Origin of the sequence: Fuerstiella sp. (assembly GCA_022447225.1) — a bacterium.
Classification (GTDB): Bacteria; Planctomycetota; Planctomycetia; order Planctomycetales; family Planctomycetaceae; genus S139-18.
The window spans coordinates 1-115,343 of sequence record JAKVAZ010000002.1 but is presented as its reverse complement, the minus strand read 5'-3'; the positions used below and the strand labels follow the sequence as shown (position 1 = coordinate 115,343).

Sequence of the window (115,343 nt, the reverse complement as noted above, 5' to 3'; positions counted from 1 at the left end):
AAAGATGCGTTCCTGTAATACACGACCGTTACGACGATCGATCCACGAAATCTGCGCCCCCAGAGTCAGCTGCAACTCACGCGCATCATCAAACCGAGTTTCACTCAGCAGGTCCTTACGGTAATCAACAATTTTTAAGTTGAGAATCGTGTCCGCGACATGTTCTTCTTCGAGGCGGTACACTGTACGGGTACGAATTTCAGCCTGCACAGCTTCCGTCAGCAGATAGTCAAGATTACGACGAAAGGAATCCGTCTGAACAACGGGAACATGTACGGTCCGTACGCCTCGGACCGGCTGCGGCCCGAATGTATAACCACAGCCACTGACCGCAACCATCAGCAGCAGTACCGTACCGGTCTGTCTTCGGTGCGTCATTTTCTGCACCTGTCGGAGTTCCATCAGAGTTGGCCGCTTCCGGCAGTCTCGTCCGCAGTTGCTCCCACAGACTTCACCTGACCATTGAGACGTTCGGCAGGTAACGGTGCCGGTGAGAGGGACTCCAGAATTCTGTCGAATCCCGGCAGAACCTGGAGTTCATTCCGATCCAGAGTAGCCAATTTGTCCCGTGCCATATCGGCGAACTGTGTATTGGGAAACTCATTCATCAATTGCACACATGTCAGTCCCACAGCTCGGTCACTGTTATTTTTCTTTTCATAGTACTGAATACGGTCCCAGATGCGCTGAGCCTTCAGCAAATGTATCTTTTGCAGATCCTTGCGCAGTTGAGCACGCTCGGAAGAACCTGGAAACATTTTCAGGGACTGTGCAGTCAGCCGACCGGCACCTTCCAGCGACGTTCCGTCATAGGAAGGACCCTGGTACGACATCAGCCTCACATGCGACCCAAGCAGAAATGCATCCTTAATATGCGGACTGTCCGGATATTCGTCACGCAGAATGTTGAAATAACGATCTGCCTCAACATAGTCCTCCCGGCGAAGATAATACGAGGCTGTCGCGAACAGGGCATCGTCGGCCAGTGGGCCGGTCGGATCATTCAGCCAGATACCCTTCAGTGCTTTGAGTGCACGGCCCTGTGTGTCAAAGACCGGTCGACTCCTGTCTGCAAAATTGGGCAGAATTCGATATTTGAGGGATGGCGCGGTCGGAACAGGCGGTGCATCGTTTGGATGTTCGTATTCAACTTCGACGGCACTGACAGTTCGAATCCTGCTTCGATTTAAAGGATCTGCCAGATCGAGCCAAACCTGAGCAATCCGATACATCCGTTTCGTTGCCGTCTGAACAAATCGCGTGGACGGATAGTCAACAAACAACTGGTCATAGCCGTCCTGTGCCACCGGATACCGCTCCAGTGCATACCATGACTCGGCCATCCGAAACTGAGCTTCTTCACCGGCAGATGTTCCCTTGTATTTCTCTGCAAGCTTCCCGTACTGCTTTGCGGCGCCCTCATAGTCTCCACTGTCGAACAGTTGCTTTGTTTGCTGAACACTTTGGCGACCTTCTTCACTGAACCTGCTTCCCCGGGCCAGTGCGCTGTTATCCCGATCGTCGCCACTACCGTTCCAAAGATTCCTGACAGCTTTCACCACCGGTGCGGTCGCCGATGCAAAGACCCCGCCTTCTTTCTGACCGGCCATCGTCTGACAACCGACAACCGTCAGGCTCCAGAAACCGACGGCAGCCACCCAAACGAATGACAAAAAACGGCGCTGCCATATACCTCGAGCTCGGAGGATTCGTTTCGCAGCCGATTCCATTCGGCAAACAGGCTTCATGCTCTGGACCGTTCTTCTTTGTGCGTCTGCACATCGTTCAACAGGTCAGACACCATCCAGATAACGCAGCGTCGACGGACGACGTCCCAGGATGCTTGTAATTGTTGACACCGCAAAATGATGACACTCAATAATCTGCTGTTTTGTGAGGCGTAGACGTCCGGACAATTGCGAGTCACCGGAACTCAACTGGCGAAGTGCAGCAACGGACCCGGCTGAAATCGAACGCCCCGAAAACTCCGGTCGTCGACAATCGGCACACAACAGTCCTCCCTGGCTGATCCAGTGAGCGAAATTTTTGGATGACAGCTGACCGGACTGCATGACGGATGACCCACAGACGATGCATTCCGTCAAACTGCCAAGTAGCCCGGAAATTCGCAGTATTCCCAGTTCAAATTCGACAACCGATGTCAGTGAGTGATGTTCGGTCGCCATGAGTTTCGTGAGCGTGTCCGTTGCCAGGTTGTAGATCTCAGGCTCAGGATCATATTCTTCGGTGAGCCCTTCAAGCAGATCAGCCACGTAATAGCCACCGTAAAGGGAGTCGATGTTCGACCCCGGAGGCACAAAACGAGAAACCAATCGGGCCTCGGTGAGGAGGTCCAGGCTGCCGGAGGACTTGCGGATGAAGACTACGCGAGACCTGGAAAGCAGGTCAATACCAGCATCAAAAGGCCCTTTGAGTCTTTTGACACCTTTCGCAAGCACTGAGAATTTTCCGAATTCTTTGCTGAACAGCGTGATAACTCGGCTGGTTTCGCTGAAGTCCGCCTGCCGGATAACCAGAGCCTCTGCTTTTTCCAGTGACACGCAGTTTTCCCCGGCTGGACATCGTCTGACAGTCTGACAAACAGTTCCAAAACCTATTTTGACGTATTTTGAGGTGTTTCTGTCTGATCGGGTGATTCCCGCAATTGTAATCCACCGTGAAAATCAGGAGAACACCGTCCTGGACTCTAGGTGCCTGCCAGGCAGAAGGTCCTGAAGGCTCCAAATGCCTTGCCTGTACAATCTTTACCGCGTTTTGGAACAAACTGCCACATTCTTCTGACCAAAATTCAGACACCGGGCCGGCCTGTTCCGGTAAATCTCGTGGTTGTCATCAATCCCGGTTTCGTTCTCATTACTCTCAAACTGATCAATCGATGATCGTGGACCCTGATCATGCCGGCACGAATTATTGATGGAAAACAAATCTCGTCAGTCGAAAGATCCGCGATTGCCGCTGATGCTGCTGAGTTCTCCGGACAGACCGGAATCATCCCACAACTCGCAGCAGTCCTCGTGGGAGATGATCCTGCGAGTCAGGTTTATGTACGCAATAAAGAACGGGCCTGCCGGAAATGCGGACTGAAAAGCACACTCCACCGGTTGCCGCAGGAAACGACGCAGTCGCAGTTACAGCAGCTTATAGAGCAACTGAATGAGCATGCCGATGTCCACGGAATTCTGGTTCAGCTGCCATTACCCGACCACCTGGATGCTGTCCCCGTATTGGATGCCATACTACCTGCTAAAGATGTAGACGGATTCCATCCGGAGAATGTGGGACTGATGCTGCAGGGCCGGCCGAGATTCCTGCCCTGCACACCTCACGGAATTATAAGAATGCTTGAATATGAACGTGTCGAGACCGCGGGGGCACATGCCGTGATCATCGGGCGGAGCGATATTGTCGGGAAACCGATGGGAGCACTGCTGATTCAGCGCGGTGCTGACGCAACTGTCACGACCTGTCACAGCCGTACGAAAGACATTGCCGCAGTCACCAGTCAGGCAGATATTCTGATTGCTGCAGTGGGCATTCCCGAATTCGTCACGAGCGACATGATCAGGCCGGGGGCGGTGGTAATCGATGTGGGTATTAACCGCGTGAATGATCTTCTGGTCGGCGACGTCCAGTTTGAATCGGCCTCAAAAACGGCATCAGCGATTACTCCGGTTCCTGGTGGAGTTGGGCCAATGACCATCGCCATGCTGCTGCGAAATACGCTGACGGCAGCCCGCCAGCAGACCCGCTGACACCATACGGCAGCAGTTGAATCTGTCACCAGTTTCATTGATTTACCACCAAGATAAGTGAACCGGAACACCGGTCAGGCTGAACAGCACAGCCACCGGGCTGAGTATGGGCGGTCTTTTGGATGTAAAATCACTAATTCGGATGACGCATCGGCACGGATTCCTGCAAACAAACTGTGCCGAATCTACTGCTGAAAAGAAGTCCGGTCGGAGCGTCAACAGTTCCGCTTTAACGAATATTGTCGGTCGGAGCGTCCAATTTCTCCGCAGCACAGGTTCGGTCCCATCGGGACAGCGAACACCTTCACCGACAAGGATCAAAGCGTGAAGCTGGATTTGGTACAGTCGGCGGACCTGTTTTTTCCCAATTCGTCCGAATCAACTGACACATCCGCGATCAGCATCAGATCGGACTGACACTAAACAGTTCCTGCCTGTCAGCACGCCCGTTTGCTGCCGTTTCGCCTGCCGGGAATCCTGTGATTTGAATTTGCGTCACAAATCCACCCCCCGGAGACTCGAATCCGCTTCCCTGGCGCGATGCCGGCTGTGCTGGCTGGAAAATTGATTCGACAATTCTAGTATGTCAGAGTGGCTGTGAAATCTACAGCAGTCGTTGTCGTGCGACAGCTGCACCTCATGCAGGAGGTGCTGATCGCACGATACAGAGTTACTCAGAATCGATCTGAGTATTTTAAACACACTCCATTGATCATCAGAAAGAGCCACCGTGGACCTGAGTACTGTGGCAGCCAGTCACCGTGAAGCACTTGACCAGCACACAAGAGAAACCGTTCAATGGCATTTCGGTGAAGATACCGGCAGCGAGTTCTGGCTGAAAAAGAAGCAAGAATTCGATTTTGACCCGCTCACAGATGTGAACAGTTTCCAGGATCTCAGGAAATTTCCGCTGTTCGAGGATGACTGGCTGCGCGGCGGACCAATGCGTCGCTGGTTACCTCAGCCGCTTCAGGACAAACCTATCTATGTGTTTGAGACCGGCGGAACAACCGGCATACCCAAATCCCGAGTGGTCGTGGAAGATCACTGGACGGACTACGAAATTTTTAGCGATACCATTCCCGACGAATCCTTTCCACGCGGAGCCAACTGGCTCATGCTTGGTCCGTCCGGCCCTCGGCGTTTGAGACTCTCCGTTGAACATCTTGCTCAGCATCGCGGCGGCATTTGCTTTTGTGTGGACCTGGATCCGCGATGGGTCGTCAAGCTGCTGAAGAAGGGAAAGGTTGCGGAAGCTCAGGAATACAGCAGCCACGTAATTGATCAGGCAATGGCTGTCCTGGGAGCAGACAATGACATCCAGTGTATGTTCACCACACCGAAGCTTCTGGAAGCTTTGGCAATGAGATTACTGGATGAAGGCAGCAGTATTGAAGAAGCGGGCATCACAGGCATCTTCTGCGGCGGAACAGAATTTACTCCGCAGTGGTATCGCTTTGCCTGCGAAGAGCTGCTTGGCCCCAATGTGTACATCACTCCGACATACGGAAACACATTGATGGGACTCGCCTGCGGAAAACCGTTTGACCCGGCTGACAACTATAAGATCACGTATTACGCTCCACAGCCCCGGGCAGTTGTGGAGGTGGTTGATTTTGACGACCACACCAAAGTGGTCGACTATGGTCAGACAGGCCGTGTGAAGCTGTATACCATGACCAAAGAGCTGTTTGTTCCAGGTTTTCTGGAGCGAGATGAAGGTGAACGTGAAGAACCGCACGAAAAATACCCGTGGGATGGAGTCAGCGGAGTACGGCCGTACCACATATTTGCCAAAACAACGACTGTCGGCGTGTACTGAGCCGACAGTCCGGAAGAAACGTCTGTCTTCGCCGGCCTCCCAGATCGCCACAAACAGGGTCACCTGACAATCGGTCACTGAAACACGCCGTCGCACAATCCACATACCAGAGAAAACTGAACATGATCGAAATTCCCGTCATCCGCTGGGGTAAGCCGTATGAAAGCATGCAGCAAATGGACGTCGTCCATTTTGAAACCGGTGAGACCCTCGCCAAAGTGCATGAAGCCAACGGCGGCATCATCAAAATGGATATGCGGAAGTCACGTCAGGCGCGTGAAATACTGCGTTCGTTTTCGGTGAATGATTTGGTCCGAATGTGCGAAGCGGCTGCAGAATTCTATGTTGAAGCAGACCTCCCGCTGGGAAACGGAACTCAGTCGCCGGACGAGTTCTGCACTATGCAGTCGGCAACTACCGGACTGCCGGAGCACATGTGTCGATTCAATATGACGAAAAACGCATTTGTCCTTAAAAACATGGGACAAATCCTCGATGCCCTGACTCGAGGTCTGCCGTTAGACATTCTGACGCAGGGATACGGTGTAGAAGATCGCGGCGTCATGGTCAGCTACCAGGCAAACTGCAACGCCTCGGGCTGGGTACTGCCGTCCAACAGTCCCGGTGTACACACACTTTGGTTACCAGTGATTCCACTGCAGATCGGACTCGTAATGAAACCCGGACCGGCGGAACCATGGACACCCTATCGAATGTATGAAGCGTTCGCACAAGCCGGCGTTCCTCGAGAGGCCTTTTGCCTTTATCCGGGTGGTCAGGACAAAGGGGCAGAGCTTGGTGGTGCGGTTCTTGAATCCTGCGAACGATCGGTCATTTTTGGCGGTACTGCGACTATCGAACAGTATCACGGAAACCCCCGGGTTCAGGCTCACGGCCCTGGCTTCTCCAAAATCGTACTGGGTGATGACAAAGTAGACGAATGGGAAAAATATCTCGATTTAATGTTCGACAGCATTTATGTGAACAGCGGTCGCAGCTGTATCAGCTGCTCCGGCATCTGGGTGTCGCGGCATGCGGACAAAATTGCTGAGGCACTCGCACAGCGACTCGGCCCTATCGCCCCCAGACCAATGAATGATCCCGAATCCGGGCTTGCAGCGTTCACACTGCCGGGTGCAGCTGCAGCCATGAACAGCCAGATTGATGAGGGCTGTGAGTCCCCGTCCGTTACGGAAGTCACTTCTCAGTACCGTGATGGTGATCGACTGGTGTGCAGTGAACGCTGCGATTTTCTTCGACCAACCCTGCTGCATGTAAGTGATCCGGATGATCCAATGGCGAACACGGAATATATGTTTCCGTTCGCATCCGTGGTCGAATGTCCTCAGGAGCAGTTTTTGAAAAAGTGCGGTTACACTCTCGTCTGTTCCGCGATTACAGAAGATGAATCGTTCATGGACGAACTGCTCGATGCCAGAAATGTGGATCGGTTAAATATCGGGGAAGTAAAAACACTCCAGCTCAACTGGCTCCAGCCGCACGAAGGTAACATCATTGACTTCCTCTATCGAAGTCGCGCATTTCAGAACAGCCCGCCCCCTGCACACTGAGACAACCGCCGCGCGACTCTCTGGTCAGCGAACGGCCCCTGCTGATTGTTCTGTCTGACAGCAGGACATTCGCGGTGCCCGCTCGTTTTGTGTTGATTCTCACCGGGAGTAGTGATGTTTGTACCTCAGGAACTGATCGGAAACCCTCAGAACCTGTATTCCGGACTTAGTCAGAACCTCCGCTGCAGAAGGCCGCTTCATCGTGAACCGGATCATCCCGTCAAGTCTGCTGTTTGATTATCGAATGAAAGTGCCGGCATGTCCGACACCCTCACGGAAAAAAACAGGGCGGCTGCTGAAACTGACCGATTCGGCACAGCTCCCGAATGTGTCGATGATGGACGGCAGCCCGTCTTTTTCAACAGTTCATATTGGCTGGAATTCAAAGGGACTGGGCATTCGTGTGATTGTCTGTGGACGCACCCGACCGCTCGCAGGGGAACCAAATCATCCGACAGACTCGGACTGTGTGGAACTGTGGATCGACACGCGACCAACCGGTAACGTACACCGGGCAACCGGCTACTGTCATCGACTGGCCTGTTTTCCCTGCAACCTCTCAGCCGACGGAGAACCGACGGTGGTCCCCATGTCAATTCCGCAACAGCGGGAAGTCAAATCTGACATACAGATCCGCCATATTCAGCTTCGAGTGCATGCCCGTAAAGACGGTTATGAAATGGAAGTCTGGATTCCGGAAAGCCAGCTCTACGGTTATCGTGAGATTGATGAACTACGACAATTAGGATTCTATTGTCTCGTCCACGACACCGAACTGGGTGAACAGCCACTCACGGTAACAGAAGAATTCCCCGTCGCCTGGGACCCGTCATTGTGGGTTCAGTTGGAGTTAGCCGACAAATGAACAGGGTTAACCTGCTGGTCTCTGTATATCTGATTATTCTGAATTCTGCTTACGGACAGTCAACAAAGGCCGTATCGACTGAGTCTGCCGGCTCCTGGCCGGTTGTGATTGCTCGTGGAGGTGCTTCAGGATACTTGCCGGAACACACCACGGAAGCCGCTGCATATGCTCATGCCCTGAAAGCAGACTACATCGAACTGAAGTGCGTGCTGTCGAAGGATAACGTGCCGGTTGTCCTCCGTGATATCGCTCTTGATCCGGTGACTGATGTAGCTGACGTGTTTCCTGACAGGCTGCGGGATGACCGTCGATGGTACGTGTTTGACTTCACGCTTGAGGAACTTCGCCGGCTGAATGTGCGGAAGCAGTCTCATCACGCAGGTTCTTCAGGATTCCCTGCAGGACAGGGCCGTTTTCAGATTGCCACCCTGCGGGAACACGTGGAACTCATTCGTGGTCTGGACCATTCCCGACGAACTGCCACCGGCCTCTGCATCGAACTCAGAGAACCTGCTCGCCATCGAGCTGAACAGTTTGACGTTGCCGGCTCCGTACTCAAAGTTCTGAATGCAGCGGATTCGGCCGGTGAGGATCATCTGATTTATCTGCAGTGTTTTGACGAAAAAGAATTGCGTCGACTGCGAATTGACCTCAAATGCCGCCTGCCGCTGATTCAGCTTTGCAGGACCCCTCCAACCGAACAAAAGATTCGAGAGTATGCTCGAGTCGCAGACGGACTGGGGATCTCTGTCGATGGTGTGATCTCCGGAATGACCAAGGGAAAAAACACGGAGCCGGTCTTCACAGACGTGATTCGTCTCTCTCATGCGCATGCAATGCAGGTACATGTCCGGACCGCACCTACAGACCAGCTGAAAAAATCTGCGAAATCAGTCGATCAGCTGCTGGACTGGCTTGTTCAGGACGCCGGGGCCGACGGGATTTACAGTGATCGCCCGGACAAAGTTCTTAGCTGGCGCGCATCCAGGTCACCGAAGATCAGGACCGGACCATTTCAGTTGATTCGCAAAAGCAGGGAGTGACATCTGAACTCCGTTCCGCGGAGTGACAGGACCCATCAACTGCCCCTCACAACATCAACGGTGCGTGTGCTCAGGTCCGGGAAACGTCCCCTGTTCAACTTCACTGACGTAGTTCCGAACAGCGTCTAGAGCAACGTCTCTGAGTTCGGCAAATTTTTTCAGAAATCGGGGATTAAAACCCGGTGTCAGACCCAGCATATCCGGCCCAACCAATACCTGCCCGCTGCAGTTTGGACCGGCACCAATTCCGATCGTCGGAATAGAAATGGCATCAGTAATTTTCCGTGCAATGTCACCAGGTACGAGTTCCAGTACAAGTCCAAAAGCTCCGGCGTCCTCAGCAGCCCGGGCATCGTCCAGCAGTGCCTGTTCATCACGCTGGATGCGTCCCATGGCTCCCAGACGACGGATGGCCTGCGGCCTCATACCGACATGGGCCATTACGGGAATTTCCGCTCGACAAATCGCTTCGATCGTCGACTGCTGAATGTGACCTCCTTCCAGTTTGACAGCATCTGCGCCGGTTTCCTTGATAATACGCCCTGCACTCCGGACAGCCTGCAAAGGTGATTCCTGATAGGACATAAAGGGCATATCGACAATGACCAATGCTCGCCGAACGGCCCGACACACAAGTTTCCCATGGTAAATGATTTCATCCAGAGTCACTGGCAGCGTGGTAGAGTGTCCCTGAACAACCATACCAAGGGTATCGCCTACCAGAATGCTGTCGACTCCGGCTTCATCCATGATACCAGCCCACAAATAGTCATAAGCAGTCACCATGGAAATACGGTGGTCCGTTTCGACTGCGGCAAGAAAATCGGGAACTGTGACATGTTGTTTTTTGGTGAAAGGCACGCTGGCGGTGTCCCGGACAGAAGCAGAAACGTTCAGTTACCAAAATCACCTCAGTGGTGATCAGCTTTACAGCGATTATGTGGAGTCTACAGTGCAAACACCGTATTGCACGGCTGTGTCAGTTGAGAATTGGTAACACGCGAAGTCTGTGGATTACACCGTTTCCGCCGGAAAGAAAGGTTTCGGTCGGCAGAGGAACCTGTTGATGTGCCGGACAGAAGTTGACCGTGCGTGGAATGAGCCGTAAAGTTGGAGGATTCGTCAAATCACCGGCACCGGGTGAACTGTCATCAATGGACTGTGGTTAACGACTCCACTCTGCGTACCAGGCAACAAGAATGTCCGACAGCTCCAAACAACCCGATCAGATGCCCAAAAAGGGACCTCAAAAGGATCGTGGTTCTCAGACCAATTTCCTGTGGTATGCCCTCGTCTTCACCCTTGTCGGAATGGTTGTGTTCTCCACGATGCACACCCCGGCCGGGGAACTGATCGAGTACAGTGAATTCGTCAGGAAGATTGAGGACGGTGTCCTGACACCGGAAGAAGTCCACGAACTGAAGATTGGCCCGACGGAACTGACCTGGCAGTCGAAGTCGATTGATTACCTGAAGAACAATCGAAAAGCCGACGTAAAATATTATCGAGTCGGCCTGTGGGGACAGGGTGACGATGCCGGCACAAAGCTGGAAGAACTTCTGCAGGAAAACGGGATCAAGGCCTCTTACAAAACGGCTCCGTCGCCGTGGAATGACATCCTGCCGACATTGCTGCTGATTGGACTGTTCGTAGGGTTGATGATCTTTATGGTTCGGCGTCTGGGCGGTGCCGGTTCAGCAATGTCCTTTGGCCGCAGTCGAGGCAAGCTTTACGCTCAGGAAGACATCAGCATTACATTCCAGGACGTTGCCGGTATCAATGAACCACTCGAAGAGCTCAAGGAGATTGTTGAGTTCCTGAAAACACCTCAGAAATATCAGTCACTCGGTGGACGAATTCCACGCGGAGTTCTGCTGGTGGGACCTCCGGGGACTGGTAAGACTCTGCTCGCCAAAGCGGTTGCAGGAGAAGCAGGTGTTCCCTTCTTCAGCCTTTCCGGTTCGGACTTTGTGGAAATGTATGTCGGCGTAGGTGCAGCCCGGGTGCGTGACATGTTTCAGCAGGCACTCCAGCGTTCACCTTCAATTATTTTTATCGACGAGCTGGATGCACTGGGAAAAGTTCGCGGCAGTGGAGCACCCGGCGGCCATGACGAACGCGAACAAACGCTCAATGCGCTTTTGGTGGAGATGGACGGTTTCGGTACCGACCACAGTGTGATTGTGATGGGTGCAACCAACCGACCTGAAACACTGGATCCGGCTCTGCGTCGCCCTGGTCGTTTCGACCGCCACGTCGTTGTGGATCGACCCGACATTAAGGGACGTGCAGACATTCTGGATGTGCACGCCAAAAAAGTAAAACTTTCTGACGACGTGAACCTGCAGAAAATTGCCAGACTAACACCCGGTTTTGTCGGAGCAGATCTGGCTAACCTTGTGAATGAGGCTGCTTTGTTATCTGCCCGCCGCAGTGAAACCCGCGTGACCATGCAGTCGTTTGAAGACGGTGTGGAACGTGTCATGGCGGGTCTGGAAAAGACGTCACGCATCGTGCTGGAAGAAGTGAAACGACGTGTTGCCGGTCACGAGTCCGGACATGCGCTGGTGGCCGCCAGCCTGCCCAACACGGATCCGGTTCATAAGATTTCAATCATTCCGCGTGGCATGGGTGCTCTGGGCTATATGCTGCAGGTTCCGGAGGACGAACGGGAGCTGCTGACTCAGTCGGAACTTGACGGTCGCATCGCAGTATTACTGGGAGGAATTGCTGCTGAGCAGATCATCTACGATGAAACGTCGACCGGAGCTCAGAACGATCTTCAGCGGGCAACAGATATGTCTCGCCGGATGGTGACCGAGTTTGGCATGAGTCCTCGACTTGGACGTATGTTCTACAGTGAGTCTCAAAGATCGCCATTCATCGGAGCCGTTGGTCCCTCAATCATGCAGGAGAATATTCACAGCGAAGAAACGCTGCGAGAGATTGATCTGGAAGTAAAACGGATCGTCGACGAATCCTATCGACGAGCGTATGAGATTCTTAAATCCCAGGAAAAAATCCTCCGGCGTCTCAGTCTGGAACTGTTTGAGAAAGAAACGATCACTGCAGACGAGATGCACGAAATCATCGACGAATATAAGGATGGTCCTAAAATTGCGCCAGGCACGACTCCACCAGCTGCTCACACTGATGAAGACCTTCCGATCGACGTGGTTGAGCCGGATGTGTCTCGCGAGGCGGCTGAGTGAATAAGATGCAGATGATCCCGGTCCTGGACCTGCTGAATGGTATTACGGTGCAGGCGGTCGCAGGTCGCAGGAAAGAGTATCGTCCGATCCGCAGCTGTCTGACAAATTCAACAGATCCATGTGTTGTCCTCCGGCAACTCGATCAAGTGTGCAAGTCAGAAAACGCCTATATCGCAGACCTGGACGCAATTCTGAACAAACAACCGAATCGCTGTACACTGGCTGAGCTGTCCCGACTAAACCTGAACCTGATGGTGGATGCAGGTATTCAGTCCTGTGAAGAGGCAGAAGACCTGCTGGATCTGGGAATCCGAAATGTAATCGTCGGGCTGGAATCGCTGCCGGACTTGGATACAGCCTGCAAACTGATACGTCACTTTGGACCTGAACCGTTGATTCTCAGCCTTGATCTGAAGGCAGGTGTTCCACTGACCCGAGACGAATCGTGGGTTCAAATGGAACCGCTGAAAGTTCTGGAGAACCTGGCCGAAGCAGGATTCCGCCGATGGATCGTGCTTGACTTGGCGGGCGTGGGTAAGTCACAGGGGGTTCCAACCGCAGAACTGTGCCGTCAGGTACGCGGTCTGCGTCCTAACGATGAAATTATCACCGGGGGCGGAGTCCGCAGTATCAACGATTTAGTTCAGCTCCACACAATCGGAATCGACGGCGTTCTTGTCGCCTCCGCCCTGCATACCGGAGCACTCACGGAGCAGAATCTGGACGAGTGGCGTCGAGCGTCAGCTGTCCAGACACAGCCTGGTTCCTGAAATCTCACAGATCTCGCTGCTGAAACGTAAAATTGACCGGCGCGTTCCTGAAAACTGTTACAGTTGCCGGTTAATTCGCGTTCACCGTGTCACAATTTCTGTTGCATTCTGTCGATGTCGCCGTGCGTCACTTATTGATTCGATTCATGAAATATGCGAACCGGTGGGCCTGGCCGGTATCGCTGACAGCTGCGATTACAGTGTGTGTGTTGGCACACAGTGTATGGTTCCCTTCAACTCGCAGCGGAGTCCGCAGAATCATCACGAAATTCAGGGCAGTCCCTGCCAATGCTGCATCTGATAGCCACGTCAAACCCACAGTTACGGATTCCGGTGGACATGATCATGAAACACATGCCGGCCACACTGAATCGACGTCCGCAAAGCTGTCTGCGGAATCTCTCAAAAACATGGGACTGACAAAAGACACAGTTCTCCCCGTCCGTCTGCAGTCGTTTCGCACATCCATCACCGTTCCCGCCGTTGTCGTGGAACAGCCAGGCCGAACACGAGTGCAGGTGGCAACACCGATGACCGGAGCGATTACTCACATCCATGCCGTCGAAGGTGAAGCTGTGCAGCCCGGAACGCTGCTCTTCAGGATCCAGCTTACCCACGAAGATCTTGTGAAAGCTCAGACAAATTTCGTAAAGACAGTGGGTGACCTGCAAATCGAAGAAAACGAAATTGCTCGTTTACAGAAGATCCCGAACAGCGGAGCTGTGGCGGGTCGACTGCTGCTCGAACGCAAATACGCCAAAGAAAAACTGACAGCCCTGCTGACGGCTCAGCGCGAGTCATTGCGGCTGCATGGACTTTCTGATTCACAGGTTTCACAGATATCAAAAACACGTCGTCTGCTGGGTGACCTGCACATGTTCGCACCGTCATCAGACGACCATTCGGATGACGAAATTCGACTGACCGAACAACCTCTGAGGCCGGTAGCATTCGAAGTCGATCACGCACAACATCACAAGTCAGCGACCGGTGAACAGAACACCGGTGAACAGAACACTGTGCCCGCCCCGCTGATACTGCAGAAGCTCAACGTTCAAAAAGGACAGTCGGTTGGTGCGGGGGAAACACTTTGTGTCCTGACAGATCTCCGCCATCTGTATATCGAAGGCGTTGCATTCGAATCCGACGTCCATGTATTACGACAGGCGTTGCAGCGCGGGTGGAAGGTTTCCGCGGTATTTAATCGACAGGACGAGTCCTCCGGTCGAATTGATGAGCTTCAAATTGCATGGCTGGCAAACGAAATCTCCTCTGCACGGCGCACTTTGCATTTTTACATTGTGCTGCCGAATAATATTCTTCACCAAAGACAACAAGGCGGAAGACGTTATGTGGACTGGATGTATTTTGCCGGCCAGCGTCTGCAGATACACGTTCCGGTGGAAGAATGGCCGGATCGAATTGTGTTACCTGTAGATGCGGTCGCACAGGAGGGGGCGGAATACTTCGTCTTTCAGAAAAAAGGAAACGATTTCCACCGCGTCTCTGTTCACGTGGAGTACCACGACCAGCACTCATTTGTCATCGCCGGTGACGCAACGCTTCGTCCCGGTGATTTGGTCGCAATGAAAGGCGCACATCAGATGCAAATGGCACTGAAGAACAAGGCACCTGGTAATCCTGATCCTCATGCCGGACACAGCCATTAGGACAATTCCACCAGTGCGTCATCTACATGGAACAAACCCGGGAAACGGTGGCGGTACCATCTCAAACCCTGTTCGGTGACGGAGCCGCTTACTGAAATTCGTGCCAGGAGAGCCATTTCATGTTGAATGCCGTTATTCGGTTTGCGCTTCGTCAAAGGCTGCTGATCATGGCCCTGGCACTGATGATCAGCGGTTACGGAGCGTGGCAGGGCATACACGCACAGGTCGATGTGTTTCCTGATTTGAACCGGCCCCGTGTCGTGATTATGACAGAAGCACACGGATTGGCTCCGGAAGAGATTGAAACGCTTGTCACGTTCCCGATCGAAGCATCGATGAACGGAGCCAGCGGTGTTCAGGTCGTTCGCAGTTCATCCGCTGTCGGAATCTCTGTCGTCTATGTCGAATTCGACTGGGGAACTGATATTTACGACGACCGCCAGATTGTCAATGAGCGACTCCAGCTGATCCAGGACCGGATGCCCGAGGGAGTGATACCAACGCTGGCACCGGTCTCATCGATCATGGGGCAGATCCTGATGCTGGGTATATGGAGTGAAAATACAAAAACAGACGCAATGGAACTGCGAACGCTTGCCGACTGGGTCATCCGGCAGCGGTTGCTCACTATTCAGGGAGTTTCCCAGGTCTTTGCGATGGGTGGGGAGCGGAAGCAATTTCAGGTTCTTGTCGATCCGGACGCGATGCTGCAATTTGGGGTGACACTGAATCAGGTTAGACACGCCGTCCAGGAAAGCAGCCGGAACGCAACCGGCGGGTACCTCGACCAGCAGGGACCGAACGAACTGCTGGTTCGGGCACTTGGTCGTGTGCAGTCGGTGGAAGATATTCAAAAGGTCGCGGTCACCATTCGTGATGGTCGACCGGTTGCGTTGGGACAGATTGCTCAGGTTGTTGAAGGGGCTCAGGTAAAACGTGGTGACAGCGCGGCGTACCAGCGTGACGACAGCGAAAAATTTCTGGGTGGCCCTGCTGTGGTTTTGACAGTCAACAAACAACCGGGTTCGGATACACGAACCGTTACAGACGAATGTCTTGCTGCCGTGAGAGACCTCCAGCCGTCTCTTCCCAAAGGAATGCATATTGAGCCGATGTACATGCAGAAATCTTTCATTGATCGTGCGATTGACAACGTAAAACAGGCCCTGCGAGACGGTGGAATTCTGGTTGTCGTGATCCTGTTCCTGTTTCTAATGAATTTTCGCACTACGTTCATCACCCTGACCGCCATTCCGCTGTCCATACTCATGACGGCCATCGTCTTCGCGTTTTTCGATCTGTCGATCAATACCATGACCCTGGGAGGTCTGGCTGTCGCCATCGGTGAACTGGTGGACGATGCGATTGTTGACGTCGAGAACATCTTCCGCAGGCTCAAAACAAACCGCCGGCGTGCCAGCCCTGAACACCCGCTGCTGGTTGTGTTTCGGGCCAGTGTGGAAGTCCGTAATTCGATCGTGTTCGGCACGATGATTGTAATCCTTGTGTTTGTTCCGCTGTTCGCACTCACCGGTATGGTTGGACGACTTTTTGCACCGCTTGGAATCGCATACATCGTTTCGATTTTGTCATCGCTGGTGGTATCGCTGACTGTGACCCCGGTCCTGTGCTACTGGCTGCTGGGCAACTCGAAGCTGACAGAGCACCAGAAAGACGGCGTTGTCCTGCGCGGCCTCAAATGGGTCGGCGACAGAGTCATCCGATTTAGCCTGCGTTTTCCGCAACTGAACCTCCTGATGACCGCAGCAGCCGCCGGACTTGCTGCACTCTTTGTCGTGAATCTGGAACGTGATCCCCTGCCACCGTTCAACGAAGGTTCGATGCAGCTGAATGTCGTTTTGCCACCTGGTACATCACTTGTCCAGTCGGATGCAATCAATCGACGGGTTGAAAACCGGATCAAGAAGGTCCAGGACGTGATCAGGTTCGTTCGCCGTACCGGCCGCGCGGAGCTGGACGAGCATGCGGAAGGTGTTCACATGAGTGAATATATCCTGGAGCTGGATCCCCGATCCCCACGGACACGAGAGCAACAACTGGCGGAAATCCGGGAAACGGTGGCAGAGATTCCCGGAATTGTAACGGCCGTGGAGCAGCCAATCGCTCATTTGATTTCGCACATGATTTCCGGAGTCAAAGCGCAAATCGGGATCAAGTTGTACGGAGACGATCTGGACGAACTGCGTCGCAGAGCTCAGCAAATCCATACTGTGATGCAGAGCATCAACGGCGTCACGGATCCGCTGGTGGAACCGCAGGTAATCATTCCTCAACTTCAAATCCGCCTCGATCGCGACAAACTTCTGCTTTACGGACTCACACCAGCAGACGTCAATGAATTTATTGAGACATCGATGAACGGACAGGTCGTCTCGGACGTGCTGGTTGGTCAGCGTTCATTCGACCTGCTGATCCGTTTGAAAGAAGATTATCGGGAAGACCTCCTCGCCCTCCGCCGCTTATCGATTGATACACCGGATGGTGCACGGATTCCACTGGAGGCAGTGGCTGAAATCTATGAATCCGGAGGACCGAATACCGTCAACCGTGAGAATGTCCGGCGACGAATCATTCTACAGGCAAATGTGTCGGGGCGAGGTGTGGTGGATGTCGTTGAAGAAATTCAGGAGCGGATGAAGCCTGTCATTGCCTCATTGCCTGCTGGTTACTTTGTTGAATACAGCGGGCAGTTCGAAACTCAGCAGCAGGCCAACCGAATCATTGGTGGTTTATTCGCGGTGTCGATGCTCGGTGTGTTTCTGGTCCTGTTCAGCATGTTCCGATCGATCAACCTCTCTCTACAGGTCATGGCCGCACTTCCCATGGCGTTTATCGGATCCGTTGCGGCGCTGGTGATCACCGGTCAAACACTGACGATCGCCGCAACCGTTGGATTCATTTCGCTGGCAGGAATCGCTTCACGCAACGGCATTCTGCTGCTCAACCATTATCTGCATCTGGTGAAATACGAAGGAGAGAGCTGGACAAAAGACATGATCGTGCGTGCCGGCCTGGAACGGCTCTCTCCTGTTCTGATGACAGCACTCACCTCCGGAATCGGACTTGTACCGCTGGTTCTGGCAGCCGGCGAGCCAGGAAAAGAAATCCTGTATCCGGTCGCGACAGTGATCCTCGGCGGACTCATCAGTTCGACTCTGCTGGATTTCTTTGTACACCCTGCCCTGTTCTGGCTGTTCGGTATTCGAGCTGCCGAACGAGTGGTCCGTGATTCTCACGTCGAAGTGGTGTTGACTGAATCAGACAGGAAACCGGCCTGACTCCGAAACTGATGCGATTGACAAGCCGATCATCACCTTCGGAGTGTGTTCACGATCCCGTAACATGCGTACCCTTTCGATACGGAAAGAAAACCGATCCCGACCACAAATATTGATCAGCGGACAAACGTATAACACGGACATTTCCAGATCCCGATTCAGGGCCGTTGCGTCAACCGTGATACCGACCTTTCCACTTCGATGATCATTCTCTCACGCCCGGTCCGTGAAGGACGGACTGATACAGTGAAGTATAACTCGCACCGCCGGAACTCAGCTCCGACTGATACAGTACGATCCGGTCAAGGTGAACCGTTCCAAAGTCAGTGGTGGTGTGTCGGTCAAGCAGTTCGAACAGCAAATCGGGTGTGCGCCGGCGACGTAAGTTGCCCCGGGCAACTGTAATGTGTGGACGGTAAACACGTTTGTCCGGACTCCAGCCGGCCATGATCAGCCGTGATTCAAGATCTGTCTGCAGAGTGACCAGTGTTCGGAGTTCCTTCACACCCACCCACACCACCGACGGTTTTTTCATGTCGGGAAATACACCAAGCCCTGACATTGCTGCATCAACAGCAGTGAATTCCGCAGCAACTTCATTGAGGATCCGGATCAGTTCTGAAACTGACTCTTCCGCGGTCTCTCCCAGAAACCTCAGTGTCAGATGCAGTGTGGATGAACCGGAAATTCGGACCGATGGTCCGATCTGGCTCAGCTCATCGATCACTCGCCGCAGCTGCAGATCTGGATCGACACTGAATGCAATGAAGGTGCGAATACCCACAAAACCCGACCTCAGCGTGATCAGCAGCCGATCCCTGTCAGACGACAGGTAACAGACTTCAGTGACCAGCGGGCTTCAGAAAAAATGCGTGTGGCAGCAGATCTTTCAGTACCATGTACTCCGGAGGACAGTCGGTAGTACTGTCATCCAGCAATATACACAAATCCGGATTGAACTCATTCAGAAACTGCCGGCAGCTGCCGCACAGAGCCGGCGGACCGGTAACGGTAACGCAGATGACAAGTGGCTGCGATGCGCCGGCGGCCACCGCGCTGCACATCGCAACACGCTCAGCGCAAATCGTCAGGCCATATGATGCGTTCTCTACGTTACATCCAGTAAATACCCGACCATCCGCTGTTCGCAGAGCTGCTCCAACAGTATATGAAGAGTAAGGAGCATACGCACGACAGCGAACCTCACGTGCCGCTTTGACAAGTCGTTTCCAGTCGTCCGGCAACGGTAGATTTTTATTCATGTTGCGTCTCCCGTAATCCGATCGGCAATCAGTTCCAGCGGACCGGCGCAATCTGAGAGGGTAATGCTTCGACGCAGATCAGCTCGAAACCGGTCCGGATTTCGTGTGAACATCCGTATCAGTGGCTGCCCCGAAGTGACGGTATCGCCGACTCTTACCAGCATTTCGATCCCGACTGAGTGATCGATCTGATCGGACAGTTGTTGTCTTCCGCCACCCATCGCAATGATGGACCAGCCGAGAGACTGCCCGTTAATCGCAGACACCGTTCCGGACTGTTCAGAAGTAACTTCCGCAGCAGGTGCGGTCGGCCGCCTGATTCCCAGATCTCCACCCTGTGCTGACACCAGCATCTCAAATCGTTCCATCGCCGATCCGTCGTCGAGTTTCCGCATTGTCAGCTGTTTGGCATCCCGGTTACATCCGCAAACGCCGGCCGTGACCAGTAATTCCGCAGCCAGTTCCAGAGTAAGTTCGCGAACATCCTTCGGGCCACGACCCTGAAGAACATCCAGCGATTCTTCAACTTCGACCGAGTTGCCACACAAACGGCCCAGAGGTTGATTCATATCAGTGAGCAGCGCCGTGGTCTCAACATTCATGCGCTGACCGGTTTGCACGAGTGATCTCGCCAGACTCAGCGCCTGGTCGTATTGTTTCATGAACGCACCGGAACCAAACTTGACATCCATGACAAGTGCATCCGGAGATTCGGCCAGTTTCTTACTCATGATACTGGCCGTAATCAGCGGAATTGACGGCACGGTCGCAGTCACATCCCGAAGTGCATACAGCCGACGATCGACGGGAGCCAGTTCAGCAGAGGCTCCTGTAATCACGCATCCGGTCTGCTTCACAATTGTCCGGATTTCATCCGACGAAAGATCCGTTCGAAACCCGGGAATCGACTCAAGTTTATCCAGAGTTCCTCCTGTTGGTCCCAGTCCACGTCCCGACACCATTGGAACTTCGACGCCGCAGGCCGCGAGCAGAGGCACCAGCGGCAGTGACACCTTATCTCCGATTCCTCCTGTGGAATGCTTGTCAACACGCGGGATCCCGTCATTAGCCCACTGCAGGCGTTGTCCGGACGCCAGCATGGCCTCGGTTAACGCAGCCGTCTCTGACGACGTCATCCCTTTATGAAACACGGCCATGGAAAATGCGGCCATCTGATAGTCAGGAATCTGACCCTCTGAATACCCGCGAACAAAAGCAGCAATCACATCATCGCTGAGTTCACAACCGTCTCGTTTCTCAGCGATAATTTGAACAGGCAGCACAGTTACATCCGAAAACCCGGCCGGTAAATCTTACTTCTACTATAGCAGATTGCGATACCGACCGGTGTTTGCTGCCGTTTCGATCGACCATATGTCTGCGGAGGCACAGGCTCATGAAGGAAACACGTACTAGCGAAAAGCCGGGTTCGCTGACATGACAATCAGCAATACACGTGAAAAACCTGGTTTGATTTTACACCGAATTTTTGCAGTTTACAAAAACATCCGCTGATCGGTTCCCGTGATTGACCTCAGCAGGCGTGTCGTCGTCAAATTCGGGCTACACTCAGACACACTCCCGATCGTCGCTCCAAATGTCCTCGCAGAATGGTGAAACTCCACAGCCACGGCCTCTATGGGATTCACCAACAAGATTCCGACTGCTATGAACCGACCCGAAACCTTTGAACATCTGTTTATTGTTCCGGCGCCGGTATCTGAGGTCGCTGCATTTCACTACCACCATGATGCTTTTCTGCGTCTGGTTCCACCAGGCCCACGGGTCCGGATTCATCTGCAGCAGCCTCTCGCGAACGCTTCCATCGTTGAGTTTACGATGTGGTTAGGCCCGTTTCCGATCTATTGGAAGGCAGTTCACAGTGAGATCCGCGATACAGGTTTCGTAGATACTCAGGTGGCCGGACCGATGAAATCATGGATACATCGTCACAGTTTTGAACGTGTCTCCGATTCTGAAACAGCTGTGGTGGACCGAATCGACTACGAACATTTTCCCGGCTGGCGCGGCGTTCGATCGCATTGTTTGTTTGCGCGCGCCAGTTTGAAAACGCTGTTTATGTGGAGAACATATGCAACCCGGACCGGTGTTCGGATGATGCATCAACAACGGTAAGATGGCTCAGTCGTCGCACGCGGGCCGACGACGATTTTTCTTGCGGTCTGAATTTGCTTTCTTGTTCTGCAGTCGTCGTTCTGTTGATCCTCGAGAACGACGCGTCGGCCGCCGCTGAACAGGTGCTGACGCGACTTCAAGTATCAGTGTCTTAAGTCGTTCGAGGCAGTCTTCCATGTTGCGCTGCTGATCTCTGTACTTCTGACTCTGAAGTATGAGATGACCTTCTTTAGTCAGACGTGCGGCATAGCGGTCGACAAATCGTTCCCGCACAGCTGTCGGCAGCGACGGACTTTGACGAACATTCCATCGCAGCACCGCTTTTGTACTGACCTTGTTCACATTCTGTCCCCCCGGACCGCTACTGCGTGTGTAGGAGAAGTGCAGTTCAGTACGAGGTATCTGAATGGACTGGTTTACATAAAGCATAGTCTCTGTACAGAATCAAAACTGGCTGGCGTGTACGGCGTGCTGTCAACGAGTTGAATTCCCGGGGCAGGTAGGTGGGTCTAATGTCGACAGTAAAACTATCATCACAATCGGTTCGACGACATGTAAATCGAAAAGTACAGCCGGAACCGTCAGATTTGCTGCTTGCCGGCCGCAGAACAGTCTGCGTCCGGCAAAGATCTCGACTGATCTACAGAAATGAGCCGAATCTCGTTCGCTGCTGACAAGATCTCGCAGCAATTCAGAATTCCGCATGTCCCGGTGTTCTTGGCAGTGGAATGACATCACGAATGTTGGTCATCCCGGTCACCAGTTGTACGGCGCGTTCCAGCCCAAGACCGAAACCACTGTGCGGCACAGTGCCGTAACGACGCAGATCGGTGTACCACCAGTAATCATCGGGATTCATTCCGCATTCTTCAATGCGACCAACCAGGATGTCCAAACGTTCTTCCCGCTGACTGCCACCGATGATTTCTCCGACGCGCGGCACCAGTACGTCCATTGCACGGACAGTCGTACCATCGTCATTACATCGCATATAGAATGGTTTAATTTTCCGCGGATAATCATAAAGGATCACGGGCTGCCTGAAGTGATCCTCCGCCAGGAACCGCTCGTGTTCACTTTGCAGGTCGCTTCCCCATTTCACCGGATAATCAAATGATTTTTTGGCTGACAACAAAAGATCCACAGCTTCCGTATACGACAGGCGAATGAACGCACTGCTCCGAATATTTTCGAGTGTCTCAAGGACAGTTTTGTCGATTCGCCGGTTAAAAAATTCCATATCTTCGGGGCATTGTTCCAGTACATCACCGATAATCGTCCTGATGAAGGTTTCCGCCAGGTCCATGTTATCGCTGAGATCATAAAACGGCATTTCCGGTTCGACCATCCAGAACTCTGCGAGGTGCCGTGTGGTGTTACTGTTTTCTGCACGGAATGTCGGGCCGAACGTGTAACATTCCCCAACGGAAGTAGCAAAAATCTCGGCTTCCAGCTGGCCGCTCACCGTCAGAGCCGCCGACTTGCCAAAGAAGTCCTGATTCCAGTCAATGCTGGTTTGCAGTTGCGCAAGTCGAGGCAGATCCAGAGTGGTAACCTGAAACATCTCTCCCGCACCTTCGCAGTCACTGGTCGTGATAATCGGAGTATTGATATACAGGAAGTCTCGTGACTGGAAAAAATTGTGAATGGATGCACTCAGGCAGTTGCGAACACGACTAACCGCACCGATCGCATTTGTGCGAGGGCGCAGGTGAGCAATTTCCCGGAGGAATTCGAAGCTGTGTCCTTTCTTTTGCAGCGGATATGACGCAGGGTCGGCGTCTCCAATGATCTTCAGGGTTGTTGCGTGAACTTCAATGCGCTGACCTTTTCCAGGAGATTCGTGAACCACACCCTCAATTGCCACACTCGCACCCGTGGTGACCCTCCGAATAGATTCATCATAGTCTGGAATTGTAGCATCAACGATAATCTGCAGATTCGCCAGTGAGCTGCCGTCGTTGAGTTCGATGAATGAGAACCCTTTCTTTGAGTCGCGCCGAGTACGAACCCATCCCCTGACCGTAATGGCGGCATCCGGCAAAATATGTTTGAGGATGTTAGCAATTCGCGTGTTGACCATTTTTCCTTCCATCTGGACAATATTCCGCAACACTTCGAACAGAAGCAGGTTTTCACTGTTCGCGGCGGGGTTATACCTGAGATTCACCAAAGGTTTAAAGCGTGATAAGTCTGTTGCGTGAATGCCGGCGCCGTCCTGCCCGATATCAAATTCCACTCAGGCAATACCATGGCAAAGGGCAAAACCGGTTACCGGCCATCGTTAAGCTCCAGGCAGCGGTCCCCCCATTACCACGCCCCCCCCATGAAAGGCCGGATCGTTGCAAGTTCCGTATTCCTGGAGAACGGGTGGTCAGAAGAAGAGCTGAACTTGAATCGACAGGGCGGTTGCCGCAAAATGTCTGCTCGCTTGTAAATTAGTGTATTCTACCTTTCTCAATTCTGACCATATTCCAATGTCCATTGAACGTGCAGAGCAGCTCAAGAAACAGCTGACCGACAAATGGGTCGTTGTCAATCCTGGAATTTCCGAACTCCGTCGATTTGAAGAACTCACAGGACGCGTCAAAACGGTCAATATGAATTGTCGTGCTCTGGTGGAATTCAACGGGGTAGAAGACATCAGCTGGTATGACATTGATCCCGGCGCACTAACGGTTGTGGATCCACCAAAACCCAAAGAGAAGCCGGAAACAAAACCCAAAGAAAAAACTACAGCTGCCAGCTCGGTATCGAAATCCGCTGCTGAAGGTTCCCCACTGGATAAAATCAGAACTCAGGCAGGCGGCGAACAATCGGCAACAGCCAAACCGGCAGGAGGATCCCCGCTGGATGCTATTCGGGCGCAGGCCACCGGCGCAGCAAAACCGTCCGGCGGCGATTCACCTCTGGATAAAATTAGAGCCCAGGCAGGCGGCGAACAACCGGCAACAGCCAAACCGGCAGGAGGATCTCCGCTGGATGCTATTCGGGCGCAGGCCACCGGCGCAGCAAAGCCGTCCGGCGGCGATTCACCTCTGGATAAAATTAGAGCTCAGGCGACCGCCGCACCGGAAGTATCCGCTCCTGACGCAGACACAAAGCCAGAACCCGATGTTTCTGAGTCGGCTGAAGAGACTCCACCGCCGACACCCCCGGCCACTCCCTCTGTCGATACGACCGGAATGTCTCCTCTGGATGTCATACGCGCTCAGGGCGCATTCAAGGGTGACAAATAGAACTGACCTGATTGCTGACCTCAGCCTGGAAAATGTTAGCCGTGCCGTTTTCAGCGATGTCTCATGGATTGAGTACCAACCGGCAGACGATGAAGATCGATGACATCCTGCGGCAGACGGCAAAGGTCAACTGGGTGATTCCAACAGCCTCAATTGAATCTCTGGCAGGAATCTGTCGTTCCGGATCCTTGTGAAAATTCGTTGATATTCCCGCAGACCACAGCGACGATCATGGGAATGATTCTGCTGTTAAACTTTGCAGATGGCCTGAATCCGACGGAAATCGCCGGGTGTCCTGGAGTTCCAGTCGAAACCGTCAAGTTCCGCAGGCAATGTGTGGCCCATACCATACGGGAATCACCTGCTGCAAAAACAACATTGACCGGAAAATGCCCGACTTCCGGTACAGATTCTGTCCCGCCGTGAACGATTGCTCTTGCTTCGGAATTCCATCGTCTGGCACACTGTGTGTCGAGTGTCAATGCACCCTTTATTCAACGCATCTCAGGCTTCCGCCATGAATTGCCGAATTGGTTCCTTTGTTTTCACCATCATTACATTCTGTATCACGGGACTGCCGCACTGCTGTGGACAGGGACTGATATTCAGCCTGCCCGAGGATGGTAGCGGAGTCGAATACGAAGGCACGGTCATTCAGGAAACGGTGCGTCCTGATCTGCAGGATGGCAGGGAAATACTCACGTGGAGCCGTGAGTTGTCCATCAAGTCCGTTGGACGCGAACACACTGAATATAACGGAGAGCTCCAGCCATGCCGCTGGATCGAGATTAAAGTTGTGACGGGAACATCAGGAGCCACCGGAATCGATGCCGGCCCCGTTGGAGCACGAATTTACAAGGTTCTGGTACCTGAAAACAAAGTCATGAGCCTCGCCGTGGACGGAGAATCAATTCCGAACGCCGTATTGCCGATCGTAAAAGGCTTTCGTCGACTTGGCGAAGAACAAGTCGAACAAATCAACAGTCACGGGCTGGTTGTCTACCCGACGTTGTGTCTGCTGGCAAACTATGAATCACCGACAGAAATTTCAGAATCGGAAACTGTTGACAGTGTTAGCGGTCAGGAAAACTTCGATAGTCGCCATATGAAGGGCGAAACGATACGAGAACGTCCGGATTCCCGTTCAACAAACACAGGCGAGTTCTGGGTGAGTCAGGACGTCCCGTTTGGCCTCGCAGGATGGTCTGTGCGGGTCGTTCGGGAGTTAAAGGGATCTACGGAAGAGCGGACTAAATTCCGTCAGATCAGTTCCATAAACAGCGAGATGAAGGTCCAGAACATCCTGGAGGCGGCCGAATCCGAATTGATCACAGAATAATTCTGTGAGTCTGTCGTGAGTGACATTGCCGGACCGCCTGGACGCAGTTATGCGGATTGTAACGCATCTGCGTATTCTGATTTCGCTGCTGCTGATTGGCTTGAGGCGCCCATTGCCTTTTCCTGACCTAGAGTGAATCAGTCACTCACCCATTCCATTGCTCAGCCGCAGGACGTGATCTTCACAGACATCCTGGTGGAACATTCGCGGATCCGACTCTCTCCGCGCCAATTCTTGAGCAAGGCACGACGGTGCATTCAGGTTAATGTCAACGGAATCGCTCTGGAACATCAGCTGTGAACTGCGTATCTGAAACAACTGTAGCAACCACTCCGTTCTGCAGAACGGAACCCGCAATCCCGACGGATTCGTCAGCTGTCATCACGCATCTGCTGCTTCTGGCCGAACAGGCCCTGCTGGAAAACGAAGCATGCTCTGAGCCACCCGTGATTCCTCGCAATGTCCTGATGATGCTGCTGCGCACGATGAAGTTTCGCTGTCCGGCCATTGTCGCCCACGGCCAGCGAATCGCAACCATCGGCAGTGGACTGGCTGAACTACTTGGCTGGAACAATGCCGAACGTCGCGTCCTCGAAATCGCCGGTCTGCTGCACGACCTCGGGAAGATGGGTGTACCGGAATATATTATCGGGAAGCCCGGAAAACTGAGTTCAGAAGAGTACGATCTGGTAAGTCAATATCATCAGGCTGCGGTTTGCCTGCTGCAGGCATTGAAGGCCGACAGTAGTCTGGTGACGATGCTGACTTTCATGCAGTGTAATTTTGATGCCGCCGGAGTGGAAAAAAACGACGGTGGTGTAACAGTGGAACTGCCGCTGGGATCCCGGATACTGGCGGTGGCGGATGCGTACGACTCGCTCTGTACGCCTAAGGCATCTCGCCGAGGGATGCCTCACGAAAAAGCCATGAAAATTCTTCGCGATCATTCCGGTACACGCTACGACGGTAATGTTGTTTCCGCGATGGAACGCTGGCACGAACTGGAAGCCGGGGTTCTGTTTGACCGGACAGAATCATTTGAACGGCACGAATCACCACTGATGTCTGCGGAGCAACGCGATGAAGTCATCGTTTTGACTCAGATTTTACAGATGCTGTACCAGTTTCAGATCCTGTATGACGGGTATTTCATCACCAACGCCGATGGCAATTACTGTGTCTGGTCAGACGGCATGCCGGGACTGACCGGCCGACCGGTGGAAACGATTCTCGGACGTCGGTGGCAGCCATCGGACGTCCGATTATCCCGGACCAGTCGTACGGACGAAAACGAAGCCGCTTCCTGCGAAGAAATCATTCCAAAGGTTTTGCGGAACGGAACAGCTCAGTTCGCCAGTCACGTGTGTAACGTGAGTGAATCGCAACAGCTGAGTGTGGACGTCCACACCATGCCCGTGTCCGGTCAGCAGCAACACGTCACCGGTGCGGCTCAGCTGTTCCGCTGCAAGGGTGGCGTACGCCGAAAAACACACGAATATGCGGAACTCAAGCTGGCCGCAACTCGTGACTCCCTGACTGGTGTGGCAAATCGTGGTCAGCTGGAAACCCAGCTGCGGCATATGATCGACGACTACCACAACCACGAAGGTGGTCGCCATCTGAGTGTTGTATTTCTGGATGTCGATCGGTTCAAAAGTATCAACGACACCTTTGGCCATAAAGCAGGTGACCAGGTTCTGGTGGATTTGACCCGGTTGCTGCAGAACGAGACGTATTCCGGAGAGATCATCGCCCGGTACGGTGGCGAAGAATTCGTCGTGGTATGTCCGGACACCGATTTGCAGTCCGCAGTCCGACGAGCAGAACGGCTGCGTCTCGCCGTAAAAAAGATTTCGGCAGGTGGTATCTCAGGGTTGAGTGTCACGTCGTCGTTTGGCGTTTCCACAGCCCGTTTGGGAGATTCTGCACAGACGCTTCTGGAACGTGCAGATATGAGTCTTTTTCGAGCGAAAGAAAGCGGACGAAACAGAACATGCTCAGAAGCAGAAGAAGATGACCCAACGCTGGCAGCCAGTGAATCCGGATCGTCGGAAGACAGCAACTCCAATGTCAGTCTCATTGAAGGAGATCTGCAGTACCGCGACACGATTGATGTTTCGACATCACTGGAGATTACCGCCATCAAGCTTGACGCATACCTGAAAGAAACCGGAATGGATATCAGGTCACAGGACCGGGGAACACTCAAACTACAGGCAGGTCGCAACAGATTTTCCAGACGCTGGGGGTCTACTCCTGATCGTCAGCCGGTCGAAATCGAGGTTCAATTCGAAACACAGCGACAAACAGACCCAACGTCAGGAAGACAAAAGACCGTGCACTTTGTTTCGGTCACCATGCAGCCTGTCGGCCGCCGACCTGACACAGAACTTTTCCAGTTCCGCTGCAGCCGACTGATTCAGGAAATGCGAGCCTATCTTCTGAGTTCCTGAAGGTCTGTAACTGCCCGACACACTCCGATCAACAGCAGCAAGCAAAGCTCGCTGCGGCATCTCTGTAGATTTCTTCCGGGCAGGCCCAATCAGTTGACAGCGACAGCACTGCTTTCCGGCACATCCTCCGACTGTTCGTCGGCAGCGAGGTCGGCCATGTGATCCACGAACCCTTTCAGATGAACTGCACGCGTATGATGCTGCAGTTTTTTGAGCGCCTTGCTTTCAATCTGACGAATTCGCTCCCGCGTTACTTTAAAAATGCGACCGGTTTCTTCGAGCGTATAACTGTAACCGTCACCCAGACCGTATCGCAGTTTGATAATTTCACGCTCACGATACGTAAGACTCTTCAGTACATGATCGATCTTGTCACGAAGCATCTGTTTCGCGGCGGACTCGGCCGGACTTTGTTCGTGCGAGTCTTCCAGAAACTCACCAAAGCTGCTGTCCTCACTTTCACCTACCGGAGTATCCAGACTGATCGGATGCTTCCAGGTCTTCATAATACGTTCAGTTTCCTCGATGCTCATTCCAACCGCTTCAGCCAGCTCTTCATTACTGGGTTCACGTCCGGTTGCCTGCCGAATTTCTTCCGCCTTCGACTTAAGCATCGAAATATTCTGAAACATATGAACAGGAATACGGATCGTCCGGGCGTGATCAGCAACGGCTCGAGTAATCGCCTGACGAATCCACCATGTTGCATACGTGGAAAACTTGTAACCTCGACGGTACTCGTACTTCTCAACACCACGCATCAGTCCCGCATTACCTTCCTGAATCAGATCCAGGAAACTCAGTCCGCGGTTACGGTACTTTTTAGCAATTGACACAACAAGACGCAGATTACCGCCTGACAGTTTTTGCTTTGCATCGGTCCAGGCATCCATACGACTGCGAATTTCCCGACACCGGGCCAGATACTGGCGCGGTGTTTCCAGCACCATTCGAACGTATTCTTCCAACTCACGTTCCAGCGAAAGACGCTCAGATTCAGCGGTTCGCAATCCACTCAGACAGGCAATTTCGTCCTGCAGCTGCTCAATGCGGTCGCCAATCTGCAGCATTCGTTTCATAACAGGCTGCATCCGATGCGTTCTGACACTCAATTCTTCACAGAGCGTACACATCTTGACCCGTCGATCACGAATTTTGTTATCAAGTGTTGTCTTTGCCGGATCATCATCAGACAAATCCTGCCAAGTCAAAAAATCTGATTCGTTGTCGGCCATCAAAACCCTTAACGTATTCAGATTCGTGTCCATACGACCTTCAATCTGCTCCTTGCGAACATCTTCAGTTTCAGAGGTTCGCAGAGTCCGCTCAAACGGCAATTCGCCACGCTGAACTTTTTCAATCGTTTCAACGGCAATTCGCAGCGCAAAGTCAGACTCAACAACATGCCGTCTCATTCGTTTGCGAGTAATTTCAATCTGCTTGGCAAGAAAAATTTCACGATCGCGGCTAAGCAGCGGAATGTTCCCCATCTGACTGAGATACATTCGGATCGGATCGCGAGAAGAAAGTGCCGAGGTCTCAGCTCCCAATAGTGCCCGTGCGGCCTTTTCTGCCTGTTCTTCCTTGATGGCTTCCTCAATGGGTTCCGGTTCCAGAGGAATATCCGGATCTTCGACAAAATCCAGACGTTCAACATCCATTGCTTTGATCAAATCATCGACCATGGCCGGGTCGCCACCTTCGTCGGGCAACCAGGCGTGTGCCTGCTGAATCGTCACGAAGCCTCGTTCCCTGGCCGACTGAATGATCGCCTTCATTCCTGAATCCAGACGATGCACGCGAATCCCCTTTATTTTGATACTCATGTGTGGTGTCAGGCAGACCCAGCAATCAGCAAAATGCCGTCGGACCGAGGTCCCGCTGGATCTATAGAACGTCAGGAGGCTACCTAGATAAGGCGGTTGCCCTGTCAAATATGAGTGTCTGTGCCTCCCTGTGAGACACTCGTCCCTGAATACCTCTTTAGTGATCTGTTAAATCCGTGTGTTATTGAACACAGGCGAATCCTCAGCATACCGGGGTTTGGAAAAAATCAATCCACTGGAGACCGAATTTCGAGTATCGGTGGTGAGTCGGTCCATGAACACCAATGCATGCCAACTTCGTTGCCATCCGTGGGACTTTTCGCCCGGCAGACGCCGCGAGAAAGTTGCCACAGGACCGGCTCGTCCGTCAAACGGGGGGTGAGGCTGAACAGGGAACAAAGATGCTGTTGTTTGCCCCCGGGACAACCGCGTCACTCCGCCAAACGATCGAAAAACATTGTGGTCAGTTGAACGAATGTGCCCCATCACAGCGGTTCCCCGACTCCTTCAGGATTCCAGTCTTTGAGTCATTCTGATTCGCCAACAGCATTATTCAATCGACATGCGATGATTGCCTAGACACCTCAGCCCGTGAAGGTCAAAACAGAACGGTCATGCTGTGACATGAGCGAATGGACGGTATCTTGTGGTCTCCTGCCCACAGTTGACCGTCTGATTATTCGCCTGAAGTCTCACGTTCGTCAACCGGTTCGCACCTTCAATTCAACCGGATTTCCCGATTGATTCCATGAAAATCGACTAGGAATCAGACACGTTTTCTAAATCGTGCAGATCTTGTGCCATAGCCGGACGAACTTCAGCCTCTAATCTACAGTGTTCCTCACGAACCGTGAACGGTTCGTGAGGAACACTGTAGATTGCTCAGTCAAACAGACAAAGTCATTACGGCATTCCGACAGGATAAATCATACATTTGGACTGCGTCGAACGTCTCTTGTTTTGTGAAGATGAAAATCAACCATGGCCGGCAAAAATTCAAAAAAAAAGGGTGTCATCGAAAATCCCAATTCCAGAACGGTGTGTCAGAATCGTAAGGCAAGACACGAGTACGATGTTCTGGATCAGATCGATTGCGGCATTCAACTGTACGGCAGCGAGGTTAAGAGCATCCGTAATAACAAAGTATCAATCGATCAGGCATACGGTCGAATTGAGGGTAATGAGGTTTGGCTGGTCAATTGTGATATCGCCGAATATCCCCAGGCAACGATCGTGAATCATGATCGACGTCGCAAACGCAAGCTTCTCCTCCACCGCCGCGAAATTCGAAAGTTCGCTGAGTCCGGCGAACAGCAGGGACTGACTCTCATTCCACTCGCAATCCTGATTCAACGAGGTTTCGTGAAAGTCAGGCTGGGACTGTGTCGAGGGCGAAAACTGCATGACAAACGCGATCGGCTCAAGAAGCAGGCCGACCGTCTCGAAATGGATTCCGCCATTCGAAAGCAACGGTAGCTGAACTGTTTTTTTCGGACTCCGGACCCAAATGGCATCTGATTTGCTGCATCCGCTATTCGGACTCATCAATGTCTCAATTCGGAGACTTATGATTCCGCCCCAAAATCTGACCTCTGCCATCCGGCATGGAAAGTTAAACCAGCCTTCTCGCTACCTTCGGCCATCCTCCCTGCACAAATTACAACGTTTGGCCTGGCAAATCTTACAATCCTTTTTCCCCAACGACTGCTGGTCACTGCTGTCAAATGTCTGAATCGGAGATGTCAGACTGCATCATCAGGATCCACGCCGTCAGGTAAGTCTCCCTCCGACAACTCCAACATTTAACTCTCTCATCAGAATACTCTGGCAAGGAAGCCACGATGACACTGATCTCGCTGATCATGCTGGCCGCTGACCCGCTGGCCGCCCCCCTGCCCGAAGTCGTGCTGCTCGATTTCACCGCCAGTTACTGTGGTCCCTGTCAGGAAATGGTTCCTGCAATCCAGGAAATGCAGAAACTGAATTATCCGATTCGCAAAGTCGATATTACCAAACATCCCGAAATCAGCCGCCAGTTTGAGGTTGAGAAGATCCCTACATTTATCCTGCTGGTCAACGGGACAGAGAAAAAACGCATTGTTGGAAAGTGCAGACCGGCTGAACTGCGACAAATGATGATTGAGGAACGGGACGCACTGCGTGCACAAAGTCGGTCGGATGAAACAACAGCTCCAACGCAGAACGAACCGATTACAGTTGCTCAGCAACACCACCCTGGCGGCCTGCGTGGAATTTTTGCCAGGATTCGCGAAGGTTTTGGTGGCCACAGCCGAAATACCGGTTTTCTCCATCCCACGTTTCGCGCTCAGAGTCCCGAACCATTGCCTGTGGAAACCGCCGGCGCAGGGCCAAGGGCCGCTACAGTACGTATCCGCGTGGCAAAGCAGGGTAATGAAGAAGATATCGGTACAGGTTCGATCGTTCACAGCACACCAAACACATCCACTATCCTGACCTGCGCTCATTTGTTTCACGATCTCGGTCGAGGAACAATCGATGTCGAATTATTCCACGATGGACGAACCTTGAAATACCCGGCGGAGATTGTGGCTCGCAACGACGATATGGAACTGGCAATCCTGCAGATTCGAAACAACTCTATCCTGCCAAGCGTGGAACTGGCTCCGGATGCTGTTCCGGTTCGGCCAGGAGAAAGCGTATTCAGTATGGGCTGTGATAACGGACAAATACCGACACCGATGCCAATCAAAGTAGTGGACATCGATCGCTACAATATTCCACCGCATATCGTCTGTACCGTCGACCCTGCTGTCGGTCGTTCCGGAGGCGGACTGTTCAACGACAGTGGCCAGTTGATCGGCGTATGCAGTTGTGCCGATCGAGATCACCATGAAGGCCTTTACATGGGGCGTAAACCGACTCGAAGTATCTTTGAGAAGGCAGGTCTGAGTGACTTACTGACAGAGAGACGTGATTCCGTCCCAAGGCCTGAATTCTCGCCTGAATCTGATTCGTCCGATGATGAGTTAATTTCAGCAATTTTCGATGATGATACCGTGGTGGATGTTGCCTCCGATGAAACCGAATCATTGGGACCGTCGCCAGATTCCGGAAAAATACACTTTCAGCCGGCAAAGTTCGGAGATGACGGTAATCAATCAATACTCGCCAGACAAAATCAGACGTCCGGCAGGACCTTGCCGCCGGAAATCACCGTGATTGTCGATACCAAAGATGATTCACGTCCAAAAGAGGTCGTCGTCATCAAACGACCAAGTGCCTGGCTCCTCGAACTCCTCACCGGCAACGCTTCCAAAACGTCGCAGGTCGCCACCACAGCAAACATGACCACTGATGCTCAACAGGCACAGCCCCCTGCAGGTTCGCCTCGTTCAGCGTCAGGGTATCGCCTCAAACCCCGTGGCACAGTGGATCGCAAGTACTCGGCGTCAGCAGTGAATCACATGTCCGATTCACATTCACATTCACGAACACGAACTGCAATGTTTCGTTAGCTTGAATGTTATTCGGATGCTGCGGACGGACTTCGTTTTGACAGAACTGATTCCGAGTCCCTCGAGGTCGGTGGCGAACTGGAATCTGCCGATTACCACAGAGACATGACATGCCGGACCGGATGCCGATTGAATCCCGTTCCACACCCGATCAGTCTGCGTCAGATTCAACTCAACGGAGTTATTTTTCATGCAATCATATGGGGAGGTGATGTGCTGAAAGAATCTGAGACTCTCAACTATCTTGCTGCGGGATTATGCAAATATTCGACCGTGGCTGGGACACCGGTTCAATACGCCTGAATACCCAAAACGGCGTGACGTCATGCAACAAGGCTTCCCTGGGACTGTTGTCTCTGTGTCCGACATCGCGTCTGATGTAATCTTGTTGTGTGTTCAGCTGACAAGCCATTTTCAGCCGCTGACTGAAAACGAACTCTGGCTGGATTGCGGAGCCTGCAAGAGCAAATGATCAGTCTGACTTAGAACCGATACGGAGTACTGCCCGTGTCCTGTACGAACACACGAGTAAGTCGGACCGTCATCCCGGTTTGAATATTAGCGCAGGTATAGTGAATTCAGGACCTCGTCCGTCAGATACAGCCGGATGAGACAGCCCAGGAAACAATCTGCAGATCCGGACGAAATTGCCACAACGGTTCGGTCGCCTGCAAACCGTCCCGACCGGACTGCGTGCCCCCCCCTTGCCCGCCTCTTTAACCTGCTGAAATTCCAATATGAACTTCTCACGATGAAACGATATCGCAAACACGTATTCTCATGTTTCAATGAAGTCCAGAAGTCGCATGCCTTGTGATAACTCACAGGCAGCGTACAGAAAAAATGGAGACGGGGTTCTCGAACTGATTCATTACCGGTCAGGACAATTACAGATTCGGCAACTGCCGCGAGACATCAATCGTGTTGAGGTGAAACCACGACACACCTGACGAATTTCCAGGCAAGTGACGATGCCGATCTACCCCGCCACCGGCTTATGCTTTCGGTGCGAGAGTCATGAATCACGAAATCAGCCGTGACTTAATATTCACTTTTACCGTACACTTCAACAGTTCCCTCAGCTTCAACCTGTGTCACATGGTTTCGATTTTTGACAAAAGTCCGGACGCTGCGGTTGAACAGCCAGTCACTCAAATTGCCCGGAGTCGCAGGGATGCTGCCGACATGTCGAATTTGTTGTTTTTTTCTGTTAGTTCTGGTGTGTACCGGAACGGAATCCGCCTGGGCGCAGAAATACTCCGCGGAACAGATTCTGCAACCGTATCGCCCGCTGCAGAACGACGTCGAGTATGAAACTCCGCCAGCGGCCGATTTTGCCAGGTGTCGAGTCGAAGTTGAACACGAAAACGGCAGCGCCGGATTTGTTGTCTATGGTCCCGCAGGACAGGTCCTCCGTCGATTCACAGACACAAACGGAGATCAGAACCCCGACGTCTTTCGGTACTACCGACATGGTCTTGAGGTTTACCGGGATATCGACAGCAATTTCAACAGAAAGCCGGACCAGTATCGCTGGATGAACCTGGGAGGAGCGCGCTGGGGGCTGGATACGAATGAAGATGGAAAAATAGACGAATGGAAGATGATTTCCGCGCCCGAGGCCGCCCAGGTGGCGGTTGAAGCAATGACACGCAACGACGCACAAATCCTGACAACGGTACTTGTCAATGCCTCCGACATACGTCAGCTGAACATTGACAGGAGTGTGGCCCAAGAAATGCTCAAATCGGTAGCCAGACCGGCAGCGCAGCTAAAACAGCTGCTGGCCTCTTCCCGAACCATCAACAAGAACACGGAATGGGTGCGTTTTGATCCCCCTGTCCCGGGGCTGATACCGGCAGATGGCAAACGATTCAAAACGGACCTGATGGTCTACGAAAATGCGATGGCCTTCGTTCGGAATCGGTCCGTTTCCGAAACCGATAACCTGGTTTTAATCGGAGAGATGGTGCGTGTTGGGGACGTCTGGAAATTGACCCAACTGCCGCGACCTCTCGATGAGAAGAACTCTCAAATTTCAATTGGTGGAATACTCATGCAGCCGGCCAACGCTCAGTCGATGGTCACGGCGGCAGATTCAGTGCCCAAGGAAATGCAGCAATTTCTCAAAAAGCTCGAAGTGATCGACAGTTCCATGCCCGGTCAGAATGCGACGGCCACAGACCTGATCGAATACAACCGAAAACGAGCCAACATCATTGAACAGATCATTCCACTGGTAAAGAGTGAAAAACTGCGTAACGACTGGATTCGCCAGTACGCAGACGGTCTGGCCGCCGCTGTTCAGACAGGAGGCTACCCGGATGGCCTGAAACGCCTGAATAAACTGCAGGAGCAGTTGCACAAGAATTCGCAAATTCAGGGATACATCTGGTATCGACGTTTACTGGCGGAATATGCGGTTCGCCTGCAGAACAGCAGGGAAGAGGAACAGCGTGCAGCAACTCAGGAGTGGTGGCTGAACGAATTGGAAAAATATGCAAAAAAATGGCCAAAATCTGATGACGCAGCCGACGCAGTAATTCAGCTGGCAATCAGTCTGGAAATCATGGGTCGCCTTGATGACGCGCGCGGATGGTATAATCGTCTGGCAGCCAATCACCCTCGTACGAATGGTGGAATTCGAGCTCGGGGTGCATTACGCCGACTGGATCTCACAGGAAAAACACTTGAACTCAGCGGCCCGTCACTTAACGGACAGAATATCGCAGCGTCTCAGTTTCAGGGTCGTGTTCTGCTGGTCGTCTTTTGGGCCACTTGGGCAACGCCGTACGCCAAAGACCTGCCGACAATTGAAACCGTTTACACCAAGCATCGTAAAGCCGGATTCGAAATTCTGGGGGTGAACCTCGATCCAAACGCCGCCGCACTCAAACCATTCATCGACAAGTACGGTGGACGCTGGAACCACATTCGTGATGCGGGAGGAATGGACGGAAAACTGGCTCGTGACTTTGGCATTGTTTCCATGCCGACCATGTTTCTTGTTGACAGAAAAGGCATCGTTGCCGGCGGAATTACCACCGAGAATCTGGACCAGGCCGTACAAAACCTGATCCAGGGCAAAACCATGAGTGATGCGTCACAACCTCCTGGAGCGGCCGCAGTTCCCCGAACAAAGAACTAACTCAACCACGTCGATAAAGCGGGGTTGTACTGCCGCAGACGCACTGCAGCGGCAGCATTACACTCCCACAATAGACGACCGATCGCTGGCCAGGTTCAGCATAAAATCCTGGGTACGATCGGCCAGTTGGTTTCCGTCAGGAGCCAGTCCGGCCAGAATCATAGCGTTTGCGTGCAACTGGCACCCGCAGTGACGAATAAATTCAGCGTTGTCTTCATTCGCCACAATCTCACAAAGTCGCGCGACAAGTGGCGCATCAGGATTTATTTCCAGAATCATTTTTGAAAGTTCAAAATCGGGTGTGTTGATCTGCAGAACTTTCTGCATCGTCGTACTCATGGACCCCTGCGCGTTCACAAGACAACAGGCACTTTCGGTCAGTCGTTCTGATCGACGAATATCCTCGACGCTGTCGCCAAGTGCGTCTTTGAACAGCTTGAGCACCTGGTCAAAACCTGTTCGGGTTTCCCTGTCGTCTTTTTCTCCGCCTTCTGCTCCCTCATTCTCACTGTCTGAAGCACCGTCTGTCGGCAACTCAAGTTCTGCCGAATCAACGGAAGTCACATCACGCCCGTTAAAACTTCCAAGCGTCGTCAGGAGATATTCATCCGCCGGATCTGTCAGCACAAGAACTTCCAGATTCCGTTTTCGGAAGATTTCAAGATTGGGGTCGCGCAGTGCGGCAGCTGGATCCGCTGAAGTCACAAAATAGATCTGCTTTTGATCTTCACCAGCTCTTTCACAGTATCCGGCCAGTGACGCGAGCCCGTCTTCTGCTGTCGTGTCAGTCGACTGAAATCTCAGAAGTTTCCCCAGTCGTTCACGATTTTCGAAGTCTTCACCAATGCCCTCACGAAGAACGGCCCCGAATTCACGGTAGAACTCTGCATACTTCGTCGCGTCGTCCCCCGCAAGACCGTCGAGGTAATCGAGTACTCTTTTGGTAATCACGCGACGCATCTTCGTGAACACAGTGTTGTCCTGCAGAGCTTCACGTGACACGTTCAGCGGCAGATCCGCGGAATCCACAATTCCACGCAAAAAACGCAGGTAGTCCGGCAACAGGTCGCGGTTGTCGTTTTGGACCAGAATTCGCTTAGCGCACAAATGCAGGCCATGTTCAGACCGCCCGAACCCCATACGTTCCAGATTCGTTTCCGGACAGTAAAGAATACTGTAAAACTGAAACGGCGAGTCTGCTGACAGATGCAAATGCCATTTGGCAGACTGACCGGGATGAGTCAGGTATTCAAAAAATCCCCGATACTGCTCGTCACTCAGCGAATTCTTTGGCTCAACCCATATTGGTGGCTGATCGTTGATGTGTTCGTCACCAAGGTAAACCGGATGCGGCACAAAGGTGGAATATGTACGGAGGATGTACTTCAGCCGGGCCTCTTCTGTAAATTCCTCCATATCATCCTTCAGGTGCAGCCGAATTTCGGTTCCCGCTTCGATCTGTGCGGCTGCAGCTTCGATCGTGAATGTTCCGTCTCCTGATGACTCCCAGACCCAGCCCGAATCATCATGAACGCTGCGTGTCCGGAGCTCAACACGGTCTGCCAGCATGAATGACGAATAGAAGCCGACTCCAAACTGTCCGATCAGCGACACATCCGCTGACTGATCAGATGACTCCCCGAGTTGTTGCAGGTATTCCAAAGACCCACTGTGAGCAATCGTTCCCAGGTTTCGAACGAGATCATCATGCGTCATTCCAATTCCGTTGTCCCGGATCGTCAGAACCCGAGCTTCCTTATCCGGAGTTATTGTGATCCGCAAATCATCAGCATCGATACCGGAATCTGTAAGTGATGCGTGTCGTCGCCTGTCAATTGCGTCAGACGCATTGGAAACGAGCTCACGAATCGTGATCTCACGGTTTTGATAAAGCGATTTTGAAAGCAGATGCAGCAGTCGACTGATCTCAGCTTCAAATGTGAAATTTTCCTTGGTGACATCTGCAGTCATTTCGATGACTCCTTTGATTGAGAACTGATCTCTGTAATGAACTGAGCGTCACCAAACAAAAGCAACGCACGATATTGAAATATTTTCAGCTGACAGAACCTGTAGGATTTTCTTCAGACCTCTCCGGTCCGGCTTTTACCAGATTCCAGATTTTCATAGTGGACACCGGCCAGCATTCCTGCAGCTGCCAGCCGGCAGGTACCGGCAATTCAAACATTTTTGGAGTCCGAATCAAAAGCACCGCGTCCTCTGACGTCACAGCAGGACGTGCCAGCCGGGTCAAAGATCTGCTCAACACGCGACCTGGTTCCATTGCCGGACAGTCCGCATACGGCGGATCAAAAAACACAAGCGTGTAAGGCAGCATTCCATCGCTCCCGCGCGGCACAAAGGACGTATATCGAACATCTGTTTTCCAGCAGACTGTTGGAAATTCACCGGCAAGAACCCGAACGTTTTCTTTGAGACTCCGATGGACGACCGGTGTTCCCTCCAAAAACACACACGACGCTGCTCCACGGCTGATGGACTCCAGACCCATTGTACCAATGCCCGAATAGATATCGGCCACTCGCGCCTCCGGCACAACATTGACGATACGGTCGAATACCACCTGCCTGACTCGATCTGTATACGGTCGAGTCAGGATACCCTGTGGTGTCCTGAGCTGACGCCGACGCAATTGCCCTCCGATAATCCTTACACTCATATCTCATTCTGCAATCTGTGAAATTATGCGGCTGGCAGCGTTTCAAATCATGCCCGGCCGAATTGACACAGTTTGTCAGCGTCGCCTATGCCTTCAAACTTTGCCTGATCCGCTCGATAGAGTCTGCTGCCAAGGGAGACGATTCAATTTTGCCCCGCAAGAAAACGGGGTTTTTGTGAGATTTGCTGTTTCCAGGCCGTTGACAGTCGAGGCGAATCCCAATTAACTTCGCCAACATTGAGTTCAGCACTTATCCGGTCATGTTCGATTCGTTGGAATGAGACGTCCGGGTGTTCGTTCCGGATCAATTACCAATTAAAGGAGTCTGGTCACGATGGCAAAGGACAAACCACGTTCTAAGTCTGATATCCTCAATGAACTGGCGGAAATGACTGAGCTAAACCGTAAAGAGGTTTCGGCTGTCCTCGATTCTCTTGAAGAATTGATTGAAAAGGACCTTACCAAAGGTTGCGGAACCTTCAATCTTCCAGGAATGCTGAAGATTTATGTCCACAACAAGCCGGCAACCAAGGAGCGACCGGGCCGAAACCCTGCCACGGGTGAAGAAATCATGATCGCTGCAAAGCCAGCGTCCAAGGTCGTCAAAGTACGAGCTCTCAAAAAGCTCAAGGAAATGATTTAGGTTAGACTCGGCCCTCATTTATGAGTTTTGGGGCGCCGTTGACTGGTCTTGCCGAATCAGTGTCTTCTAGGTCGTAGTAGAAGACACTGAATTCTTTATTTACTACCAGTTGAAGGCGTCCTCTTGGCCCCTCCCCGCACTATTCCTATTATCCCCATTCAAACAATCGAGAAGCCACAGATCTTCCAAGTGGTTGACGAAGAGGTCTATCCCACCTAGAATTTGGCAGACGCAGTGATGCACAACCGTTCATTCAGCAGATTTTCTGTTGAATGAACCGGTTTGAGTGGAGGTTCTGCCATGTTAGTCTTGTCACGGAAAAAGAACGAAAGCATCGTGATCAACGATGATGTGGTTGTCACCATCGTAGATATACGTGGAGACAAAGTGCGCCTCGGGATTGAAGCTCCGAGAGACATTCCTGTACACCGCCAAGAAGTGCTGGACGCAATTCTTCGAGAGCAGGAATTGGCCGACGCTGGCAAAGCGAATGATTCTCAGGCCGAACAATAGAAGTTCGCAGAGAAATTTGCAGTTGTACGCGTTCGTCTTAAGTGTTTTCCTACGCCAAACCGACAATTGACATTGCAGATTAACAGGGCCCCATCGTCTAGTCAGGCCTAGGACACCGGGTTTTCATCCCGGCAACGGGGGTTCAAATCCCCCTGGGGTCATCGTTTCGCCTCAACCTGTGATAGATCAGGGTGAGGTTTTTTTGTGCGCTGACCCTTTTTCACCAAAATTCTAATCGACTCTCAGCAAAGTAAAATCGGCTCCTGCCATCGAAAGGAAGCCAAAACACACCTGTGGTCAGGGCCACTTTTACCCGGTCAGTCCAGACTTCGAAGTCTTCCTCACTTTCAGTGTTATTCAATCACGTGAGCTTGCATGGAATAATGCTAGACTCGGTGGTGAAGTCAATGTCGTCACAACCGTCTTCAGCAGATATTTCGGAGGCACTCCGTGGTATCACAGTCTCTTCCCAACCAATATCTCGCTGATCCCGATGTTCAGCTGATGCTGCGCGTGGCGACAAATGATCACAGAGCATTTGAACAGCTGGTCGACCGATACGAGGATCGATTAATTGGTTTTTTCTATCATCTTCTCGGTGACCGTACAGTCTCAGAAGATCTTGCACAGGATGCCTTTTTGCGAGTCTACCGTGCCAGAGAACGGTACAAGGCGTCAGCCAAATTTTCGACCTGGTTATTTCGAATTGCCCACAACCTTGCAAGCAATCAGATTCGGGGCATGGCGAAGCACCGACGCAATGTTTCTCTGGCAGCAGGAAAATCAGGGTCGCAGGAAGTGAAGCTGGCAGACCGTGTACTGGCTGAACGATCTGCCCTGATGCCCGCGCGGCTACTGGTGTCCAAGGAGCTTCAGTCACAGGTACGGGATGCTCTGGATGGTCTTGCTGAGCGTCAGAAGATGGCCGTACTCCTGCATAAGTTCGAAGGCATGAGCTATGAAGATATCGGCAGTGTCATGAGCATGAATGCTGTCGCCGTAAAATCTCTGCTGGCCCGTGCTCGAGAAAAACTCAAAAGTGCCCTGGAGAAATACACCTGACAGGCTGGCAACGACCATGTATCTTTAAATTGTGTTCAGTTAACCGTCCTGTGAAAAAGGTCGCCGAGTGTTTGAGACCATCTCGACGGTCGTTTCGTTGTCGTCTGATTTGAAAACGGATTAAAAATGGCAAAGACGAACGAAAAGGACAGGAGTGTCTGGGTTGGATTCGACCTTGGTGGCACAAAAATGCTGGCTGTTGTGTACGACAGTGATTTCAATGTACTGGGCAAAAAACGCCGCAAAACACGAGAAAAAAAAGGACAGAGTACGGTACCGGTCGCCCGAATCACCGAGACCATCCGTATGGCCCTGAACGATGCAAACGTGCCTTCCGATGCTGTACATGCAATCGGTGCCGGCTGTCCGGGTCCCGTTGATATGGATCGCGGTGTGATATGGGAGGCGCCCAATCTCGGCTGGAAGAACCTGCATCTGCAGGAGGAACTGGCAGAAGAGTTTCACTGCACCGTCGCAATATGTAACGATGTTGATGCTGGAGTCTTCGGTGAATTCAGCCATGGAGTCGCCCAGAACAAACGTTGTGTTTTAGGCGTGTTTCCGGGAACCGGTGTGGGCGGTGGCTGCGTATACGAAGGTCGAATCTTCTGCGGAGCAACAACGTCCTGCATGGAAGTAGGCTTCATCCAGATGGCAACCGAGGGACCGGCCGCCGGACTGGGGCCGGTGGGCACACTGGAAGCCCTTGGAAGTCGGTTAGCAATTGCAGGTGAGGCTGCACGAGCTGCCTATCGTGGAAAAGCACCAGCGCTTGCCCGTGAAGCCGGCTGTGATCTGACGCAGATTCGGAGTGGAACACTTTCACGTGCAATCGACGCAGGCGATTCAGAGATCGAAAAAATCGTACGTCGGGCTGCACGTCAAATCGGCCGCGGTGCCGGATCACTGGTCAATGTTCTGGCACCGGATATTATTGTCATTGGTGGCGGTCTGGTTGAGGCAATGCCCAACCTGTATCTGGAAGAAACAACGGCAGGAATCAAACGAAATGCACTTCCGTCACTGTGGAAATCGTGTGAAATACGAACGGCAACACTGGGCGATTATGCAACGGCAATCGGTGCAGCTTCCTGGGGCCGAAAATGTAATCTCCCGTCAAGCTAGTCCGTCGGCGATTCGAATTCCCGTCTGTTAGTTCTACAAAGAGACAATTCACGTGTCCTGGGGAAGTCCGAATGTTCTGTTTGCGTTATGGCTGGTTCCCTGCGTCGGATCAGTCCTGTTTTATGCGCATAGAAAACGACGGCTGGCAGCATTGCAGTTTGCTGCCCCTTCGATGGCTCAACGCCTGATACCCGGCTCATCGCCCACACGTCTTGTGACTCGTGCAACACTACTGATGCTCGCAACCGGCCTGTTGATCGTTGCCGCAGCACGACCACAGTTCGGAGTTGTGGTGGAGCAGGTCTCCGCAAGAGGCGCGGATCTCTTCGTGTTGCTCGATGTTTCCCGTTCCATGCTTGCTGAAGATGTTGCACCAAATCGTCTGGAACGAGCAAAGTCCGATATTCTGGACCTGCTGCCCAGACTGGAAGGAGATCGGATTGGCCTGATCGTTTTTGCCGGTGCACCTGTCGAACTGGTACCGCTGACGACAGATCAGGGGTTCTTTCGTATGGCGCTCGACGACGTCGAGCCAGGTTCAGCACCTCGTGGCGGAAGCCTTATTGGGGATGCCATTCGTCGGGGTATGGAATCCCTGGAAGAACGAGGCGATCGTGATCAGGTTATCGTGCTGATCACAGACGGGGAAGATCACAAATCATTTCCCCTCGAAGCCGCAAAACAGGCAGGTGAACGTGGTATTCGTATCATTTCAATTGGGTTGGGGGATACGGATGAAGGAGCTCGTATTCCTCGACGAAATGAAGACGGCTCAGTCGCCTACACACAGGATGAAGGAAAGGAGGTCTGGTCGAAAATGAATGAATCGCTGCTCAAAGAAATGGCAACGACAACATCAGGAGCCTGGATTCCGGCCCGAACCCGGGCGTATGATCTGGGGCAGATCTACGAAGACAACCTGGCCGGACTGGTTCGTGGCGAATTCCAGTCAACACATCGCCGAAGATTTAAGGAACAGTTTCAGGTGTTCGGAATCGTGGGTTTGATTCTGCTTATGGTGGCGCAAACGATTCCCGAAAGTATGATGTCAAAAGCCTGAGTCATCAGTTTTTATTCTCAGCAGACCAAACGTATTTGGAACACCCCGAAGTTCGGATTCACGAATTCGGATCCCGTGCCTCAAAAAATCACCGCCGGATACATTGTGATGCGGCAACACTCTCACCAACCAACTGTAGCAGCGAGACCACTTAACGTACCGCAGTACAGGTTTTACATAACCACGGTCTCTGCATAAGTCCGTAGCATAGATACGCTGTGAGTCGGGATGGCTTCTGAATATTCGCCCTTCCTTTTAGTTGATGTTCCTATGAAACCGGTCCAAATTTTTCTGATCTGCCTTTTGGTGGCCGGTAGTTCGGGTGCTGTGTGGGATTCCGTCGCAGTCCGCAAAGTCCGCGAAGGAATCCGACTATTCAAAGCGGGTGAATACACTGAGGCAGGAAACGCATTTGAAGCGGCTGATTCATCTCAACCCGACAACGCCACGATTGCCTTCGATCAGGGATGTACCCTCACTGCTCAGGGCAAATCTGACGAGGCAAAGGACCTGTTTCAGCAGGCGGCACTTGCGCGTGAAACCGGATTGTCTGCAGACGCTCACTACAATCTCGGAAATCTGGCCGGGATGAATGCGAAGCAAATGCTGGGTAATGACCCTGTCAACGTAAATCCGGAAACTCGCGACGAAGTGATTTCCGGTCTGTTGTCAGCCGTTGGACACTACCGGGATTGTCTGCGGATGGAGTTCACTCACGCGGAAGCCAGACACAACCTCGAACTGATTCGACTGTACATCAAACACATCCGGTCCCGGTGGAAACAACGGGACCGGGAAACCGCACGGAAGGAACTGAACTTACTGGAATTTCTGGCGATGATAGAACAGCAGCAGGTTGGATTACGAACAGTCACCAGGATACTGAATCAGGAAGATGATTCCCCAGGAAAACGGCAGGCAATAAAAGAGACAACAGACTCTCAACGCCGGCTGCAGGAAGAAACGGAACCGCTGAAACAAAAGTTCGCAGCAGAACTGCAGAAACAGTCAGGTCCGCAACCCTCCCAGGATAACGAACACCAGCAGATATTAAACGTACTGAATCAAATGGCAGACAACGCCGGAAACAACATGCTGAAGGCGGCAGATCAACTGCAGATCGCCAGCTTGAAGAAATCAGAACAAACACAAAGAGACACACTGGACCAGCTCAATGAGATCTACATGGTCCTGGCACCGTTCATCAAAATACTTGAGCAGGCAACAAATGTTCAGGAACAGCTGGTTCAGAAATCTGACGAAATCATCCAGTCATCAGAATCGACACATAGTGACCAATCACAGATCCTGTCAGACAGGAATAACGATTCAAACCCTGATGCCGAACGGAGTGAATCCCGAGAAATCGCTGCTGACAAGGCTGAAGAATTCGCCTGGCAGCAATCACGAATTTCGGACTGGGGACGGCTCCTAAGTCTCAAGGCAGAAGTCGAGTTGCCACAGGTTGAGGCTCAGATTAAGGAAACAGAGGCTCAAACATCTAACAAACTCAAAGCCGCCCCCGACAATGATCCTCAGCAGCAACCGCCTCTGACCGATCCTTCGACCCGGCTGACATCGCTCATGAAATCGCTCAGAAAAGCAATTGATCTGGGTCCGCAGGTTGAACAACACTCCACTAAAGCGGAGGAACATCTCGTCTCCGGAACCATAAATCCGGCCCTGACGGAACAGGAAGAAACGCTGCGACTCCTGAAGGAAATTGCCCGGCCGATGGCCGATCAAGATTCAAAGGATGAGCAGCAGGATGACCAAAATCACAGCAACGACAACCCCGACCGGCAGCAGAATTCTGCGGAGAAAGATCAGTCGCAGCAGGATCAGCAGAACGACCAGAAGGAACAACAGCGTAAATCGTCACAACAGCAGGCTGAATCCGTACTGCGTCGTGCCAGAGAACGCGAACGAGAACATCGAAAACGTGAAAAGGAGCTCCGAAAAATTCTCGGAAGCATTATTCGGGTTGAGAGAGACTGGTAACGACCGTCCTGTCATACCGACAGATTCGGTGCAGCGTAAATACGATCGCACCACCAAATATTTGACCTGATTAATCAGAGAGTTTTGTGTCAGTCGTCCGCCCTCACCTGGCCTGAGGGCAACTCGTAAATCATACATCAAACAGACATCGATCTCGTCCTGAAATCCCGTTTGTCTCCCAGTGAATACGATTCCCCTCAAGTCGGTCATTCAAACCGTGGTGGTCTTTTCCATCCTCGGAACCGTACAGGCGCAGTCACCGGAACTGCTTGTAGAAACAGATCGGCAACAAATCTTTGAAGGTGAATCATTCTTATATCAGGTCACACTGAATCACGTGGAGAATCCGTCGGCACCAGACCTGGAGGGCTTTGGCGAATTCGAGGTAACGTCACTCGGTACGCGATCACTGAATTCGAGTCACATCACAATCATCAACGGGCGAAGAAGTGAGATTATTCGCCGAGGGCAGCAGTACAGCTATCGACTCACTCCCAAGAAAAGCGGAGAGCTGACGATTCCGGCACCCGTCGCCATCGTCGGTGGCAAAACCCTGAAAGGCCGTGAACTTGAAGTTCGCGTTGTGGCACCCCAGGCACAGGATACCGTGATTCTCGACTACAGCGTCGATCGCTTGAACGTATATCCGACGCAGCCGTTCACGGTGTCTCTGGTGATCGCTGTGAAGGAATTACCCGATCCGTTCAATGACCGTGATCCGCTTACCGTACAACAGGATCCCCCTGTACTCAGCATCCCATGGATGGACGACAATCAACTGGCGGAAAATCTCCAGCCGCAGCAGCGCTGGCAGCAGATTCTCGAGCCGATCATGAGTCGGCGGGGTCACGGATTTCAAATCAATAATATCGGGTCGTCGTCTGCTTTTTCTTTCTTCGAAAACCGCGCGGCCGGTTTTCACCCGTCTCCCCGAAAGGCAGTCCGCAAAGATCTTTCCGACAATGACATGAATTATATGGAATACAAGTTTCAGCGTACGTTTGTTTCGCAGCGTCCAGGTCTGTTTGACCTGGGATCGGTCAGCCTAAAGGGTACATTTGCAGACTCGCTGCAAAACGACCGAATCACAGGTACAGAGTTCTATGCTGTGGCAAAGAACATTGCAGTGACAGTGAATGACGTTCCAGTCAACGGACAACCGGAGTCATATATTGGTGCTGTGGGGACCGTGACCGTGAATGCAGATCTGGCTCCTTCTGCCGTACGGGTGGGGGATCCCGTAACATTGACGGTTCAACTGTCCGGTCAGGGTTCTCTGGAAAACACGCACCCGCCGAAGATCGCAGGGATGTTGAGTGTTGTTGAAAACTTTCGCACCTACGATGCGACACTGACGTCCACCGAAAACACGCGAACATTTATCTACAGTCTCAGGCCGCTGCACACCACTGTGACAGAATTTCCGTCCATACCAGTGTCTTATTTTGACGTAGAAACTGAACAGTATGTGACCCTGCAGACTGATACGATTCCGATTGTGGTGAGTGAAACTGAAACACTGTCTGAAACAGACATTGTCGCGTCATCCGAATCTCGAACTTCCTCATCCGCGGGACCGCAACGCCGTGCCGGCGGAGTGTTTGCAAACGTGTCGAATCCGAACGCGCTGCGTAATGAACAGGTTGATCCGGTACAATGGTTTGCCGCGTGGGGCATCATGGTGCTTAGCTGGCTTGGAATGACGGCAGGGGTCGGTTACGTTCGGCAGCGGTACCGTGACCCGACTTTAAAACGACGAAGGAGGGCAGCAGAAGTAGCAGAAGCCGGTTTGCGAACAGCGGAGTCTCAATTACTGGAGGGAGATTCAGTTCGTGGCTGCGATTCGATTCATCGGGCAATTACGGGAGTGGTTGCGGCGTGGGCCGATCTTCCTGAAGGAGGACTCACGGCTCGTGATGCCGCAGTTGAATTAACCCGTATGAGACTGGATTCAGGTGTGACGGCTCAGGTCGGAAAATTACTGGAGAACTGTGACGCTGCAAGATACGGTGCAGCAAGTGATGATGTGTCCCTCCTGGTCGATGAAGCCAGACAGCTAATCCGACAGGTTGTCGACGCACTTGGTCGTCGAGGGAGTGGTTCATCGTGACGCCGGTACAAAACACAAAGTGGCTAAGTTCGTCGTCGATCAGGATCATTGGCTTGGTGATGGTGTACTCGGCGGGTTGCGAAAGTCATCCTGAACCGGAGACGGTGCAAAGATTTCAGACAGCCGAATCCGCGTTCTCACTGGCTTCTTCGAGGGACGAATTCTCTCGAGTCGCCGGCCAGTACCAAGAACTCCTGGCCAATGGCTTCATTTCAGGTGTGGTATTGTACAATCAGGGCAATGCGTGGATGCGTGCAGGAAAAACAGGCCGGGCAATTGCTTCCTGGCGTCAGTCCCAGCGATATCGGCCTCGCGATCCGTATCTCAGGGCAAATCTGCAAAGCGCCATCACTGCCTGCCACAGTCAGGCGTCTGTGACCCGGGAGACCGGCCTGGCCGGTTATGTATTGTTTTGGCAAAACTGGCTGAGCTACCCCGAAAAATTCCTGCTGTCAACGGTATTTCTGATCGCCACATTCACTGCAGCAGTTCCGGGCACACTGTTTTCCCGACTCCGAATCCGACGGCGGCCGGCACTGATCTTCGGGTTTCTGTTTGTCGTGATTGCCGTATCGGCGGCCTGGGACTGGCATCGTTATGACCGAACGATTAACGGAGTCATCATCCAGGACAGCGTGCACGCTCGTAAGGGCAACTCAGAATCGTATGAAAGTGCATTCACGGAGCCACTCACCGAGGGGACTGAATTCGTCGTACTTGAAAAACGGGCAGACTGGCTCAACGTACACATCACGAATCTGGGTACTGCGTGGATTTCTGCTCGGGCAGCCGTGACCTATTAACACCTTCAAAAGTATTCCGGCTGGAAATCAGCTCAGGATCCGGTGAGGTGAATGCCCAAACCAACGAGCGCAGCTGCGGGCAGGGACATTTGTTACGAAACGAGGTGATCCGGGCCGCTGGTCAGTTGCCTGTAAGGTATCACGGCAGAAAGATGTCCAGAATCGTCGAACGTTCATCTGGCTTTATTAAGACACTGTCAATCGCAGCCGGAATCAACATAGTGGATCCACGTGCCAGGGAACAGACCGCATCGGATGAGTCAATTCCAACATTGCCGTGTAACACCATGAGAATGTGGAATTGATTGTTTAACGGAATCCGGAACTGCTGATCAGTGATGTGGCGCTGAACCACAAAGTAGTGGTTGCGCACAAGTTCTTCGTGGACATGTTCGCCGCTGGAAAGAATCGAGGGAACCACGGGCCTCACCGGACCGCGCCGGAAGTCAGTGCAGGAGAATGACTGCTTCACATGAATTTCTCGAGGCTTGCCGTCTGTGCCCCGACGGCCCCAGTCATGCAGACGAAACGTGAGATCACTTTGCTGTTGAATTTCGGCCAGCACAATGCCTGGTCCGATAGCGTGCACCGTACCGGCCGGGACAAAAACACAGTCCCCTGCCCTGACATGAAACAGATTAAGACACTGTTCGATCGTACCGTTTTGCAGATGTCGCGAAAGCTGATCTCGACCAACACCTGACTTGAGTCCGGCACAAATTTGGCTGTCCGGTTGAGCGTCTATAATAATCCATGCCTCCGTTTTTCCTTGTTCTGAACAGCCGTAATGCTTCGCCTGTTCGTCATTCGGATGAACCTGCAAAGACAACCAGTCATTGGCGTCCAGAAACTTGATTAACAACGGAAACTGATCCAGCCCGGCGTGGCGGCCAAGCAGCGTGGTCTCCGACTCATACATTAACTGGCGCAACGTCTTTCCAGATTCAGGACCATTCGCAACAATACTTTGATCCGTTCCGTGGTCAGCAATCTCCCAGCTTTCCGCATAGTCCGTCTCAGGACCGATGTCTTTGTCCAGTAATTCTCCGAGGCGTCTTCCTCCCCAGCGAATTCGCTTAAATAGCGGTACGAAAGTCAGAGGTGTCATAGAATCCCACTCTGTCATTACAGTTGACAGGTTATCCACATCATTGCGGGTGTGATCACGGTCAGATGATTACAACAAAGCGTTCACCGAACGGTTTTGTCTGCCTGCTGAACATTCGGCAGGACATCTCGCGTTAAGTTTGCCATGATGGCAACCGGCGTCAGCAACTCGAAAAAACTGATGCTGCATTCTCCAGTGAGCTTTAGATTTCAAAGCGACCAATGTTTCGTAACATGCTCATATTTACAAATGTTTCCCAGGGGCAAAGTTCCCGGGCAGTTTGAAGTTCCTGAGAAAAGAATACAAGATTCCACAGTCTGAACCAGACGAGCAACGATGCACATAAAACCATAAGGCCAAATCCGATCCGCAGTTGCCGGCCCTGCAAACGCATGCCTAATTCTGCCCCAAGGCGGGCGCCCACTGGTCCTGCCACCAGCAGAGCAATCGTAAGCCACAGATTCACCCGGTGGTGCAACGCATGCAGAACACAGGCCTGACAGGAAACAATCCAGACAATGGCGACGGTCACTGTTGTTGCATCGCGTACTTTCAGGCCAAGCAGATAGACGGTCGCCGGAATCAGAATCAATCCACCGCTCATGCCAAGAAATCCCGAAAAACACCCAACTCCAAATCCCAGCGTCGCCAACAGCGGAATGGAATAGTGCGATGGGGTCAAATCCGGGATAGTTACCTTCGGACGAGTGCACCAGCCGGCAAACACGCCGGATGAAGACCTGTGCGATGCCTGTTGTGATCGGGTAGTACTGCATAGTGAGAAAAATGCAATTCCGCTCATCAGCAATGAATAACAACTGAGCACGACCAGATCGACTGCGGGGACAGCCCGGCCGGATAGTTTCACGTCCTGCAAAGATTCCAGATTCGTTAACGCAGTGGTCCCCGCGAACACACCTGCGAACAGGCCACCTGCCAGAATCAGCGGCAACTCCACAAGTCCCGGGGTGGGTCGTCGGGTGAGAAGAGCGGTGGTCGCCGGACCAAGTGCGTAACAGGTCGCCGACCCGACAGCAACGGGCAAAGGAATTCCGAGAAGCGTATTCAGCAGCGGAACCAGCAGAAATCCGCCACCAATGCCGAACAAACCCGACAGAATTCCGACAATGCCACCTGCAATCGCACTCAGCAGCAACGTTGATGTATTAAGTTCGGCCATGGCAGAACGTGTCGGTGATTCACTCAGTAAAGCGTCCGATTCGAACACAGACAGGATCGAACTGCGTTCTAATCACAAAGCGGAGTGTGTTCGACATGGGGAAGTCTGGCAACGTAGGTTTCCAGCTGATTTTCATAAAGCTCGATGACGCGATAGCCCGGCGGATCATCAGCAAATCGCGATGGTGTTCCCTCCGGACGAAACTGAAGTCCGGTTGAAGGAGTTGTCACAACACGCGTTTTCCCGGAATACCCTTCAAATTCATGATGCACATGACCGCAGCAAATCAACCGGACTGAAGGATGATCTCGCACCACATCGACCAGCAGATCCCGGTCGGTCAGTCCAATAGCATCCATCCAGTCAGATCCAACATCAACAGTCGGATGATGACAAAACAATATGCATGGCCGGTCACCATGAACCGCAAGCCGTTCGTGAAGCCAGGCGGCCTGTGCTTCACCCAAGCGACCGGAAACCTGCCCCGGAACATGAGTGTCCAGTCCTACCAACAGCCAGGATCCGTAATGCAGCATGAACGTGATCCGGTCATCGCCATCAATGTCGCCGGGATTTTGTTGACCAATAACGTCTCCCAGCATGGTTCTCATGACATCGCGGTCGTCATGGTTACCTGGAACAACGGCCAGCCGATCACGCCAGGGTTTCAGAATCCGTCGAACCGCATCGTAACTTTCCGGACGTTCATCATGCGTATGATCACCTGTAACAATAACATGATCAAATTCACTCTCGCGTTGCAGAATCGTCTCAACAACGTCCTGCAGGGTAAGGCGAGTCGGAATTCCCATAACGGTGGATTCAGGATTACTCAACAGATGCAGATCGGTCAGCTGCAGAATTCGAAATTCAGTCATAGGTCATCTGCCTGAATCAGGAGGCGATATTCTCAAACCGAAATACAGGTCGTTGAAAGCCCTCCCCTCAACTGTCGGAATTTTGCGTTTTGTCTGTAAATCACAAAAATCCGGGAACTCAACGACCACCACAAGACTCTGTATCCTTGTAATTTCTGAGGCCCCTGTGTGCGCCAGCATCCACAATTTCTGAACAAAAATGCATTCAGACAGTCAAAACAATCCTGAAGAACTGTTGTCCGCCAAATTTGATGGTGAATTTTCCGGAAATTTGGACATACAGGCCGAACTCAGAGCGAAACGGGAAAAGGAGTGGACGGATGTACGTACACAGCTTCAGTCTTTACCGGTAAAGTCCGTCGATTTGGTCAAGGCTGTTCGCAACGACTTAGGATCGGTTTCGCGACCCAAATCTCTCAGTCAGCGACAATTCCGGACTTCTTGGAACGGGTGGGTGACCGTCGGCTCCGGTGTTGCCGCGATTCTCGTCGCGTTTTGGTACATCGCACCTCAGCTGATACAGGACGTTGATTCTGATCGCAGGTCGGTGAACGTCGTGGAGTTGAGTAAAACGCTGAGTGAATTGAACAGGGCTCGCCCGGATCCCGCAAGTTGCTACTTTGTTGTGGTGAACATTGCCGATGACGCCGGTGTTGAAGCGGGCATTCGTGAGATGCTGGGTGCCGCAGAACAACGTGGTGCAGAGATCACTTCGCTGCATTCTCAGGTTGATGGAGGTGCTGAGTATTCTGCCGGCTTTCTGCTGACTGCCGGTAGCGCGTCCCAGGTCATCCTCGATTCGCTGGCCGATCAGCGGGAACAACTGGAGTTGAACCCTAAAAACATTGATGGTCGCAGCCAGGAAGAAATCAGAGCCATGTTTCTGGCGGCAATGAAGGTGCCGACAAAGTCCGACAAAGTATTTGGCGCCATGTATGTGGTTGACGAATCAGATCTGAAACTCTTCGTGGAGACGTTACCCTCAGACGTAGGTCAGCCCACACAATCGATCGCATTGATGGAGTCTCAAGACGTTGTTGCCGGCAGCACTCCCGTAGAGGCCGCTGAAGCCACATTGGCAGTCACTGCATCCAAGAAAGTTCGCTCAAACACGCCGCTGATCGTCATCTTTCGAAAGCGTGTACCTGTTCCGGAGAGAATTCCCAATGCAAACCCGGAACAGGGGCAGTTGTGCCGCGAGGACATTTCCAAACCCACAGTTTGAGGAACTAAAAGAACTCAGGCAACTGCAGTGACAGATTTCAGTCGATACCTGTGAGCTACCGAATTCAGGAAATACTCTGCTGGCTCAGTCTGCTGTCCTGTACGACAAATTTGGCAGAACGGCAGCCTCGTATCCGCCAATGATTCGCGCCGTTTGGTCAACGAACAGGCTACGATACAGACTTTACCTGTCTTGCAATGGTGGAATAGAATTGGGTGTGCAAAGTTTTGGCACACAGCGCAGACTGCGAAGACAGGAAATACTGCATCGTCATGAACAGAATCCAATCCACACTCCAGCTGGTGCTGATTGCCACGATGATAACTGGCAAAACATGTGCCCAGACCGATCAACCTCAAATTAGCGTCACTCATCCCGGGATCACGAGCCTCACCGCGGATTTGCTGTCGCTCACCAGACTGGCTCCGCCTGACGAGCAGGCATATGGAGAAGAGCTGGAAGCATTTCTTCAGGACATCTCGATCGGAATGGCTGCCTCCAAACCGGTTCGCATTGATGTGTTGAGTGCTTCCGGGATGGTCAATTATCTGATCTGGATAGGGTATACGGATCAGGACGAATTCCTCCTGAATCTGGAATCCATAGGTTTCCCAGCATTTCAGGAGCCGAATCCCCCTGGTTTTTTTCTGCTGGACGCCGGCCCGGACCGCGGGTGGCTTCGTTTTCTGAAAAATTCAAACTATGCAACTTTGGCACTCAGCACTCCGGAAACTCACGACGTTGTGAGACAGGATGTTCTGTCTGCCGGAGACCCGTCACCGGCATTTGTGAAACTCAAAGAACAGGGGGCCTCGGCCCGGTTGACACTGATCAACACTGAAACCAGTGACGACAGTCAACTCAATCGCCGCAATGTATTCCAAGTGATGCGGGAAAAAGACCTCGAAGCTGTCCGGCAGAGACCAGCCGAATCGACCAGTGAGTTTGATCTCCGTAAGAAGACATGGTCGATCGTGTATGATGAGCTGGAACTGACTTATGTCGAAGCTGCAGCATTCAATATCGCGGGCTATCTGAATCAAGAAAAATCCACACTGTCGATCTCATTCGATTCTGTCGGAATCCCAAAGACTTCGCTGGCAGAATCAATTGATGAAATTGGTCGGACTCCCGACGCTTTCGCGGAAATTCAGCCAATAGCAGAAAATGTCCTCTCCGGTCGACTAAATGTTTCGATCGACGACCTTCGTCAAAAGAATGCCGGCGAGTTTCTGGATTTGCTAACGATAGACATACACAACCGCATCGATAGTTCCACGACGTTAAAGGACACAGAAAAACAGGCGACCCGTATCATCTATGATGATGTGGCCGCGCTTTTCCGTAGTGGCTTTGCGAGTGGACATCTCAACGGCTTCGTGGAAGCCAGTCACGACGGAACCCGGTTTACACTGGTCGGCGCGGTCTCGTCGCCTGGATCCGCCCGACTGACCGAAACTCTTAAACAACTGCCGCTGGCTCGATCGGGCAATTCCTTCGATCAAAATATTGCCACATCCGATGGTATCACCATCCATAAGGTACAGTTGGCCGGCGGTTTTTTGGATCTGGTGGATGATTTTTTTGGCGTTGAAAGTGACTTTTACGTGGGTGTGGGTCGAGATCAGGTCTGGCTGGCAACCGGTCCCGGTTCACAGGAATTGATGAAGAGCAAAATTGACGAATCAGGAAGTGGGCAAAAATCCCCAATGGTTCTGAGTCTGGACATCGGACTGTCACCATGGATCAGTCGACTCTATGAACTGGCAGAACAGCATCCGCTTCCTGCTGCCGTTGAAGATCGAGCAGCATGGCGAGAGAATCTGCTTCGGCTGAAACAATTGTCCGCTGCAATGGACGCAGCGGATCGTTTAAATCTGTCGGTCAACACCTCCGACGGAAACATTGCGGGAACCGTGCAGACGACTAAAGGACTCCTGAAATTCTTTGGCCGCCAAATCGCCCAACTAACGAAAGAGATTCTGGATCTCTAACAGCCCAATCGATTTCCGTTTCTGAGAACGATACATCTTCCGGTAAGGTCAAATCGCAGAGGGTCAGGAATGTCCGAAACCTCAAAACACAAAGATTTGTCATTTGAACACTCAGAGGAACCCGCCGACGACATCGAACTCGCGTACCGTGAAGCCATGGCAGCGCTGGATGAAGCAGAAATTCAGGTTGGAAACGCGTTCAACGAAATAGCCGATCAAAGCGAAGCCGCCTCGGAAAATCAGGAGCAGGCATTCGTATCAATTGGAGAGAACCTGGCCCGAGATTTACAGAAGAACCCGGGTGAGGTCTCGATCGAAACCACGTCGGACGAACGCGTCACCGCGAGAGAAGTAATCGAAGCAGCGTTATTCGTGGGTGGTGACGTCGCACTCACTGCCCGACGTTTGGCGGGTTTCATCGGAAGTGATGTCGAATCCGGTGCGGCAGTCAGGATTATTGATCAGCTCAACCAGGATTATTCGCGGGACAACCGGCCGTATGAAATACGGCTTCATGAGGGAGGTTTTCGGCTACAGTTGAGAGAAGGATTCACACAGCTTCAAAGCCACGTCTACGGCACCGGTCCCAAAGAAATCCGGCTGGCGCCCGAAGTTCTGGAGATGCTCGCATTTGTCGCCTGGAATCAACCCGTCGACGCAAAGGATGTGTCGGAAACCGGTCGTGCCAAGCCGATGACTGCTGTGCGTCAGTTGATCCGGCTTCAACTTCTTGAAGTTGAACGCACGGGAAGCAAACGTTCCGATGTCGCTTATCGCACAACCAATCGGTTTCTGGAACTCTTCAATCTGAAGAGTTTAGACGATCTGCCACAGGCCGATATTTTTGCCTTCAAATAGAATTTTGCAGCCCTGTCATCTGCAATTTGCGTTACTCGGCTGCCGCCCCGGACTTCTCTGCTTTTCTCTGCTCAGCAGCGACTTCGCGTTCTTCAATCGCGCCAATTGCGATCAGCCGGCGTTTCAACTGGCGAACATCCGCGTCCAGTGACCGCCACTTGGCGTTTCTCCTCCGCGTTTTTTCATCGACTTTTTGAGCATCCAGTTGTTTGACCCACTGAGAGAGCTTTTCCTGGGCAAGTTTGAGCTGGCGTTCAATGCGTTGACGGTCCATGAGACAGTACGGTCACTTAGAGGGAAAGTGTCGTCCGGCCAAACCGAACTTAATATAAGTCACCATTGTGACAAGCAATCGTTGATTCTTCAACGCGAAACCACATGGTTCCCGTCGGGATCAAACATTGATTTTGCAATATCGTGGTGAAATCACTAACGTCGCCACGGAATCCGGGACAGCTTATCCATTAGTTTCGAATCCTGGCCAGTCCCCGCAGAATCGTCTGTTTTTTCCGTAAGTTGAACTCCAAAGATGTCACAGCATACCTCTCGTCTTGAATTTGCTCTCCGCTGCAGTATGGACGCGGGGCATCTGATCATGAAACACTACCAGTCACAAACCCTGGGAGTTGAAACAAAATCCGACCATTCTCCGGTGACAATAGCCGACAAAGGGGCAGAACAGCTGATCAGACGAGAACTGGCAGAACAATACCCGGACGACGGAATATTGGGTGAAGAATTTGACGACGTTCCAACGTCTTCCGGATACCGCTGGGTACTGGATCCAATCGACGGAACCAAGCCATTTATTCATGGAGTTCCTTTGTTTGGAACACTCATCGGTCTCGAATTCAACAACCGAATGGTCATGGGAGTGTGTCGTTTTCCGGCCCTGAACGAAGTCATCTACGCGGAAGAAGCTGCCGGAGCGTGGTGGAAAATCGATGACCAGAAACCTCGGAGAGCCCAGGTCTCGTTATCGTCCAGCCTATGTGACGCCCGTCTGATGATGACCGAACCAACATATACCGTTCGATGCGGCCGGCAACAGGTGTTCGACGATCTGCTGAAAACGGTCGGTTTAGCACGCGGCTGGGGAGACTGCTATGGGCATATGCTGGTAGCTACAGGGCGGGCTGAAATTGCCCTCGATCCGGTCATGTCTCCCTGGGACATTGCCGCGTTGATACCCATCCTGCGAGAAGCCGGCGGCAGCTGCACAGACTGGAAATTCGAAGAAAACATTTTCGGTGGTGACGGGGTTTCCTGTGTGCCGGGATTAGTCGACGAGCTGCGTGAACTGCTGAAAGATGCACCAGCTCCCACAGATATCACCTGAACCCGGTAACCAGCTGCAGGATATCGAGAGGCTAATTCACTTGTGCTGCCTGTATTTGAGACCTGTTCGACACCGAAGCGATCACACGGCGTACATAACCACAGTCAATAATCGAATCTAACATCCGTTGCCGAAGACTTCGAATTGGAGCCCACGTAGATGTCCTCGATATTGAAAAACCACACAGATCGCAGGGTCCTGACTTTTCCGTAATTGTGGGATGCGGATCCCCTCACCGAAACTATCGTCAACATCTTTCGCCGGCCTTCCTGAATGCTCAACATTTAACCGCCAAATCTTCGACCCAGGTCGACAGGAGAATGGTCGAATTTGTGCACTGCTTCCTGGGCGACTCACCCAGTCAGGATCCGGTCTGTGAGCTGAATGACAAACTCCATCCGTTAATAAACATCTATGTCCGACGACCAACGTGGGTCGGACATATGCGGAGAGTGCAGCTCTCTATTTTGTGACAGCTGCGGATCGGTGCGCATCGCCTGTTGTTATGTCGTACCTAACCCGGAATCATCACACGTCCACCGCTGGCGACAACCGTCTGGCCGGTCATAAAGCTGGACTCATCACTGAGCAGAAAACGAATGACCGATGCGATCTCCTCCGGTTGCCCCTTACGACCCATAGGGGTCGCCTTCACAATCAATTCGTGAGCCTCAGGAGACAATGTGTATGCCATATCCGTTTCGATCAGCCCGGGGCAGATGCAGTTGATCCGAAGATTATGTCTGGCCCAGCCCTGCGCCATACACCGAGTCATCGCGATCACAGCGGCCTTCGATGCTGAGTAATGCACCTGGTTCTCGCGTTCACGCAATGCAGCAATTGAGGAGATCAGCACAATACGCCCAAACTCACGTTCAATCATTTCATCCTTCAATGCATAAACCATATTGAAGGTTCCGTCGAGATTGACATCCATTGTCTTCCGCCACGTTTCCCATGTCACGGCTGTTGCGTGCTCGACGATACTGATGCCGGCGGAGTGGACCAGCATGTCAACAGAGCCAAAAACAGCACGTGTTTTCTTAGCGATATTGGCCGCTTCCTGAGGAACTGCAACATTGCCCTGAACAGCCAGAGCCAATCCACCACCGGATTCAATCTCAGCAACGGTTGCCCGGGCATTTGATTCATCAGACACGTAATTGACTGCAACGCGGGCTCCTTCCCGTGCCAGCCGCAGGCTGGCCGCTTTGCCGATTCCTCTTGAGCCGCCTGTGACCAGAATCGTGCGGTCAGAGAACGCGAGGTCTGAATCGGCCATGTGAATATTCCTGAATAGATTGTCTGTTTGAACGTTTCAGAGATACGAAAACCTCGTAAGACTGCGATTGCTTCCGGACCTCAATCTCCGGACATCTTGGCTGGTTTCCGCTGTAATCTCAACAGACTCTCAGGACCACACATCCACGCCCCTTTGACGTCACCTTAATGTTTCAGGTCACCGGATTAAGAATTGAGGTATCTGCAACTGAAATCCCTCACCAGGTGCGATAGCCTTTCGGACCGTAACGTCTGCATGTCAATTCTGCGGAGTAATAAGGAACTGTCAGGATGTCAGCTTCAGGGAAAGACCTGCGAACGATGCTCAAACGTCTGCATCTAGACGCAAACGAGCGATCGTGCATCAATCATGAAATCGAAACACGGGTTCTGCAGGATTCTGTCCATGTCAACGCCCCCAACTTCACGACAATTTCTGATGCAGATCTTCGCTGCCTTTTTGATCGTTATGATGAACTGTTTTTTGACAGTCAGCTTCGGCACGCCCTTGGCGTCATACCGCTTGATTTCCGTGTATCGCCGCGTATGACCCGAGCCGGCGGCAAGACCGGTTCCTGGCGAAAAAATCGCAATTCACCGATCGAACGATTTGAAATCACGATCTCGTCAACGCTACTGGCTCAAACTTTTCAAAACGATCAGACAAGCCGTACCATTCGGGTGACCGGTTTGGAATGTCGAACACGACTGGACGCCCTGATGCGAGTCATGGAGCATGAACTGGTACATCTGGCGGAGTTGCTTGGCTGGGATTCTTCCAGCTGTAGTCGGAGTCGTTTTCAGTCAATCGCCTGGAGGGTCTTCGGTCATACCGATCACCAACATACCCTGATCACTCCCCGAGAATCCGCCGCAACCGTCGGCATACATCCGGGAACTCTCGTACGATTCAACTTTCACGGACAATCGCTGCAGGGCATAGTCAATCGCGTCACAAAAAGAGCAACGGTGTTGGTACGAGCTGACGACGGAGAACCGTATTCCGACGGACATGCGTATCGGAAACACTATGTGCCGGTGGAGATGCTAAAACCGGTTGATTAACTGATGGTACCCGGTCCGCACCGATGGTTGGATTCAGCCTGTCTTTTTCCGGGGCCGAATCAACACCTATGAGCCATTCACCGGCTGAATTATACAGGCCAGACACGTACCGTGTCCCAATCGAGGAAAATTCAGGAAACCCAAGTTTGTTTGCAAACGTCAGTCGGTCGACTTTTTTTCTGCGGACTTCTTTTTGACTGTTTTTTTCTTTGCGGCCTTTTTCTTCGCAGACGTCTTTTTAGCGGCCTTTTTCTTTTTCGACGCGGTTTTCTTTGCAGCCTTCTTCCTGATGCCCTTTTTGGCGGCCTTTTCCTCCAACCATTCCAATGCCTCAGCCAGTGTTACATCATCAATTTCGTGCCCCTTTGGAATCGTCGCATTAATCTTGCCGTGCTTGACATACGGCCCGTAGCGACCTTCAAAAACACCAATGACAGCATCATCGTCCGGATGTTTACCCACTTCCCGAACGGGCGTTGGAGCAGCTCGTTTTTTCACGTTCTTCAGCATGTCAACAGCCACATCCATTGTCACGTTCAACACGTTGTACAACTGACCGTCAAATTCCTTGACATGTGTCTTACGATCGAAACTGGCGTAGACTTTGTCGTGCAGAACATACGGACCGAAGCGACCAATCCCGGTATTCACAACCTTTCCGGTTACCGGGTGATGGCCAATTCGCCGGGGCAGTGCAAGCAGTGCGATTGCGGTTTCCAGGCCCAGATTGAGCACATCGAAGCAATTGGGAATGCTGCAGCGTTTGGGCTTTGGAACTTCCTCCGTCACTTCACCCAGCTGCAAATAGGGCCCAAAAGGACCGGACAGCTGATACACCGGCAGACCTTCTTCCGGATGCATCCCCAGAGAGGTCGGACCTTTCTGCTTTTCTTCGATCAGCCGGTCGGCAAGATCGTTACTCAAATCAGAAGGAGCAACCGTGTTCGGAATCGAGGCTGTCAGCTTTTCTTCACCGTCGACCTTTTCGAAATACGGACCGTAGCGACCAACTCGAACGTCAGCATCAATCCCGTGCAGCTTAAGAGTACATGCCTGCCGGGGATCGATATCAGATTCTTTCTTCCTGACCTGTTCATCAATTCCGTCACTGCCTGAATAGAACTGACGAAGGTAGGGAAGACGATCTGCATTGCCGGCTGCAATGTCGTCCAGCGTCTGTTCCATACCGGCTGTAAATCCAAGATCCACCAGATTTGGAAAATGGTTTTCCAAAAGACGGGTGACGGCAAGCCCCTTGAACGTCGGAACCAGCTGTTTGCCATTGGCATTTACATACTCACGAGACTGAATTGTACTGATAATGCTGGCATATGTGGACGGGCGACCAACCCCTTCTGCTTCAAGACGGGCGACCAGCGAGGCTTCGGTGTATCGGGCTGGTGGTTTTGTTTCGTGACTGATCGCTTCCACACCATCGCAGTCAACAGTGTTCTGCTGTTTCAGTGGTGGTAACGGGGAATCCCGATCCTCGATGGCGGCTTCCGGATCATCGGATCCTTCCACGTAGGCACGGAAAAATCCGGAAAACTCGACCGTTCGTCCGCTGGCACGGAATTCAGCATCGTCCACCGAGATCGTGACTGCGTCGAATCTCAGTCGAGCGTCGGCCATTTGAGTAGCCATGGTGCGTTTCCAGATGAGATCATACAGTCGCTGCTGCGGACCGCTGAGTCCCAGTTCATCACTGGTTTTCATTTGGGTACCGGCCGGCCGAATGGCTTCATGTGCCTCCTGGGCCCCTTTGGACTTGCTCGTGAACTGTCGAGGCGAAGGACTCAAATAATCTGTACCGTACAAATCATCGATCCGACCTCGCGCGGCATCGACCGCTTCCCCGCTGAGACTCACGCTGTCTGTACGCATGTATGTGATATGACCTGCCTCATACAGATTCTGCGCAGTTCGCATCGCATCACGTGCCCCCATACCAAGTTTACGGTTGGCCTCCTGCTGCATCGTACTGGTTGTAAACGGAGGCGAAGGACGGCGTGTCTGATGCTTTTGTTCGACATTCGTGACAGTCCATGACCCGGCAGAAATACGCGTCTGCAAATCATCTGCCGCGGCTTCTTCCAGCAACAGCACCGTCGAGCCATCCCTGAGCTGACCAGTGTTTTCGTCAAAGTCTTTTCCGCTGGCAATTCGTTGACCACCGACGGTCTGCAACACGGCTTCGAATGAAGCACCGTCCGGAGCAGACAATGTCGCTTTCAGGTCCCAGAACGTACCACTATGGAATTTCAGACGTTCGATTTCACGATCGACCAGCACCCGTACCGCCACACTTTGCACTCTGCCGGCTGATAGTTTCGGGGCAATCTTTTTCCACAGCAGCGGGCTGAGCGTATATCCATACAGACGATCGACAACACGGCGAGTCTCCTGAGCAGCAACCAGATTCTCATCAAGGTCTCTCGTATCCGCCAACGCTTCAAGAATCGCCTTCTTTGTGATTTCAGAAAACACCATGCGTTTTACGGGAACTTTGGGAGCCAGCAACTGCACCAAATGCCAGCCAATGCTTTCTCCCTCCCGGTCTTCGTCTGTAGCAACGATCAACTCATCAGCAGATTTCAACAGACTCTTAAGTTCCCTGACGATTTTTTTCTTGTCTGTCGAAACCACGTACAGGGGATCGAAGTCATTGTCCACATTGACTCCAAGAGAAGCCCATGACTCCTTTTTCAGCGCAGCAGGCACCTCTTTCGCATTTGCCGGAAGATCGCGAACATGACCAACACTCGCACGCACGGCATAGTCACTACCAAGGAATCCTTGGATTTTCTTTGCTTTCGCAGGAGACTCGACAATGACGAGTGCCTTCTTGCGTGGAGCCATGCGGATGAGCCATTGGTTGTGTGAAACAGGAGAACGCACCAGCCTGCCGACGGCCGGAGCACAAACAGATTGAAAACTAAGAATCAGGTTTACAGCATAGAGTACCGGGGAAGGCGGACAAGTCAGACTGACGTAACTCCAGTATTGGATTGACCTTGCCTAAGCACTCCGGCCAGCTAAAATCTTGGGCTTGATTGCTTCGCCAACGATTACGCGGGGCAGATCTGACATCATCTGTCCCACCTCGAATGCGGTGAAATAGGGCATTTTTCCCCAACCTGTCAACCCAGGTGGCAAAATTGTCAATGTTTCAGCAGATTCAGAATAAGAGCGGTACATATGGCATCCCCCTTCAAGTTCTTTCGCAAACACCAGGCTGGCATGATGGTTGTGCTGGTGATTTTGGCGATGCTTGTATTTACGCTGGACGCTCTTTTTACTCAGCAGGGGGCTAATTTCTGGCTGCTTGGCCTGCTGATCGGCGGTCTTATTTTTGGCGTTGCCGGACTAACTACGGGGCGCTGGCTGCAATGGGGGATTGGTGGAGCCCTTCTCGGCACACTGCTTGGCCTGCTGATGCCGGAATTCAACCGCCCCGACGGAGTCCTCGCAACAAGTTTCGGAATCATCGAACAGGAAGATCTGCAGGATCTGTCCGAGCGTCGAATGGTTGCTAATCAATTTATGGGACTCGCCACCGAAGAGGCTTTGGGTAATGGAAGCGGACGGTTTGCCCGGCAATTCGGATTTGGCCAGCCAACACGGGAGCAGGACCTGCTGTTCAGCCGATTGATGCACGAAGAGGCAAACGCGCTGGGTATTGTTGTGACAGACGAAATGGTCACCGAATACGTCAACAAAAACACATTTGAGAAACTTTCCCGGGAAGCTTTCGGTAAAGCCAGACGTGCTCTCATGTATCAACGAGGCCCGGTTCGTTCCGAAGTCCTGTATGACATCCTGCGGGAACACATCCGCAACGAAATTGCCTACCGGACACTCGTACCGGATGGAAGTGTGGCGCCACCATCACCCGCTGTGTACTGGGATTATTTTCAGCGAATGAATGTGCGGCAGGCAATCGACGTCGCCGAACTCGATGTAGATGCTTTTTTAGATCAGGTGGACGACCCGTCGGATGCCGAGGTTGAAAAAATGTTTGCGTCCGCTGCCGGCAAACGACCCAACCAGGATGAACCGGGATCGGCCGGATTCTTACTCCCGGGGCGCGCGGCAATTGCCTGGCTGGAACTGGACTATGATTCCATGAAATCGACAGTTCCATCGGTGACCGACGAAGAAATCGAAACGTACTACACCGAAAATCGCGAGATTGAATACAGCACCATCGTGCTTCCGGAGAAAACGGACACTGACGGCAAAAGTCCCTCAGAACTCGACGACACTCCCGGCGATCAGACTCCGATTGGCGTGCCCCCCGGTTCAGACGCTGATCCTGCCACACAGAATGATGATGATGAATCCTCAAATCAGGATACATCCGATACCGCAGGTAATACCGACCAACCTTTGCCGGAAGAAACCAAAAATGAATCAGCCACCGAAGAAGACACAACAGCGGTGCCTGAAACACCGGCAGATAATGCTCCGGCGGATCCTGATCAAAACGGGGGACAGTTTTCGATTGATGATCCGGTAGACGGCAATGAATCCACCGTTGCCGAAGATCAGCAGACTGGTGCGGAAGGCGAGTCAGCAGAAAATACGGACAGCGTTGAAGAAACGGGAACCCCGGCTACATCCGAAACTCCGCCGGCACTCGTAATTCCTAAAGAACCGAATGCAGAATCCTCCTCAGAAGATTCGGCCACAGAGCCTGTCCGCGAGTATCGCAAACTCGATGAAGAGCTTCGTAATGAGATTCATGAAAGATTACTGGACCAACACATCGGTGAGGCCATCGATCAAAAAATAGCTGAAGGGCTGAGTTTTCTGCAGTCACTGCAGTCAGAACGGAACAATGAAAGAGCTAAAATTGTCGAAAACGGTCCTCAAAAGTTCGCCGAAGATCCCCAGGCAGCGGAAGCCGACGTACGCCGCGAGATGGCAGAAACCACATCGAAATACCTGGAACGAATGAAAACCTATGCCGCTGAAAACGGATTCACCTACGCAGTGACGCCACGCGTGGTATCATATTTGGAATTCAGCAATGCCGATGACTACCCGCTGGGAGTTGCTGTCAGGCCTGGGAGTTCTGCATTCCAGGCCCGTGGGGGAACTGATTCAACAGCATACGAAGTCTTTTCCCGATTCAGCCCGGACGACATAGCCGCCAATAACACCCAGTTGTTTCAGCCGCAATTGGCCGTCGACAGTCCGCTGGTAGAAAACGACAACCAGCGCCACTACGTCTACTGGGTGGTCGAATTTTTCGAACCTCATGTCCCGGCAACGCTGGATGAACCTGGGGTTCGTGAACAGGTGGTGCTTTCGATCAAACGGGTTCAGGCTCGGGAACTTCTAACAAAACGTGCCGAGCAGCTTGCTCAGATGGTGAGGGACGGATTGGCGAAAGCTGACGAAGCTCGAACGTCCATGGCATCAACGCTGGAATTGCAATCGATTACCGGAGAAGACGAAACAGCAACACTCACCGTACGTACATCACAAGAATTTTCCTGGCTTCGTCAAACTCAGACACCGCCAACAAGTTTTCAGGCAAATCAGCCTCGGGTGGAACTGTCAACGATTCGCTTCGCTGACGGCATCTCAACTCTGACAGGCATTGACAATGAGTTTATGGAAACAGTTTTTGAAGACATGAACGATGATGAAGTGGGAATCGTTCCCAATTTCGATCGGACGCGCTATTTTCTGGTGCACGTCACCGGACGCTTCCCCACCGAGGACAGTGGAATGGACGGACTTCACGAACGGTTTGCCGCTGAAGGAAAAATGAATTTTAGTCGCACCCCGGTAATGGGACTGACGAGAGGAAATGTGGTGAACCCCGTGATCGTCGAATGGGAACGAGCGATTTGGCGTAAATACGACGTCGATCCGGACGCCGATGCCGGTTAGTACCGTCTGCCGTAATCTCAAATTTTCCTGGCAATTTTTTGGTTCGCTTTGCCTGTCGGTGAGTTCAACAACCGGCGTACTGCAGGAAATGATCCGGGGCCAGTCGCAAGACTGAACGCCCGGCGTTCACCAGTCAAATTAATCCGAACCCACGGCCAGTCCGTGCCCCGTATCTGAATGACAGATCTGCGCGCAGTGTCACAGGTTGTTGCTCGCCCGTTTGTCTGCACCAGCTCACGAAAACACGTCGCCAGATCATTGCTGCGTCAGCTTTCAGCACGCCGCAGGACGTTTATTCTGTATTGGCATCCGCGACAGACGCAGCTGAAGGAACCGAATACGGACGGATCTTGACGAATCCACTGATGCCTACAATAACAATGGCCAACAGTAGCGTCAGACCCAGCCATTTACGGGCGTTGTTGCGAATTTTCTGAGTCCCAGGCTTATTGCCAACCAGAATGGAGGCCAGAGCAAACACAATCAAGGCCAGCAGCATTTTGGTTCCAAGCAACATGTGGTATAGCAAATCTCCACGGTGATTCGGAACCGCTTTCACAAAGTTGTAGACACCACTGAACAGCAGGATCAGCACGCCAGGATGGACGAACATCTTCCAGCGGCCACGAATCCGATCGTGCAGATCTGAGCTTTCATCTCTAAGAACCGGCTGCAACACCAGCCAGATAAATGCGCTCCCGCCGATCAGCACGATCGCGCAGCCAATGTGAGCCCAGCGGGAGATGACAGGAAGGATGAGATCAGGGTCCATGTTTGCACTGTTCTAAACTGATACGATGAATGCCGGCCACCTTACTTCAGAAAGGAATGGCAGTCTGTCATACAGAAGTTCCGGCCACAAGCCGTGGTTGACATTTCGGCGAGCCTGTGAAGCCGGAACACCTACTCGCCCTGAATGAATGTCTTTTCTTTATACAACAGACCAACAGGAATAAACAGGACTGCCGTCGCCAGGATGCACCCGGTCCAAAACCAGAAATAATCGGCTCTTTCCAAAAGTGTTCGCCCACCCACCGTGAAATCTCTGGAAAAACTGGTTTCTCCTCCACCACCGCGACTGTTCAGAATTTCCTGCTGAATCCCGGGTACTTTTGATTTGTCGCCTCCCGACTTCTGTTCGATCGTTTTGCGTTCCAGCCAGTTAAAATACGGAATTGCATCGCCGGCTGGATCAACAGTGTCTGCTTTTCTGCGACTCACGGATCCGGTCAAAATCATGTCCCACCGGGTTTCATCCTGCCCGTCAGCTCCGACTGAAATCAGCTGATAACTGTCCCGCGACTGAAGTCTGTAACGGATCGGGTTACCAAAACTGTCTGTTGCCGACTGTAATTCTTTGTTTCCGGCTTCGACAGTTGGAAGTTTCTTTTCACTATCATTGGCCAAGTCGGCAAAAAACATCGCTTCGATCTTTTCAGCAGCTTCTTCAAATGCGGTAGTCGAAGACGTGCGGACCGAAACAAGTTGTCCGTTCTCATCCAACACCAGTGTGATATCGTCACCGGTACCCGCCTGTCCGTCTGCTCCGGCTTCCTGAATGGTTTGCTGTTTGCCATCGATTTCCCAGGTCGCATTCCACTGCGAAGATTCGATGACGTCCCCTGGATTGAGTAACCGAACGTTGAGTCCTGCGGCCAGAGACGACACGGCCGGTGTCTGAATATAATTATTAACGACGGCAGTGAAGACGTTTCCCAGTGACACAGAAGCCAGAAAAACTGCCATCACCAGAGATTTCATTGTTCTGGGTGCCTGAGTGTAGGCAAATTCCAGACATGTGATCGACACCATCACCTCCGAGGCCGTCAGCACGCCGTAGGCAAGGAACTGCCAGGAGATCGATGGTTGTGATCCCGCATCAATGCGTTCCTGCAGCACTGCAATAATCGCGAAGCCGGCAACCATAACGAACAGTCCAATACCAATTTTCCGAATTGGCGTCAGTCGAAAAACTCGGTCAATGGATGGATAGATCACAAACTGAAAAAGTGGAATCAGGATCAGCACCAGGATGGGATTGACTGCCTGAATTTGAGATGCCAGCCATTCTCGCCCCAGCCAGTACCGGTTTAAATCCCTGGCCTGCAGTACCCATGACGATCCGGTCTGGTCAAATAACGCCCAGAAAACAGCCACGAAAGAAAAGATCAGGCTGAGTTTCAGCACAGCAGAGATTCCGGTCCAGCTGAATGTCTCCGTTAGAAAACTTTTTCCGGCCGGTGGGATGTGGATAAAGACGCGTCGCCCCATCCAGAACAGTAGTGTCGCGGCTGCCATCAGTACACCTGGAATACCGAAGGCCCAGTGAGGTCCATAGTGCTCCAGCAGCCACGGAGTCAGCAGCGTCGAAATGAATGATCCAAAGTTAATGCTGAAATAGAACCACTGATAGACCTTACTGAGGAGGTGCTTATTGGAACTTCCAAACTGGTCTCCCACATGAGCCGAAACACAGGGTTTGATGCCCCCTGATCCGACGGAGATCAGCCACAGTCCGACCACCAGCCACATACCAGCCGTGATGATCGGCACGCCCATCATGGCCAACGCGGCATGGCCGCCGCAGTAGACCAGTGACAGCCAGAAGATCGTGCGATATTTTCCCAGAATCGTGTCCGACAGCAAAGCCCCGGCCAGCGGGAAGAAGTACACCAGTGCTGTGAACGTGTGATAATGCTCAGTGGCTTCAGCGTTTGACATCCCCTGGGCGACATAGACATTGCCCATCCGGTGCAGATAGTCGACCATGAAAATGGTCAGGATGGACTTCATTCCATAGAAACTGAAGCGTTCAGCAGCTTCGTTACCAATGATGTAGGGAACCCCCCTGGGCATTCCTTCGATCTCATCGGGTGTGTCTCTGTATTTTGGCATGAATTCGGCTTGAAAATTTCAGCGACCAGTATGTCTTCGGGAGGTGAGACTCCGGACAAATCCACTGGCCGATTCAACCGTCGCGGCTCCGACAGAGCGTCGGCCCCCAGAACTTCAGAAGTCAACACTTCGAAAACTGACAAATTTTGTCTGCGGAGAAGGCTATTTGAGCGGCCACAGTTCGCCAAACGACTTCCGTTGATATTGCGTGAGTTGCTGAATCCCACTGCGACCCAGACTCAGCAGTTGCTGCAAAGTCTCATCATCAAATGGTTCCCCTTCTGCAGTCCCCTGCACCTCAATGAATCGACCACTGCCGGTCATAATGACGTTCATATCCACATCGGCAGAACTGTCTTCAACGTAATCCAGGTCCAGTACGGGCTTGCCTTCGATCACGCCCACACTGACAGCCGCCACACTGTCTCGCAGTATGGGTCTCTCTGATTCAATCGAAAGGATCACCTCACACAACGCAATGAAACCACCCGTCGTACTGAGAGTACGCGTGCCGCCGTCAGCCTGCAAAACGTCGCAATCAACAACAATTGTGTGTTCTCCCAGCGCTTCGAAATCGACAGCCGCGCGCAGACTTCGGCCGATCAGTCGCTGAATCTCAGTAGTTCGACCATCAACTTTTTTTCGGTCTCGGTGTTTTCGAGGTGATGTGCTGCCAGGAAGCATACTGTATTCGGCAGTCACCCAGCCGAGTACCGGTGCATGTTCATCACGAGGATGACGCCACGACGGAACCGATTTTTCAAGACTGGCGGTACAAAGCACCATCGTGTCGCCCGCCTGGACCAGGACACCTGCTGCAGCTGTTTTTGTAAATCCACGCTGAATAGAAATGGGTCGCAATTCGTCAACTGCACGTCCGTCATGTCGAGCCATGGAAACAGATTTCTGTGGAAGATTGAACTTGATTGCCTACAAGACAAAGCTTGGGTATTCGCAGTTTTCCGACCGGAAAATGCCCGTATACATCGTACTACGCGTCTGAATTGCTACGAACTATACTGTTCCAGAGCGCCTCGAACGAGCGGGCCCATTTTTGGCGGGTCTGCTTCAAACCAAACCTGCAGACCAGCCTCACGAATTGCGTCCGAACAGGTAGGACCAATCGAACCGATATTGGGAACAGTCCCCAGCCATTTGTCCTCCAGACCCAGCTCCCGAGCCACCTGCAGCACATGCCGTAACTGCTGAGCACTCGTGAACAGTGTCATATCCGTTTTTCCGTCAACGGATGTATGGATTGCCTGTCGCAACGGTGCCTGTTTTTCAGGGAGGGCCCAGCGATAGACCGGAATGTGCTGTACGGCAGCTCCTCGACACTGCAGAGCACCAGTCAGGTCCGGACTGGAAACGCCGTATTCCTGCACGGCCACAGTTCGTCCCTGAAGGCTGAGACCGGCTGCATCGATAGCCGCCATAACCTCTCGCCAGGTATTAGGTGATTCCGCTGAAATCGCAGGCTGGAGTCCCAGCCTGTGAATCACGGCGGCCGGTTTGGGTCCCCGAACAATAATTGGCAGGCAGGCCATTTGCTCCAGCAGTCGCTGTTCCAGTGATATCGATCGCGCCAGTTCCATCATGGCAGTCGTTCCCACACCGGTGAGCAGGATCAGGAAGTCGACCTTTCCCAAAGCAAGCAGATGAATGCCTCGAACGGCCGGCCGATTGTTTTCCAGAGGAATCTCCTGCATCGAAGGGGCAACAATCGGCTGTCCGCCGTGACGTTCGATCAGTCGGAACATTTGTTCCGCACGACGACTTTCAAAACTGCATACGACAGGAAGGTCCAACATGATCAGTCTGCTTCAATTCTGTCATGACCGCATTGCACGCCCGGTAAAAAGGAAACAACCGTGCAAATCCGGCCAGGACTTCGTCTGATGTCATCCCCTGACCACCACACGTTACACAATGACAGGGTCCAACGCTGCTGAGAAAAAAGAGTTCATCACATGACAACACCGGTTCAGAAACATAACTCACTGACAAATGCGACGAATAGCTCGGGTAAAATAGTCCACAACACCAAGATCATCGATTGACGTCACTACGTCAAAGTTATTGCGCCGTGACCGAATCGGGCGCCGATCAATCACCGTCATTCCCTGAGTCAGCTCCCCGGTCGTTTCAACATCGATCAGTCCGCTTTCAACCTGAAAGGCTTCGGCGCTGGCAGCCACGGCAAGTGCTGAAACTCCCTGCAGAGGAATTCCCTCCTGAGCCCTGTATTTACGATATCCGCGAATTGAGAACTGGAGCAGGCGGGATACAAAAGCTCCTTTCGTCGTGTTTTTCAGAAATCCGCATAACGTGTCAACGTCGTCAAAACTGAGTACCGGCTGCCGACTGATTTCCAGCGGGACCAAAGTTTTATGCACCGGCACTCCACAGACAGCACGTGCGGCCTGAGTGTCTGCCCATATGTTGAACTCAGCAGTTGCAGTGACATCCCCTGCCGCTCGGGTACTGCCCCCGAGCGATACGACACTGTGCAGGTGTTCCGATAATTCCGGATCATAATCGGCGGCAGCGCAAAGATTTGAAAATGGTCCGAGCGTCAGCAGCCGAACTTCACCGGGAAATTCGCGAACGATATCGACGATCAGCTTGATCGACTCCCGGCGGTTATGAAGATCAGCAGTCTGTACGTCTGTCCCGCCAAGTCCGTGACGGCCATTCAGACTGTTGAACAGATCAGCAACCTCAGGCATCGCGTCATTAATCGATGCCGGCAGGTTGCACTGACCGATTCGCGGATGTCGCACAGGATCGATCAGTTCGATCAGGTATTGCAGATTGCGAGTTGCCTGGACGCCGGAAACAATCCCGGCAGACGCTGTAACGGCCAGCAGTTCGATGGAGGGATCGGCCATTGCAGTCAAAATGGCCAGGGTATCACCGATACCCGGATCGGCGTCGATAATCAGCTTTTGAACCAAAGCACGGCCCCGTCTGCTGCAGAATTGTCGCGTTTGGTCATTGTACCGAATCCGGTCACGACAATGAAGAATTGTCGACACGAACGGATACGGAAGACCTCCATGAATTAATTTTACGGGATGGAGCAACCGCCGGCAGGTGGAACATGTCAGCCGTTACACACCGGATAAAATGACTCAGAAACAGACTGACAAACCAGCCGTTGTCTGCAGACAGCAAGAAAAAGGCCATCGAACCACTCAGAAGGCAGCAATCCGGTCTCAGTGAGACTGATTTCGTCTCATTCATGGTTCATCATACAAACCGTTCCGGCCCGATTCTTGAATGCCCCAGGATTGCTGTTAACCTTCTCCAGATTTTGCGCGGTTTGCTGCCTCCACTGCCAGCGGGCACGATTCTCCGTTTACTCCGGGGAAGAGTATTCACACGGGTGGTCCGTGCCCCTCGCAAACGGTTGAAACCAGCATCACCATGTTGAAACCAGCACCACCATATCGTGCAGGAATATAAATAGTGCCACGGCGTAAAGACATCCATAAGATCCTGATCATTGGTTCCGGTCCCATTGTCATCGGACAGGCCTGTGAGTTTGATTACTCGGGCACACAGGCCTGCAAATCTCTTCGTGAAGAGGGATACGAAGTCGTTCTGGTCAATTCCAACCCTGCCACGATCATGACCGATCCGGATACAGCCGATCGAACTTACATTGAACCGATTACATGGCAGTACGTTGAAAAGATCATCGAACAGGAGCGACCTGACGCGCTGCTGCCAACGCTTGGCGGGCAGACCGGACTCAATACGGCCATGGATCTGGCTCGCAGAGGGATTCTGGAAAAGTACAACTGTGAAATGATCGGAGCACGCGAGGATGTCATCAACCGGGCCGAAGAACGTGAATCGTTTAAGACAGCGATGACCGCAATCGGCCTGGAAGTCCCCAGAAGCGCCGCAGTTCACACGCTGGACGAAGCAAAAACGGCCGTCGAAGACATCGGCCTGCCGGTGATCGTACGGGCCAGTTTTACACTTGGAGGAACCGGAGGAGGAATTGCATACAACATTCACGAGTTTGAGGACATCGTCCGCCGGGGACTCGAACTCTCACCGGTGACAGAGGTACTGCTGGAAGAATCCATCCTTGGGTGGAAAGAGTACGAAATGGAAGTGATGCGTGATCGCGCTGACAACGTGGTCATCATCTGTTCGATTGAGAATTTCGATCCGATGGGAGTTCATACGGGTGATTCCATCACAGTCGCTCCGGCGCAAACGCTGACGGACAAGGAATATCAGCGGATGCGTGATGCAACCATTGCCTGTATGCGGGCAATCGGTGTGGAAACAGGGGGGTCCAATGTTCAGTTCGCCATCGATCCCCGCACGGGTCGCATGACGATCATCGAAATGAATCCAAGAGTCAGTCGTTCCAGTGCACTGGCATCGAAGGCGACCGGCTTCCCGATTGCAAAAATTGCCGCCAAGCTGGCGGTGGGTTACACGCTGGATGAAATTCCCAATGACATCACCCAGGAAACCCTGGCCTGTTTCGAACCGACCATCGACTACGTCGTGACCAAAATTCCTCGCTGGACGTTCGAGAAATTTCCGGAAGCCGACCCCACACTCACGGTGCAGATGAAATCTGTGGGCGAGACGATGGCCATTGGACGCACTTTCCGGGAGTCACTGCAAAAAGCACTGCGAGGCCTTGAAATCGGACAGTTCGGATTCGGCGGCGGTAAGAAGGATTTGTGGGGCACCAGTCAACAGCCCGATACAGACGCCATTCGCAAGAAGCTGTCAACTCCCAACGAAGGTCGGATTTTTTGGCTGCGTTACGCGTTCCGGTCGGGCATGAGTGTCGATGACATCTTCGCCCTGACGGACATTGATCCGTGGTTCCTGCGGAACCTGCGTCAGTTAATATCAATCGAAGACGAAATCCGGTCGATGGCACGTATTCAGGACGTATCACCTGAACTGATGAAACGAGCCAAGCAAAACGGATTTTCAGATGCGCAACTGGGGTTCTGGTGGAATACCTCACAGATGGAAGTACGGCGCTATCGCAAGTCGCTGGGAATCGAGGCGACATTCAAGCAGGTAGACACATGCGCCGCAGAATTTGAGGCACACACACCATACTACTATTCCACCTATGAACAGGAAGACGAAACTCCTGTCAAGAAACAGGACGCACAAAGAATCATGATACTGGGCGGTGGCCCAAACCGGATTGGTCAGGGAATTGAATTCGACTACTGCTGTTGCCAGGCAGCGTTTGCACTGAAAGAACTTGGAATCGAAAGTATTATGGTCAACTCGAACCCGGAAACGGTTTCGACAGACTACGACACTTCAGACTATCTGTTCTTCGAACCTCTCACTACAGAAGATGTTCTGAATATCTACGACCGAATGGCCCCGGATGGTGTGATCGTACAGTTCGGCGGACAAACGCCTCTGAATCTCGCCCGTGGACTCGAAACCGCCGGTGTCAACATTATTGGCACCAGCCCGGACATGATCGACGCGGCCGAAGACCGTGAGCGGTTTCAGGCCATCCTGGAAAAACTGGAACTGCGTCAACCGCCAAACGGAACAGCAGTCAACACAGAGGGCGCTCGAACGGCAGCCGACAGAATCGGCTACCCGGTCCTTGTGCGTCCGAGTTACGTGCTGGGGGGGCGAGCCATGGAAATCTGCTACGACCAGGAATCTTTAGTTCGCTACATGACGGAAGCAGTCGACTCCTCTCCCGAAAAACCGGTCCTGATCGACAAATTCCTGGAAGACGCAATCGAAGTTGATGTGGATGCCATTTCGGATGGTGAGACAACGATCGTGGGAGGGATTATGGAGCACATCGAAGAAGCCGGTGTGCACTCAGGAGATTCGGCTTGTGCACTGCCTCCTCATTCTCTTCCGGAATCAGTGCTCCAGGAAATCCGTGCTGCCACAAGGTCTCTCGCCGCAGAACTGCAGGTACGGGGACTCATGAATATTCAGTTCGCGGTCAAGGCCGAAAACGATGATTTTATTGTCTACCTCCTGGAGGTGAATCCTCGTGCCAGCCGTTCTTCACCTTTTGTATCCAAGGCCACCGGCCGTTCGCTGGCTCGAATTGCCGCAAAGGTCATGGCAGGCGTCACCCTCAAACAACAAAACCAGACCCATGAAATTGTACCGAACTACACGTCCGTGAAAGAAAGCGTCTTTCCGTTCAATCGATTCATTGGAGTCGACATTGTGCTTGGTCCGGAAATGCGATCAACGGGTGAAGTCATGGGGATTCATAAAACATTTCCGGTGTCGTTTGCCAAGTCCCAGATCGCCGCCGGGGCTCAGCTGCCGACCGAAGGGAAAGTATTCATCAGTGTGGCCGCCGGTCACAAAAACAAGATGATCAGTACCGCACGTCGTTTGAAGCAGCTTGGATTCGATATCGTTTGTACAGCGGGAACCGCCCGCGTCTTCCGGGAAGCCGGGATCGAAGTGGACGTTGTTCGCAAACTGCAGGAAGGTCGACCAAACCTGCTGGACGTTATGGCAAACGGTGAAATTCAATTCATTTTCAACACGCCAAGTGGAAAGGGCGCACGAACGGATGAAGGACGTATTCGGGCTGCTTCGGTGGCACACCGGGTTCCCTGTGTAACAACACTGCCAGGCTGTGTGGCCGTTGTCGAAGCCCTGGAAGCACTCCGTGGTCAGCCGGATCCACAGATTCGTACCATTCAGGAATGGATGCAGGAACTCAATTCTCCCGAGTATCAACGTTCCTGAACACATGCCGTTTTCCTCTGTCCGCCTAAGGTTCATATTGAAAAGGCTGTATGAGTTTCCGGCACATTCTCGCGCCAATTCGCTGTTGAAAAATGAATCAAATGGCTGGTTCGGAAAAATCGCGGCGTGATCTTCTGTTTGGTAGAGTGGTCAGGCAGCGCGACCTGCCTGTTGCCGGGGCAACACTGAGACTCAGCATCCATGCGATGGCCTGCGACTTTGCAGCAGCAGTCAATGCCGGGGAAACCGCTGAATTACTGAACTGCGGTGATGGACTGGAAGTCGTACCCGCGATTGAATCCTGGTTGAGTTCGTATCAACCCGAAAGCGAACTGTCACAGCTAAACGCACTCGACAAAGGATGCCGCATTACGGTTTCCGATGGCCTGTTCCGGATACTTCAACTGTCGCAAAATCTGTCGGAAACAACCGGGGGAGCATTTGATCTGGCGTCCGGTGCTCAAATCCGGCTGTGGAAACAGTGCAGGGCAGAACAACGAATTCCCACAAACACTGAGATCCGGCACGCCGTGAGCACTTCGGGGATGCAGCATCTCCGACTGGATGACTGTTCCCGAACAGTGACAGTGCAAACCAGCGGCCTGTCTCTGGATCCGGGAGCCATCGGCAAAGGATTTGCACTGGATCGTGCCATTGAAATCATTGAAGCAGGGGCAATTCGACCGAAGAGTTTTTTGATTCACGGAGGTCGCAGCAGCCTGATCGCCCGTGGTGAACACAACGTTTTGGCTGGTTGGCCGGTTGGGATTGGTAACCCATTGCTGACAAATCGTCGACTGGGAACGGTAATTCTCAGGAATCAGGCAATGTCAACGAGCGGTTCAAATGTACAATTCTTTCGCTGCGAAGGGCGTCGATTTGGCCATATTCTCGACCCGCGAACTGGCTGGCCGGTTGAAGGAATGTTGTCGGTGACGGTTTTAGCTGAATCAGCAGCGGTTGCTGATGCGCTTTCCACAGCGTTTTTTGTACTGGGGGTCGAAAAGGCCGTCGAGTATTGTGATAATTTCCGGGAGGTTGGTGCGATTTTGGTTCCGTTTCCTGAAAGCGGTGCCCGAATTCAGCCTGTTGTCGTCGGAATTCCACCGGACCAGCTTTACTGGGACGAAGGGCTGGTTGCCCTGTCCTGAAAAGTCAACCCAGGTAATGGACATGCAGCGAAACTCTATCATCGCCGTAATAATTCTCGTGATACTGCGTCTGGCAATAGGCTGGCAGCTGCTTTACGAAGGTCTCTGGAAACTCGACACACTTGATACTCCCCGCCCCTGGTCATCAGTCGGATATCTAAAAAATGCGGAGGGGCCTTTCAGGAATATCTTTCGATCAATGGCAGGTGATCCGGATGACCTGGACTGGCTAAATTACGATGTGGTAGCAGCTCGATGGGACGACTGGGCACGACGATTCCGCTCACAATATGATCTCAGCAAAGATCAGTCGAAGCGTCTGGACAAATTACTGAACGGAGCGTTTGGCAATGTCGACGGACGGCCCGCCTATGCTGCTGAACTGGAATCGCTGCCGGCGGGTGTCACCAGTCTCAGAGAAGCGGCTCGGGTCAGTGAAAAGAACGTATGGTATGATGCCAAACGGAAGCGACTTTATGTTGACGGAAGAAACCATCTCAAAGACAGTGAACGGGATAAACTACTCAGAATCGTAAAAGACCAGGATGACGAGGCCGGCAGGCAGTATGAGAAAGCGGTACAGCAAGTCTACCAAAGGCAGAAACGGGGCATTGGATACAAGGAAAAACTCGCGGGAGCACTCAAGGGAAATCCTGAGCTTCTGGGTATTCAGCTAAAACCGTATGCAGACTCTCAGCGAGTCGGTCAAAAGCAAAAATATCGGGCAATGCTGACTCGATACCAAAATCTGCGAGACAACGCGAAAACCCATTTTCAATGGGATCATCTTCAGTCAGACTGGAAAAAAATACAGTCGTTACGGGCCGAAATCACGACTCCGGTCAAATCTCTGGAAAATGAATTTCACGAGAAAGCCCGAGGGCTGCTGACTCCGAATCAAATCGAAAGCGGTCTACAGTCAAAACCGTGGTCTATACTGCGTATTGCTGATCTGACGACGATGTGGGGACTGACAATTCTTGGAATCCTGCTGATCTCCGGTCTGTTTACCCGATTCGCAGCGATCTCAGCCGCAGGAATGTTGTTCAGTTTCTACCTGGCGATGCCTCCGCTGCCCGGGGTGCCGGAAATACCAGGCCCGGAACACAGTTACATCATCAACAAGAATCTGATTGAGGTCATTGCATTGCTGGCGATCGCCTCTCTGCCGACAGGGCGGTGGTTCGGTGTGGACGCATGGTTCCGTGGTCGGAAAGTCGGAACCGCTTCGGCATAACACACCCATTCCTGAACAATTATTCATATTCAAAAATAAGTTATCAGCACTCCGTTGTTAAGGAGAAATATCGTGCAATTGACACCCGAACAGCAGGCAACCGGAAAACACAACTTTGGCCAGACAGTCGGCGTTGAACGTCGCGAATTTCTCAAGAGTAGTGCTGCTGCCGGTGCCGGCCTCGGGGCGCTCTACTTTGGATACAATAAACTCAAGGGTAAACCCGTCCGCACAGCGTTCATTGGTACCGGTGACGAAGGCAATGTACTGATCAGTGAGCACCCCGTGGATTATATGGAGATCGTCGCCATTGCAGATCTTCGTCCTGCCAATATCGACAGAACGTTCAAGGGCAGTCATCCGGTAGCACGGAAGGGATTGATCAAGGTTCTGGGGCCGGATCACACCAAAGTGAAGACATTCAGCAACCATCGTGACCTGCTTGCGAAGAAAGACGAACTGGGTCTGGAAGCCGTGGTGATTGCAGTGCCTCTCAACCAGCACGCGCCCGTCGCAATTGAATGCATGGAAGCCGGGCTGCACGTGCTGTGTGAAAAGCTAATGGCCAAAACGGTAACCGCCTGCAAGGAAATGATTCGACTGGCTGATAAAAAAGATCTCAAACTGGCTGTCGGTCATCAGCGACATTACAGCGTTCTGTATGCCAACGCAGCTCATTTGACAGAACAGGGTGTGCTGGGAGATATCAAATTCATTCGAGCTCAGTGGCACCGCAATAACAGTTTTCCGAAGAGCGATGCGTGGCAAAAATGGGACGCATTTGCAAAAGCTCACCCCGAAGACAAAAAACTTCTGGTTGACATGGAGAAGGACGGCTCGCTCAGAGAGTTCGGTTATGACAATGCGAGAAAGCTGGTCGACTGGCGTCTGTACAACGAAACCGGTGGCGGGCTCATGGCGGAACTGGGAAGTCATCAACTTGATGCTGCCAGTATTTTTCTCGGGAAAGTACACCCCATTGCTGTTCAGGGATACGGCGGAAAGAATTTCTTCGGTATCGAAGGTATTGGTCCGCAGTCGGCTCAGGAAGATATTCGTGACATCGACGACCAGATCTTTGTCACATTTGAATTTCCCGGTAAGCAATATGAACAGAATGAACGCGATATCAGCGTCGTGACCTACTCTTCCATGAACACAAATCGCTGGGAACCCTATGGTGAAGCAGTGTTCGGAAGTCGTGCGACACTCGTCATGAAGACTGAAAAAGAAGCTTTACTTTATAAAGAAGCAAGTAAAGCCAGTCCTGGTGGAGTCGAACAGCGAATCTGGGCAATCGAAGGCACCAAAGGAGGCGCGGCACTGGATTCCTACGAGACGTCGGCACCGGCAGTAGCCAGCAAGAGCGGCCCAGCTGAGACCGTCAGTCGCGGATATAAGGAAGAAATGGAGCACTTTTGCTACTGCGTGCGTACGGGTCGAAATGAGTTAAGGTGCGACGGTCGGATCGCCATGGCCGACGCCATCATGGCTCTCACTGCCAACCTGGCAATGAAACATAAAAAACGAATTGAGTTCAAAGAGTCGTGGTTCGACCCGGCCAGTGACGACGCACCGGAAACCGACGTACAGGTAACTTCGTAGTGAGTTGTAAGGTGGCCGCATAGCCGGCTCGCCGTTATTGCACCCGCGTCTGATTTTGACTGCGTTCCTGGCGCCGATCAAACACGTCCTGCACGGTCACTCGAATGTTGTCGCAGAGTCCGTCATCGTCATCAGCCTGAACCAGGTTAGCCACTTTAATGGCCAGGTTTGCCGCTAATTTTGACCAGGTTTCCCCACAGGGTGCGTGCTTCCCACCAGCGGGCATAAGAGGCGTTCGTTCGAAAGATAAGGAACCGGCTCGGTGCCACGGTTAATGCGGCATGAATATCTGAGGGAACATCTCCGAATTCGTGGAAAGAAAAGTTTTCTTTCTACACAGCCGGTAACAAATACGCAGCAATGTTGGATTTCGAGCGATCTCCGGCACGAGTCGCTTAGAGTTCATATGCGAACATTTGTCCGACGCGTCCATATACAGTTGCAAAATTGCCAGAGGGCCAGGTGTGCTACTTCGCCTTTTCAAACCCGGCTTTAAGCAGATCAGAGTACCCTGCTTTCAACGGCCTGATGTCGTAGCCCCTGCCCCGCAGAATTTTTGAAACGGCCAGTACTCGACCACCACTTCGGCAGTGACAGTACACAGGCTTATCCTTCGGCAACATTTTTTTCTGCTTATCCGTCAGTCTTCCGCTGCGAATGATACTCAGCGGAAGCAGATCAGCCTGTTCCAGGTGCCCTGCCTTCCACTCACTGTATTCACGAACATCAAGCAGCACGGCAGTGTTTTTTACAAGGCTCCTCTTCACCATCTTAAGATGGTCAGTTGTATGACCTGATTCCGTAAACGTCGGCTTGTCTTTGCCCTCACAGATCACAGGCAGGAACAGAAAAAGCAGGACAGCAGAGCGGCGGAATCGGACGGTTGTCATTTCAGACTCCTGTCATTCGTTTATCGGGAACGGAACAGTAAAAATCAACCTGAATGATGTGTGTGTTCCGCCAGTTTGAATCCGGAAGTGATGCAGTGCAAGTGTTGTGACTGTTTCAGTACTGTCCTCAAACATTGTCAAAACACAGCAACCATTGTGGCAGCAGGATCAACGATCAGGAATTGCCTGTGCTCTACAGGAAATCGTTGATCGCGTGCAACGGGAAATACTGCGATCGCGGGAAGCGGGGTATTCTCAAATCGCCCGGTCTGTGGTCAGATGTTTCTAACATGTGTTTGCGTCAGAAATCTGTCATAACGACAAAGAAAACGGACTGCTGGCTGTTTTGTGTGTTCATGCTGTAGCCTGGGGAGGAGCAGCCTCTTCTACGGGACATGCCATCCCCGGTTCCGGTCCGGTGCAAATACCTGATGTCATAACGGGCAGCAGTCGTTTCACTTCCGCATCACCGTCAGGAACCATTGGCAGATCTATCCAGGCATTTCACAGTCAATTCCGGACGAGGAACATCCGCGGTGTGCAATGCTGACAGTACGTGATAACCAGACGGTGAAATAGATACATGTGCAACGAATGGAATAATTCCGGATGGCGAACGGCGTCTGGTTGTTCGAAGCATCTCGTCCGCTGTTTCCAGAGCAGGAACACAGATGTCCGGATCGAAGCTCGTAACGACAAGGCCGATATTCGACCCTGCAAAGTGAAATTTGTTCGGCTGATTACCTGACGAATCGTGCATCTCGATTTCTGATTTCGCTGTGTGCACAACAGGCAACCAAAAGAAATCACAATCACGCAGACAGGTTACGCTGATACATGTCGCATTCGATTTTGCGAAGTATCATAAAGATACTACTGCGTCGAAAGAATACAGTACAGGTGCTTCTTTGTTCGCAGAAAAAGTCGCCCGTCTGCTGCGGCCGGTGACGATCGCATTCCTTCTGTCAGTTTATTGCGGGCGACAATTTCAAGAGACGCATTCGCCCGAAACACTACTACGGTTCCTTCATCATTCCCGACGTAGATCAACCCGTTGGCCGCGATCGGGGATGAGATGAACGTGCCACCAAGACGGACTTTGTTCAACTCACGACCTGTCGCAGCCTCGACGCACACAGCCACGCCTCCGTGTGTCACCATAAAGACGTGACTGCCATACAGCAACGGCGATGCCATTCGTGAATTGCCTCGGTGACGATCCCAGACAACGTAAGACGAATCCGTAATATCTCCCTGTGTTAATGGATTGAGATCAACAGCAATCAGGTTTGCTCCACTGGATCCGGTATTCAGAATCGCCAGATTTTGGAAGAAGACCGGAGGGGCTGCTGCGTTGAAATCGTCATGACGGATGGTCCATATTTCTTCACCTGTATCGGCGTCGTACCCAAAGGCAGCTCGCGACCCCACAGAGATCACCTGTGTCCGCCCATGAACATCGACAAGGCCAGGAGTGCTGTATGCCTTACGGATGTCACCATCCCGTGCGGGTTTCCCGTTTTCGTCGAGATCTCCGTAATCGGTGCTGCGAGGAGTCGACCAGACGGTCTCGCCGGTTTCCATATCAAGCGCAGTGAGGAACTGCACATCAATGCCGTCAAACGTCAGGATCAGCAAATTTCTGTACACAACGGGAGAAGAACCTGGGCCTCGGAAGTGGCGACATTCTATGTCGCGCCGCTGCCAAATAACCTCAAGAGACTCCGGATTGACTCTGGCAGTACCGTAGGAACCAAAATGAACATAGACAGCCTCTTCCGTCACGATACAGCTGGGCGAGGCATATGTGTTCACCGGATTATTGAGCGGTTCGGGGTCTTCATTTTCAAACAGTAGTCTGTGATGTATTTGGCGGCCCGTAGCAGCATCGATGCAGTTGAGGTACTGACGATGGCCGTCTTCTGAAGCCGATGTCAGCCAGATCCGACCATTGAGCACCACAGGTGTCGAATGACCGAATTCCGGAAGCTCTGTCTTCCAGCTGATGTTGTCTCCGGTGTCTTCGTCCCACGACGATGGGATACCGGCTGCCTCATCCAGCGGTACGTTACTGTTGCCACGTGGCCCGAAACGCGACGGCCAGCCGGATTCAGCTCCGAATCCAACCGTACAGATGAAAAGCCCCGTGAACAGTAAGAAAGCCCGAACAAGTACATGAAGATTCATATGCATACTGAATTTCTGTCGCTGGTCAGTTTGTGAGTTCCGGAACAGGTTCATCCGGCACAATCTCTCTGTTTTCCCACGTGACGGTTCCATCGGCAGACCGCACCAGGATTCGCTGCTGGCTTCCAGAAGCCGGACCGCGACTCACCGGGACCCAGTGACGATGCTGTTCTATGACGCCGGCATATTGATCATCTGACGCCAGGTTATGCCATTCATCAGGATCATTATGCATATCATAAAGTTCTTCTGTCCCGTCGGCATACTGAATGAATCGCCAGTCACGACTGCGAATACCGTGGTTGTCGTGATTATGCGTGGTAATCGCAGGCCAGGTTCGTTCGCATGTCGGATTTCGCAGCTGTGGTACCAGACTGTGACCCTCCAGGTGTCCAGGTGAGGACAATTGAAAGAAATCAGACAGTGTCGGATAGATATCCAACAGTTCGACCGGTTCGACACATCTTCCGCCTTCCGGAATGTGCGGTCCTGCAAAAATCAGGGGCACACGAGTGGAACGATCCCACAGACTGTTTTTCCCGGTAATCCGCTTTTCACCCAGATGCCATCCATGATCCGACCACAGAACAATAATCGTGTTCCTGGCGTAAGGACTTTTCTCCAGCGCGTGGAGAATTCGTCCTACCTGGCTGTCAACGAAACTTGTACAGGCCATGTAGGACCGAACGAGATTCTTCCACTGTCCGGAAGATACCAGAAAGTCGTGTCGCGGCTCCGGAAGCTCCCAGTGCAGGTACCATGAGAATCGCGGTGTGTCGTCACGATCCCCCCTCAGAAACGGTGGCAGTTGCAGCATTTGTTCCGGATACAAATCAAACCATTTTTTCGTGGCGTAGCAGGGGACATGAGGTAAGAAAAATCCCGCCGACAGAAAGAACGGCTTTGTCTGCTCCTTTTGCAACTGGTCGACGACCCAGCTGGCGACGACATAGTCGCCTTTATCTTCGTCACGGTGTGGAAATTCGCCCCAATCCACCAAAGAATGATTCGACGGAGTATTCACCAGTTTTGTTGCGGGCCGAACGCCTACTTCCGGCGGAGGCCCAACCACATCGAATTCGTGGTAGATCCTCTTCGTTCCGTAACCGCCATGGAAGATTTTCCCTGCAGAAAATGTCTTCCATCCGTGTTGGGCAAAATGTTGAGGCAACGTAACCATATTCTGGAGTTCCACAACGTCGCGGAACCATGGGGCTAACCCGTACACACCGGTTGTCGAGGGTCGGCAACCGGTCATAAGGCTCGTTCGAGAAGGATTGCACAGCGGTGACTGACAATGAGCGTTGAGAAACAGAGTTCCGCGTTTTGCCAGCGCATCAATGTGCGGTGTCTGAATCTGCGGATGGCCTCCAAGGCATCCTATCCAGTCATTCTGGTCATCGATGGCAATCATCAGAATGTTGGCAGGCTGCTCATCAGCATTCGCCACCTGACTCGCACATAACTTACTGATAGCTGCAAAGAACAGGATCAGGATCAAAGGCGAATGGATCCGCATCAACAGGCCCTCGTGCACGATCAGGAGAGACCCGCAGCATCGGCTGCATCCCGCATCTTTCGCAGACCCGTGGAGGCAACTACCAGAGCATCCTGCTTCCAGTACTCCTGATTGAACAGCTCCAGAGAAAGTGCAACACTTTTTCCGCCTCCGGCAATCGACCGCAGAATATCCGTCAGCGGTGCAGTACCGTCCCCCGGATACACACGATCGCTGTCGTCGAGCTCTCCTCGCGGCGGAGAGTCGGGGTAGTCGTTCATATGAAACACGTGAATCGCGTCATCAGACAACAGCTCCAGCCCCTGAAAATCAGATCCGCCACGGTACAAATGGTACACGTCCGGCAGAAGACAGGCTTTGGGGTGATTTGATTCAACGCAAACCGCAACAGAGTCACCAAGCCTGTGGAGATTCGTGCTAAAGCCCCAGACTTCAAGTTGCGGGACGACGTCCGCGGCCTCGCCCACTGCCAGCAGGGCCCTGTAGCGGTCGGTGATGTCGGAAAGGTCCAGCACAGGACCGTTCTGTGCACCCACCGGAGGTGCAGCAATTCTCAGACCACCAATTTCGCGCAGCAGATCCATGTCGTGTTTCGCATCTTCGAGACCTTTTCGACGGGCATCTTCATCGTCCACGATCCAGTGAGCAAACCCGACCGCACTCTCGACAGTAAGCCCGTGATCGCTGATTCGTTTACCGAGATCTTTCAGACTGCCACCCGCCTGCTTAAACGCCACAAGGTCCTCCATCCAGGGCTCGATCCCGTCATAGCCGGCTTTGCCAACCACATCGATCTGTTCTTCAATCGACAATTCCTGGCCGCGAATGGTACTTGTATTGAAACAGTATCGGATACCGGATGACATAGCGGGTCCTTCAAACGGATCGACAGCGGCAAACATGGTGGCCGCGGTAAATGAAGTGGCAGTCGTAAGAAATGTACGTCGGTCAGAAATCATCGGGTGACGGCACTGGTTAACAGGAGACGGTCTGACAACATGTGCTCCATCGTAGGCATGCAACTCGCGACACACAACTACGGGTCATCGTGCCCGATCGGCAGTCGCGTGAATAATGGAACCTGCTGACCTGGTCCCTGACTGCAGTATCAACCAGGATTACAGTCGCAGTACGTCACTTCCCGCCGGTTAATCCACCCTGCTGATGCTCAGTGACGCTATGTGATCAGGAAAACCTGTGGATTGTTTTGTTACTCAACTCTGATAAGAATGGCTGTCTTAACTTCTACGGAGATATGTATGAACATTCTTCTTATTCTTATTGCCGGTCTGATCGTTGTTATTGGCAGCATCGTATTTGCACGGCTCCCTGCGTTTCTGGCACTCACACTGGGTGCGATCCTGGTTGCAGGCCTGACACCACGTGAAATGGTATTTGAAGCATTCATCAGCCAAAACTCAGGCCAGGTTGGACGTGTTGACGGTAACTCCATAGAACTGTCCGGAAGTGTTAAGACAGACGACGATGTGCTGCTCATTGCCCCTGGCTTATCAGACGAGTCGGACTCCGCCACACTAATTTCGGTCGCGAAAGCCCGAATGGCCAATGAGCAACTGCTCTCCGCCGGTTCAACGTCCTTTGACTCAGTCACACCCGGTGACGTTGTGGTACCGCGCAGACATGCACAGGTTTCAGTACGTCGCGCCAGTCAGCCGGCACTCACAAGAGTGACGACAGCCATGGGAGAGTATTTTGGCAAACTGGCGATCATCATTGTATGTGCTTCCGTGATTGGTCGTTGTCTGCTGGACAGTGGATCCGCAGAACGAGTTGTACGATCAGTTCTGACATTACTGGGCCAGCGACTGGCTCCAACAGCACTGACGGTCAGCAGTTTCATTCTGGGAATCCCGGTGTTCTTCGACACTGTCTTCTATTTAATGATCCCGATTGCCAAGGTACTGCGGATTCAGACCGGTGCCAATTATCTGCTGTATGTCCTGGCGATTGTGGCCGGTGCGTCAATGGCACATTCCCTTGTGCCACCCACACCGGGACCTCTTGCAGTTGCTGAAATATTTCATGTGGAACTGTCGCAGATGATTCTGGGCGGCACGATCGTGGGTGTGGTGGCAGCCACCGCCGGGCTGTTGTGGGCTTCAATGGTTAACCGGATTACAACCCTGAATGTCCCCGAAGAAGACACAGCAATTCTGGAAGCAACCGCTCAAAAGGATGAATCCGAACTGCCACCGGTATGGCTGGCACTGTTACCCATCGGACTTCCTGTGGTGTTGATTTCACTTCCGGCACTGTGGGCCTCACTTGAATCGCCGGTAAACTGGGTTTCACCCCGACTGGCACAGCTGATGAATCCGATCGTGGAGACTCTGAGCAATAAGAACATTGCCCTGCTGATTTCAGCAGGCGTCGCACTGACGATTTATCTTTGGAACGTCCGGCCGTCCCGACAGACGATGTCTGAGGCAATGCAGTCTGCCATCGGCAGCGCCGGAGCCATCCTGCTGATTACGTGTGCCGGCGGAGCGTTCGGTCGAATTCTGTTTCAGACCAACGTCGCCAGTCTGCTTGACGAACTGCCGACAATGTCCCCAATCGTACTGGTGGTTGCAGCGTTTCTGGTCACGGCCGGAGTCAGAACCGCTCAGGGTTCCGCGACAGTCGCGATGATGACATCTGCCGGAATCTTTGCGCCGCTGGTAACGTCAGGTGCGGTTGACGTCGCTCCGCTGTATATGGCGCTGGCGGTCGGCTGTGGTTCCAAACCAATTGCCTGGATGAACGACAGCGGATTTTGGATCATTACGAAAATGTCGGGAATGACGGAGACGCAGGGTCTGAAGTTCATTTCGCCCTTTGGAACCGTCATGGGGATTGCCGGCCTGCTGGCGGTGATCGCCGCTGTTATCCTGCTTCCAAATCCTTAGCCGACAGTCCCGGTTTCCGGTACAAAATATCCGACATCTGTCGTGTCGGCACACCCACACACGGTTTCGTACAGAATCCCGACAACTTCAATCAAAAGACTCATCTAATGGTCACGATAGATTTCTCGCGGTCATTTCTCACTTTTCGCATCGATACCGAAAAGAAACCGCTTCAAACGGCCAGCCACAGGCCGGCATACAGTCTTAACAACGCCCGAATACAGATTGAGTGTCGTCTGCAGGTGACAGACCGGGTAACAGATCTGACACAGTCCTTTGTGCTGGGCGCCAGTTGCAAGACGGAACGTGTGGGCGTACCCCGTGACATCTGGCTGGTCCCAAACGCTGACTTTGCTCCCGTGTTTTCTGACACAGAATTCATGAACGTTAAGACATATGCTCAGGTCAGTGATGGTGTGGAACTGTATCCACCCGGCAGTGGAACCCAGTCCGAACGTCAGCGGGGAAAAATCGCGGACGCATTTGACAGCGTACGTATTGATATCGCCCAATGCAGTGGAACTGAACTGACTTCAGCAGCCGATATTGTTCAGGCGACTCTGAATAACATGGTATTGAATGCCAGAACAACCATTGAGACTGACCGCTATTCGGCAGTAATGGAGTACCCCGTTAAAACAATGAACGCTAACGAACGTGACAACATTTACCAGACGGACACCGGACCGGTGTTGTATCCTGATCTGACTGTGGAACCGGACAAAATGCTGCAGCAACTGCAGTTTGCTTACACAGCAGTGAACTGCCCGCACTGGATCGAACTCCTGGTGCGGACGGCGACTGAGGTCAGTGACGACATCGACGTTTATCATTATTCACAGTCGGTGCGACATGACGCACGAAATGAAATCATCGGACTGTCCTGATCGTCAACCGGACAGGATACCGGTGAATGCAATTTCCACCGGACCTGACAACTGAATTTGACCGTCATCTTTCCACAGCACCTCCAGCGGTCCACCAGGCAGGACGACCCGGCACGGCCGGTTTCCTGTGATCAGGTCGGTATGCGTTGCGGCAGCAACCACGGCACAGGCACCGGAACCGCAGGATCGGGTTTCTCCACTGCCCCTCTCCCAGACTCGTACTTCGAGTTCCTGATCATTACGAAAGACCGTAAATTCAACATTCGTCCGTTCCGGCAAACCCGGATGGTGCTCGATCTGCGGGCCGGCAGTCCGGACCAGCTGATCGCTGAGTTCATCCACAAATACCACAGCGTGCGGATTGCCAAGATGTACGCAGTGAACAGTGAATTTGGTCAGATCGTCCAGTTCAATCATCCGGCCACAGTCGGACGTCACCAGATGAGGTGATCCCATTTCCACCATGGCGGATCCGAAGCGAACTCCATCCATGATATTCCGGGCAGTGATAACTCGCATGCCTGCGGATATACGACAGACGTCCTGAATGCGGCCTTCTCTCTTCATCCAGACCGCTATACAGCGAGCCCCGTTTCCACACATTTGCGCCACGGACCCGTCGGCATTCCAGATGTGCATTTCGACGTCGCAGGAATCATCCGGTGGAGGAATCATATAGATGATTCCGTCAGCCCCAACGTGAGCATGGCGAGTGCAGATTTCACGTGCCAGACTCACAGGGTCCGGCGGCAGTACCCCGGTGAAGCCATCGAAGAAAACGTAGTCGTTTTCAGCTCCGTGCATCTTGATGAAAGGAAAAGGAGGCATTTGCACCATTGACATCGGGCAGATGCAGAATCAAACGAATGATATTCTGTCTACTTGAGTTCGTATTCTTTAATCTTGCGATAAATCGTTCGTTCTCCTTTACCGAGCAACCGGGCAGCCTCCTCGCGGTTCCCGTCAGTCAAATCAAGCGCTCTCTGGATATAATATTTTTCCACTTCGTCCAGTGGACGACCGATGAGCGAATCAGCACCGGATGGCCGGCCACTTTCACCAGGTTCCATGTCTCCACCGACCAGCTGAGCAATCTCAGCCGGCAAACCGTCGACGTCCAAAAGTCCGTCCGTGTCCATCACCAGCATACTTTCGATCGTGTTTCTCAACTGCCGAATGTTGCCGGGCCAGTCGTAACTGAGCAATGCCAGTCTGGCCGTTCTGGAAAATCCATGAGCTTCGCGTCCGGTTTTCTTGGACAAGTCGCGCAGGAAATGTTCCATGAGCAGCGGGATGTCGCCCGGACGGTCTCTGAGTGGAGGCAACTCAATGCTGACGACCATCAGTCGATAATACAGATCCTCTCGAAATGATCCGTCTGCCACCATTTGTTTGAGGTTCGCATTGGTGGCCGCTACCAGGCGTACATTGACATTAAATTCATCGTTGGCTCCCAGCCGTGTGATGCGACGATCTTCCAGGACGCGCAACAGTTTGATTTGGGTTTCCATCGGCATCTCACCGACTTCATCCAAAAACAGCGTCCCTCCATTGGCGTGCTCAAATTTTCCAATCCTCCGTCCGATGGCCCCGGTGAACGCTCCCTGTTCATGACCAAAGAGTTCACTCTCGAGAATACTGTCCGGCAAAGCTGAAATATTGAGTGGGACAAATGGTTTGCTCTTGCGAGGACTGTTTTGATGCAGAGCTTTCGCAACGAGTTCCTTACCGGTACCGTTTTCACCGTGAATCAGCACAGTGCTGTCGGTCGGCGCGACACTCTTGAGCTGAGTGACGATGTGGTGCATCTGAGGGCTGTTGCCGATCACACCCTCGAAACCAAAGCGTTCTTCCAGTGACCGACGCAGCTCAGCATTGCGCCGAATCAGTCGTAAACGCGCCGACGCTTTCTCGACTGCGGATCGAAGTTCTGTAATATCGAGCGGTTTGGTCAGATACGTATAGGCCCCGTGCTGCATGGCCGTGACGGCCGATGCAATGGATCCGTGGCCGGTAAGAACGATGACTTCCGCGTCCGGCAACTCGTCTTTAGCCAGCCTCAGGATCTCCAGACCGTTGATGTCACCCATCTGGAGATCTGTGACAATCACATCCCATGAATCGCTGGTGATCAGTCCGGAACCGCGTTCACCGGATGCCGCAACCTGGCACTCGCAATTGATACGACTGAGGCTCTCCGCAACGGCCTGCGCATGGCTTTCGTCGTCATCCACCACAAGCACGCGGATTGGAATAGCTGTCAGATCAGGAACTTCGCTGGCGTCTTCAGTCATTACGGTTGGAAATGGATTGGCAGCTGAACCGTGAATCGAGTCCCCTGACCGGGCTCACTGTCACAACTTATTGTGCCGTTATGGGCTTCAATAATACGTCTCACAGTCGGCAATCCCAGTCCACTGCCGCTGGATCGTGTCGAAAAAAATGCCTGGAACATTCGATCTCGCGTTTTTTCGTCCATTCCACGGCCGGTGTCGATAACTTCCAGAACAATCTTACCATCCCGAACGGTTGTGATGAACTCCAGAGTTCCACCATCCGGCATTGCCTGCAGTGCATTACGGCCCAAATTGTTGAGCACCTGCCGGAACAGAGCTGTATCCAGCGGGATCTCCGGAAGATTTGCGTCAAGATGCGGCCGCACCTCCACGTTATGCTCACCCGTCAGCGGATCAAGAAACTCCAAATATCTGGTGACCGTTTCGTTAAGACTCCCGACTTCCCGCTGTGGTTCACCGGCGCGTGCAAACTGCAGGAACGCGTTGAGAATTTCCTCCAGCTGATGACACTCGTGCTGCAGCTTGGTCACTCGCTCCAGCATCCGTCTGGAGCGAGCTGATTCTTCCTGATCGAGATCTTCGGCCAATAGCTCCAGATGCATACCGATTGTCGAAAGTGGATTACGAATCTCATGGGCCAGTCCACCGGCCAACGTAGCCAGTTCGGTACTCCTGGCCTGCAGACGCTCGCGTTCGGAACTCGCCAGATTGGATGTCATAGGATGATCCGGAAGTGCCGAGACAGGCCCGGAGAACAGTCTCTGTCTCCCGACAGGGAGACAGAGCAGCTGGATTGCGAACGACATTCAGGATTCAGCTCTGAGTGAGAGTCTTGCCAAACACCGAATCAGAACTCGACTGCTTCTTCCTCTTCGTCCGGAGCATTCTCAGCGAGAACGGCCTTACGAGAAAGTTTGACACGATTCTGATCGTCGACGGCAATGACTTTGACATCCATTACATCGCCCACGCTGCAAACGTCGTTAACGTTCTTAACGAAGCCGTCTGACAGTTCACTAATGTGACATAATCCGTCTTTGCCCGGAGCGATTTCAATGAACGCTCCAAAATCTTTGATGGATGTAACCTTGCCGTTATAAATCCGGCCAACCTGAATCTCTTCGGTCAGAGCTTCCACGCGGGCCAGAGCGGCATCAGCGGCAGCAGCATTCTCTCCGGAAATCGTCACAGTGCCATCTTCGGAAATATCGATTTGGGCACCAGTCTCTTCCTGCATTGCCCGAATCGTCTTACCGCCAGGTCCGATCAACAGACCAATTTTTTCAGGATTAATGCTGGTCTGAACCAGTCGTGGCGCAGTTGCAGCAACCTCCTGTCGCGGACGGCGGATGGCACCCAGCATCGTTCGCAACAGATTTTTACGAGCACCAAGCGCCTGATCGAGCGTTTCGCGAATCACATCCTCGGTGATGCCATCATTCTTCAGATCCAGCTGAATTCCCGTAACACCGCGACCAGTGCCCGCCACTTTGAAGTCCATTTCTCCGAAGTGGTCTTCCTCGCCCATGATATCGGTCAGAAGAATGTGACTGTCACCTTCCTGAACGAGTCCAATCGAAATTCCGGCCACGGGCTGACGAATGGGAACACCTGCATCCATCAGTGCCAGTGTGGCACTGCAGACGGAGGCCATTGAGCTGCTGCCGTTCGATTCGAGAATATCCGAGATGATGCGAATCGTATACGGAAACTTATCGGAGTCCGGTATAACGGGCTTAACGGATCGTTCCGCCAGACAGCCATGACCGATTTCACGACGCCCTGGGCCTCGAATCGGACGACATTCGCCGACAGAGAAGGACGGAAAGTAATAGTGCAGCATGAATCGATCGGCCTGTTCGCCGAAAAGACCGTCACTGCGCTGCTGGTCGCGCGTTGTTCCCAGGGCAATGGTCGCCAAAGACTGTGTTTCGCCACGCGTGAACACGGCAGAACCATGAACTTGTGGAATGCGGGACACTTCGCAGGAAACATCCCGCAGGTCTCCCGGAGCACGTCCGTCAAGTCGTTTGCCACTGAGCAGCAGATCGCGAACGATCTGGGCTTCCAGCTTGTAGAACGCATCGCCAAACTGTGCCTTGGTGAGCCCATCGGCAGTCTCTTCGGCATCTTCCGGGAAATATTTTTCAAGAAGCGAAGCTTTCAGTTCGCGAACATTGTCATTGCGATCTTTCTTATCACCTGACGTTTTTGCATCGCGAAGTTTATCTGCCGCGTCAGACTGCAGAATTTTGTCAAACGGATTATCAACCGGAGTCGGAATTTCGGGTGCTTCGACCCCCAGCTCTTTCACCAGTTCTTCCTGGAGACGACACAAAGTCTGGACATGTTTGTGACCAAACATGATTGCATCGCCCATTTCCTTTTCCGGCAGCTGATCGGCAAATCCTTCGATCATCAATACCGCGTCTTGTGAACCAGCGACGATCAGGTCCAGCGTGCTTTCTGCCTGTTGCTGAACGGTCGGCATCAGGATCAGCTCATTATCAATCAGCCCAATGCGCACAGCAGCAATGGGACCGCGGAACGGCATCCCCGAAATCATGAGTGCAGCACTGGCACCGGTGATACTCAAGACGTCCGGATCGTTTTCCCCATCGACGGACATCACATTGGACATGACCTGGACTTCGTCCCGGAATCCGTCAGGAAACAATGGACGAATTGGACGGTCTGTCAATCGACAGGTGAGAATCTCACGCGTCGTTGGACGACCTTCTCGTTTGAGATATCCCCCGGCGAATTTACCAGCTGCCGCAAAACGTTCTCGGTAGTCAACGGTCAGTGGGAAAAAGTTAGTTCCCGGACGAGATGGTCCGGTCTGAGAGGCTACAAAAACACTTGTTTCTCCCAGCTGGATCAACACAGATCCACTGGCCTGTTTTGCCAGCTGGCCGGAATTGAGAGATAATGTGCGGCCTCCAATTTGACAATCAACAGTCACATTCTTCACGATCAGTTCCTTACCCGGCTTAGCCGGAGCAAAGACTGCATGATCGCAGAATCAAGTCACGTATTTCGCACGTAAAGCAACTTCACGGCATCAGGAACGCAAGCAGAGCACCATCCCGGTGCATACAAGATACGTCAAATGTCTCCGGCAACGACCAATACTGGATTTTCAGAAAATCCGGTGGGCGTCAACAACATCAGCTACGCCTGCAATTTCCGACAACTCCAAAGTCGCCCCAGGTGGCGGCACTCCGCGACAGACCTGCGGCAGCAGTCAGCAAACAAACAACTATCTGTAATCATCAACGGAACACTCTGACCTGGACACAAACATTCCAAACGTCAGGTTCCCATGCTGAATTGCCACACAGCAACTCAACACACCTACAAACAAAAGCGTCGAATTCGCGACGCTCTTCATCACTATTTACGAATTCCCAACTGGCCGATAATGGTTACATAATCTTCGGGAGTTTTCGCCTTAAGATAATCCAGCAGACGACGGCGTCTACTAACCATTGCCAGGAGCCCACGACGGCTCGAATGATCCTTATTGTGAGTTTTAAGGTGCTGCGTCAGATTCTGAATTCCGTGGGTCAGAACAGCAATCTGAACGTGGGGCGACCCCGTATCACCTTCTCCCCGTCCGAATTCCTTGATCAGACGTTGTTTTAATTCCGGCGAAATTGCCATAAGAAACCTTTGAACTGCACAAAGCGGGGCAGACGAAGGCATGCTACCCTCGAAACCCTGAAACGCTTTACTGCGAAAACGAGAATCGGGAACACGGCAATCGGGCTCCCTGTCAGGTGCCGAAATTGTACCGACGTTGTCCTCCCGATCAATCCAGATCTGCTGCCGATCGACCGAATCCTCAGGCCAGGATCGACAATTCACGATAAATGAAGGGATTCCCTGCAATTAAGGCACTTCCGGCAGACACTGAATTTCGGCTGACTCAACGGAAGGCAACCCCGATTTGCCCGGTCACAGGCCGGGTCCTGCAGCTCTTCGTGAATTTATCGACCTCCAGTCTTTCTATTACTGTTAAACTTGCTGGATCGTTTTCCCCGTAACATCCAACAGGTACGCATCCGGCAAAATTGGTTAACCCGACCTATCTGAAGCATGACCACGTTCAGCACAGCTTAAACACGGGCATCCGATGAATAACCAGTCCAGTCGAATCTTCAGCCCCGTGATACTCATTGCAGTCTTCGTGGCAGGAACTGCGGCGGTACGACAATGGATGCCTCCGCTTCCGGCTCTGATATCCAGGCCAAACCCGGAGTCCACGCCGGCAAGCGATACACCCGGTTCCCCAGCGTCGCCTCACACTGATCGTGATGGTGGGCATGCGCATGACCGCACCGGAACCCACGGCAAAGATGATCATGGTGGCCACGGACATAATCACACTGACAGTCATCAACACTCAAATGACTCACCTGACCATCAATTAAATATGCTGGAGTTGTCAGCCAAAGCTCAAAGGAATCTGGGACTTGTCTCAGAACAGATTCGCACGGTTGAATTGAATGCATTCTGGCGCCCCATCACCGTACCGGGGGAGGTCGTGGCACGATCCGGGCGCACGGACGTGCAGGTGGCAACACCAATGACCGGAATGATCACTCATGTTCACACCACTCAGGGGGAAGCGGTTCCTCCTGGCAGCCTGTTGTTCCGTATTCGGCTGACGCACGAAGATCTGCTTCAGCTCCAGACCGAGTTCCTCCAGACCATCGGCGAACTGGATGTGGCGGAACATGAAATTGAACGGCTGAGAGAAGTGACCCGCAGTCAGGCGGTTCCCGGCAGACTGCTGCTGGAACGAGAGTATGAACGAGACAAACTCACATCACTGCAGAACGCTCAGCGTGAGTCACTGAAACTCCACGGACTCTCCAACAAACAGATTCAGTCCATCGTCACTAGCCGTCGACTCATCCGTGAGCTCGAACTGTTTGCTCCCGCGGCCGACAGCAGCGAGACTGACCGACAACAGCATCAGCCGGCCAGTCTGTCTCAGAAAGCAAAAGAACATCACAGGTCGGCCGAAGTCAGCCGACTGCTGATCCTGGAACGTCTCAATGTCCATAAGGGACAGGTGGTTTCTGCAGGAACCACATTGTGCGTTCTGAAGGATTACAGTGAACTGCTGATTGAAGGACGGGCGCTGGAACAGGACATCCCGACTCTGCGACTGGCACTGCGCGAACAATACAGTGTCACCGCAGTATTCGAACAGCCCGGAGGAATTTTGGAAACGGTCGAAGAACTGCATATTGAATATCTGCAAAACGAAGTGGACCCCGAGTCCCGGTCAATCCGGTTCTTCGCAGCACTTTCAAACCATATCACCGGCACACATCATCGTGGCGATGCGAGTTTTGTGGAATGGGCATGGTTAATCGGACAACGCGTACAATTACGAATCCCCTTCAGTCGCTGGCCAAATCAGCTTGTGCTTCCAGCCCAGGCGGTCGCGAAACAGGGAGCCGAGAACTACGTATTCAGAAAACATGGCCCACATTTCGACCGTGTTGCCGTTCGTGTTAAATATCGTGACCCACTGTTCGTTGTGATTGAACGTAATGGAGCAATTTCACCGGGCAATCGGATCGCATGGACAGGAGCACACCGGATGCAGATGGCACTCCACAGCCAGTCCGGTGGTCCTGTTGATCCCCATCACGGGCATACTCATTAAATTCGAATATCGTTCTAAAATGTCGGCGACGACTTAACACGATGTGGGGTCAACTGTTCGTCCTGAACCACGGTCCGGAAGGATATGCGGAGAAGATCAGCGACCGGGGACCGCACAACCTGCTGGCGGCGGAGTCTGAAAATAGGGAGTGTCACATACACAGGCAGGACAGCGATGAGCTGCAGCTGGCCAACACCAATGTTTTGAAGGCGGCAAATGTCGTGGCAGCGATAGAATCCGAACCGGACAACCTGCTTATTGGTATTACCTGCCGGAAGGTGAACGCGTGTGTGAACTGATCACCACATAGCAATGTTTGCGCTGGTTCGACTGATCGCTCATTTGGGAAAGTCACCGAGTTCAGTCGGAAACCAAAACCGTCAAACCATTACTGACACCTGTCCCGTGCCTACATCCCGTTCTGCAGTGCCTGTAAATGTCTGGCAAAATGCTCTGCCAGAACATCGGTCCACGTCTCCGGATATTCGTCCAGTACAGAACGAACAGCCGGACCCAGCTCGGGATCCGTCAATGTGGATCCAAACGTACAGTGAAGAATCTGCCGACCAGGCCGGCTAAATCCCCTGCCCTCGGGAACCTCAGACCAAAGTTCCAGGTATTCGCGTTCCAATTCCACCACATCACTGACATCGGCCACTGTCGGTGCAGAATCCAATGTTGCAGACACATGGTACGTAGCGCGATCTGTTTCATAGCGACTTCGGGAAAAACTAATGATACGACGAAACAAGTCCGCATCATGTCGAGCCACCACGCGGAGCGCTTCCAGATAACTGGTCCCCGCAGTCTTGACATGAAATCGTCCCTGCGTTGTCCGGGCCAGCACACTGTACATCGACAATTTGTCTGATCCCGAGTGTAGACTCAGTTTATAGCCACCGAGTAACTCAGCAATTGCCGCATGCTCTGAAAGCGATGCTTCAAGGGCATCTAAATCACCCTTATAGTCCACTCCCTTTTCGAAATCACCGATGAAGCGAGGCGCCAGACTGACCAGCTTCATCCCGCTCTGCAGACACTGGTCGGCAACGATGTAGTGTTCGGCCAGAGTTGTCGCCTGTGCTGTTTCATCCACAGACAATTCGATCTCATGATCGCGACCGACGGACTCGTGCACCTTTTTGATGTAACTTCCCATTTCCTGAGCGTGAGCGATTGCCGGTCCGTATTTGACGGCGGCCCGCATACAGGCTTCTTCTGACAGTTCCACCGTTGTCCCTGTTGAGAGCGAAATGCTGTGTCCGGTGTACTCACGGAACCACGGAGCTGATTCCCGAACCGCTTCAAACCGAGTACGAATTTCTGATTCGCGGTAGTCGTCGGCCGCCTGGTCCACATGGTCCGACGGATCAATCGTAAAAAACGTAAAACCGGCCGCGACCGTAACGTCGACGTCTTCCGTAGTCTTCAGATGATCGGCGTCGGCCCCGACACGACCGGTCCAGCCCGCTGTGCGTGCTCCAATCAGTGCATCGTCCATCACCTGTCGGGCCGTCCGTCGCGTTCGAGTCATCTCGCGAATGGACTGTTGCGGAAACACGGGTTCAATTCCTGACCCCGCGCGCTTCATCGACTCCACATGACCGGGGGTCGCCGTACCGATACGATCTCCAAATCCAAACGAAGGAGCCAGCCCAAGTGTTTCGCAGTTCATTCTGAGTTCAATCTTCCAAAAGTTGATCCGTGCCGACGGCTTAAATTCCGCGTTTCTAAAATCATCGGCTTGTAAAACATTCAGGTTTGATCTGCGGATCGGCAGCGACAGTTGAAAAAGTCGGCATTCTGCCTGCAGGTCCGACTTCGGTATTCAGTCGGCCACACTGATGACAGCCTTGATCACACCGGTTTCCGGCTTTGTGAATGAATCAAAGTCGTCAACAACTGAATCGAAAGTTGTCCGGTGAGTGATCCAGGGCTCCGTATTGACGGTGCCGTCTTCAATCAGTTTGATAATAGCCGGAAAGTCCGCCGGCAAAGCATTCCGGGACGCCTTAATTGTCAGTTCCGGTTTGTGTATTGCCGGATGGGGAAAGGAGAGCTCCTGAGTTGTAATACCAACATATACCAGGCTTCCCGTATGTGCCACATACTGAACAGCATTCGACATGGACTGCCGACTGCCCGTTGCATCCGTCACAAGGGCATAGCGATCCCCGCCGGTGATCTCCAGCACACGTTTCAGTTCTGTTCCATCACCGGTATATAAAATAGTATGAGCGACTCCATAGTTTGATTTACAGAATTCCAGTCGTTCCGGATTCATGTCCAGAACCGTAATGATCGCCCCGGACAGTCGTGTGAATTCCAGCGTCGCCAGCCCGATCGGTCCGGCGCCAATAATCAGCACGTGCCGGTCGGCCTGAGGTTCACCTCGATTTGCAGCGTGACGACCAATCGCCAGTGTCTCCACAATCGCCAGTTGTTCCATCGACAGATGCTCAGAGGGATGCAGCTTATCCGCCCGAATAAGAAACCGTTCGCACAATCCGCCATCGACCATCACCCCAATGACTTCAAGCGATTCGCAGCAGTTGGGATGGCCACCACGGCACGCATAACAGTGTCCGCAGTTCATATAAGGTTCAACACTGCACCGGTCACCTGCTTTGACACCGGTGACATCATCAGCAACCGCCAGAACTTCGACACCCAGTTCGTGTCCTGGAATACGGGGATAGCTAAAGAACGGCATTTTGCCCAGGTACCCACTGATGTCAGTGCCGCAGATCCCCATCTGATGAGTACCGACCAGGGCCTGACCTGGTCGCGGATCCCCAGGGTCCGGAACGTCCACCGGAATCAGCCGACGCGGCTCATCAAATCGAATTGCTTTCATCAGTCTTTCCTGAATGGTCCGGTTAACACCAGTCTTTTTTAGACGGATCATCCCGCTGCGCGGACACACCGATTCGTGACTGATACGGAAGTCCTGACCCAGTGTATACCTGTCGGAAAACCGAAACTCACGACGGAATTTTCATGATCTGCTGTAGTGGACAGGTCTTAGGCATGCAAGCTGACGACACGTCACTGACCGGAAATGTCCTCACATGCTCTGAATTCGTTAAGAATCCGGTCGACCAACTGACATTCCGATTCATCGGGGCGTACAGAGATGCTGCAGCATTCTTCCATGTTTCGAAACCAGGTGTGTTGTCGTTTTGCAAACTGTCGCGTGCGTACCCTGATCAGATCCACGCATTCCTGCAGTGGCAGACCATCCTCCAGATGAGCAATCAGCTCACGGTATCCAAGCGCCTGTCGGGCCGTTCGTCCGGGAGCTGGACAGATGTTCAGCAACCGACGAGTCTCTTCCAGTAACCCGCGCTGCATCATCTCCTCAACCCGTCGGTCGATACGGTCACACAGCCATTCGCGATTTGGCTCCAGCCAGAACACAGCTGCCGGCTGTTGGGACACAGGAAGAACTGCATTTTTTTGCTGAGCCGACAGACGAACTCCCGTGACCTCGTATACCTCCAGCGCACGAATGATACGGCGCTGATCATTCACGTGCAGTCGCGCCGCAGTCGGCGGATCAACAGTGATCAACTGATGGTACAGGTACTCCGGTCCATGCTGCTGAGCCAGCTGTTCCATTCGGTGACGCAGAGACCAGTTGGCTGGTGGTCCATCAAATAGTCCTCGCAAAATTGCCCGCAGATACAGCCCCGTTCCGCCGGCAAACAGCGGAATGCGACCGCGACTGAGTACATCTTCGACCGCCGACACTGCCGCACGCAGATATTCCGCAACACTGAATTCGTGATGAGGATCCGCCAGGTCAATCAGGTGATGCAGAACGGACTGCCGTTCGGACTGTGTCGGTTTTGCCGTTCCGATGTCCATACGGCGATACACGGCCATCGAATCCAGCGAAAGTATTTCGGCATTAAAATCTTTGGCAATCCGCAGTGTGGCAGACGTTTTTCCAACTGCCGTGGGTCCCGTCAGAAACCAGCATTGTTTGAGCAGTTCGGCAGGAAACTTCATAACGAATTATCGACCTGGCCTGGTTCTGAGTTATGCTGAGCTGTAATGGATGCACTTTCCCACAGGGAAATACAGCGAAAACAGACTGACGTTTCGCTCTTTTTTACAGGAGATACGGCCGGGATCGCCACCCATACGTTCAGCAATTGACCGGAATCGACCATGGGTCAGTTTTCACTGTCTGCAAATTTCGAATGTGCCCCGGCCACGATGCGAGATTATCTCGGCACGGTCTCCAACTTTTCGCTGATCACCGACCCCGACCTGGAAATTGAAATCCTGGAAGCGCCGGAATTTGTAACTGCCGGAGAAGAAATTTCTTTTTCGATTGTTACAGGAGGATTTCGGCAGGTTCTGAAGCACCGCTGGACGAAAGTCACCGACTCACAGATTATCGCTGAACAGGTTATGGGGCCCGCGCAGTCGTGGGAGTATACCCAAACGATTTCGCCCGCCGCAGGCGGATGTCTGCTGCAGGAACAAATTCTGTTCGAACCGCCGGGAGGGATGCTGGGCGTCATGGTCACGGAAGTTAATATCATGGAATCGCTGCGTACAGGAACGGCGATTCGACACCAGCTGCTTGCAGAGCAGCTGATTGCAGAACAACTGGCGAAGTGACATGATGTCGTCAGCAGTCACCGGCAACCTCTGACAGTTTGCAGTAGGCCGTTGCCGTTGCTGAGTCATGGCCGTGCTCTCTCTCAGTGTCCTCGAAAACATGCTCCGGAAATTCCTGTTGGTCTGGCTGCTGATAAGTTCGGCAGCTGCGTTCCTGTGGCCCGAACTGGGCCTGCCGTTCGATCCGTTTGCTGCCGCCGGCGGTACAGGTATTAACTGTCTGATCGTAGTCGTCATGTTCTGTATTGGCACGCTGTTGCCGATCCATGAAGTGAATGCTCTGCTCCGAAGCTGGCCAACCGTAATGACCGGCACCGCAATCCAGTACGTCAGTATGCCGCTGCTCGCATGGACAACCGTTCAGGTGTTTCAGCCGGATCCTCAGATGGCAGCCGGAATATTAATTGTCGGATGCGTACCAGGCGCCATGGCGTCCAACGTACTGACGCTTTCTGCATACGGGAACGTCAGCTACTCCGTCAGTCTAACCACATCAGCCACTCTGCTTTCGCCGCTTGTGGTTCCACTGATTCTTGGATTCACTCTCAGTGACGATGTCAATTATAACGGAGCCAAAGCGGTTCAAATGCTGGGACTGACGATTGTACTCCCGGTCATTTGCGGACATCTGCTGTGTCGACGTTGGGGAGGCTTCTCAACAAAGGTACTCGCCGCGTCCGGAATTTCTGCAAATCTGGCCATTCTGGCAATTATTGCGATCGCCGTGGGTCTCAAACGAGACGCGCTGCAGGAGGCGGCGTGGACAGTCCTGGGAATCCTTGGGATCATCAACACATGCGGATATCTTGCCGGGTATTTCGGCGGACTCGCCGTGAGGTTGCCGGAGCCAATGCGTCGGGCACTCACTCTGGAAGTCGGAATGCAGAATGCCGGTGCGGGTACTGCCCTCGCCATTCACCTGTTCGGAGAAGGGTCTCCTGCCGTGATTCCGTGCATTCTGTACACGTTCGGCTGCATGCTGACCGGAACCGTTTTGGCCAGTGTCTGGCATCTGGCAGGCCCAACACACAACGGCTGAAACGGTTGCCCGGCCAGCTACAGCGTCTGGCTCAGATATTGGCTCTGGCCAGCGCACGTGCCACAAAGAACCAGACAATTAACATCAGAAGAATGCTTGTGACAACAGCCACACATGCCGTACGGATCGCCTTAAGTGTCATGTCTGTGACAGGGTCATGAACGTTGGCCCGTGGTTCCTGGACGATGACAATCCACTGGCTCCTGCTACCCCGCACCTGAGCCATCGCAGCCATCAGTTCCTGACGATAAGGTGCAGCAGAATCATCAGGAAGCAGGCCAACGGGATCCACATATTTCTCAAACAGGGCGGTATCGGCCTGTCCTGAACCAGTCAGTGAGTAGTCCGTGCCTGTGTCCTCACCCGTTCTGACTTTCGCCAGGATTTCTTCAGGGATGACGAGTTTATCAATGACTTCATCAATTTTTCCGGATGATTGTATATTCAGCCACGGATGATCGAACAGGCGTCCGGTAGGCGCGTGTGCAATCGCGATGATGCGAGTCATGGAGTCATCATCATCGCTGAAAGATTTATATTCGCTAATGTACTGCGCCAGGCGGAGTCGCAGGTCGGCAAGGTGAGCAGTTCTGGCGAGCACACCGATGACCTCGCCACTCAAATTTTTCACCGGTACACTGAGTGCCACCATCGACTGACCGGTGGCCTGGCTCTTAAACGGTGGGGAAATATGGGGCTCCGAAATCGGCCTGATGTCTTCCGGCAGAACATCATTGGCTTGATAGTCCCTGTTACGTCCGTGGTAATAGGCTCGACGAGAAAAATTTTCTCCGACAGTTTCGGCGGAATATGGATTTCGCCAAAGCTGTCTGCCGTGCTGGTCCTGCAGAAACCAGCTGACGTCAATTTTGTGACCGCGTCCGTTGTTTCGAGCGTCAGCACGCAGGCGGGCACGATCCAGACTCTGCATCCACTCCGGCCGATCTTGCATCGGTGCGCCAAACATGCTTTTCGATTGCATGACAATCGTATCACTGGATGTGTTTTTTAATGCATTCTCCAGCGGACCGATCAGCTCTTCGGATTCTGATGTTTCCGATTTTACTGCATTCCCCAGTTCCTTCATGCGGATTTCCAGTTCCGCCACACGTAACAGATCTGCGAGTCGTCCTTCCAGCTCCGCCTCCAGTGCACCAGCCAGTGCACGAGCCGACAAAGCACTGCTTTCGAGTGCCCGTTCTGTCAGACGTAATTCCATCTCCTGAACATTATCGCCGAGTGCACTGACAAACAGCGGTACCATTGCGACGATCAGCAGAAGTGGCCCCAGAACTCCCAGCAGGAGTAACGGGCGGCGGGCCCGCTGCTGATCTCGTCCCTCAAGCTCCGCCAAAATTGCCTGAGCATTTGGCAGTCGCTTTGACGGATCAGTGGACAGGCATTTATCAACCAGAAGACTCAAACGGTTATCAACACCCTGGACAGACCGATGAGCAACCGGCTGCGGAGAAGTCCTGATTGCATCCCGGTAGGCGGAAAGACGATCACTCAGTAATTCCGTTGACTCGAGATCCTGCTGGAGCCGGCTCGTCCGGAAAGGAGGCTCACCGGTCAGCATGTGATACAGCAACGCACCCACGGCATACACATCCCAGCGTGCGTCGGCGACAGCTTCCAGATCCGCCTGTTCCGGAGCCATGTAATACAAAGTTCCCAGTGCCGGACTTCGCTCATGGGACATCCGGGACTGACCAAAATCGCACAGCCTGACCTGGAACGATGAATCCAGCAGGACGTTGTCAGGTTTGAGATCGCAGTGCAGAACTCCGGCCCCGTGCGCTTCAATCAGCGCACAACAGACTTCTTTGGTAATTCGGACGGCTTCACTGACGGCAACGGGGCCGAGGTCCATGTAGGCACTCAGCGAACCGTTCTCCACGAACTCCATCACGTAGTAAGGCGGTTCTGAATTCCAGCCCACGTCCAGCAGCTGCACAATATTGCGTGACGTGTACAGAGTTGCCAGTTTTTCGACTTCACGACTCAGCAGCGACCAGTTGAGTCCCCGACGATGAGGATAATATTTCACGGCCACCATGCGGCCTGTGTTGTCTTCGCGTGCCAGCCACACCGTCCCATAGGCACCTGTCCCGAGGCGCCGGATCATCGTATATCCGTCGACTTCCGCTGGTGGCTGATTGCCCTCGAGACTCATCCGTCGCGAGTCTTCTCGCTCATCGTCTCCCTGAATCTGCGTGTCAGCGGAATCATTCACTGTTATGTGACCGATCTACGTCAGTACATCATGTACCACGTTGCCGTGGACGTCGGTAAGTCGGAAGTCACGGCCGGAATAGCGATACGTCAGTCGTTCGTGGTCCAGACCCATCAGGTGCAGAATCGTGGCATGCAGGTCGTGCACGTGAACCCGGTCCTGTACGGCCATACATCCAAATTCGTCGGTCTCCCCATAACTGTAGCCGGCTTTCACACCGCCACCAGCCATCCACACGGTAAAACCATAGTGGTCGTGATCGCGCCCCTTTTGACCTTCAGATGTGGGAGCACGTCCGAATTCCCCCCCCCAGATCACCAGCGTATCTTCGAACAGTCCTCGCTGTTTCAGATCTTTAATCAGTGCAGCAATTCCCTGATCGCAGGCATCCGCCAGGCGTTTATGACCACCAGCGATTTCACTATGCCCGGTGTCCCACGCGATATCGTAGCCATCGATCGAATGTGACAGCTGTACCATGCGGACACCCCGTTCAACCATTCGTCGAGCCAGAAGACAACCTTTGGCGTATTCACTGTCACCGTACATTTCCAGCGTTGTCCGTGATTCACCGGAAGTGTCAAACACATCCGGCACCGCAAACTGCATTCGAAATGCCATTTCCATCGCCTGAATACTCGACTCCAGCTGCTGGTCCGTCTGCTGACGGCGCAGATCCAGCTGATTCAGCTGCGTCAATAAATCGGCCTGTCGCCGTTGGACCCCTCGCGGCAGCCACTGATTGTTCAGATCGCGCAGGATCCGGTCCGGCTGCATACTGGCGATATTGACGTACGTTCCCGCATAAGCTCCAGGTAAAAAGGCATTGCCCCAGTTAGCAAGTTTGCCGCGAGGCTCCGCATAAGGACTCATTGCCACGAAACCAGGCAGGTCCCTGTTTTCCGTCCCCAGTCCATACGCCAGCCACGATCCCATACTGGGACGACTCGGCTGCAGATGACCAAGATTCATCATCAGGATGGCGCCGGCATGCTCCGGGATGTCTGTATGCATGGAATGAATGAAGCAAATGTCATCAACCAGTTCCCCGACATGAGGAAAAATCTCGCTCACCCACTTGCCACACTGTCCGTACTGACGAAAGCGAAACGGAGAAGGAAACAAACCATTCTTCGTATTCCGAAGTGATTTGCGGTCAACAGATTTTGGCCTCTGGCCACGATACTTTTCAATGAGAGGTTTGTGATCAAACGTGTCCACCTGCGAGGGGCCACCAGGCATAAACAGCTGAATGACGTGCTTTGCGCGTGGTGTAAAATGTGGTTTTTTCGGAGCCAGTGGCGAAGGCTCGGCCGATTCAGCAACGGCTTCACCACCAGTCAGCATACCGGCCAGCCCCAAAGTGCCGAATCCTGCACCCATTCGGTGCAGCATGTCACGTCGATCGACTGCAGGCAGCATGTTGCGATGTTGGTACATGGGTGAAAATCTGTATGAGACGTTGTAAAATCCAGGCCAGTGACTGACAGTCATCAGTCCCTTAATTATCTCACGTACATGAACTCATTGGAACTCAGAAGTACCTGAGCATACTGAACGAGTATCGGTAATTTGGCGGTCCGATCTTCGGTTGTCCCCGGCCCGGCAGTCAAAAAGTCCTCACCGATACTCCGTTCATCAGCGTTCGGCCGCCGCCCAAACAACAGCTGATAGGCCCGTTCGATCTGAGCGTCCGGACTGCTGTCTGCCGCTTTCAGGCGTTTTGCCAGTGCCTGGGCCCGGGCCACCATGAATTCGCTGTTCATCATGAACAGAAACTGCTGAGGCACAATGGTCATCGGACGTTCAGCAATCGTGGCCTTCATCAACGGAAAATCAAACAGCCGCAAAAACGCATCGGCCGCCACCTGATCACCATTTCGACTGACCTTTGCATAAAGTGTTCTGCGGTTGGTCTCTGCCGGATCCTCAAAAGGCGGGCCGCCACCTGCAAGATCCAGGTCGTTGGTGACGAACAGCAGACAGTCTCTCCACACCTCGACATCCATCCGCCGCGGATTCATTCGCCACACCAGTCGGTTATCGCCGTCAATTTCAAAGTTTTTCGGGTCGATGGTACTGCTCTGCTGCCAGGTCGCAGACGTCATGATGACTCGATGAAGTGACTTGATTGACCAGCCCGAGTCAATCAACTCGGATGCCAGCCAGTCCAGTAACAGAGGATGTGACGGCTCTTCACCCGAGATACCAAAATTGCTTGGTGAGCGAACCAGTGCCTTACCAAAATGATGCATCCAGATTCGATTGACGATGACACGTGCCGTGAGGGGATTGGCGGGGGCGGCAACGGCATCAGCCAGTTGCAGGCGTCCGCTTCCGTCGATGAATTTCGGTCGATGTTCACCGGAGAGGATGCGCAGAAACCGTCTGGGAGCTTCTGCACCGGGTTTCCGCATATTGCCGCGAATGGCGACCGGCATATTGACACTGCCGGTGTCCTGCAGAATATGCATGACAGGGTACTTGGGAGGAAGCGCCGCCTTCAATTGTTCCTCTTGATCCTGCAGCTGTTTTTTTTGGGCCTGCTCATGCTCATTCAGTTGACGTTTTTCTTTCCTCGCACGCCTCCTGAGATCCCCCACCTGTTTCCTGACGTCATCAATCTCCTTGGTCTTCCGATTCCAGTCCTCAACGACTTCCGATGGTGCCAGGGGAAAATCGTGAATTTCAGTATTATTGAAGATGCCCGCCAGCGAGTAATAATCCTGCTGTGGAATCGGATCAAATTTATGATCATGACACCTGGCACAGGAAGCGGTGAGCGCAAGCAGTCCTCTCGAGAGTGTGTCAATACGATCGTCAAGTGTTTCACCTTTTGCCTGGGCGACACTGTCCGGATCCCCTCCGTCGGACTTGTAGGCCGGCCCCAGCGCAAAAAATCCGGTGGCCACGGCCCCTTGCTGACCTTCCAGTAAATCTCCGGCAATCTGAAGTTTCAGAAATCTGTCGTAGGGCATGTCATCATTGAAGGCCTTAACAACCCAGTCGCGATAACGCCAGGCGGCCGTGGCAGCCCTTGGATTGCTGAATCCACCAAGGCCGTCACTGAAACGAGCCACGTCCAGCCAGTGTCTGCCCCAGCGTTCCCCGTAACGCGGCGAATCAAGCAGTCGATTCACCAGGTCGCTCACAGCGGCCTGCTGGTCGACACCGGCAGCCGAAACAAAAGCCTGTACCTGATCAGGCGTCGGCAGCAGTCCCGTCAGATCAATGTAAATACGGCGGACCAGAACGGGCAACGCCGCCGGGGCTCCCGGGCTCAGCCCGGTCGCTTCAAGACGAGCGGCGATAAAATGATCCAGCGACCCCAGTGGCCACGAGGTATTGTTTACTTTTGGTGGCTCAGCACGTGCAACAGGCCGAAAGGACCAGTGCTCCGTTCGGAAATGGTTCCAGTCGTATTCTCCGTTCACAGTGTTTGATTCGATCGGTTCGGCTGACGGCCACGGTGCCCCGGCTTCGACCCATTGAGTCAGCAGTGCGATTTCAGCATCGGACAGTTTCCGATCCGGCGGCATTTCATTCTCTTCGTAGCGAACCGCACGAATCAAAAGACTTTCGTCGGGTTTTCCCGGAACGATTGCCGGCCCGCTGTCACCACCCCTGGTGGCCCCGACAGCACTGTCGAGGTACAGGCCTGCCTGCAATTTTTCTGCCTTTGTCGAATGACAGGAGTAGCAATGTTCTGCCAGCAGGGGACGGATTTTCGTTTCGAAAAACTCTTCTTCAGGACTCTGGCTGAATCCCGGTGCCGACCGAGCCATACACGAAAACAACAGAATAAAAAGCAGCAAATGCCGTTTAAACGCAGTCACGGTGGAAGCAGAGTTCGGGTTCACAAAGATACTCATCAGTTCGTTTCTGAAATTAACTCCTGTCAGACAATCACCAGCGACAGATTTTTCCGGATTCGATCAATCACTGAACGCACCGACATAACTAAGGTTCTGCAGTGAGTGCCTGAACTCTGGCAGCCGCTTCGACCGTCGCCTGATCAATGACACGGCGAACGGAAACCGGAACAAATCCCTGACGCTTACTCTCGTCTGCAGCTTCCATAAATGCATAGATTTCGATCGTTTCCCCTGGATCAATCGGCACTTCACCAGAGCGAAAGAATTTTGCAATCTCGACAACCAGCCCCTCATAACCGTCATAACTGCCTATGCTTCCCGTTTTCGTTGTACCAAATGCGACGCCACCATATCCTCGGTTGCCGGAACGCAATCCGCGAAAAGTACCGATGCGTCCGTCGTTCCAGACTCCGGTCACCAGTTCGCAGTCATCCGTCTGCACACGTGTAACCGTGGAAATCCCGGTGCCCATGACAGTGAACAGACTCTCCACGCCGTGAATTCCATACCAAAATAGATCCGGATGTGTCTTTTCCAGAGTACAGGGAGACCAGGTGGAACAGCCCGTGATCTCTCCGAGAGACCCATGGCGAGCGGCCTGAGTCTTCCTGGTGTATCTCAGCGATGATGACGAGAACACAGGAACCCCGTAATGCCGCGACAGCTCAAATATTGCCAGACAATCAGTAAGCGAACCGGCAAGCGGTTTGTCAATGAAACACGGTTTGCCGGCCCTGAGCACCGGAACAAGCTGTTCCAGATGCGGTCGGCCATCGTTAGTTTCCAGCAGCACGGCATCAACCTGATCAATCAGGGATTGTAGGTCCTGAGTGATTTGAATCCCCAACTCTTTCATTTCTGCCGTGAACACGGGAATCCGTGAAACACTGCTGCGGATGTCCGGCGAACCGTGAGGATAAGCGGCGACAACCCGTATTTCCGCCAGTGTTTCATCATCATCTGCATTGATCAGTCTGGTGAATGCAACACTGTGCGAGGTATCCAGACCGATCATACCAACCCGAATGACTGTGGCTTCAGCGTAAGCCAAAAACAGGGACGCGTGCGTCCAGACCAGCAGCAGGCACATGGGTCTCATCAGATTCCTTATCGTAGCAATGATCACGAGCAGGCAGACTGTGGATCACACATATCCTACGGAACTCGGACATAAAGATCGACGATAAACCGATGATGCAGACGAAGTCTGGTCAGAGCGAACTGAAGCCTGGCTTCCTGGCGAAGGCCGGGCTTCAGAAGTGTATGCTGCACGATTCGGACCCTGACAATGTGGCCGGGACAACGCTAAGCAACCCGACGACTGGAAGCTGGCGACATCGTGAGTTCCGTAATGGTTTGGCTGAGTGTTGGCATGCGCAGCCGGAATTCCTGCCGGGCGCGCGAACAGCGTAACGACTGTTCCCGAGGCTCCTGTGCGATGAACGGAGCCACACACTGAACACTCACCGATTCTGCCCGGGCCAACTGTGTGGCAAAATTCCAGGGACTCAACCGTTCTGCTCCGGCCAGATGCACGACTCCGGCAGCATCGGTCTGCAGGATGTGGTCAAGCAGCAGTGAGAACCGACTGGCAGCCAGAGGCGTGGCAAATTGATTTGCCAGCAGACGCTGAGGAATCTTTGCCTGGAACGACTGCCGAAGCTGATTGAGCCATGAACCACTCACATCCGCGATTGCATTCGTACGAATCACAAGGTTCCTTGAATTCTTCAGCACAATCTGTTCAATCGACTGCAGCTGACGGGCAACAGGCGCATCTCGAATCTGCGGACTATGATCATCGTGAAACACCCAAGGACCTCCAAAGATCGCATCGCTGGATATATACACGACACGGACGCCGGCCTCCGAAGCCATCCTGCAATACGCCGGAATAAGTTTACGATCCCGCTGAAAGCAACCAAACGCTTCGTCCCACGATGACAGGGAAGCGTCTCCACACACGATCATGTCCGAACAGCTGCGACAGAGATCCGAAACAGCCGTTTGTTCGGTAAGCTGTACACCACTCACCTCGCGCGTACCGTCGAAATAAATCATCGCCGAAGACCCGACGAATGTATCGACGCCAACAATGGCCAAACGTTTCACGATCAGTCTCCTGGACCGAAAAATGCCGAATCATGGTGCTGACTGCTGCAGCACTCGGTTTTGGAGTGTTTTAACCCCCATGTGGAGACCGAGCCAAGACCAGTCTCCGTCAGGAATACCGATTCAAAACAGAAACCACAGCATGCATTCAGTACCTGAACCCGTGTCTTTGTATAACACTCGTAAACGAAATCATTCGGGGTTTCTTGAGCTCACCTGCGTGACCAGGTAGAAAAGCATCCGCAAACCATCAACATGTGCAATACATCAGGGCGGCAACCTGTGAACACCGTTGATTTGGTTCGAATGAGCATCCCTGCAATTCAACTGTCTCCGAACCTGGTACCATCGAAGTTCCACTGCGTCCTCAGCAAAAAACTCATCGATCTCCAATCGCCAGACCCGCCAGTCACAGCAGGGATCATTGAACAACCCCGGTAACACCGAATCACACATCTGAATGGTCGCTGCGATAACGTTTGGTCGTCACCGCCTGCGATTCCCTACTGTTTGTACAGACTGCTGACCGTGCCACCCGTTGAACTGCAGTTCAAAATTAAAGCGGAACAACCGGGAAAAATCCTGGCTGAATTACGTCAGCACATGCCGGGAAAATCATGGAAAGAAGTGCGCCGTCTGCTGCGGGCGCGACTGATCGCAATCAATGGAGTCCTGTGTATCGATGAAGGTCGCACACTGACATCTGGTGAAACGATTCAGGTCTGCGGTCAGCCACTGACACCACCGGCCACCGATGACGATGTCACGGTACGGTATGTCGATCACCAACTGGTGATTGCAGAGAAACCGTCCGGGATGACCACGCTGCGCCGTCCTGCCGAGCTCAACTGGTCTGTGTCACGTCGTCGAGCACAACCAACGCTGGATGAATCGGTCGCTCGACTGATTGCCAGACACGCTGCTCACCGGACCGGACAGCGATTGCGTCAAAAGCTGCCGCGACTGTTGTCGGTCCACCGAATCGATCGGGATACCAGTGGTCTGGTCGTGTTTGCCCGAAACGAGCAGGCCCAGCAGCAGATTATCAGTCAATTCGCTGAACATCAGGCCGTCCGCAAGTACCTGTGCATCATTCCCGGAACCGTGACCGACCAAACCGTGACCTCACAGCTCATCCGGAATCGAGGCGACGGGCTTCGAGGCAGCACTTCCGACATGTCGATCGGCCAACAGGCAGTGACCCACATTCGAACCTTAAGAAAACTGGGCCAACACAGTGAACTGGAATGTACGCTGGAAACAGGACGAACGAATCAAATCCGAATTCATCTGGCGGAACTGGCACATCCGGTCTGCGGCGACATCAAATATCGCGGCCCAATGAATGCTCCGCTGGAAGACAGCAGTGGCTCACCACGACTGGCGCTGCACGCCTCTGTCCTGCGAATCAGACATCCGAAAACCAGTCGGATCCTCGACTTTCACACGTCCTGGCCCCCGGACATGCAACGGTTCCTGAACAGACTCCATGTGGCCGGGCAATAGTTGTGGCCGGGCGATCGTGCTGGTTCCACCAGGCAACCCTTGAATGTCCGGCAATCAGTGATTGCCGGACGACAGAACTTTTTCTCTTTCAACACGGCCGAAATGATTCGGCAGCAGCTGATCGAAAGCGGACCCGCAGGAATCATCCGCTGTTTGTTGTGATTTCCCTGCAGGCACTGATAATCTGTTGCCTGTGAAGGAGGATTCGGTTTTCCCCCTCCCCTTCAAACCATTGATTTTCATTTTTCACAGCGATCGATGTCTCTCATGAAACTCAAGAACCACCTGAGTGCAGTCCTGACGCTGACAATCATTCTTCAAACGGCCGTGGCAGATAACTGGGGATCGTGGCGTGGTCCCACCAGCAACGGCATTTCCACGGAAACCAATCTTCCGATCAACTGGTCGCGGGACATCAACGTTGCCTGGCGGTTAGCGCTGCCGGGACCGGCCGGTGCCACACCAGCCGTATGGGATGATCAGGTTTTTGTGACCTCGATTGATGGTGAAAGTCTGTTGCTGATCTGTGTGGGTACAGACGGTCAGGAGCAGTGGCGTCGTGAAGTTGGCCGAGGAAACAAAGACGCCCGCGGAGACGAAGGCAACTCAGCGTCGCCATCACCAATCAGCGACGGAAACTTCGTCTGGTGCTGTATGGCTACCGGCGATTTGGCCTGTTTTACCACCAAAGGAAAACTCGTCTGGAAACTGGACCTCCAGGACCGATACGGCAAATTCGATATCGCTTTCGGAATGTCGGCAACCCCGGTGCTTCATGAGGACCGACTGTTTCTGCAGATGATTCATGGCGACGGAAATCCTGACACACAGGAAGCCGTGGTAGCCGCGATCGATGCGAACAGCGGAGATCACCTGTGGCAGGTGGACCGGGTCACCGGCGCCTCCCAGGAAAATGAACACTCTTATGCCTCCCCCATGCTGTACGACTTCGGAGGTTTGACCTATCTGATCACGCACGGAGCCGACTACACCGTGGCGTATTCTCCGGACGACGGAAGCGAAGTCTGGCGACTGGGTGGTCTTAATCCGCGTGATGATCCTCAACGTCCCTATCACCCGACACTTCGATTCGTCGCCTCAACCGGAGCTGCCGACGGAATCATCGTGTGTCCGACAGCCAAAAATGGCCCGGTCTATGCAATCCGGGCAGATGGAAGCGGTGATCTGGCCGGGAATCAGGACAACATTCTCTGGGTCCGGAACAGAAACACCCCGGATGTCCCTTCGCCACTGATTCACGGGGACACCGTTTACCTTTGCCGCGAAAACGGAATCCTGCTGGCCCTCGACCGTCAAACGGGCGAAGAAATCTACATGAAGCGAACCCACGACAACCGTCACCGCGCCTCTCCTCTGTACGCCGACGGACATCTTTATCTGACAGCCCGCGACGGAAAAATCACTGTCGTCAAAGCCGGAAGAAAATTCGAAATCGCAGCTCAGAACGAAATCGGCGAAGACATGTCCGCTTCTCCTGTCATCGCCAACGGAACGATTTATCTGCGTACGTTTGAGGCTCTGTGGGCCATCCGTCGTTAATCGCCGGCAACCGGATTCCGACCATTGTCGTGTTTCATCGGCTGGCAGTTGGGGTATCGGCAATATCCGGATTTCGTCAAACTCCGGGCGTTCTTGCCCGATTTCCCTGCCTCCTGTGCGATACCGCTTTTAATTTCCTATGTTTCTGTGGTTTGTGCAGTCGTTCAGCCCCCTGCTGAAGGAACTGGAATCCCGCACGACGGGTGATTCCCATGTCTATCTGACTGCGCGCACGGCAGCTGCCAGCTTCTCGGCGTTTCTACTGGCTCTGGTCCTGGGACCGGTCGCCATCCGGCTGCTAAAAACACGGTTTCGAGAGCGGGTTCACAGCGACTCCGAACGGCTGGATGAACTGCAGGCCGACAAGAATGACACTCCCACAATGGGGGGCGTCTTCGTAATGGCCGCCGTCCTTTTCTCGTCACTCATCTGGGCCGATCTGTCAAGTCGCTATGTGCTGACCGGCATTTTTGTTCTGGTGTCTTTGACGGGACTGGGAGCACTCGACGACTGGACCAAACTGACCACAACACTCAAAGGTCTCACCGTCCGCCAAAAACTCACGGGTCAGCTGTTCGTGGCAGCGGTGGCGGTGGTGCTGATCTGGCTGGAACAAAGACATCAAACACTTGGCACCTCACTGGTCTGGCCGCTGGGAAATGCGGCAATCGCTCTGGGACCGTGGTTCATCGGATGGGGAATTTTGGTACTGGTTGGTACCTCCAATGCCGTGAATCTCACCGATGGACTCGATGGACTCGCCACCGGCTGCACCATCTTTGCCGGATCGGCGTTTGTCGCACTCACCTATCTGTGCGGTCATCGAGTCATGGCCGACTATTTGATGATTCCGTACATCAGCGGGGCCGGAGAACTCACCATCATCCTGGGTGCCATGGTGGGCGCCATGCTGGGGTTTCTGTGGTTCAACTGTTATCCGGCACAGGTGTTCATGGGCGATGCAGGATCATTGCCCATCGGTGGTTTGCTGGCACTGTCGGCTCTCATTATTCGTCAGGAAGCATTACTGGTGATCGTGGGAGGAATATTCGTGCTGGAAACGCTGAGTGTGATTTTTCAGGTCGGTTGGTTTCATCTCACCGGACGCCGGCTGATACTCTGCAGTCCGTTACACAATCACTTCCTGTTTCGTGGTGACCACGAAATCAAGATCGTGACTCGCTTCTGGATTGGATCGGCATTGCTGGCAATCGTGGGAATCGCCAGCCTCAAACTGCACTGAGCGCCTGAGTATGACTCGATCGTCTCATCTCCGCAGTCTTGCCCGGCAAGCAGCTGAAGACTGGAATGCCCCTGCATCCGATGAACAAACCATCGATGTTGCCTGGTGGTACCCGCCGAATCGGCCACCGGTCCGAAATGTCCGCATCAGATACTGCGGTGGACAACCTGTCGACCATTCATCGGTGCCAGCCGATGAGATCGACCGGATCCTTCCGGTGGCCGTGATCCCCGCTCTGCTGAATGCACACACACACCTGGAATTCTCAACCCTGCACGAACCAATCGGCCCGGCAGTCCCGTTTCCGGATTGGGTCTGGTCGGTGATACGCTGGAGGATTGAACACAGTACCGCTGCCAGTGACGGCATTCGCACGGGCCTCACCGAATGCCACCGTCATGCGGTCACCGCCATTGGCGAAATCACCACGTCCGACCACGCCGTCGAACTGCTGCGTGACCCGTCCGTGGAAGTGGTGAGTTTTCGGGAACTGATTGGCCTGCTGCCGGACCAGATCCCGGACCGAATTGCCACAATGAATGACCATCTCAATCAACTGAGTAATCCCACCAAGTCAGGTTCGGTCCAGGCGGGTGTAAGTCCGCATGCCCCGTACAGTGTCAACCCGGAGCTGTTCGAAGCTGCTGTGGATACCTGTGCCTCTCATTCCGCACCGCTTGCCATGCACCTGGCAGAAACCACCGACGAACTGGAATTGCTCGATACGGGTACCGGACGATTCGTCGAATTTCTCAGACAAATGGATTTGTGGGATCCTGATATACTGCCCCGCGGCAGCACCGTGATGCGTTACCTGGAAAAGCTGGCAGAACTGCCTCGCGCCCTGGCCGTCCACTGCAATTATCTGACCGACACAGAAATTGCGTTTCTGGGTCAGCATCCTCAGATCGCGGTCGTTTACTGCCCGCGCACTCACCACTATTTTGGTCATGCCCCTCACCCGTGGCAGCAGATTCAGGCGGCCGGCGGGACAGTCATCCTGGGAACCGACGGACGCAGCTCAAATCCGGACCTGTCAATCTGGAAAGAAATTCAATTCCTGGCATCGCGCACCAAAGATGTATCAGCAGCCGACCTCCTGCCGATGGTGACAACTCGATCAGCCAACGCACTGGGATTGACAGATCATTGCAGTTCAAACCCACCGTTCACGGCAACCGTCATCCGTCTGCCGGCAGACCAGCAGCACCAGCAGGACTCCGTCTTGTCACCTCAATCGCAAAGCATGGCCCGATTAATGAGTGAAGAAAACAGGGTCAAGCTTCAGTTGTGCGAGGCTGTCGATCAGAATAGCGGAAACTGATAACCCCCCGCACTGCCCGCATCACGATTGTGACCACAAACAGGCG

85 protein-coding genes and 1 tRNA gene (1 of these 86 running past the window's edge) are annotated in these 115,343 nt (G+C 52.8%); 45 read left to right on the top strand and 41 right to left on the bottom strand.

From position 1 onward, the window contains the following. The 3 genes in view from lptE to recO are tightly spaced (at most 45 nt apart) and all read right to left on the bottom strand, a layout consistent with a single transcriptional unit that may run on beyond the window. On the bottom strand, nucleotides 1–378 hold the 5' portion of the coding sequence (gene lptE / locus MK110_02680) for an LPS assembly lipoprotein LptE (protein MCH2210179.1). Its footprint begins 141 nt before the window's first position; the window shows 378 of its 519 coding nt (coding positions 1–378); the start codon lies at nucleotides 376–378; its stop codon lies off the left edge, out of view. 23 nt (nucleotides 379–401) lie between these two features. Next, the gene (locus MK110_02675) at nucleotides 402–1,748 is read right to left on the bottom strand and encodes a tetratricopeptide repeat protein (GenBank protein ID MCH2210178.1); all 1,347 of its coding nucleotides are present in this window, start codon (nucleotides 1,746–1,748) and stop codon (nucleotides 402–404) included. A 45-nt stretch (nucleotides 1,749–1,793) separates the two neighbouring features. Further along, a complete protein-coding gene (gene recO / locus MK110_02670) occupies nucleotides 1,794–2,561 on the bottom strand; it encodes a DNA repair protein RecO (GenBank protein MCH2210177.1) in 768 nt (255 codons plus the stop codon). Between the two features lie 354 nt (nucleotides 2,562–2,915). On the opposite strand from recO, the gene folD reads away from it, so the two are divergent. From folD to MK110_02645, 5 genes are all read left to right on the top strand, one after another. Further along, nucleotides 2,916–3,773 (top strand): bifunctional methylenetetrahydrofolate dehydrogenase/methenyltetrahydrofolate cyclohydrolase FolD, encoded by an 858-nt coding sequence (gene folD, locus MK110_02665; GenBank protein MCH2210176.1) that lies wholly within the window; start codon nucleotides 2,916–2,918, stop codon nucleotides 3,771–3,773. A gap of 730 nt (nucleotides 3,774–4,503) precedes the next feature. Continuing rightward, nucleotides 4,504–5,595 (top strand): hypothetical protein, encoded by a 1,092-nt coding sequence (locus tag MK110_02660; GenBank protein MCH2210175.1) that lies wholly within the window; start codon nucleotides 4,504–4,506, stop codon nucleotides 5,593–5,595. A gap of 122 nt (nucleotides 5,596–5,717) precedes the next feature. After that, complete coding sequence (locus MK110_02655) at nucleotides 5,718–7,166, top strand: aldehyde dehydrogenase family protein (GenBank protein MCH2210174.1); 1,449 nt, start codon at nucleotides 5,718–5,720, stop codon at nucleotides 7,164–7,166. 202 nt (nucleotides 7,167–7,368) lie between these two features. Next, the gene (locus tag MK110_02650) at nucleotides 7,369–8,031 is read left to right on the top strand and encodes a hypothetical protein (protein ID MCH2210173.1); all 663 of its coding nucleotides are present in this window, start codon (nucleotides 7,369–7,371) and stop codon (nucleotides 8,029–8,031) included. Next, a complete protein-coding gene (locus tag MK110_02645) occupies nucleotides 8,028–9,074 on the top strand; it encodes a hypothetical protein (protein ID MCH2210172.1) in 1,047 nt (348 codons plus the stop codon). The genes MK110_02650 and MK110_02645 overlap by 4 nt, the downstream gene beginning before the upstream one ends. Nucleotides 9,075–9,128: 54 nt before the next feature. On the opposite strand, the gene panB is transcribed toward MK110_02645, so the two are convergent. Beyond that, on the bottom strand, nucleotides 9,129–9,935 hold the full coding sequence (gene panB, locus MK110_02640) for a 3-methyl-2-oxobutanoate hydroxymethyltransferase (protein ID MCH2210171.1): 807 nt from the start codon (nucleotides 9,933–9,935) through the stop codon (nucleotides 9,129–9,131). A gap of 338 nt (nucleotides 9,936–10,273) precedes the next feature. Between panB and ftsH the strand changes: the two genes are divergently transcribed. The 4 genes from ftsH (at nucleotide 10,274) to MK110_02620 (ending at nucleotide 18,025) form a co-directional block, all read left to right on the top strand. Beyond that, nucleotides 10,274–12,286 carry an ATP-dependent zinc metalloprotease FtsH gene (gene ftsH / locus MK110_02635; GenBank protein ID MCH2210170.1) on the top strand — a complete coding sequence of 671 codons (2,013 nt, stop codon included), beginning with the start codon at nucleotides 10,274–10,276 and terminating at the stop codon, nucleotides 12,284–12,286. A gap of 5 nt (nucleotides 12,287–12,291) precedes the next feature. Then, entirely contained in the window at nucleotides 12,292–13,056 is a 765-nt protein-coding gene (locus MK110_02630) for a HisA/HisF-related TIM barrel protein (GenBank protein ID MCH2210169.1), read from the top strand. 146 nt (nucleotides 13,057–13,202) lie between these two features. Then, nucleotides 13,203–14,726 (top strand): efflux RND transporter periplasmic adaptor subunit, encoded by a 1,524-nt coding sequence (locus MK110_02625; protein ID MCH2210168.1) that lies wholly within the window; start codon nucleotides 13,203–13,205, stop codon nucleotides 14,724–14,726. A 119-nt stretch (nucleotides 14,727–14,845) separates the two neighbouring features. After that, complete coding sequence (locus MK110_02620) at nucleotides 14,846–18,025, top strand: efflux RND transporter permease subunit (GenBank protein MCH2210167.1); 3,180 nt, start codon at nucleotides 14,846–14,848, stop codon at nucleotides 18,023–18,025. Between the two features lie 205 nt (nucleotides 18,026–18,230). On the opposite strand, the gene thpR is transcribed toward MK110_02620, so the two are convergent. Genes thpR through MK110_02605 form a run of 3 tightly spaced genes read right to left on the bottom strand, consistent with a single transcriptional unit; the run spans nucleotide 18,231 to nucleotide 20,570 of the window. Next, nucleotides 18,231–18,809 carry an RNA 2',3'-cyclic phosphodiesterase gene (gene thpR / locus MK110_02615; protein MCH2210166.1) on the bottom strand — a complete coding sequence of 193 codons (579 nt, stop codon included), beginning with the start codon at nucleotides 18,807–18,809 and terminating at the stop codon, nucleotides 18,231–18,233. A 58-nt stretch (nucleotides 18,810–18,867) separates the two neighbouring features. Then, on the bottom strand, nucleotides 18,868–19,287 hold the full coding sequence (cdd, locus tag MK110_02610) for a cytidine deaminase (GenBank protein ID MCH2210165.1): 420 nt from the start codon (nucleotides 19,285–19,287) through the stop codon (nucleotides 18,868–18,870). After that, nucleotides 19,284–20,570, bottom strand: coding sequence for a thymidine phosphorylase (locus MK110_02605; GenBank protein ID MCH2210164.1), 1,287 nt, complete (start codon nucleotides 20,568–20,570; stop codon nucleotides 19,284–19,286). The genes cdd and MK110_02605 overlap by 4 nt, the downstream gene beginning before the upstream one ends. A 385-nt stretch (nucleotides 20,571–20,955) precedes the next feature. Here MK110_02605 and MK110_02600 point away from each other — a divergent pair, with 385 nt between their 5' ends. After that, a complete protein-coding gene (locus MK110_02600; GenBank protein MCH2210163.1) occupies nucleotides 20,956–21,423 on the top strand; it encodes a hypothetical protein in 468 nt (155 codons plus the stop codon). A 6-nt stretch (nucleotides 21,424–21,429) separates the two neighbouring features. Here the strand turns inward: MK110_02600 and arfB are convergent, their stop codons facing one another. Beyond that, nucleotides 21,430–21,852: an aminoacyl-tRNA hydrolase gene (gene arfB, locus MK110_02595; GenBank protein ID MCH2210162.1), complete on the bottom strand. Its 423-nt coding sequence runs from the start codon at nucleotides 21,850–21,852 to the stop codon at nucleotides 21,430–21,432. 262 nt (nucleotides 21,853–22,114) lie between these two features. Continuing rightward, entirely contained in the window at nucleotides 22,115–23,506 is a 1,392-nt protein-coding gene (gene asnS, locus MK110_02590) for an asparagine--tRNA ligase (protein ID MCH2210161.1), read from the bottom strand. 394 nt (nucleotides 23,507–23,900) lie between these two features. Between asnS and MK110_02585 the strand changes: the two genes are divergently transcribed. From MK110_02585 to MK110_02575, 3 genes are all read left to right on the top strand, one after another. Next, complete coding sequence (locus tag MK110_02585) at nucleotides 23,901–24,662, top strand: hypothetical protein (GenBank protein MCH2210160.1); 762 nt, start codon at nucleotides 23,901–23,903, stop codon at nucleotides 24,660–24,662. Nucleotides 24,663–25,179: 517 nt separating this feature from the next. Further along, entirely contained in the window at nucleotides 25,180–26,001 is an 822-nt protein-coding gene (locus MK110_02580) for a hypothetical protein (protein ID MCH2210159.1), read from the top strand. A gap of 296 nt (nucleotides 26,002–26,297) precedes the next feature. Further along, nucleotides 26,298–28,454, top strand: a complete 2,157-nt coding sequence (locus tag MK110_02575) for a diguanylate cyclase (protein MCH2210158.1) — start codon at nucleotides 26,298–26,300, stop codon at nucleotides 28,452–28,454. Between the two features lie 89 nt (nucleotides 28,455–28,543). Here the strand turns inward: MK110_02575 and MK110_02570 are convergent, their stop codons facing one another. Continuing rightward, a complete protein-coding gene (locus tag MK110_02570; protein ID MCH2210157.1) occupies nucleotides 28,544–30,280 on the bottom strand; it encodes a sigma-70 family RNA polymerase sigma factor in 1,737 nt (578 codons plus the stop codon). 981 nt (nucleotides 30,281–31,261) lie between these two features. Here MK110_02570 and smpB point away from each other — a divergent pair. The 3 genes from smpB to MK110_02555 all read left to right on the top strand — a co-directional run bounded on the left by smpB (nucleotide 31,262) and on the right by MK110_02555 (nucleotide 36,925). Further along, a complete protein-coding gene (gene smpB, locus MK110_02565; GenBank protein MCH2210156.1) occupies nucleotides 31,262–31,756 on the top strand; it encodes an SsrA-binding protein SmpB in 495 nt (164 codons plus the stop codon). Between the two features lie 365 nt (nucleotides 31,757–32,121). Beyond that, entirely contained in the window at nucleotides 32,122–33,777 is a 1,656-nt protein-coding gene (locus MK110_02560) for a thioredoxin domain-containing protein (protein ID MCH2210155.1), read from the top strand. A gap of 1,174 nt (nucleotides 33,778–34,951) precedes the next feature. Beyond that, nucleotides 34,952–36,925 (top strand): redoxin domain-containing protein, encoded by a 1,974-nt coding sequence (locus MK110_02555; protein ID MCH2210154.1) that lies wholly within the window; start codon nucleotides 34,952–34,954, stop codon nucleotides 36,923–36,925. Between the two features lie 57 nt (nucleotides 36,926–36,982). Here the strand turns inward: MK110_02555 and htpG are convergent, their stop codons facing one another. Together htpG and MK110_02545 are read right to left on the bottom strand one after the other, a co-directional pair. Further along, nucleotides 36,983–38,896, bottom strand: coding sequence for a molecular chaperone HtpG (gene htpG / locus MK110_02550; protein ID MCH2210153.1), 1,914 nt, complete (start codon nucleotides 38,894–38,896; stop codon nucleotides 36,983–36,985). Between the two features lie 85 nt (nucleotides 38,897–38,981). Continuing rightward, nucleotides 38,982–39,605 carry an RsmD family RNA methyltransferase gene (locus tag MK110_02545; protein MCH2210152.1) on the bottom strand — a complete coding sequence of 208 codons (624 nt, stop codon included), beginning with the start codon at nucleotides 39,603–39,605 and terminating at the stop codon, nucleotides 38,982–38,984. A 334-nt stretch (nucleotides 39,606–39,939) separates the two neighbouring features. Between MK110_02545 and MK110_02540 the strand changes: the two genes are divergently transcribed. From MK110_02540 to MK110_02500, 9 genes are all read left to right on the top strand, one after another. Continuing rightward, a complete protein-coding gene (locus tag MK110_02540) occupies nucleotides 39,940–40,248 on the top strand; it encodes an HU family DNA-binding protein (protein ID MCH2210151.1) in 309 nt (102 codons plus the stop codon). Between the two features lie 300 nt (nucleotides 40,249–40,548). Further along, entirely contained in the window at nucleotides 40,549–40,761 is a 213-nt protein-coding gene (gene csrA, locus MK110_02535) for a carbon storage regulator CsrA (protein MCH2210150.1), read from the top strand. 86 nt (nucleotides 40,762–40,847) lie between these two features. After that, nucleotides 40,848–40,922, top strand: a tRNA-Glu gene (locus MK110_02530). Nucleotides 40,923–41,211: 289 nt separating this feature from the next. After that, the gene (locus MK110_02525) at nucleotides 41,212–41,823 is read left to right on the top strand and encodes a sigma-70 family RNA polymerase sigma factor (protein MCH2210149.1); all 612 of its coding nucleotides are present in this window, start codon (nucleotides 41,212–41,214) and stop codon (nucleotides 41,821–41,823) included. A 126-nt stretch (nucleotides 41,824–41,949) separates the two neighbouring features. Continuing rightward, a complete protein-coding gene (locus tag MK110_02520; GenBank protein ID MCH2210148.1) occupies nucleotides 41,950–42,948 on the top strand; it encodes an ROK family protein in 999 nt (332 codons plus the stop codon). Between the two features lie 52 nt (nucleotides 42,949–43,000). Beyond that, the gene (locus MK110_02515) at nucleotides 43,001–44,008 is read left to right on the top strand and encodes a VWA domain-containing protein (GenBank protein MCH2210147.1); all 1,008 of its coding nucleotides are present in this window, start codon (nucleotides 43,001–43,003) and stop codon (nucleotides 44,006–44,008) included. 270 nt (nucleotides 44,009–44,278) lie between these two features. Beyond that, the gene (locus MK110_02510) at nucleotides 44,279–46,009 is read left to right on the top strand and encodes a hypothetical protein (GenBank protein ID MCH2210146.1); all 1,731 of its coding nucleotides are present in this window, start codon (nucleotides 44,279–44,281) and stop codon (nucleotides 46,007–46,009) included. A gap of 181 nt (nucleotides 46,010–46,190) precedes the next feature. Continuing rightward, nucleotides 46,191–48,119 (top strand): BatD family protein, encoded by a 1,929-nt coding sequence (locus MK110_02505; GenBank protein MCH2210145.1) that lies wholly within the window; start codon nucleotides 46,191–46,193, stop codon nucleotides 48,117–48,119. Beyond that, nucleotides 48,116–48,922 carry a hypothetical protein gene (locus tag MK110_02500; protein ID MCH2210144.1) on the top strand — a complete coding sequence of 269 codons (807 nt, stop codon included), beginning with the start codon at nucleotides 48,116–48,118 and terminating at the stop codon, nucleotides 48,920–48,922. The genes MK110_02505 and MK110_02500 overlap by 4 nt, the downstream gene beginning before the upstream one ends. A gap of 139 nt (nucleotides 48,923–49,061) precedes the next feature. On the opposite strand, the gene MK110_02495 is transcribed toward MK110_02500, so the two are convergent. The 3 genes from MK110_02495 to MK110_02485 form a co-directional block, all read right to left on the bottom strand. Further along, nucleotides 49,062–50,030: a class I mannose-6-phosphate isomerase gene (locus MK110_02495; GenBank protein MCH2210143.1), complete on the bottom strand. Its 969-nt coding sequence runs from the start codon at nucleotides 50,028–50,030 to the stop codon at nucleotides 49,062–49,064. Nucleotides 50,031–50,232: 202 nt separating this feature from the next. After that, nucleotides 50,233–51,210: a sulfite exporter TauE/SafE family protein gene (locus MK110_02490; GenBank protein ID MCH2210142.1), complete on the bottom strand. Its 978-nt coding sequence runs from the start codon at nucleotides 51,208–51,210 to the stop codon at nucleotides 50,233–50,235. Nucleotides 51,211–51,278: 68 nt separating this feature from the next. Then, on the bottom strand, nucleotides 51,279–52,088 hold the full coding sequence (locus MK110_02485) for a phosphodiesterase (protein MCH2210141.1): 810 nt from the start codon (nucleotides 52,086–52,088) through the stop codon (nucleotides 51,279–51,281). Nucleotides 52,089–52,542: 454 nt separating this feature from the next. Here MK110_02485 and MK110_02480 point away from each other — a divergent pair, with 454 nt between their 5' ends. The 3 genes from MK110_02480 (at nucleotide 52,543) to MK110_02470 (ending at nucleotide 56,165) form a co-directional block, all read left to right on the top strand. Beyond that, nucleotides 52,543–53,313: a hypothetical protein gene (locus MK110_02480; protein ID MCH2210140.1), complete on the top strand. Its 771-nt coding sequence runs from the start codon at nucleotides 52,543–52,545 to the stop codon at nucleotides 53,311–53,313. Nucleotides 53,314–53,585: 272 nt separating this feature from the next. Further along, entirely contained in the window at nucleotides 53,586–55,307 is a 1,722-nt protein-coding gene (locus MK110_02475; GenBank protein ID MCH2210139.1) for a hypothetical protein, read from the top strand. A gap of 69 nt (nucleotides 55,308–55,376) precedes the next feature. Next, nucleotides 55,377–56,165, top strand: a complete 789-nt coding sequence (locus tag MK110_02470) for an SMC-Scp complex subunit ScpB (protein MCH2210138.1) — start codon at nucleotides 55,377–55,379, stop codon at nucleotides 56,163–56,165. Nucleotides 56,166–56,196: 31 nt separating this feature from the next. Here MK110_02470 and MK110_02465 read toward each other — a convergent pair whose 3' ends face one another. Then, on the bottom strand, nucleotides 56,197–56,439 hold the full coding sequence (locus MK110_02465) for a hypothetical protein (GenBank protein ID MCH2210137.1): 243 nt from the start codon (nucleotides 56,437–56,439) through the stop codon (nucleotides 56,197–56,199). A 255-nt stretch (nucleotides 56,440–56,694) separates the two neighbouring features. Between MK110_02465 and MK110_02460 the strand changes: the two genes are divergently transcribed. Next, a complete protein-coding gene (locus MK110_02460) occupies nucleotides 56,695–57,504 on the top strand; it encodes an inositol monophosphatase family protein (GenBank protein ID MCH2210136.1) in 810 nt (269 codons plus the stop codon). A 514-nt stretch (nucleotides 57,505–58,018) separates the two neighbouring features. Here MK110_02460 and MK110_02455 read toward each other — a convergent pair. Then, a complete protein-coding gene (locus MK110_02455; protein ID MCH2210135.1) occupies nucleotides 58,019–58,786 on the bottom strand; it encodes a 3-oxoacyl-ACP reductase FabG in 768 nt (255 codons plus the stop codon). A 290-nt stretch (nucleotides 58,787–59,076) separates the two neighbouring features. On the opposite strand from MK110_02455, the gene MK110_02450 reads away from it, so the two are divergent. Continuing rightward, nucleotides 59,077–59,850 carry a hypothetical protein gene (locus MK110_02450; protein MCH2210134.1) on the top strand — a complete coding sequence of 258 codons (774 nt, stop codon included), beginning with the start codon at nucleotides 59,077–59,079 and terminating at the stop codon, nucleotides 59,848–59,850. Nucleotides 59,851–60,009: 159 nt separating this feature from the next. Here the strand turns inward: MK110_02450 and topA are convergent, their stop codons facing one another. After that, on the bottom strand, nucleotides 60,010–62,709 hold the full coding sequence (gene topA, locus MK110_02445) for a type I DNA topoisomerase (GenBank protein ID MCH2210133.1): 2,700 nt from the start codon (nucleotides 62,707–62,709) through the stop codon (nucleotides 60,010–60,012). Between the two features lie 339 nt (nucleotides 62,710–63,048). On the opposite strand from topA, the gene MK110_02440 reads away from it, so the two are divergent. After that, nucleotides 63,049–65,754 (top strand): hypothetical protein, encoded by a 2,706-nt coding sequence (locus MK110_02440; GenBank protein MCH2210132.1) that lies wholly within the window; start codon nucleotides 63,049–63,051, stop codon nucleotides 65,752–65,754. Nucleotides 65,755–66,046: 292 nt separating this feature from the next. On the opposite strand, the gene MK110_02435 is transcribed toward MK110_02440, so the two are convergent. The 5 genes from MK110_02435 to MK110_02415 all read right to left on the bottom strand — a co-directional run bounded on the left by MK110_02435 (nucleotide 66,047) and on the right by MK110_02415 (nucleotide 71,606). Continuing rightward, the gene (locus MK110_02435; GenBank protein MCH2210131.1) at nucleotides 66,047–66,526 is read right to left on the bottom strand and encodes a hypothetical protein; all 480 of its coding nucleotides are present in this window, start codon (nucleotides 66,524–66,526) and stop codon (nucleotides 66,047–66,049) included. A gap of 131 nt (nucleotides 66,527–66,657) precedes the next feature. Further along, nucleotides 66,658–68,649 carry an MFS transporter gene (locus MK110_02430; protein MCH2210130.1) on the bottom strand — a complete coding sequence of 664 codons (1,992 nt, stop codon included), beginning with the start codon at nucleotides 68,647–68,649 and terminating at the stop codon, nucleotides 66,658–66,660. A gap of 162 nt (nucleotides 68,650–68,811) precedes the next feature. Beyond that, complete coding sequence (rph, locus tag MK110_02425) at nucleotides 68,812–69,543, bottom strand: ribonuclease PH (GenBank protein ID MCH2210129.1); 732 nt, start codon at nucleotides 69,541–69,543, stop codon at nucleotides 68,812–68,814. A gap of 113 nt (nucleotides 69,544–69,656) precedes the next feature. Beyond that, nucleotides 69,657–70,460, bottom strand: coding sequence for a uroporphyrinogen-III synthase (locus MK110_02420; GenBank protein ID MCH2210128.1), 804 nt, complete (start codon nucleotides 70,458–70,460; stop codon nucleotides 69,657–69,659). A gap of 186 nt (nucleotides 70,461–70,646) precedes the next feature. Then, on the bottom strand, nucleotides 70,647–71,606 hold the full coding sequence (locus MK110_02415; GenBank protein MCH2210127.1) for a nucleoside hydrolase: 960 nt from the start codon (nucleotides 71,604–71,606) through the stop codon (nucleotides 70,647–70,649). Nucleotides 71,607–72,120: 514 nt separating this feature from the next. Between MK110_02415 and carB the strand changes: the two genes are divergently transcribed. The 4 genes from carB (at nucleotide 72,121) to MK110_02395 (ending at nucleotide 79,392) form a co-directional block, all read left to right on the top strand. Next, nucleotides 72,121–75,399 carry a carbamoyl-phosphate synthase large subunit gene (carB, locus tag MK110_02410; protein ID MCH2210126.1) on the top strand — a complete coding sequence of 1,093 codons (3,279 nt, stop codon included), beginning with the start codon at nucleotides 72,121–72,123 and terminating at the stop codon, nucleotides 75,397–75,399. Nucleotides 75,400–75,500: 101 nt separating this feature from the next. Next, on the top strand, nucleotides 75,501–76,550 hold the full coding sequence (locus MK110_02405; GenBank protein ID MCH2210125.1) for an FAD:protein FMN transferase: 1,050 nt from the start codon (nucleotides 75,501–75,503) through the stop codon (nucleotides 76,548–76,550). A gap of 22 nt (nucleotides 76,551–76,572) precedes the next feature. Then, nucleotides 76,573–77,787 (top strand): DoxX family protein, encoded by a 1,215-nt coding sequence (locus tag MK110_02400; GenBank protein MCH2210124.1) that lies wholly within the window; start codon nucleotides 76,573–76,575, stop codon nucleotides 77,785–77,787. 72 nt (nucleotides 77,788–77,859) lie between these two features. Continuing rightward, nucleotides 77,860–79,392 (top strand): Gfo/Idh/MocA family oxidoreductase, encoded by a 1,533-nt coding sequence (locus MK110_02395; GenBank protein MCH2210123.1) that lies wholly within the window; start codon nucleotides 77,860–77,862, stop codon nucleotides 79,390–79,392. A 34-nt stretch (nucleotides 79,393–79,426) separates the two neighbouring features. Here MK110_02395 and MK110_02390 read toward each other — a convergent pair whose 3' ends face one another. From MK110_02390 to MK110_02370, 5 genes are all read right to left on the bottom strand, one after another. Next, the gene (locus tag MK110_02390) at nucleotides 79,427–79,618 is read right to left on the bottom strand and encodes a hypothetical protein (protein MCH2210122.1); all 192 of its coding nucleotides are present in this window, start codon (nucleotides 79,616–79,618) and stop codon (nucleotides 79,427–79,429) included. A 241-nt stretch (nucleotides 79,619–79,859) separates the two neighbouring features. Then, complete coding sequence (locus MK110_02385) at nucleotides 79,860–80,282, bottom strand: rhodanese-like domain-containing protein (protein MCH2210121.1); 423 nt, start codon at nucleotides 80,280–80,282, stop codon at nucleotides 79,860–79,862. An 873-nt stretch (nucleotides 80,283–81,155) separates the two neighbouring features. Further along, nucleotides 81,156–82,475 carry a PQQ-like beta-propeller repeat protein gene (locus MK110_02380; GenBank protein MCH2210120.1) on the bottom strand — a complete coding sequence of 440 codons (1,320 nt, stop codon included), beginning with the start codon at nucleotides 82,473–82,475 and terminating at the stop codon, nucleotides 81,156–81,158. Between the two features lie 19 nt (nucleotides 82,476–82,494). Beyond that, a complete protein-coding gene (locus MK110_02375) occupies nucleotides 82,495–83,988 on the bottom strand; it encodes a sulfatase (GenBank protein MCH2210119.1) in 1,494 nt (497 codons plus the stop codon). 20 nt (nucleotides 83,989–84,008) lie between these two features. Beyond that, on the bottom strand, nucleotides 84,009–84,947 hold the full coding sequence (locus tag MK110_02370; protein ID MCH2210118.1) for a sugar phosphate isomerase/epimerase: 939 nt from the start codon (nucleotides 84,945–84,947) through the stop codon (nucleotides 84,009–84,011). A gap of 300 nt (nucleotides 84,948–85,247) precedes the next feature. Here MK110_02370 and MK110_02365 point away from each other — a divergent pair, with 300 nt between their 5' ends. Then, nucleotides 85,248–86,897 carry a GntP family permease gene (locus MK110_02365; GenBank protein ID MCH2210117.1) on the top strand — a complete coding sequence of 550 codons (1,650 nt, stop codon included), beginning with the start codon at nucleotides 85,248–85,250 and terminating at the stop codon, nucleotides 86,895–86,897. A 107-nt stretch (nucleotides 86,898–87,004) separates the two neighbouring features. Further along, nucleotides 87,005–87,784 carry a hypothetical protein gene (locus tag MK110_02360; GenBank protein ID MCH2210116.1) on the top strand — a complete coding sequence of 260 codons (780 nt, stop codon included), beginning with the start codon at nucleotides 87,005–87,007 and terminating at the stop codon, nucleotides 87,782–87,784. Between the two features lie 3 nt (nucleotides 87,785–87,787). Here the strand turns inward: MK110_02360 and dapF are convergent, their stop codons facing one another. The 5 genes from dapF to rpsO form a co-directional block, all read right to left on the bottom strand. Continuing rightward, nucleotides 87,788–88,612 carry a diaminopimelate epimerase gene (dapF, locus tag MK110_02355; protein ID MCH2210115.1) on the bottom strand — a complete coding sequence of 275 codons (825 nt, stop codon included), beginning with the start codon at nucleotides 88,610–88,612 and terminating at the stop codon, nucleotides 87,788–87,790. Between the two features lie 50 nt (nucleotides 88,613–88,662). Continuing rightward, nucleotides 88,663–90,078: a sigma-54 dependent transcriptional regulator gene (locus MK110_02350; GenBank protein ID MCH2210114.1), complete on the bottom strand. Its 1,416-nt coding sequence runs from the start codon at nucleotides 90,076–90,078 to the stop codon at nucleotides 88,663–88,665. Next, entirely contained in the window at nucleotides 90,078–90,800 is a 723-nt protein-coding gene (locus MK110_02345; GenBank protein ID MCH2210113.1) for an ATP-binding protein, read from the bottom strand. Before MK110_02345 ends, MK110_02350 begins: the two co-directional genes overlap by 1 nt. A gap of 128 nt (nucleotides 90,801–90,928) precedes the next feature. Then, nucleotides 90,929–93,055: a polyribonucleotide nucleotidyltransferase gene (pnp, locus tag MK110_02340; protein ID MCH2210112.1), complete on the bottom strand. Its 2,127-nt coding sequence runs from the start codon at nucleotides 93,053–93,055 to the stop codon at nucleotides 90,929–90,931. Between the two features lie 422 nt (nucleotides 93,056–93,477). After that, nucleotides 93,478–93,747 (bottom strand): 30S ribosomal protein S15, encoded by a 270-nt coding sequence (gene rpsO, locus MK110_02335; GenBank protein ID MCH2210111.1) that lies wholly within the window; start codon nucleotides 93,745–93,747, stop codon nucleotides 93,478–93,480. A gap of 472 nt (nucleotides 93,748–94,219) precedes the next feature. On the opposite strand from rpsO, the gene MK110_02330 reads away from it, so the two are divergent. Both MK110_02330 and MK110_02325 read left to right on the top strand, forming a co-directional pair. Next, nucleotides 94,220–95,767 (top strand): efflux RND transporter periplasmic adaptor subunit, encoded by a 1,548-nt coding sequence (locus MK110_02330; protein ID MCH2210110.1) that lies wholly within the window; start codon nucleotides 94,220–94,222, stop codon nucleotides 95,765–95,767. 41 nt (nucleotides 95,768–95,808) lie between these two features. Further along, a complete protein-coding gene (locus MK110_02325) occupies nucleotides 95,809–96,066 on the top strand; it encodes a hypothetical protein (GenBank protein MCH2210109.1) in 258 nt (85 codons plus the stop codon). A gap of 110 nt (nucleotides 96,067–96,176) precedes the next feature. Here MK110_02325 and MK110_02320 read toward each other — a convergent pair whose 3' ends face one another. From MK110_02320 to miaA, 3 genes are all read right to left on the bottom strand, one after another. Next, nucleotides 96,177–97,442: a tagaturonate epimerase family protein gene (locus MK110_02320; GenBank protein ID MCH2210108.1), complete on the bottom strand. Its 1,266-nt coding sequence runs from the start codon at nucleotides 97,440–97,442 to the stop codon at nucleotides 96,177–96,179. A 153-nt stretch (nucleotides 97,443–97,595) separates the two neighbouring features. Next, complete coding sequence (locus MK110_02315) at nucleotides 97,596–98,624, bottom strand: zinc-binding alcohol dehydrogenase family protein (protein ID MCH2210107.1); 1,029 nt, start codon at nucleotides 98,622–98,624, stop codon at nucleotides 97,596–97,598. Between the two features lie 191 nt (nucleotides 98,625–98,815). Further along, nucleotides 98,816–99,781 carry a tRNA (adenosine(37)-N6)-dimethylallyltransferase MiaA gene (miaA, locus tag MK110_02310; protein MCH2210106.1) on the bottom strand — a complete coding sequence of 322 codons (966 nt, stop codon included), beginning with the start codon at nucleotides 99,779–99,781 and terminating at the stop codon, nucleotides 98,816–98,818. A gap of 162 nt (nucleotides 99,782–99,943) precedes the next feature. On the opposite strand from miaA, the gene MK110_02305 reads away from it, so the two are divergent. Then, a complete protein-coding gene (locus MK110_02305) occupies nucleotides 99,944–100,402 on the top strand; it encodes a hypothetical protein (protein ID MCH2210105.1) in 459 nt (152 codons plus the stop codon). Between the two features lie 67 nt (nucleotides 100,403–100,469). Further along, complete coding sequence (locus tag MK110_02300) at nucleotides 100,470–101,441, top strand: bile acid:sodium symporter family protein (protein ID MCH2210104.1); 972 nt, start codon at nucleotides 100,470–100,472, stop codon at nucleotides 101,439–101,441. A 31-nt stretch (nucleotides 101,442–101,472) separates the two neighbouring features. On the opposite strand, the gene MK110_02295 is transcribed toward MK110_02300, so the two are convergent. The 5 genes from MK110_02295 to MK110_02275 all read right to left on the bottom strand — a co-directional run bounded on the left by MK110_02295 (nucleotide 101,473) and on the right by MK110_02275 (nucleotide 109,664). After that, nucleotides 101,473–103,677, bottom strand: coding sequence for a protein kinase (locus MK110_02295; GenBank protein ID MCH2210103.1), 2,205 nt, complete (start codon nucleotides 103,675–103,677; stop codon nucleotides 101,473–101,475). A gap of 15 nt (nucleotides 103,678–103,692) precedes the next feature. Further along, nucleotides 103,693–105,117 (bottom strand): DUF1501 domain-containing protein, encoded by a 1,425-nt coding sequence (locus MK110_02290; GenBank protein MCH2210102.1) that lies wholly within the window; start codon nucleotides 105,115–105,117, stop codon nucleotides 103,693–103,695. A gap of 65 nt (nucleotides 105,118–105,182) precedes the next feature. Further along, nucleotides 105,183–107,549, bottom strand: coding sequence for a PSD1 and planctomycete cytochrome C domain-containing protein (locus MK110_02285; GenBank protein ID MCH2210101.1), 2,367 nt, complete (start codon nucleotides 107,547–107,549; stop codon nucleotides 105,183–105,185). A gap of 88 nt (nucleotides 107,550–107,637) precedes the next feature. Beyond that, complete coding sequence (locus tag MK110_02280) at nucleotides 107,638–108,651, bottom strand: Gfo/Idh/MocA family oxidoreductase (GenBank protein ID MCH2210100.1); 1,014 nt, start codon at nucleotides 108,649–108,651, stop codon at nucleotides 107,638–107,640. A 206-nt stretch (nucleotides 108,652–108,857) separates the two neighbouring features. Continuing rightward, entirely contained in the window at nucleotides 108,858–109,664 is an 807-nt protein-coding gene (locus MK110_02275; GenBank protein MCH2210099.1) for a sugar nucleotide-binding protein, read from the bottom strand. Between the two features lie 528 nt (nucleotides 109,665–110,192). Between MK110_02275 and MK110_02270 the strand changes: the two genes are divergently transcribed. From MK110_02270 to MK110_02255, 4 genes are all read left to right on the top strand, one after another. Next, nucleotides 110,193–111,170, top strand: a complete 978-nt coding sequence (locus tag MK110_02270; GenBank protein MCH2210098.1) for an RluA family pseudouridine synthase — start codon at nucleotides 110,193–110,195, stop codon at nucleotides 111,168–111,170. A 267-nt stretch (nucleotides 111,171–111,437) separates the two neighbouring features. After that, a complete protein-coding gene (locus MK110_02265; protein ID MCH2210097.1) occupies nucleotides 111,438–112,730 on the top strand; it encodes a PQQ-like beta-propeller repeat protein in 1,293 nt (430 codons plus the stop codon). 139 nt (nucleotides 112,731–112,869) lie between these two features. Continuing rightward, nucleotides 112,870–113,973 carry a phospho-N-acetylmuramoyl-pentapeptide-transferase gene (gene mraY, locus MK110_02260; GenBank protein MCH2210096.1) on the top strand — a complete coding sequence of 368 codons (1,104 nt, stop codon included), beginning with the start codon at nucleotides 112,870–112,872 and terminating at the stop codon, nucleotides 113,971–113,973. A 10-nt stretch (nucleotides 113,974–113,983) separates the two neighbouring features. Then, the gene (locus tag MK110_02255; GenBank protein MCH2210095.1) at nucleotides 113,984–115,297 is read left to right on the top strand and encodes an amidohydrolase family protein; all 1,314 of its coding nucleotides are present in this window, start codon (nucleotides 113,984–113,986) and stop codon (nucleotides 115,295–115,297) included. The last annotated feature ends 46 nt before the right edge of the window (nucleotides 115,298–115,343 follow it).

Coding starts and splice junctions, on each gene's coding strand:
- MK110_02305 (MCH2210105.1), top strand. CDS start 99,944: ATGGGTCAGTTTTCACTGTCTGCAAATTTCGAATGTGCCCCGGCCACG.
- MK110_02315 (MCH2210107.1), bottom strand. CDS start 98,624: ATGAAAGCAATTCGATTTGATGAGCCGCGTCGGCTGATTCCGGTGGAC.
- MK110_02390 (MCH2210122.1), bottom strand. CDS start 79,618: ATGCCCGCTGGTGGGAAGCACGCACCCTGTGGGGAAACCTGGTCAAAA.
- MK110_02600 (MCH2210163.1), top strand. CDS start 20,956: ATGAACCGACCCGAAACCTTTGAACATCTGTTTATTGTTCCGGCGCCG.
- MK110_02440 (MCH2210132.1), top strand. CDS start 63,049: ATGGCATCCCCCTTCAAGTTCTTTCGCAAACACCAGGCTGGCATGATG.
- MK110_02555 (MCH2210154.1), top strand. CDS start 34,952: ATGCTGCCGACATGTCGAATTTGTTGTTTTTTTCTGTTAGTTCTGGTG.
- MK110_02490 (MCH2210142.1), bottom strand. CDS start 51,210: ATGGCCGAACTTAATACATCAACGTTGCTGCTGAGTGCGATTGCAGGT.
- MK110_02375 (MCH2210119.1), bottom strand. CDS start 83,988: ATGCGGATCCATTCGCCTTTGATCCTGATCCTGTTCTTTGCAGCTATC.
- MK110_02300 (MCH2210104.1), top strand. CDS start 100,470: ATGGCCGTGCTCTCTCTCAGTGTCCTCGAAAACATGCTCCGGAAATTC.
- MK110_02570 (MCH2210157.1), bottom strand. CDS start 30,280: ATGAGTATCAAAATAAAGGGGATTCGCGTGCATCGTCTGGATTCAGGA.
- MK110_02350 (MCH2210114.1), bottom strand. CDS start 90,078: ATGACTGAAGACGCCAGCGAAGTTCCTGATCTGACAGCTATTCCAATC.
- MK110_02420 (MCH2210128.1), bottom strand. CDS start 70,460: ATGTTGGACCTTCCTGTCGTATGCAGTTTTGAAAGTCGTCGTGCGGAA.
- csrA (MCH2210150.1), top strand. CDS start 40,549: ATGTTAGTCTTGTCACGGAAAAAGAACGAAAGCATCGTGATCAACGAT.
- MK110_02330 (MCH2210110.1), top strand. CDS start 94,220: ATGAATAACCAGTCCAGTCGAATCTTCAGCCCCGTGATACTCATTGCA.
- arfB (MCH2210162.1), bottom strand. CDS start 21,852: ATGCTTTATGTAAACCAGTCCATTCAGATACCTCGTACTGAACTGCAC.
- smpB (MCH2210156.1), top strand. CDS start 31,262: ATGGCCGGCAAAAATTCAAAAAAAAAGGGTGTCATCGAAAATCCCAAT.
- MK110_02325 (MCH2210109.1), top strand. CDS start 95,809: ATGTGGGGTCAACTGTTCGTCCTGAACCACGGTCCGGAAGGATATGCG.
- MK110_02655 (MCH2210174.1), top strand. CDS start 5,718: ATGATCGAAATTCCCGTCATCCGCTGGGGTAAGCCGTATGAAAGCATG.
- rpsO (MCH2210111.1), bottom strand. CDS start 93,747: ATGGCAATTTCGCCGGAATTAAAACAACGTCTGATCAAGGAATTCGGA.
- MK110_02585 (MCH2210160.1), top strand. CDS start 23,901: ATGTCCATTGAACGTGCAGAGCAGCTCAAGAAACAGCTGACCGACAAA.
- cdd (MCH2210165.1), bottom strand. CDS start 19,287: ATGAATAAAAATCTACCGTTGCCGGACGACTGGAAACGACTTGTCAAA.
- MK110_02435 (MCH2210131.1), bottom strand. CDS start 66,526: ATGGACCCTGATCTCATCCTTCCTGTCATCTCCCGCTGGGCTCACATT.
- htpG (MCH2210153.1), bottom strand. CDS start 38,896: ATGACTGCAGATGTCACCAAGGAAAATTTCACATTTGAAGCTGAGATC.
- ftsH (MCH2210170.1), top strand. CDS start 10,274: ATGTCCGACAGCTCCAAACAACCCGATCAGATGCCCAAAAAGGGACCT.
- MK110_02280 (MCH2210100.1), bottom strand. CDS start 108,651: ATGAGACCCATGTGCCTGCTGCTGGTCTGGACGCACGCGTCCCTGTTT.
- MK110_02405 (MCH2210125.1), top strand. CDS start 75,501: ATGGCTGGTTCGGAAAAATCGCGGCGTGATCTTCTGTTTGGTAGAGTG.
- MK110_02265 (MCH2210097.1), top strand. CDS start 111,438: ATGAAACTCAAGAACCACCTGAGTGCAGTCCTGACGCTGACAATCATT.
- MK110_02485 (MCH2210141.1), bottom strand. CDS start 52,088: ATGACTGAATTTCGAATTCTGCAGCTGACCGATCTGCATCTGTTGAGT.
- MK110_02625 (MCH2210168.1), top strand. CDS start 13,203: ATGAAATATGCGAACCGGTGGGCCTGGCCGGTATCGCTGACAGCTGCG.
- dapF (MCH2210115.1), bottom strand. CDS start 88,612: ATGCCTCCTTTTCCTTTCATCAAGATGCACGGAGCTGAAAACGACTAC.
- mraY (MCH2210096.1), top strand. CDS start 112,870: ATGTTTCTGTGGTTTGTGCAGTCGTTCAGCCCCCTGCTGAAGGAACTG.
- MK110_02645 (MCH2210172.1), top strand. CDS start 8,028: ATGAACAGGGTTAACCTGCTGGTCTCTGTATATCTGATTATTCTGAAT.
- MK110_02465 (MCH2210137.1), bottom strand. CDS start 56,439: ATGGACCGTCAACGCATTGAACGCCAGCTCAAACTTGCCCAGGAAAAG.
- MK110_02620 (MCH2210167.1), top strand. CDS start 14,846: ATGTTGAATGCCGTTATTCGGTTTGCGCTTCGTCAAAGGCTGCTGATC.
- MK110_02560 (MCH2210155.1), top strand. CDS start 32,122: ATGACACTGATCTCGCTGATCATGCTGGCCGCTGACCCGCTGGCCGCC.
- MK110_02370 (MCH2210118.1), bottom strand. CDS start 84,947: ATGATTTCTGACCGACGTACATTTCTTACGACTGCCACTTCATTTACC.
- MK110_02475 (MCH2210139.1), top strand. CDS start 53,586: ATGAACAGAATCCAATCCACACTCCAGCTGGTGCTGATTGCCACGATG.
- MK110_02675 (MCH2210178.1), bottom strand. CDS start 1,748: ATGAAGCCTGTTTGCCGAATGGAATCGGCTGCGAAACGAATCCTCCGA.
- MK110_02470 (MCH2210138.1), top strand. CDS start 55,377: ATGTCCGAAACCTCAAAACACAAAGATTTGTCATTTGAACACTCAGAG.
- MK110_02630 (MCH2210169.1), top strand. CDS start 12,292: ATGCAGATGATCCCGGTCCTGGACCTGCTGAATGGTATTACGGTGCAG.
- MK110_02380 (MCH2210120.1), bottom strand. CDS start 82,475: ATGCATATGAATCTTCATGTACTTGTTCGGGCTTTCTTACTGTTCACG.
- MK110_02360 (MCH2210116.1), top strand. CDS start 87,005: ATGGTCACGATAGATTTCTCGCGGTCATTTCTCACTTTTCGCATCGAT.
- topA (MCH2210133.1), bottom strand. CDS start 62,709: ATGGCTCCACGCAAGAAGGCACTCGTCATTGTCGAGTCTCCTGCGAAA.
- rph (MCH2210129.1), bottom strand. CDS start 69,543: ATGGCTCGACATGACGGACGTGCAGTTGACGAATTGCGACCCATTTCT.
- MK110_02285 (MCH2210101.1), bottom strand. CDS start 107,549: ATGAGTATCTTTGTGAACCCGAACTCTGCTTCCACCGTGACTGCGTTT.
- asnS (MCH2210161.1), bottom strand. CDS start 23,506: ATGGTCAACACGCGAATTGCTAACATCCTCAAACATATTTTGCCGGAT.
- MK110_02400 (MCH2210124.1), top strand. CDS start 76,573: ATGCAGCGAAACTCTATCATCGCCGTAATAATTCTCGTGATACTGCGT.
- MK110_02430 (MCH2210130.1), bottom strand. CDS start 68,649: ATGCCAAAATACAGAGACACACCCGATGAGATCGAAGGAATGCCCAGG.
- MK110_02460 (MCH2210136.1), top strand. CDS start 56,695: ATGTCACAGCATACCTCTCGTCTTGAATTTGCTCTCCGCTGCAGTATG.
- MK110_02255 (MCH2210095.1), top strand. CDS start 113,984: ATGACTCGATCGTCTCATCTCCGCAGTCTTGCCCGGCAAGCAGCTGAA.
- MK110_02345 (MCH2210113.1), bottom strand. CDS start 90,800: ATGACATCCAATCTGGCGAGTTCCGAACGCGAGCGTCTGCAGGCCAGG.
- MK110_02385 (MCH2210121.1), bottom strand. CDS start 80,282: ATGACAACCGTCCGATTCCGCCGCTCTGCTGTCCTGCTTTTTCTGTTC.
- MK110_02520 (MCH2210148.1), top strand. CDS start 41,950: ATGGCAAAGACGAACGAAAAGGACAGGAGTGTCTGGGTTGGATTCGAC.
- miaA (MCH2210106.1), bottom strand. CDS start 99,781: ATGAAGTTTCCTGCCGAACTGCTCAAACAATGCTGGTTTCTGACGGGA.
- MK110_02365 (MCH2210117.1), top strand. CDS start 85,248: ATGAACATTCTTCTTATTCTTATTGCCGGTCTGATCGTTGTTATTGGC.
- MK110_02290 (MCH2210102.1), bottom strand. CDS start 105,117: ATGTACCAACATCGCAACATGCTGCCTGCAGTCGATCGACGTGACATG.
- MK110_02510 (MCH2210146.1), top strand. CDS start 44,279: ATGAAACCGGTCCAAATTTTTCTGATCTGCCTTTTGGTGGCCGGTAGT.
- MK110_02320 (MCH2210108.1), bottom strand. CDS start 97,442: ATGAACTGCGAAACACTTGGGCTGGCTCCTTCGTTTGGATTTGGAGAT.
- MK110_02545 (MCH2210152.1), bottom strand. CDS start 39,605: ATGAGTGTAAGGATTATCGGAGGGCAATTGCGTCGGCGTCAGCTCAGG.
- folD (MCH2210176.1), top strand. CDS start 2,916: ATGCCGGCACGAATTATTGATGGAAAACAAATCTCGTCAGTCGAAAGA.
- MK110_02455 (MCH2210135.1), bottom strand. CDS start 58,786: ATGGCCGATTCAGACCTCGCGTTCTCTGACCGCACGATTCTGGTCACA.
- MK110_02580 (MCH2210159.1), top strand. CDS start 25,180: ATGAATTGCCGAATTGGTTCCTTTGTTTTCACCATCATTACATTCTGT.
- MK110_02495 (MCH2210143.1), bottom strand. CDS start 50,030: ATGACACCTCTGACTTTCGTACCGCTATTTAAGCGAATTCGCTGGGGA.
- MK110_02450 (MCH2210134.1), top strand. CDS start 59,077: ATGTCAGCTTCAGGGAAAGACCTGCGAACGATGCTCAAACGTCTGCAT.
- MK110_02540 (MCH2210151.1), top strand. CDS start 39,940: ATGGCAAAGGACAAACCACGTTCTAAGTCTGATATCCTCAATGAACTG.